The organism is Streptomyces sp. NPDC053755 (genome assembly GCF_040677675.1).
Lineage (GTDB): Bacteria > Actinomycetota > Actinomycetes > Streptomycetales > Streptomycetaceae > Streptomyces.
Map to the genome: position 1 here is coordinate 153,051 of NZ_JBFASK010000002.1, position 115,343 is coordinate 268,393.

Genomic DNA, 115,343 nt, shown 5'->3' on the forward strand with positions numbered 1-115,343 from the left:
CTGGCCGACCGCGTGGAGCTGCGGGTCGCCGACCGGGGGCCGGGGGTGCCCGACGAGAGCAAGGACGGCATCTTCGAACCGTTCCAGCGCTTCGGCGACGCCCCGCGCGGCTCCGGGGTGGGCCTCGGGCTCGCGGTCGCCCGCGGCTTCGCCGAGGCCATGGGCGGCACCCTCACCGCCGAGGACACTCCCGGCGGAGGACTCACCATGACGCTGACCCTCAGGGCCGTACGGCGGGCCGACGAGGCGCCCCCGCCCACGGCGGACCTGCCCGCACGCCTCACCCCCTGACCCCGGCGCGACGCCGTCCACGCCTTCCGGCTCCCTCTTCCACCCCCACAGAGAGAAGGACCCCTTCGATGACCCGGGTTCTCGTCGTCGACGACGAGCCGCAGATCGTCCGCGCGCTGGTGATCAACCTCCGGGCGCGGAAGTACGAGGTGGACGCCGCTCCCGACGGAGCCACCGCCCTCCGGCTCGCCGCCGAGCGCCATCCCGACGTGGTCGTGCTCGACCTCGGGCTGCCCGACATCGACGGGGTCGAGGTGATCAGGGGCCTCCGCGGCTGGACCCGCGTGCCGATCCTCGTCCTCTCCGCGCGCCAGACCTCCGACGAGAAGGTCGAGGCGCTCGACGCGGGCGCCGACGACTACGTCACCAAGCCCTTCGGAATGGACGAGCTGCTGGCCCGGCTGCGCGCCGCGGTGCGCCGGGCGGAGCCCGTCGGCGGCGCCGAGGAGGGGGCCGTCGTCGTCGAGACCGCGGGCTTCACGGTCGACCTGGCGGCCAAGAAGGTCCACCGCGACGGCAAGGACGTCCGTCTCACCCCCACCGAGTGGCACCTCCTGGAAGTGCTCGTCCGCAACAGCGGGCGCCTCGTGAGCCAGAGGCAGCTCCTCCAGGAGGTCTGGGGCCCGTCGTACGGCACCGAGACCAACTATCTGCGGGTCTACATGGCGCAGCTGCGGCGCAAGCTCGAGGCGGACCCCTCGCACCCCCGGCACTTCGTCACCGAGCCGGGCATGGGGTACCGCTTCGAGCACTGATCCGGCCTCCGCGCCCTGCCGCTCCGGCCTCCGCGCCTGTCCTCTCCCGGCGCCCGCGCCCGCCCGGACCGGCCTGCGCGACCGCCTGATCCGGGGCCCGCGCCCGCCCGCAGGAACCCGGAGCGGAATGCCGCCGGGAGGGCCGGGGCCCGTGTCCGCGGGGGCCGGTACGCTTTCTGTATGAGTGCCGCACCGCGTACAGAGAAGCCGGCCGGGCGATTCCGCCGGATGCTCGACCGGCTGTCCACCTCGCAGGAGGAGCTGGAGTCCGAAGAGCTCCAGGGGGACACGGCTGCCTCGGGGTGCACACGCATCTGTGACTGCTCCGACCGCCAGATAGTCAAGGTGACTGGTACCTTGCGCACGGTCACCCTGCGTCCGCGGGCCGGTGTGCCGGCCCTGGAGGCCGAGCTGTTCGACGGCACGGCCCCCCTGGACGTGGTGTGGCTGGGCCGGCGGTCCATCGTGGGCATCGAGCCGGGCCGCAAGCTGATCGCCTCCGGCCGGATCTCCATGAGCCACGGCCGGCGGGTCCTCTTCAACCCCAAATACGAGCTCCGACCGCTCGGACAGGAGTAGCCGGTGACGTCCCTCGACAAGCCGACACAGGATCAGGACGCCCAGGCCTCCGACGCCCGGGTCTCGAAGGAGGTCAACGAAGCCGCGCTGTTCGAGGCGTTCGGCGGCGTACGGGGCATGGTCGAGACGGTCCTGCCCGGACTTCTCTTCGTCACGATCTTCACGATCAACAAGGACCTCCACAGCGCGGCCATCGCCGCGCTGGGGGTCTCCGTGCTCCTCGTGGTCGTCCGCCTGATCCGCCGGGACACCGTGAAGCACGCCTTCAGCGGCGTCTTCGGCGTGGCCATCGGCGTGGTCTTCGCGATGATGACGGGCAACGCCAAGGACTTCTACCTCCCGGGGATGCTGTACACGCTGGGGCTCGCCCTCGCCTACATCATCACCACCCTGGCGGGCGTGCCGCTGATCGGCCTGATCCTGGGCCCGGTCTTCAAGGAGAACCTCTCCTGGCGGACCCGCAACCCCGGCCGCAAGAAGGCCTACGCCAAGGCCAGCTGGGCCTGGGGCCTCATCCTGCTCGCCAAGTGCGCGATCCTCTTCCCGCTCTACTGGTGGGCCGACACCACGCAGTTCGGCTGGGTGCTGGTGGCGCTGAAGATCCCGCCGTTCCTGCTCGCCGTGTACCTCACCTGGGTCTTCCTCGCGAAGGCCCCGCCGCCGATCGACGTCTTCGCCGAGATGGAGGCGGAGGAGGAGGCCGAGAAGGCCCGCAAGGCGGCGGCGGCCCAGCAGCCGGAGGCGTAGCGGGGACGCACCCCGCGCACGAGAGGGGCTGGACTCCTCACGGCCCGGTCTTCGCGTACGTACGCGAGAAGGGGCCCGGACCTTTCCGAGGTCCGGGCCCCTTCTCATAGCCGTGACGGGCTCAGAGCGCCGGCGAGTCCTCCGGGCCGCGGCGGACCGAGAGCAGGTCCTCCAGCTGCTCCTCGCGGGCCTGCGCGGCCACGAAGAGCAGCTCGTCGCCCGCCTCCAGGGTCTCCTCCGGGCTCGGCGTCAGCACCCGCGAGCCGCGGATGATCGTGACGAGCGAGGTGTCCTGCGGCCAGGCCACATCGCCCACCGACGTCCCCGCGATCGCCGACTCCGGGGGCAGCGTCAGCTCCACCAGGTTCGCGTCGCCGTGGCTGAAGCGCAGCAGCCGGACCAGGTCGCCGACGCTCACCGCCTCCTCGACCAGGGCCGACATCAGGCGGGGCGTCGACACGGCGACGTCCACGCCCCACGACTCGTTGAAGAGCCACTCGTTCTTCGGGTTGTTCACCCGGGCGACCACGCGCGGCACGCCGTACTCGGTCTTCGCGAGCAGCGACACCACGAGGTTCACCTTGTCGTCGCCGGTGGCCGCGATCACCACGTTGCAGCGCTGCAGCGCCGCCTCGTCCAGCGACGTGATCTCACACGCGTCGGCGAGCAGCCACTCCGCCTGCGGGACCCGCTCCACCGAGATGGCGGTGGGCGCCTTGTCGACGAGCAGCACCTCGTGGCCGTTCTCCAGGAGCTCGCCCGCGATGGAACGGCCCACCGCACCCGCGCCCGCAATAGCGACACGCATCAGTGACCGCCCTCCTCAGGCCCCTCGGCGAAGGCCGCCTCGACCTTCGCGATCTCGTCCGTACGCATCATCACGTGCACGAGGTCGCCCTCCTGCAGCACCGTCTGGGAGGACGGGATGACCGCCTCGCCCAGCCGGGTGAGGAACGCGACGCGCACGCCCGTCTCGTCCTGCAGCCTGCTCACCTTGTGCCCGATCCACGCCGGGGACGTGTGCACCTCGGCGAGCTGGACACCGCCGCTCGGGTCGGTCCACAGGGGCTCCGCGCCGGACGGCAGCAGCCGCCGCAGCATCTGGTCGGCGGTCCAGCGGACCGTCGCGACCGTCGGGATGCCCAGGCGCTGGTAGACCTCGGCGCGCCGGGGGTCGTAGATCCTGGCCGCCACGTTCTCGATGCCGAACATCTCGCGCGCGACCCGCGCGGCGATGATGTTGGAGTTGTCACCGCTGCTCACCGCCGCGAACGCGCCGGCCTCCTCGATACCCGCCTCGCGCAGCGTGTCCTGGTCGAACCCGACGCCCGTGACACGTCGACCACCGAAACCCGACCCGAGACGGCGGAAAGCCGTCGGGTCCTGGTCCACGACGGCGACGGTGTGCCCCTGCTGCTCCAGGGTCTGCGCGAGAGCGGCTCCCACTCGCCCGCAGCCCATGATGACGATGTGCACGTCCCCTTACCCCGCACTCCTGATCGTCTTGCTGACCTGCGAATACACCCTGCTCACAACTTTCCTCACCCGACGTTGCCCGGGCCGCGGCGGACAGCGCTCTGCCGTGCTGTCCGAACCGAGCTTATGTGGCAACGCCTACCGGGACCTCATCCGAGGTGGTCCGCAACAAGATTCCGTAAGCATCGGGGGTGCCGGTAAGCATGGCGCTTTTCGAACGCTTACGATCCTCTGCGTGTCCAAACTGACCGACGTGCCCAAACGGATCCTGATCGGGCGGGCCCTGCGCAGCGACAGGCTCGGGGAGACTCTGCTCCCCAAGCGCGTCGCACTCCCCGTCTTCGCCTCCGACCCGCTGTCCTCGGTGGCGTACGCGCCGGGCGAGGTGCTGCTCGTCCTGTCCATCGCCGGTCTGTCGGCCTACCACTTCAGCCCGTGGATCGCGCTGGCCGTCGTCGTCCTGATGTTCACCGTCGTCGCCTCGTACCGGCAGAACGTCCACGCCTACCCCAGCGGCGGCGGCGACTACGAGGTCGCGACCACCAACCTCGGCCCCAAGGCCGGGCTCACCGTCGCCAGCGCCCTCCTCGTCGACTACGTCCTGACCGTCGCCGTCTCCATCTCCTCCGGGATCGAGAACCTCGGCTCGGCCATCCCGTTCGTCGTCGAGCACAAGGTCCTGTGCGCGGTCGGCGTCATCGTGCTGCTGACCGTGATGAACCTGCGCGGAGTCAAGGAGTCGGGCAGCCTCTTCGCCATCCCGACGTACGTCTTCGTCGCCGGCGTCTTCCTGATGATCGCCTGGGGCGCGTACCGCGGAATCGTCCTCGACGAGACCATGAAGGCGCCCACCGCGGCCTTCGAGATCAAGCCCGAGCACCAGGGCCTGGCAGGCTTCGCCCTGGTCTTCCTGCTGCTGCGCGCCTTCTCCTCCGGCTGCGCCGCCCTCACCGGCGTCGAGGCGATCTCCAACGGCGTCCCCGCCTTCCGCAAGCCGAAGTCCCGGAACGCCGCCACCACGCTCGCCCTGATGGGCGGCCTGGCCGTCACCATGTTCTGCGGCATCATCTTCCTGGCCATGGCCACCGACGTCCGGATGGCGGAGAAGCCGGCCCAGGACCTCCTGCTCGACGGCGTCCCGGTCGGTGAGAGCTACGTCCAGGACCCGGTCATCTCCCAGGTCGCGGCCGCCGTCTTCGGCGACGGCACGTTCCTCTTCGTGGTCCTCGCCGCGGCCACGGCGCTCGTCCTCTTCCTGGCCGCCAACACGGCGTACAACGGCTTCCCCCTCCTCGGCTCGATCCTCGCCCAGGACCGCTACCTCCCGCGCCAGCTGCACACCCGCGGCGACCGCCTCGCGTTCTCCAACGGCATCGTGCTCCTGGCCGGCGCCGCCGCGCTGCTCGTGTGGGTCTACGGAGCCGACTCGACGAAGCTGATCCAGCTGTACATCGTCGGCGTCTTCGTCTCCTTCACCCTCAGCCAGATCGGCATGGTCCGGCACTGGAACCGGCACCTGAAGACCGAGCGGGACCAGTCGAAGCGCCGCCACATGATCCGCTCCCGCGCGATCAACGCCTTCGGCGCCTTCTTCACCGGCCTCGTCCTCGTCGTCGTCCTCGCGACCAAGTTCACCCACGGCGCCTGGGTCGCGCTGCTGGGCATGGTCATCTTCTACGGAACGATGACCGCGATCCGCAGGCACTACGACTCCGTGGCGGACGAGATCGCGGCCGCCGAGGAGCGCCCCGACGAGTACGTACGACCCTCGCGGGTCCGTTCCATCGTCCTCGTCTCCAAGCTCCACAAGCCGACCCTGCGGGCGCTCGCCTACGCCAAGCTGCTCCACTCCAACCAGGTGGAGGCGCTCAGCGTCAACGTCGACCCGGCGGAGATCAAGGCGCTGAAGGAGGAGTGGGAGCGGCGCGGCATCAACGTCCCGCTGAAGATCCTCGACTCTCCCTACCGCGAGATCACCCGCCCCGTCATCGACTACGTGAAGAGCATCCGCCGCGAGAGCCCCCGCGACGCCGTCTCCGTCTACATCCCCGAGTACGTCGTCGGCCACTGGTACGAGCACCTGCTGCACAACCAGAGCGCCCTGCGCCTCAAGGGCCGGCTGCTGTTCACCCCCGGTGTGATGGTCACCTCGGTGCCGTACCAGCTGCGCTCCTCCGAGGCCGCGAAGAAGCGGGCCAGGAAGCGCCAGGACTGGAACGCGCCGGGATCGGTGCGCCGCGGCCCCGTCGAGAAGCGCCCCAAGGAGCCGACAGCCAAGAGCTGAGGCGTGCCGTGCCCGCGCGGGCACGTAGACTGGTGGGCTGCCGCGCTGCGGTAGCCCACCGCTCTCTTTCTCTGGAGTCCCCCCGTCATGCAGAACGCACCTGTTTCTTCGTTGGTCGGGGAGGAGTACGAGGTCGAGATCGGCCCCGTCGCGCACGGAGGGCACTGCATCGCCCGCACCGAGGCGGGCCGTGTCCTCTTCGTACGCCACGCCCTGCCCGGCGAGAGGGTCATCGCCCGTGTGACGGAGGGCGAGGAGACCTCGCGCTTCCTGCGCGCGGACGCGGTCACCGTGCTCGAGGCATCCAAGGACCGGGTGGAGGCTCCCTGCCCGTTCGCCGGCCCCGGCAAGTGCGGCGGCTGCGACTGGCAGCACGCCAAGCCGGGCGCGCAGCGGCGGCTCAAGGGCGAGGTCATCGCCGAGCAGCTGCAGCGCCTGGCCGGGCTCACCCCCGAGGAGGCGGGCTGGGACGGCACCGTCATGCCGGCCGAGGGCGACAAGCTCCCGGCGGGGGAGGTGCCGCAGTGGCGCACCCGCGTCCAGTACGCCGTCGACGCCGAGGGTCACGCCGGTCTGCGCAAGCACCGCTCGCACGAGGTCGAGGTGATCGACCACTGCATGATCGCCGCCGCCGGGGTCTCCGAGCTGGGCATCGAGAAGCGCAGCTGGGAGGGCATGGCCTCGGTCGAGGCGATCGCCGCCTCGGGCTCGGGCGACCGCCAGGTGATCCTGGCGCCGAAGCCGGGCGCCCGCCTTCCGCTGGTGGAGCTGGACAAGCCGGTCTCGGTCCTGCGCGTCGACGAGCACGACGGCGGTGTGCACCGCGTCCACGGCCGCCCCTTCGTCCGCGAGCGCGCCGACGACCGCACGTACCGCGTCGGCAACGGCGGCTTCTGGCAGGTCCACCCGAAGGCCGCGCAGACCCTGGTCCTCGCCGTCATGCAGGGCCTGATGCCCCGGAAGGGCGACACCGCCCTGGACCTCTACTGCGGCGTCGGCCTCTTCGCGGGCGCGATCGCCGACCGCGTGGGCGACCAGGGCGCCGTCCTCGGCATCGAGTCCGGCAAGCGCGCGGTGGAGGACGCCCGCCACAACCTGGAGGCCTACGACCGGGTCCGCATCGAGCAGGGCAAGGTCGAGACCGTCCTCCCGCGCACCCGCATCTCCGAGGTCGACCTGATCGTCCTGGACCCGCCCCGCGCGGGCGCCGGCAAGCAGACGGTCAAGCACCTCGCCGGCCTGGGCGCCCGCCGCATCGCGTACGTCGCCTGCGACCCCGCGGCCCTGGCCCGCGACATCGCCTACTTCGCGGAGGGCGGCTACCGGGTACGGACGCTGCGGGCGTTCGACCTGTTCCCGATGACGCACCACGTGGAGTGCGTCGCGATTCTGGAGCCGGTGAAGAAGGACGCCTGACCTGCTGTTTCTCCGAGTGTGCGGTATGGGAGCTACGTGCGTTAGGTGCGATATCTTGACGCATGTTCGACGCACGTGACGCACGTTTGACGCACGAACGGCATGTTTTCTGATGGGTCGTCATGCAGCCTTGGTGACCACCGAGTGGAGCCCCCAGCTGCCTGGTCTTAGGCACCTTGAGGCGGCTGGGGCACTGGATGCTGAGCTTTTGGCTGCCCCAGCCCCACCCGCTTCTCGGTAGTGACATTCCGTGAGGCTAGGCGGGGGTCCGGCCCATGCTGAGTCAGGGGCCGTACGGGCTCCAGTGCCCGAGAAAGGGCCTAAGATCGTCGGCTCGCGGTTCGGGGATGTCGGGCAGTCGCGGCGGTGATTTCAGCGGGTCGAGGCGCTCCACGCGTGCTGCCGCCCAGTCGATCCATGTTTCGGCTTCGCTCCCGGCCTGACCTGGGGGCATGGTCTCGATCCAGGTGCGTACGGCGCTCACGTACTCCGTTAGTCGGGTGGCGTGGCGCCATGCGGCTTCCTGCGCCTCGAAGTGCCTGACGCGGTACGCCTCGGCGTACTGGACGCGCGCTTCATCCATGGCGGCTTCCCAGTGGAGGCGCTTCTGACGGGCTGCTTCGATCTCGTCGAGACGTTTGCGTTCGGCGGCTTCGCCGCGAAGCGTGACCTCCTGCGCGATCTCGGCGAGCTGGGCTTCGAGAGAGTGTGCGGGGGTGTCGGACCATTCGCTCGCCCGGTGCGGCTGGCCGCCGCTGAGGACGAAGCGGAGACGTTCGGACGGGGTGTAGTCGAAGCGGGGGATCCTGATCCAGGACTTCTTCTTGGCCTCGGCGAGTTCCTTCTCGGTGGCGACGTGCTCAGTCCGGTCCTGTTCCTGGAGGACGAGGAACTCCACGGTCTGGCCCTGCGCGGTGATGGTGAAGTGGGGAGACGCCCTGTGGCGGCGATGGGGCGGGGGCGCGAAGCCGGTCTGCCCTGCCGCACTGGAGTGTCCTGCGTTCTCGGTGGCGATGATCAGCGCCTGGATAAGCCTGAGGGCGCGTCCTTGGACGGACTTGGTGAGGCCCAGCGGCTGGGGTTCGTTCTGCATGGCCCGGACCACGCTGTGCGGCCGCGCGAGCCGCGAGGGCACAGGGACGGGTTCGAGGGGCGCGAGGCGCCAGGCTGGCATGTTGACGAGCTTGATCTCGTACCCGTCACGGCACCAACCTCCATAGAGCTCCTTCGTCTCCGAGATCCTTCCGGATCTGCGCGCCGCAGCTACACGCGACGGCCACTTCTCCAACTCCGGACCGCTGCCGCTCTTGACGAGTCGGCCGCCCGCCCCGCGAGCTCCTGTAACAACTGCTCCGTGAAGGTCACGCGAGGCCGTGGAGGAGGGCTGGGCTTTCGCCCAGCTGCCGGAATTTCCTGCGCTCGGGTGGGCGGCGGTTGCGGAGTGGCGGCCTGGGCCTTCCGCGGGCGAGGCCTGCGGGGAGGGCACGTGCCGTGTGCCAGGTAGTGCCGACCGGCGCTCGTCAGAGCGACGCTCCACTGCCCACCCTTGCGGGAGACCGTGACCAGGCCCCGGTTCTGCAGTGCCTGACAGGTGGTTTTGTAGGAGCTGGTCTCCCATACGCTGGCAGGACACCCGGCTTCCACCCACTCAAGAACCGCAAGCTGACGTTCATTGACCGGCCGTTCCAATGGTCTGCCCTCGGATTATGGCTGCGTGACGGGCGGATGCTGTCAGTGATCGTGGTGCAGGGTGGGTGCTGCGTGGAGGGTTCGCCTGAAGAGGTAGCCAGTGTCGCCTTTTCCGCCGGCGGGATCCGAAACCGCGCACATGACTCCGGAGGCCGTCGTTTTCCGATGTTTTGCCAGGTCATCGGAGCATCTGATTCTATGTTAGTGGCCCAGCCTCACGCATGTTCCGCTAAAACGAAACGTTCTGCTTGGTTGCCATTGCATGCTTTCCGGCTTGTTTTGAAAGTCTGGTGCAACGTGGCGGATGCCGTGGGGCGTTGGTGGGTGTAGGGGTGCGTGCACCGGGCCTCGATTCGAACGAGTGGGTGGTCGCGTGCATGGATGGCCGAGTGTGCCTGACCGCGGGGAATGCGGCGGCTCCCGGTAACCGCAAGGTCGTATGCCGGTCGAGTGTCGAGTGCGCCTGAGGGCGTACGCGGTCTGTCCGTGGCAGGGGGCGTCACTTCCGACCGGGGGTCCATTTCATGCCGAGCCGGTAGGCGCGGGAGATCACGTCCTGGACGCCGGGGCCGTCCTGCGGAGTGAACCAGCGCACCTCGCGGCCGATGACGAGTTCGCCCTTCTGCCGCTTGATGAGGGCGATGGCGCAGGCGTGTGCCTGCGGCGGGCACTCGTCCAGAACCACCCGGAAGCGGTCACCGCGGTCGGAGGTCAGCGTCACCACGGCGTCGAGGCCGCGGAAGTCGCCGGACCCTTCGTAGATGTAGACGAAGAGCAGGAGCTTCTGGAGCTCGGCCTGGTGGTCCAAGTTGATGACGAGGTTCTCTCCCGTCTCCCGGGCGCCGGTCCGGTCGTCCGCGTCGAGGGCGACGTACGGGAAGCGGTCCACCGTGCCGAACGCGTTGCCCAGTGCCTGCACCACGGTCTTGGAGCCGTCGGTGCAGCGGATCATGCAGCCGAGGTCGAGATCCACATGCCTGGCCGCGGCCGACCGCAGCGATGCCCGTATCCGGCCGAACAGGCCATGGGCCTCGCCGGCCGCCCGCTGGGCGGCGGCCTGCGGTGAGGTCCAGTTGAGGTTGACCTTGATCAGTCCCGAGGTCACGCCGTGCTTGTCCAGGGAGACCGTGGGCGAGGCCTTCGTCAGGTTCACAGTGGCGGGCTGGGTCATGCGGCGCCTTTCGGGGAAGGCCCGGGGAGCCGGGGTGGTCGACGACCATACAGGCGGGGCGTGAGGCGCCGCAGGGAATCAGTCGCTGACGGTCTGGTGCGAGGAGGATCCGTCGGCCGGGCGGCGGAGCCGACGGGACTTGGAGGGCGTGCGAGTTGCTGAAAGCAGCAGCGACGCGCGGAGGTGGCGCCGTACTGATCCCTGGGGTTGTTCGATCCGGCGGCCGTTAGTGTGAGCGCAGTTGGTGGGGGAGTCCGAGCCGGAGCGGAGCGCGGAGAGTTTTGGGCGGTCTTACGGAGGCGAAGCTGAGGGTGCTGGCCGGCGAGCGTTCGTTCGGGCGCGGGCTCGGTTACGTCGACGAGGTGTCCGGTGTGGAGTTCGGTGACGGCTGGATCAGGGCGTCGGTGCACGGAACGGAACGGTACGAGACGGAGCTCGTCCTGGGTGGGCGCAAGGGGAAGGGGCCGGCGGGCACGTGTGACTGCCCGTACGGCCAGGAGGGCAACTTCTGCAAGCACCTGGTCGCTCTCGGCCTGACCGTGATCGCCCAGGAGGCGGACCTCCCGCGTCTGCGGGAGTCGGTTTGGGACCGGGCGCGCGGCCTCGATACCTGGCTGTCCGCCCTGTCGCGGGAGGAACTGCTCACTCTCGTACGAGATGAGATCGCCGAGGACCAGCAGCTTGAGCGCCGCCTGGAGCTGCGGGCGGCGAGTGCTCGCGGAGACCTGGCCGGGATCCGGTTCCGCATCCGTGAGCTGCTCGACATCGGCCCGTTCGCCCAGTACGGCTACGTCGAGTACGCCGACGCCCGCGCCTACGCCGACCAGGCCGGGCAGGCGGTGTCCGCGATCCGCTCGCTGACCGGCTCCGGCCGGGCCTCCGACGCGATAGCACTGTCGCGGGAGGCGATCGGGCTGCTGGCCGGGGTGGCCGAGAGCGTCGACGACTCCGACGGCTGGCTCGGCCAGATCGGCGCCGGCCTCGCCGACGCCCACCGCGACGCCTGCTATGAAGCCACGCCCGAGCCCGAGGAACTCGCGCACTGGCTGGTGACCCACGCGCTCGACGAAGCGGCCGACCTGACGGACATCGACCCGCTCGACTACGAAGACCTGCTCGGCGAGCAGGGACTGATCGCCCTGCGCCGGTACGCGACGGAAGCATGGACGGCCAACCGCACCGGCTGGGCCGAGAGGCACCTGCTGCAGCGCCTGGCGAAGTCGGGCCGGGACGTCGACACGGTGATCGCCGTGCACGCCGCCGCGCAGTATGGTCACACCCACCTGCTCATCGCCCGCGAACTGGACACCGCCGGTCGCCCCGCCGAAGCCCTGGAGTGGGCCGAGCGCGGCATCCGCGACGCTGAGGACCTCGCCACTGTCGACACCGCCCTGGTCGACCACCTCACCGACCGCTACACCCGAACCGGCCGGCTTGCCGACGCCGTCACCCTGCGCCGTGACCACTTCGCCGCCCGCCGCAGCCTGCTTGCCTACCAGCAGCTGCGCGCCGCAGCCAGGGCCGCCGCATGTTGGCCGCCCGAGCGCGAGAAGGCTCTGGCCTTATTGCGCACTGACGCGGAACGGGCGAAAGGCTGCGGTGGGCGCGTCCTCGTCGACGTCTTCCTGGACGACAAGGACACGGATGCCGCCTGGCGCGCGGCCACGGAGCACGGCGCCCACGACGGCCAGTGGCTCACCCTCGCCGACCGATCTCGCACCACCCGCCCCGCCGGTGCCCTCGCCGTCTACCACCGCCTGGCCGCCCCGCTAACCTGCCAGACCGGCAACCACGCCTACGAACAGCTCGTCAGCCTGCTCCTGAGCATCCGCGACTGCCACCGTCACCTCGGCACGCCGGACGACTTCACCACGTACGTCACCGACCTGCGCGCCACCCAGAAGCGCAAACGGAACCTGATGCGCCTGATGGACGAACACGACCCGTGACCCACCAGCAAGGCCTGTTGACGCCGTCAACGCATTGAAGTGTTGTTTACGATAGAAGTATCGTGTACGCTGCCTGTGGGGCTGGGAGTCTGTCCGTGTCGCATTCCACGGCATTCTCCCGTGGGGAGTCGTGTGCTCGCAGGGCCACGCGAAGATGCAAGGGAATGGGCTGTGGCGACGGAGATGATCGCAGGGCGGTTCCGGCTTCTGGGGGCTGTGGACTCGGGCAACATGGGTGAGGTCCACAGAGCCGAGGATCTTGATGCCGCTCCGGGCGACGCCGACCGCGTCGTGGCGGTCAAGCTGATCCTTCGGCGCCGGTCCGGCCTCCAGATCGACACGCACGGCGGCGACACCAAGACCGTGGAACGGTTCGCCCGCGAGGTGCGGATTATGCAGACCTTCGGCCGGCACCCCAACCTCCCGCGCACGATCGCCGGGGGTGTGGACGAGACGAACGGCGGCCTGCCCTACCTCGCGATGGAGTTCCTCGACGGCCACCCCCTCGCAGACCTGGTCGCCGACGAGCCGCAGCTGCCGATCTCCTGGGCAGCCGCCATCGCCGCGCAGATGGCGGAGGGGCTCAAGGCCGCACACGTCGAGGGCGTCGTGCACCGCGACCTCAAGCCCCGCAACGTCATGCTCACCCGCGGCGGTCTCGTGAAGGTCCTCGACTTCGGCATGGGCCGGATCGTCGACGACCCGGACGGCACCAAGCTCACCAGCACGGGCGTCACCGTCGGCACCGCCCGCTACATGGCACCCGAACAGTTCCAGGGCGGAGCCGTAACCCCGGCGGCGGACCTCTACGCCCTCGGCTGCGTCCTGTACGAGATGCTCCTCGGCGTACCGCCGTTCGTCGGCACCTCCGCGTACGAACTCGGCGAGAAGCACGTCCGTCAGGCACCGAACCCGGTTCGGCTGGTCCGGCACGACATCCCCGAGGCGCTCGCCCGCCTCGTCGACCGCCTCCTCGCCAAGGACCCGGCGGACCGCCCCGAGAGCGCCGCCGCCGTACGGGACGCCCTGCTGCCGTTCGTCGCACCCGCCGAACCGCTGCCCGCCTGGCGCGAGTTCGACCCGGTGGGCCGCCTCCTCCAGGACCGGTCCGCGCTCTCCACGCCCACGGCGCGGCAGGCTCCGGACGACCAGCCGCCCGCCCAGACCCGCCCACACACGTCCGGTATGGACGTCTTCGGCGTCCACCGGGACCTGATCGACGAGTACCGCGCCTTCACCCAGGGCGGCACGATCATCCGTGACGAACGCGTCGCCGACTTCGTCCGGCGCGACCTCGACGCCAAGTCCCAGTGGCCCAACCCGTGGATCTCCCTCAACCCCTTCTTCGACTCCGCCGGCACCGTTGCCGAGCTCGCTTCCCAGGGCGTCCTCCACCCCGAGTGCGCGCGGATCTTCCAGGCGAAGAAGGCTAGGGGCGGCACCGTCTGCGACGGCCGCCCGCTCACCCTCCACCAGCACCAGCGCGAAGCCGTCGACGCCGCCCGGTCCGGGGCGTCCTACGTCCTCACCACCGGCACCGGCTCGGGCAAGTCCCTCTCCTACATCGTGCCCATCGTCGACAAGGTCCTCAGGGACCGGGAGACGGAGCCGCGAGGGACGGCCAAGAGAGTCCGCGCGATCATCGTCTACCCCATGAACGCCCTGGCCAACAGCCAGCTCAAGGAGCTGGAGAAGTACCTGAGGGACGGCTACGGCGCAGGACGTGAGCCCGTCACCTTCGCCCGCTACACCGGCCAGGAGGACGACGCCGCCCGCAGGGAGATCCGTGACAACCCGCCGGACATCCTGCTCACCAACTACGTGATGCTGGAGCTGATGCTCACCCGTCCCGACGACCGAGACAGCCTCGTCCGGATGGCCAAGGGCCTCGAATTCCTCGTCTTCGACGAACTCCACACCTACCGAGGCCGCCAGGGCGCCGACGTCGCCCTGCTCATCCGCCGCGTCCGCGAGGCGTGCCAGGCCGACCGTCTCCAGTGCGTCGGAACCTCTGCCACCATGTCCACCGAGGGCACGATCGACGAGCAGAAGAGCGTGGTCGCGGGCGTCGCCTCCAAGCTCTTCGGCACGAGGATCCGCACCGAGCACGTCATCGGCGAGACCCTGGTCCGCGCCACCGACCCGGCCCCCGACACCGTCCCTGCCGAGCGGCTGCGCACCACCGACGCGCCCCGTGCGTACGCGGACCTGGTCCGCGACCCGCTCGCCCGCTGGATCGAGACCCGCTTCGGCCTGGCCACCGACACCCTCACCGACCGCCTCGTCCGCCAGAAGCCCGCCAAGATCGAGGACGCGGCCGAGGACCTCGCCCGGGAGAGCGGCGTGTCCGTCGAGGACTGCGCCGCGGCTCTGCGCGCCACCCTGGAGGCCGGCTCGCAGGCCCGTCACCCCGTCACGGAACGCCCCCTCTTCGCCTTCCGCCTCCACCAGTTCCTCTCCAAGGGCGACACCGTCTACGTCACCCTGGAGGACCCGGAAAGCCGCCACCTCACCCGTGACTATCAGCAGGTGCAGCCCGGCACCGACGGCAAGCTCCTCATCCCGCTCGCCTTCTGCCGGGAGTGCGGCCAGGAGTACCTGACGGTGTGGCGCACCGAGAAGGACGGAGAGGTCCGCTACGAGTCCCGCCGCGACACCTCCGCCACGGGCGGCAGGGCCGGCGACGGCTACCTCTACGTCGGCCGCCCGTGGCCCCGCTCGCTCGACGAGGCCGTCGCCGAGCGCAAGCTGCCGGAGTCGTGGCTGGAGCTCGACGACCGTGGTCAGGAAGTTGTCAGGAAGTCGTACCGCGAGCGCGCGCCCCGCGCCGTGACCGTCGACCCCTATGGGTACGAGGGACGGGGCGACCTGGACGCCGCCTTCATCCCGGCCCCGTTCCGCTTCTGCATCCAGTGCTCGGTGTCCTACGAGCAGCCGCGTGGCAAGGACTTCGCGAAGCTCGCGACCCTCGACCAGGAAGGCCGGTCCTCCGCCACCTCCCTGGTGTCGGCGGCCGTCGTCCGCTCCCTCAAGGCCGTGCCCGAGGAAGCCCTCGACAAGGAGGCGCGCAAGCTCCTCACCTTCGTCGACAACCGCCAGGACGCCTCCCTCCAGGCCGGCCACTTCAACGACTTCGTCCAGATCACCCAGCTGCGCGGCGCGCTCTACCGGGCCGCCCTGGACGCCGGGGAAGAAGGCATCCACCACGAGGAGCTGGCCACCCGCGTGGCGAACGCCCTCGCCCTGGACCCCGTCGAGTACACCGGCCAGTCGGACCTGCCGCCCGCCCTCGCCCGCAACGCGGCCAAGACCCTGCGTGACGTCATCGCCTTCCGTCTCTACCTCGACCTGGAGAGCGGCTGGCGCATCACCATGCCGAACCTGGAGCGGACCGGTCTGCTGACGATCGACTACGCGGACCTCCAGTGGGTCGCCGAGCGCGACGAGCGCTGGCAGGACACGCATGCGGCGCTCCGCGACGCCGACCCCGCCCTGCGCGCAGAGATCACGCGGACGCTCCTGGACGACTTGCGCCGCGAACTCGCCATCGACGTTCAGTACTTCCGCGACGACTTCGACGCCCTCCAGCGTGCCAGCGAGGAGCGCCTCATCGACCCGTGGGTCCTCGGAAAGTCCGACGCGCCCCGAGTCAAAGCCGCCTACCCGCAGTCGGCCAGCCGCGGCATGGACCGGTCCGCGCACTTCCTCTCGGCCCGCGGCAAGTTCGGCAAGTACCTGCGCCGCACCGCACCCACGGTCTTCGACGTGCGCGACGGCGTGAAGCTGGACAACACCGACCTCCAGAAGATCATCGAGGACCTGCTGAAGGTGCTCGCGAAGGCCGGCCTGGTCACCGAGGTCAGCGCCGCCCCTCAGCGCGCCGGCCGCTTCCGCGCGCCGACCGGTCCGGCCGCCACCGGTTACCGGATTTCCGCCGCCTCCCTCATCTGGCGGGCCGGCCCCGGCGAGTCCGGCGCCCACGACCCCCTGACCCGCACGTACGCCAGCGGCGACGGGCCGCGCGTCAACACCTTCTTCCGCGACCTCTACCGCAACGCCGCCGCCGAACTGTCCGGCCTGTTCGCCCGCGAGCACACCGCCCAGGTCGACCCCGCCGAGCGTGAGCGCCGCGAAGAAGCCTTCAGCAAGGCCGAACTGAAGCTCCTCTACTGCTCCCCGACCATGGAGCTGGGCGTCGACATCTCGTCCCTCAACGCGGTCATGATGCGCAACGTGCCGCCCACCCCGGCCAACTACGCACAGCGCAGCGGACGCGCCGGCCGGAGCGGCCAGCCCGCCCTCGTCACCACGTACTGCGCCACCGGCAACAGCCACGACCAGTACTACTTCCGTCGCTCCGAGCGCATGGTGGCGGGTGCCGTCGCCCCGCCGCGCCTCGACCTCGCCAACGAAGACCTCGTCCTCTCCCACCTCCAGGGCATCTGGCTCGCCGAGGCCGGGCTGAAGCTCGGCCGGGCCATTCCGCAGATCATCGACATCGCGTACGACGAGAGCCTGGGCCGCCCGAACCCGGCGCTCCACCTCCACGACGACCTGTACGCGGCCTCCCGCGACGCCGACGCGCAGGCCCGTACGGTGGCGGCGGCCCACCGGGTCCTCGGCCCGTTGCTTGCCGACTTCGCCACGACCGTCTGGTGGGACGAGCGCTGGATCGAGGACCGCGTCCGCACCGCCCCCGACCGCTTCGACCGCGCCTTCGACCGCTGGCGAGACCTCTTCCGGGCCGCCCTCGTCGACCAGTACGTCCAGAACAAGCGGGTCCTCGACCACACCCTCACGGAAGGCGACCGGCGGCGCGCCGTCGCCCGCCGCAAGGAGGCCGAGACCCAGCTCAACCTCTTGAAGAACGAGACCCCGGACAGCCGGTCCGTCCTCTCCGACTTCAACCCCTACCGCTACCTCGCCTCCGAGGGCTTCCTGCCCGGCTACTCCTTCCCCCGCCTGCCGCTGGCCGCCTACATCCCGACCACCGGCCGCCGCCACGGCGACGGCGACTACCTCCAGCGCCCCCGTTTCCTCGCCATCCGCGAGTTCGGCCCCGGCGCGCTGATCTACCACGAGGGCGCTCGCTACCAGGTGACCCGCGTCCAGCTGCCCCCGGACTCCTCCGGTGACATCGCCACCACCGCGGCCACCCGCTGCAAGCACTGCGGCTACCACCACGATCCCGAGCAGCGCGCCGACGTCTGCGACATGTGCAAGGAGCCGCTCGGCGCCGCCGCCTACAACCTGCTGCACCTGCACACCGTCTACACCCAGCGCCGGGAGCGGATCTCATCCGACGAGGAGGAGCGCCGCAGGGCCGGATTCCGGCTGGAGATCTCGTACCGCTTCCAGGACCACGGCATCCGCAAGGGCCGCCAGGACGCCCACGTCTCGGACCTGGCGGGCAGTCTCGCCACGATCTCGTACGGCGACTCGGCCACCGTCCGCATCACCAACAAGGGACGGCTGCGCGCCAAGGAGAACGAGCAGGACGGTTACTGGCTCGACCCCGCAAGCGGCCACTGGATGAACGAACGCGATGCCGCCGAGGCGTCCGGCGACTCCAGCGAGATGCCGGTCATCGACCCGGACGGCAACGAGAAGCGCCGCAAGAAGCGAGTCGTCCCCTTCGTCGAGGACCGCCGCAACATCCTCGTCGTCACCCTCGACGAGCCGCTGCCCGAACCCATCGCCCTCACTCTCATGTACGCCCTGGAGCGAGGCGTCGAGGCTGCGTTCGAGCTGGAGGACTCCGAGCTCACCAGCGAACTGCTCCCGCCCGACGACGGTCCCCGCAACCGCTTCCTGCTCACCGAGGCCGCGGAGGGCGGCGCCGGAGTCCTGCGCCGCCTCCAGGCCGAGCCCGGAGCGCTTGCCGTCGCCGCCCTCCGCGCCCTGGAGATCTGCCACTTCGACGAGCACGGAGTGGACCAGGCCAAGCAGCACTGCGCCCGCGGCTGCTACGACTGCCTGCTCACCTACGGCAACCAGCTCGACCACGCGGCCATCGACCGCCACACCGTCGTCCACCTGCTGCGCCGCCTCGCCTCCGCCGTGTCCGAGCCCGAAGGACGGGGCGAGTCCCCGACGGAGCAGCACCGGCGGCTCGTCGAGGAGCTGGGGCGAACGGCCCCGAAGCTCGCCGACACGCCGGCCGACGACGCCGACGACATGGCGAACACTCCCCTGGAGCAGACCCTCGTCAACTGGCTCAGGGACCACGGCCTGCGCCTGCCCGACGAGGGCCAGACCCTCGTCGGCACCGCCCTCCCCGACTTCGTCTACCACCTGCCCGGAGTCAACCTCGCCGTCTTCGTCGACGGGCCGGACAGGGAGGAGGACGCCACCCGGGACGAGGACGCCGAGGAGCGCCTCTACGACGCCGGCTGGGGCGTCGTCCGCTTCCCGGCCGACCCCGCCGACTGGGACGCCGTCGTCGCCCGCCACGCCCGCTACTTCGGCGGCCCCGCCGCCTCCTGACCACGGAACCGACCGACCACCCGAGGACCCCGAGGACTCACCCGATGACGCTCACCTACCCCGCCGGTTCCCTGGTCACCGCCCGAGGCCGCGAATGGGTCGTGCTCCCCGAGAGCGCCCCCGACATGCTCGTCCTGCGCCCGCTCGGCGGTTCCGACGACGACATCGCCGCCGTCTTCCCCGCCTTCGAGGACGTCAGAGGCGCCGAGTTCGCCCCGCCGTCCGCCGCCGACCTCGGCGACCACCGCGCCGCCGGGCTGCTGCGCTCCGCCCTCCGCATCGGCTTCCGCTCCGGAGCCGGCCCCTTCCGTTCTCTCGCCGGCATCGCCGTCGAACCCCGCGCCTACCAGCTCGTCCCGCTCCTCATGGCGCTGCGGCAGAGCACCGTACGGCTCCTCATCTCCGACGACGTCGGTATCGGCAAGACCGTCGAGGCCGGCCTCATCGCGAGCGAACTCCTCGCCCAGGGCGAGGCACGCGGCCTTGCCGTCCTCTGCTCACCGGCCCTCGCCGAGCAGTGGCAGGAGGAGCTGCGCACCAAGTTCGGCCTCGACGCCGAACTCGTCCTCGCCTCCACTGTCTCCCGCCTGGAGCGCGGCCTGGACCTGGGGCAGTCGCTCTTCGACAAGTACCCCCACGTCATCGTCTCCACCGACTTCATCAAGTCCACCCGCCACCGCGACGACTTCGTCAAGCACTGCCCCGACCTGGTGATCGTCGACGAGGCTCACACCTGCGTCGTCGCCGACGACACCACCTCCACGCAGAACCAGCTCCGCTACGAGCTGCTGCGCCGCGTAGCCGAGGACGCCGAGCGTCACCTGCTCCTCGTGACCGCCACCCCGCACAGCGGCAAGGAGTCCGCCTTCCGCAACCTTCTCGGCCTGGTCAGGCCCGAACTGGCAGGCACGGACCTGGACTCCGACCGGGGCCGACGACTCCTCGCCCAGCACTTCGTCCAGCGCAAGCGCGCCGACGTACGCCAGTACCTGACGACCGAGGACGGCCTCGGCGACGACAGCCTGGCCGAGCGGACCGCGTTCCCGTCCGACCGCTTCTTCAAGGACGAGACCTACAAGCTGTCACCGGCCTACCGCGCCCTCCTCGACGACGCCATCGCCTATGCGAGCGAGCGCGTCGAGGCCGCCGGCAGCCAGGGCAAGCGCGAGGCCCGTATCGCCTGGTGGTCCGCGATCGCCCTGCTCCGCTCCCTCGTCTCCTCCCCGCGCGCCGCCGCCCAGACCCTCCGTACGCGCTCCGCCGCCGCGGCCGCCGCCAGCGCCGAGGAAGCCGACCGCTTCGGCGCGCCCCTCACCCGCGACGCGGCCGACAGCGACAGTCTGGAGGGCATGGACGTGGCCCCCGGCGCCGAGACCGACGACGCGGGCGCCCGCCTCGCCGAACTCGCCGACCGGGCCGCCGCCCTGGAGGGCCCGGAAGGCGACCTCAAGCTGAAGGCCCTGGTCAAACACCTCAAGGCGCTGCTCGCCGACGGCTACCACCCGATCGTCTTCTGCCGCTACATCCCCACCGCCGAGTACGTCGCCGAGCACCTGGGCGGCAAGCTCGGCAAGAAGACCGTCGTCCGCGCCGTCACCGGCACCCTCTCGCCCCAGCAGCGCATCGAGCGGATCGAGGAGCTGGCGGAGGAGGCCGGGCAGGACCCCGCCGCCCGCCGCGTCCTCGTCGCCACCGACTGCCTCTCCGAGGGCGTCAACCTCCAGCACCGCTTCGACGCCGTCGTCCACTACGACCTCGCCTGGAACCCCACCCGCCACGACCAGCGCGAGGGCCGCGTCGACCGCTACGGGCAGCAGCGCGACGAGGTCCGGGTCATCACCCTGTACGGCAGCGACAACGGCATCGACGGCAAGGTCCTCGACGTCCTCATCAAGAAGCACCGCCAGATCAAGAAGGACCTCGGCATCTCCGTCTCCGTCCCCGACGAGACCTCCTCCGGCGTCACCGACGCCATCGTGGAGTGGCTGCTGCTGCGCGGCCGGGAGGGCGAGCAGGGCACCCTCTTCGAGGCAGACTCCTTCCAGCAGAGCTTCGCCGACCTGGAGGCCGACTGGAAGTCGGCGGCCGAACGCGAGACCCGCTCCCGCTCCCGGTTCGCCCAGCGCTCCATCCACCCGGAGGAGGTCGCCCGCGAGGTCCTCGCCATCCGCGACACCCTCGGCCGCGCCGACGAGGTGAACGACTTCGTACGGACCTCCCTCGCGGCACTGGAAGCCCACCTGGTGGAGGCGGGCGACGGCTCCGGCGACTTCACCGCCGAGGTCAGCGGCACCTCCGCCGGCCTGCGCGACGCCCTCGCCCCCGTCGTCGGCTCCGCCGCCGTCGAAGGCGCCCGCCCCATCCCGTTCCGTACGACCTCGGCCGTGGCCCGGGGCGAGGCCGCCCTCGTCCGCACCGACCCCGTCGTCGGTGCCATCGCCGCCCACGTCCTGAACTCCGCCCTCGACAGCCAGGCCGACGGCCGCCGCCCGGCCCGCCGCTGTGGTGTCGTCTCCACCCGCGCCGTCGACACCCGCACGACCCTGCTCCTCGTCCGCTACCGCTTCCACCTCACGCTGCCCTCCCGGCAGGGGGAGAAGCAGCTCGTCGCCGAGGACGCCCGCCTCCTCGCCTTCCAGGGCTCTCCGAAGAACGCCGTGTGGCTGCCCGAGGACCAGGCCCATGCCCTCCTCGCCGCCCAGGCCGCCGACAGTGTCGACCCCGACCACGGTGAGCACATGATGACCCGGGTCCTCGGCCAGCTCTCGGCCGTCACCGACCACTTGGAGCAGTACGGCGACACCCTCTCCGCCGAACTCCACGAGTCCCACCGGCGGGTCCGCCGCGCCTCCGACGAGATCGTCCGGGGCCTGCGGGTCACCGCCCAGAAGCCGGCCGACGTCCTCGGCGTCTACGTCTACCTGCCCGCCGCGTCCGGAGAGGCCGCCGTCTGATGTCCGCCACCACCCGCAACCAGGTCTTCTCCGCCGTCCACACCGTCGGCGGCCTGCTCCCTGCCGACATGCTGCTCCGCATCGCCGACGGCAAGGACGTCAAGGGCTCCGCCCCCGCCGACTACCAGGTCATCGGCGCCCGTTCCGTACGCGACGAGGCCGAACGCCACTGGGACTACCTGAAGTCCGTCTGGCGCGAACTGCGCGAGAAGCTGCCGGTCGCTCCGGATGCCGAGACCCCTGCCGACCCGACCGGCCTGGCCGTCTCCCAGTGGCTGGAACCGCTCTTCGCCGAGCTGGGCTTCGGCCGCCTGACCCCGATCGGTGCCACCGGCATCCCGGCGGACAGCGACCCCGACCGCGTCTTCCCCATCAGCCACCGCTGGAACCACGCCCTCCTCCACATGACGGCCTGGAACGCGCACCTTGACAAGCAGGTGGGGGGAACGGGCACGGTCCGTCCCCAGTCCCTGGTCCAGGAGTGCCTGAACCGCACGGAGGCCCATCTGTGGGGCGTCCTCACCAACGGCCGGCAGCTCCGGATCCTGCGCGACTCCAGCGCGCTCGCCACCGCCTCGTACGTCGAGTTCGACCTCGAAGCCATCTTCGACGGCGAACTCTTCAGCGAGTTCGTGCTCCTGTACCGCCTGCTGCACGTCTCCCGCTTCGCGGTGGCGGAGGGCGCAGCCCCGTCCGCCTGCTGGCTGGAGAAGTGGCGCACGGAGGCGATCGCGTCGGGCACGCGGGCCCTGGACCAGCTCCGCAAGGGCGTCCAGGAGGCCATCACCACCCTGGGCACGGGCTTCCTGCGCCATCCGGCGAACACGGCCCTGCGCGAGGACACGGACGTCAAGGCCCTCCACGGCGCGCTGCTGCGGCTCGTTTATCGCCTGCTGTTCGTCTTCGTGGCGGAAGACCGCGATGTGCTGCACGGCAAGGAGGCGACGGAGCAGGCGCGGGAGCGTTATGCGTCGTACTTCTCCTCGGCTCGCCTGCGCGCCCACGCCCGTCGCCGCCGGGGCACCGCCCACGGCGACCTCTACCAGGCCCTCCGGATCGTCCTGGACGCCCTCGGCGACGAGAACGGCCGCCCGGAACTGGGCCTGCCGGGCCTCGGCGGCATCTTCGACGAGACGGAGACGGACGCCCCACTGAAGGGCCTGTCCCTCTCGAACGAGTACCTCCTCACGGCCGTACGCCACCTCTCCCAGGTCCGGGACGCGGGCTCGCGGCGGTGGCGCACGGTCGACTACCGCCACCTGGACGCCGAGGAGCTGGGCTCGATCTACGAGTCCCTGCTCGAACTGGTCCCGCAGCACAGCGCGGCCGACCGGACCTTCGAGCTGGTGGAGCTGGCCGGCAACACGAGGAAGACGACGGGCTCGTACTACACCCCGTCCTCGCTCATCGAATGCCTCCTTGACTCCGCCCTGGACCCGGTCCTGGACGACGCGGTCAAGCGCGGCGAGCAGACGGCGAGCGCGGCGGGCGACCCGGACCCGTCGGACGCGATCGTCCGCGAACTCCTTTCCCTGACGGTCTGCGACCCGGCCTGCGGCTCGGGTCACTTCCTGGTGGCGGCGTCGCGGCGGATCGCGAAGCGGGTGGCGGCGGTACGGGAACGTAACCCGGAGCCCACGCTTGAGGCCGTCCGCCACGCGCTGCACGAGGTCGTGGCGCGGTGCGTCTACGGCGTCGACCTCAACCCGATGGCCGTCGAACTGGCCAAGGTGTCGCTGTGGCTGGAGGCCCTGGAACCGGGCAAGCCGCTCGGCTTCCTGGACGCTCACGTGAAGCACGGCAACGCACTGATTGGGGCGACGCCGTCGCTGCTGCGAGGCGGGATCCCGGACGAGGCGTTCAAGCCGATCGAGGGCGACGACAAGAAGTACGCCAAGACCCTGGAGCGCCAGAACAAGGCGGAACGGGGCGGTCAGCGGGGCCTCTTCGACCTCGACGGCGAGGCGAAGATCGCGAACACGGTCTTCGCGACGGGCCTGCGCCGCATCACGGGCGCCTCCTCGGACACCCTGGCCCAAGTACGCCGCCAGCAGGCTACCTACCAGGACTGGGCGGAGTCGACGGAGTACGTCCGCGCCCTGCACGCGGCCGACGCCTGGTGCGCCGCCTTCATGTGGCAGAAGAAGGCCGACGCCCCGATGGCGGTTACGGAGGAGGTCTTCCGTAACCTCCAGGACCCGTCGTCGGACGCGGCCCCGCAGTCGACGCACGACGAGATCGTGCGGCTGCGGACGCAGTACCGCTTCTTCCATTGGCACCTGGAGTTCCCGGAGGTGTTCACGGTTCCGGAGTCGGGCGCCGGGATCGACGAGGCGACGGGGTGGGCCGGCGGGTTCGACTGCGTGCTGGGGAACCCGCCGTGGGACCAGGTTCAGGTCGATGCGCGGGAGTTCTTCGCGTCCCGTCGACCGGAGATTGCCCAGGCGGCCAACATGACTGCCCGCAATCGCGCGATCAGGCTTCTGGAAGCGGAGGAACCGGAGCTCCACTCGCAGTTCGCTGAGGAGCAGCGCCGGAATGACGGATTCAAGCACTTTGTCCATGCTTCTACGCGCTTTCCGCTGACAGCTTTCGGTCGGCTCAACACCTACTCTCTCTTTGCGGAGCATGCTCGTCTGGTGACGGCACCTAGGGGACGTAGTGGCCAGATCGTCCCGTCGGGTATCGCGACAGATTCGTTTAATCAGTACTTTTTTCGCGACCTTGTGGAGAGCCGTTCGATTGCGGCGCTGTACGACTTTGAGAACCGGGCTGCCCTGTTCCCGGCCGTGGACTCTCGCATGAAGTTCAGCATCCTGTCCCTGACGGGCCGGGACCTGGGCGAGCCCGCGGCTCGATTCGCTTTCTTCCTTCATGAACCGGCTGAACTGGACGACCAGGAGAAGGTGTTCACGCTCGCACCCGAGGAGATCGCTCTCCTGAATCCCAACACTAGAACGAGCCCGGTGTTCCGGTCCCGTCGCGATGCCGAGATCACACTGGGTATCTATCGGAGGAATCAGGTTGTCACGCATGACGGTGTCACAGGTGGAAACCCGTGGGGAATCAAGCTGCAGCTGATGTTCATGATGAACTCGGTGTCTGAAGTTTTTCGCGACAAAGATCAACTGAAGAGTGCAGGTGGCGAGCTTCAAGGCAACATCTTCAGTGGGCTTTCGGATCGAATGCTTCCTTTGTATGAGGCGAAGATGGTGGGCATGTACGATCATCGTTCAGCGGATGTCGTTAAGAGTGATACCGCCACCGTTCGCAAGAATCAGCCTCGCTATATTTCAGAGGTCGAGCATGCTGACTGCTCTCGTGTTCCGATTCCAAACGCCTGGGTTTCGGAGAAGCTGGTACAGGAGCAGGTCGGTAATTCTGCCTGGTTGGCGGCATTTTGTGACGTAACTAGCCCTACAAATGAGCGAACGGTTATCTCCTCAGTTATTCCACGGGCTGCGGCTGGTGATACGCTGCCAATTCTTCACTGTGCTGATAAGCACTTGGTTGTGGGAGCTCTGAACTCCTTCGCTTTCGACTACGTCGCTCGACAGAAAGTCGCGGGCCTGCACCTCAGGTTTGGCTATGTGAAGCAGCTTCCTCTGCCGGCACCCGAAACGTTGGCGGTTCATCGGCGATTTATCGAGGGGCGAGTTCTTGAGCTCAGCTTTACTGCTCTCGACCTGACCTCCCTTGCTCGCGACCTTGGGGACACAGGCGCCCCCTTCATCTGGGAGAACGGTCGCCGGATCGTCATGCGCGCCGAACTCGACGCCCTCTTCTTCCACCTCTACGGCATCACCCGCGACGACGTCGACTACATCCTCGACACCTTCCCCATCGTCAAGCGCAAGGACGAAGCCAAGTACGGCACCTACCGCACCAAGGACCTCATCCTCGCCGAGTACGACCGGATGGCGGCGGCCGGCGTCAGCCTGACCAACCCCCTCGTGGACGGCGAGAACTACACCTCCACCCTCACCCCGCCCCCCGGCCACGGCCCCCGCCACGAAGGAACCGGAGAGTGACGAGTCCGCCGCCGGCCGGGGCACGGGCCGAGGCGGTCGCGCGGGAGCGGGAGCGGCTGCGGGCGCTCAGGGAGCGCAGGGAGGCTCAGAGCGCGGACTCGGGAATCGACGGGTTCACCGTACGCAGATGGCGGAAGGTGGGGGTGCTCGGAGCCCAGGCGGTGCCGCGCGCCCACACCCTGCTCCGGCGACTCGCCGACTTCGCGCGCGACACGGCTCACGACGTCGCGCATGACGCACTGACCGACGCCCTGCGCGACGAACCGGACGACCGGCTGCTGCCCGCTGTCCGGGCCGTACTCGAACGGGCCGACCCGGCCGCGGTCGCCGCGACGCTCACGGAGGTGCACGCGGGCGGCTTCCTGTGGCTGTCCGAAACCGGGGAGCAACGGCTTACCGCGCTGACGGCGGGCGACGACACCGTCGCCGTCTCCGGGAGCGAGGACCCCTCTGGGGCTTTCGCTCTCCTCGCCGCGTTCGCGGCGGAGAGTCCGGCCGCCTTCCCGCCCCGGATGCTGCCGCGGGTGCTCCCCTGGATACCGCTGAGCGTCCTCGACGACCTGATCGACGCCGGAGTGGTCGGCCCCGAGCACCAGCCCTGGCAGTACCGGGCGGAGGAGACGGATCACGCGTACCTCAAGGCCCGGCTGGTCCCCGACCAGGTGACCGACGAGCAGGCGTCCGCGCTGCAGTGGACGGCCCGGGAGCGGCGGAGCGCCTTCCTCGCCGGGGGCGAGCCGCTGTCCTCGGCCGGTGACGTCTACGACCTCCTGGAGCGGGTCGCCGACGGCGACGCCTCGGTCGTGAAGGAGCTGGAACGGGAGCTGCCCCGTGACCTGGTGCTCCGACTGCGCCGGCTCCTGGACGGGGTCGCGGTCGGCAACTGGGACCGGGACATATGGGAGGACCGGGGGTTGTGGCGGCTCATTTTCGCTCTGTGGGAGCCCAAGGCGGCCGTCAACCCATCGCGCTCGCCGCTGCACGCACTCATGGCTCTGCGTCAGGCCTACGACCTGCTGTGCATGAACGACCTCGCACGTGCCTCCGCTCAGATCGACAAGCTGGTGTCGTACGAGTCCGCTGACCCGGCCTGCCGGGCCGAGGCCCTCAACTTCCACGCGTACACGCTGCTGCTCCGAGAGGAACTCGATGCCGCGTCCCTGGTCCTGGAAGGCATCCGCGACGCGCACGAGCGGGCGGAGTCCAACCTTCGTATGCTCCGGCGGCGTCAGGCGGTTTCCCGCAACGACAGACCGGCGGCCTCCAACCCCTATCTCGACCTCGGGCTGCCGCACGGCGCACCGAGTTGGACGACCCGGTACCGGGACCTCCGCCGGGAGCATGTGCGTGATGTGGACATGAGCGCGCAGCTCAACAGCGCGATGAAACGCATCAGGGACGCCGAGCGTGACGAGGACTGGTCTGGCTTCTTCGTGCTGCCGCTCGACCTGGACGTGTTCGAGCTTCCGGACGAGGTGCCGGTCACGTTGGTCCCGCCCCTGACCCCCCTGACCAGGCGAACGACATCTCATTCTCCCGAAGGCCTGGCGCTCGTGCGGCAGCGGGCGGTGGCGGATCTGCTGCCGCACCTGCTCAGCGCGCCCCGGCGCCCCGATCGCAACGCAAGGACGCACACACCGTGAAGAAGGTGCCCCGCAGCCAGCGGAAGACCTCGGTGGTTCCCAAGCGGGTTCCTGCCAAGGGGAACAACGGCCTCAAGCATCGTCGGGACAAGCGGCGAGCGGAGGCCGATGCCCCTGCTGCCCCTGCGCAGGCTTCCCGCCGACTCCCCGCAGACTCCCCGCGCACCTACCGCCCCGAGGAACTGCTCAGCCCCCACATGATGCTTGCACGTTTCACCGAGCGGGCGACCGAGCTCCTGACCGCTGTCCCGGAGGAGGAGATGCCGACGCAGACCGCTGTGGCGGCTGCCCTGCGCCAGGCCGTTCTGGAGGCGTTCCGCTCCCGGGAGGAGTACGTGGCCCGGATGGTCGAGGTCGATCTGCTCGCCGGCGCGCCCAAGCAGAACGCCAACTCGCTGCGGAGGGGCATCCGTGCCGCCCTGCTGGACCAGGGAGTGCGGTGCGTGGACGCGCCTGACGGCGAGCACGAGCTCTTCGTGGTGGTGGAAGGCGACGGTGAGGCGTTCGAGGTGCTGCGTCCGGCTTACGTGGACCAGGCCACCGGAAAACTGGTGCTCGCCGGGCAGCTGCGCCGCCTGGCCGCCCCGGACGGAGCGGGCGACTCGGCCGGGAGCGACGACGCCGCGAACGGGGAGGGCATGTGACCGCGACCGGAATCGATTTCGGTACCACCAACTCCGTGGTGGCCCAGTGGCTGGGCGATGACGTCGACGTGCTGTCGCTGGACGCCCACCACATCGACGCCGACTGGCGTCATCCCGGCTTCGAGTACCTCTTCCCGTCGGTAGTGGGCATGAGCTCACTGCGCCGGGGAGCGTTGTTCGGCTGGGAGGCCAAGCTCCGCTCCGAAGAGGCGGCCGAGGCCTGCAAGCGACTGCTCAAGAGCGACGAGTACGTCACGATCCACGGCCGCAGGTTCGCGGCCACGACGGTGGCGGCCGGTGTCTTCCAGGCCATGCGCAAGGGCGCGGAGCACAACCTCACCGCCATCGACCAGGCCGTGATCACCGTGCCCGCCAACGCCACGGGAGCCGCCCGCTACCGCACGCGCGCCGCCGCGCGGTTCGCCGGCATCGAGGTCCTGGCGCTGCTCAACGAGCCGACCGCGGCGGCGATCTCGTACGTGCACGAGCTGCGAGAGGCTCGCACCATCCTCGTCTTCGACTGGGGTGGCGGCACGATCGATGTCACCGTGCTCGACTACCAGGACGGGTTCTTCGAGGAGCTTGCTTCACGGGGTGTGACCGAGCTGGGGGGCCTGGAGATCGATCGCCGCCTGCGTGACCTCGTCCTCGAACGGTCTCCGGCGCGATCGGCGTGGACGCCCGCGCAGGAGCGGCAGTTCGGGCTGGACGTGGAGCGCAGCAAGATCCGCCTGTCCTCCGAGGAGTCCGTCACCATCAGGACTCCGGACGGCGACACCGTCGAGGTGTGGCAGGGGGAGTTGGAGGACGCCGTCACCGACCTCGTGGACCGCGCTCTCGCACCGGTTCAGCAGTGCCTCAGCGACCTTCACATGGCGCCCCTGGATGTGGACGCGGTGCTGATGATCGGTGGCACGAGCCAGATCCCGAGCGTCCGGACCGCCGTCGCCGAGGTCATGCAGCAGCAGCCCGTCGAGGTCGATCTGTGCGATCCCATGACTGCGGTCGCCCGAGGCGCCTCCATCGCGGCAGCCGTGCTGTCGGGGGAAGCTGACGGCGTGATCCAGGTGGCGACGAGTCACGCCCTGGGCACGGTCGTCACGGACGACTCCGGACAGCGGGCGTTCAGCCAGATCATCCCGCGCAACTCACCCCTGCCGTGGAAGGAGCGCAAGAGCTACACGCCTCGCCGGGACAACGCACGCAGCCTTGCCGTGGAGATCTGGGAAGGAGACCCCGACCGTCCCCTCGACCACGCTGACAACGTGCAGCTGACGGACCTCCGCCTCACCTACCAGAATCCCCGGGCCCGCGAGGACTCCCGCTTCCTGCTGGAGTACACGTACGACACCAACGGGCTCCTGCACGTCAAGGCGACCCTTGAACGCACCGGCGAGGAAGTGCTGAACGAGGAGATCAAGAGCTTCAGCTCCGGTGGTCCGACGCCGGCGGTGCGCAAGGAACTCGATGATCTGCTCGCGGGCAACACGGTCACCACGCTCCTGCCGACGCAGACGCGGAGGCGATCCGCGGGCTCGGCTTCCAAGGCGCTCGTGGTCGACGGATCCAACCTGGCGTGGATCGGCAGGTCGCCCCGACGACCCGGTGTATACGGCAGGGACGACCGGCCCTCCTACGCCCAACTGCTGTCCGCGCGCGACGCCCTGGCATCGCGGTATCCCGATGCAGTGCTCCACGTGGTCGTCGACGCCACCTTCCGGCACAAGGTCGCAGAGGAGGAACGCGCCGCGGTGGACTCTGCGCTCGCTACAGGGAACCTCATCCAGCCCCCGGCCGGAACCGAGGGCAAGGGTGACGCGCTGGTCACGGCGATCGCGCAGGACACGGACGGAATCGTCGTCACCAACGACAACTACGCCGAACTGCAAGGCAGGTACACCTGGTTGCGGGACAAGGAGCGGGTGCTCGGGGCCACCCTGACCCAGGGCATGTGGGTCTTCACGCCGCGCACCTGCGTACCACCCCGTCATCGGATCGTACGAGCGGAGGCGTTCCAGCAGTCGCGGGCCCTGATTCCTCCGAGCCCAGATCCACTGCCCGAGTTCAGGTACCACCGCCCTCACGAGGAGTAGTGATGACTGGCGGGGCGGTGAACGACAGGACGAGCCTCAGAGCCGAGATGCTGGCGCTCCTGCTCGAGCCGTTGGGGGTGGATGCCATGGTCGGGCCGGCCGCGCTCCAGCGATTCGCCAAAGAGGTGGACATGGTCGCCCAGGCGCGTGGGTGTGCCGGCCTGCCGCCGTCCGGGAGCACCCTTTCGTGGGTGTCCGACGCGGTGGCGGCGTGCGTCGAGGAGCACGAGCTGGCCCGCCTGACAAGGGCTGGAGGCCGGACTCCGGCGCCGGACGGGGGTAGATCCCTTCGGGAACTGAAGCGGCTGGAAGGACTGCGGACTCATCTCCAGGCGCTGGAAGGCGTGCCGGTGGAAGCGCTTCGGGTGGACGCCGCGGCGGTGGCGGCCGCGGAGCGGCTGCTGCCCGAAGTCCTGGAGCCGTGTCGTCGTGCGGACCGGGAATGGCCCGAGGAGATCTGGCGCTCGATCCGTGAGATCGACATCGAACCCGCGCTGGCCGACCTCGGTCGTCGACGAGGAGGCCGGAAGGCGGCGGAGGCGCGCGAGCTCGTGCTCAGGCACAGTGCTGCGGCGGCCTGGAATCTGCGGAACCGGGAGCTGGTGTCGCTGCTGGAGAAGGTGCGGGACTTCGTCGCCGCGGAGGAGTCGTACGAGGCGGTCCTGTCCGAGCGGCCGCAGTGGTGGCGCTGGCTCGCACCGGACGCGCGGTTCGGGTTCAGGTCGGATCGACGTGACGCTCTGCTCTGGGCGATCGAGGTCCGTGACACCGGTGCCGTGTCCGGAAGTACGGTGGATATGCTCGCGGACGACAGCGTGCGGGCGGTGATCGGGCATGGGCTCGCGACGGCGCCCGTGAACACGGCCGTGTCTCCGGCCGCGCCCGCCGCGAGCTCGGCCGCACGGCTCACGGCGGGGCTGCTGGCGGTCGCCTCCCGGACCGATGTCAACGAGTTGCGGGCGTTCGAGTCCTGGTACACGAAGAACGTCGAGTCGTTCGACCGCGTGGCGGCGGCCATGGACCTGTGGCGAACCGAACCGGATCACCGCGAGGCCCTCAGGGCCCTGGTCGGCGAGCTCGCGTCCGGGGCGGTGGACACGAGCCGATCGGCCTACCGCGATATCCAGACCGCTCTCCGGGAGGAGGCCGAGGCTCGTCCTTCGCGAGCGCCGTACTCCGCGCACGCGATCGAGAGCGAGGGCCTCGTCGGGGTCATCCGCCGCATCGGAGCGCTCGAACGCGAACTGCGCGATGCCGTACGGGGCATGCCCATGGCGAGAGGCAGGCTGCGCGTGGCCATCGCGGGAAGGACCAAGTCCGGGAAGACCACGCTGCGCAAAGCGCTGACCCGTGAGGCGGACCGGACCGGGATCGGGCGAGGGGCGCATCGCACCACGCGGGAGACCTCCGCGTTCCACGTCGGCTCTGTGACGTACCTCGACACGCCCGGCGTCGCCGCGAAGGACGACGACCTCGACGCCACGCGTGCTCGGGCCGCGTGCGACAGCGCCGACGCGGTGATATGGAACTACGCCGACACGCTGCGTGAGGAGGAGTCCGCCGAGCTCCAGCGACTCCTCCTCACGGGGAAACCTCTGCTCGCTGTCGTCAATGTGAAGGGAAAGGTCGACGAACCGCACCGTCTTGAGCGTTTCGCCAAGGATCCGGAGAGAGAGTTCGCGTCGGCGACGGGTCACACGGTTCGGATCGAGCAGGTCTCCGCAGCGGTCGGCGTCACGGCGCCCGTCGTCCTCCCGGTCCACTCCGGTGCCGCGCACGAAGCGTTGTCCACGGCGGACCGCGAGCTGGGGGACAGGGCCCTTCGGGCGAGCAGGTTGCCCGAGCTGGAGCAGTCCCTCACCCGGCTCCTGGCCGACCGTGCGATTCCGCTTCGTGCGGTTCGCCTGGCCGAGGACGTGCGGGCGCCGCTCGCGGCGTTCCACGACCGGCTGATCGAGGAACTCCCCGGGATCGATCTCGCGCTTGCCGAACTCGCATGCTCGACGCCGCGTGACCGGGCAGAGTCGCTGGAAGCCTTCCGGACAGCGGGCCGGGACACGCGTGACCTACTCGAAGCCGAGCGCCACCGCGCCAAGGAGCGGGTGCCGGAGGTGGTTCGGGACCTGGGCGGCGTGGCTGACGCGCAGCGGTGGAGCGACTTCGTCACCGGTTTGGACCTGGAGGGACTTCTCTCCGGTCTCGGGGACACGTTCGAGCAGGAGGCGCGGAAACGGGGGATGCTTCTGCGCGTGCGGGCGAGCGCCACGGACCATCAGGACGACGCGCAGCCGCGTGTACGACCGCGTCCTGATCTGAAGGAGCAGGCCGCGAGCCTGGGCACGGCGGCCGTCAAGGGGGCGGCGACGGCCCTTCTGGGCTCTGTCGCCGCCAAGGGGATCCCCAAGAAGCTCGCGGTCCCCCCTCCCGCGGCGACGTTGGTCTACGCGGTGGAGGGCCTGGCCGGAGCGGCGAAAGCGGTGAGCGGTGAGGTTGCCCGCGCGCGGCGGGCGAAGGACGGGTGGACCAGCACGACCACGACCGAGGCTGAGGCCTGCCTCGATGACCTGTTCGACGGACTTGCGGCATGGTCGGCTCGTATCACCGATGACGCGACGGCTCAGATCGATGCCCGGTTCGAGGCACGGTCCGCGGACATCAGGGTCACGCGGGAGCGGTTCGAGCGACTCTGCGGGCTGCGGACGGCCGTGCGGTCCGCCCTCGACGCGATCGACCTCGTCCTGGCGCGCCGGCTCCTGGCTCTCGCGGGAGGGGACCCGGCGGCGATCCGTCGGGCACGTCGGACGCCGGGAGTCGAACTTCGTGTCTGGGCCGACGCGTCCCGCGTCGCGGACGTGCGGTCGTGTCTGCGGGACCAGTTCGTGGACGTCCTCACCGAACGGATCGAGATCCGCGCGGATCTCGGATGGCTCGGCACCCTCGAAGGAACCGAAGGGAACACAGATGGCTGACGGTGGTCCGGTCGACGCGCCCACGATCGACGGGGGCCGAAGCGCTCTCGTACTCGCGCTGGCCGCACGTGCCGAAGAGGTCCTGGGCGCTCACCCTCGCACTCGCGCCCTGACCACGAGCCTGCCTCGTGCGGACACGAGCCCGCTGCGGATCGCACTGCTGGGCCCGTACAGCGCGGGGAAGTCCACGCTCGTCGCGGCACTGCTCCGGCTCCCGTCGGCCGACATCGTCGATCTCGTCGACGCGGCGCCCAAGACGCACGAGGCGACGTCGTACGAGTGGAACGGAGCGACGCTGGTCGACCTGCCCGGGACGCTGTCGGGTATCGACGGGCACGCCGATGCGGCGCGGGGCGGCGTACGTGGTGCGGACGCGCTGATGATCGTGACAACGAGCGAACTGCCGGGCGAAGCAGAGACCAGGACGATTCTGCAAGCTCTCGACGCTGACGGGTTCGCTGACCGGAGTGTGGTCGTCGTCAACAAGATGAACGCCGAGAACAGCGATCGCGATGTCGTCCTCGACGAGATCCGCGGGCGCCTCGGGCCTTTCGCCGACCGCGTCCCGATCGTCCCCACCGACGCACGCGACTACATCGACGCGCTCCATGACCCCACTCTCTCGTCCGATCAGCGACAGTGGCTTGTCGCGGAGAGCGGTATCGACGCTCTGGCGGCCGAGTTGCGGAGAATGACCGCGCCCGGTGTCAGCGGTGTCCGGCCCAAGGCTCAGGCCTTCGAACTCCTTCGAGTGCTGGCGGACGCCGAGCGGCAGTGGGTGCTGGACGGCGAGGAACTCGATGCCGCGGAGAGCGCGAAGAAGGTCGAGGAGTCGGTCTACCGGGCGAAGGAGCGTGTGCTGAGCGCCCTGGTGAGAGAGAGCGAAGTCGTCGCTTCCAGGATCACGACGGCCGGAGACAGGGCCGCTGCCGGCGTCTCGGAGAAGGACGAAGTCTTCCCCGACCGCGTCACTCGTGCCGTCCAGGAGGAACTGGAGCGTGCGAGCAATGAGTTCGACGCGAGCTTCTCTTCGTCGGTGAGGACGGCGTTCGACGCGCTGGTCGCCGAGTACGGAACCGGTGTGCCCGAGCCTGAATCCTGGGTGAACGACCTCGAAGCACGCGAGACGACGTTCGACGGGTCCCCGGATGGCACGCCACCGTTGACGCAGGGGGTCAAGGAAGCGGCGAAGAAGGCCGCGAAGGTGGGTACCGAGAAGGCGGGCGAGTGGATCGGGAAGATCGCGGACGGCGGTAACGGGCCGGGAAGCGCGGCCTCCGCCGTCGTGGAAAAGCTCAGCAAGAACCGGGTGGGCCGGAAGATTCTCGACGCCGGAGGGAAAGTCACCAACGGCGCGGAGAAGTTCAAACCGTGGGGCAAGACCAAGGCGGCCGGCAAGGTAGCCGGTACGGCCCGCAAGGTGCAGTGGGTGCTGGCAGTCACGGGGCCGTTGATGGACCTGACGAGCGTCGCGCAGGACCAGAGCAAGTGGATGGCGCTCAACAAACGGCGGAAGCAGATCAAGGATCACTTCGACGAGAAAGCGCGCGAACAGCGGACCGCTCTCACCGATGCCGGTGAGCGGTACCTGAGCGAGTGGATCACCGAGGTGGAACGGTCGCTCAGCGGTCTCACGAAGCGGGGCTCGGACATCAAAGCCGAGCGTGAAGCGGCCCTGACGGCGATCAAAGGCCTCCGCGACGAGGCCGAGAAGTTGGTCGGGCCGACCCGCTGACCTGACGGACCGTGGTCCCGGCGGTGAACGCGCCCCGTGACCACGGCCGCCGGGACAGGCGTTCAGGTTCCGATGCGAATCCTCGCCGACCGCGACCAGGTGTCCCGGCCGGGGCGCTCGGGCCCGTCGGAGTGTCGGCGCCGTTAGCCTGTCGGTATGACGGAGCGTGTCGTGCCCGGCCGCGCGGACGGCCTGATCACCGTGGACGCCGCCGACGCGCTGTGGGTCGGGCTGACGGCGGGCGGCGCCGTGCCGACGGCTTCCGGGGCGTTCACCCGCTCGCCCGCCCGTGCCCGGACGGGGTACGTCCTGCTCGGGAGCCGCGTGGTCGCGACGGCCAGGGTGGGCGGCGGTCGGTGGGGCGTCGCGGAGCGCGAGGTGCGCCGGGCGGCCGCGGAACTGAACGCGGTGGTCATGGACCGGCGGGACCTGGTCCGCGTCGGCCCGTTCCGCGGAGCGCCGGAGCCGGAGCCGGAGCCGGAGCGCGACGAGGAGACGCCGCTGCGCTGGCGGTGGCGCGTCGCGGGGGAACTGGGGGAGCCGGGCGGCGGGCGCGACACGGCACGAGGCCGGCCGGCCGTGTCATCTGGCGGGGATCGACTGGCGACGGCTACTCGTGGAGCACGCTCCCGACGGGACCCGGCGGACGTGGTGGCTGCCGCGCGGGGTGGTGAGGCTGCTCGACGCGGCCGAGCACGCCGAGACGCGGTGGCTGCGAGCCGCGCGGACCCGTGAGACGGGTACGGCCGTGGCCGAGCCGCCCTCCCGCCCTCGGCGGGCCGGGGACGCAGACGGGCGGCGCGCGACGAGCCCTGAGGGCCCCGCCGCCTCACCGCGCCCGTACGGTAAGGAATTCGAAGGCCAGTTGTACTCGGTGCTCAGCAGGAAGCCTGGCATCGCCAGGAAGGTGGCCGAGTGGGTGTGCGCCGTCTGCGGCGGCGAGCCCGCCGCAGTGCTCGACCACTGCCACGAGCACGGCTACGTCCGCGCCCCCGTCTGCCAGTCCTGCAACACGCGGGAACGCCCCGACCATCTGTACGCCAACGACGTCCGCGTCGCGAACCGCTACACCCGCCTCTTCCACACCGACGCCAGCGACTGGCTTCGCCACTGGCACCGCTGCACCGGCTGTCGCGCGCGCACCACCCTGCCGCTGCCGCACCTCGCCGCGTGGACCGCTTTCATAGCCTGCCGGCCGCTGCGCCCGACCCACCGGGCCCCGCGCGGGCGCGAGCCCTGCGGCACCCTGCGCGTGTCCTGGACGGGCAGTCAGAACGCGCCCCGGTCCTGCCTGTTCACGGTCACGGTCGATTTCTGCCCCGCCGGCGAGCATCGTGTCCTGGCGCAGGTCCCCTACCGTGAGGCCGCCGAGCGGTTCCGTGGCTGGCTCGCCGAGACGGCCCCCGCCGTGGCCGCCGCGTCCGGCCCCGACCGCCTGGACGGCCTCCCCGCCCAGCCCCGGCCGGTCGTCGTGGACCCCGGCGGCGAGGGCCTGGGACTGTTCTGAGGTGAGGAGCCGCCCGCCGCGTACGGCGACGGGCGGCCCCCGCGTGACGCCGGGCGGGGAGCGCCGCTCAGTCCTCCGCCGCGTACCGCACGAACCGCGTCCAGCCCTCACGGCCGACCGCGAAGGGCCGGCGCTCCACGTCCTTGGAGTCCCGGACGTGGACGGCCTGCGGGGTGACGGCGACCTCGACGCAGCTGTCGCCCTGGGTCCCGCTGTAGCTGGACTTGAACCAGGCGAGTTCGGTCGTACTCATAGCTCTCCTCGCAGACGCTCCAGCAGGCCCCGCGACTCCTTGGGGTTGAGGGCCTGTGAGCGCAGTGTGTCATAGCGCTGACAGAGCAGACTCACCTCTTTCGGGTCGGAGATCAGCCGCCCGTTCTGCTGCCCTTCGGAGTACCCGAGCCGCCGCCCGTCCGGAGTCTCAAGGAGTTGCACCGGCCCGTCCAGGCAGCCGTGGAACTCGGCCTCCAGCGGCACCACTTGCAGGGTCACGTTGCGCGGTGCGCTCAGGTTCAGCACCCGGTCCAACATGCTCCGCTGCACCTCCGCCCCGCCCAGCCTGCGCCGGAAGACATGCTCCTCCACGATGAAGCTGAACGGGACGGTCGGCCGCTCGTACAGCATCTTCTGCCGCTTCAGGCGTGCGGCGAGCTGGGTCTCCAACTGCCGTTCCGTCAGCAGCGGGATGCTGTTGTCGAACACCGCCCGCGCGTACGCCTCCGACTGCAGCAGCCCCGGCACGAGCCGACACTCGTACGTGTACAGGCTGACCGCCACCTTCTCAAGGCGTGCCCATCGCCGGAACCACACCGCGAGACCCGCCTCGGCGCGGGTGAGGAACGGGGCGGACCTCCGCAGCGCCCCCGTGTTCCCCAGGGCCCCTTCCCCTCGCTCGACGAACGCCTCGTCCGGCATCCGCCGCCCCAACTCCACCGATTCCACCGTGTGCTTGGAGAAGCGGACGATCTCCGCGAACTCGGCCCTGCTGAGCCCCGCGTGCTCCCGCAGGGCCTGGACGACGGCCCCGAAGGTCCGCAGGCTGTCCGACGGATCGGGCTCCCGGCCCTGCTCGTCCGTCTCGTCCGCCCCGTCCGTCACGATCTCGACGTCCTCAGCCACCCGTGGCCACCTCCCGACGCACCCGTACCTCGACCGCCGTCCCGGCGATCGACAGCACTCAGCGTGACGCGTCGCCCCCGTACCGTCTACCGAATGTGCCCGTACGCTGACGCAGCGTACGGGTCTCGCTCCTGGCGCGTGCTCCCGCGCCCCCGCCACGCTGGCCTCATGTACGCGATCACGCCCCATCAGCACTCCACCGTATGGACGTTCGCCCAGCAGCTGTCCTCGACCCGTCGCGGTGCCCGCCTCGCCCGCCTGCTCGTCGCCGAGCGGCTGACGGCCTGGGAGGTGTCACCCAGCGTGGCCGAACGGGCGGTACAGATTACCGCCGAACTCGCGGCCAACGCCGTCCTGCACGGCCGTGTCCAGGGCCGTGACTTCCGGGTCGCCCTCACCTGCGCGGCGGCGTCCGGCGGTGTCCGCATCGAGGTCACCGACCCGCGCGGCGAACGGCTTCCCACCCCATCGCCAGGCCCCGGAGGCATCCCCTCCGACACCGAGTCGGGCCGAGGGCTCCTCCTGGTGGCCGCCCTGGCCGACCGCTGGGGCATGGAGCCGTACCCACCGAGTGGCAAGACGGCGTGGGCCGAGATCGGGCCGGGCGGTGCCGCCCGAAGTCACGAACCCGGACCCCCAACACGTTGATCGCCTCGACCGTGGCCGCCCGGTGGGCTCCGACAGCCGACCACCGACGAGCAGCCTGGGGGAGGGTGCGCACAGAGCCGCGCGGGCAGGCTCGGTGTGGAAGGATTCGAGTATCCGAGGACGGCCGGGAGGAGGGCAGCCATGATCGACAGGTTCACGGACGGGCTTCTCACACCCGCCGAGACGTCGTCCTACCTCCAGATTCCCTCCTCCACCCTGCACAGCTGGCTCCAGGGGAGGGCGGCCGGAGCGCCGCTCGTCCACAGTGTCGACCCCGTGCGGCGAGAACAGCCCTCGGTGCCGTTCGTGGCGGTGGCCGAGGCGTACGTCCTGCGGTCGCTGCGGGACCTCGGGCTCAGGATGAGCGAGATCCGGGAGGCGGCCGGGGCGGTGCGGGCGGCCTTCGACACGCCGTATGGCCTGGTCTCCCGGCGCATCGCCACGGACGGCGTGGACATCTTCATCGAGCACGCCCCCGACGACCTGCGCAGGGCCCGTGACGGGCAGGCGCCGATCCGGGAGGTCGTCGCGGACTACCTGCGCTACCTGTCCTGGGACGCGGGGGACGATTTCCCGTCCAGTCTCCGGCTGCGGCAGTACCCGGCCTCCGTGCCGGTCGTGATCGACCCCCGGTTCGGGCACGGCCTGCCGGTGATCGAGGCCAACCGGGTGCCGGTGAAGGCACTGACCGACCTGTGGGAAGCCGGCGAGTCCGTCGAGGACATCGCGTACGAGTACGACATGGAGCCGGAGCAGGTGGACGCGGTCCGCCGGGCTGTGGTGCGCCTTGCCGCCTGAGTTCTTCCTCGACCGCAACCTCGGACGGCGCGTCGCCGAGGAACTGCGTGCCCGTGGATGGACCGTGCACAGGATCGGCGAGGTCTTCGCGGGCGACGCCCAGGACGTACCGGACGAGGAGTGGATCCTCCACGGGCTCGCCCAGGGGTGGGTGCCCCTGTCGAAAGACGGGCGGATCAAGACACGCGACCGCGAGATCCGGCCGGTCCACGAGCACGCGGCCGTACTCTTCTATCTGGACAACCAACAGCTCCGCAGCCTGGAGATGGTCGAGCGTCTCCACATCTGCCGCGAGGCGATCCACCGGGCGGTCGAAAGGGGCGGCCCCGCCGCCTATGCCGTCCGAGCGGACCGTATCGAGCGCACCTGGCCTTGACTCGCGCACCGCCCCCGCCACCCCCTCCGGGGGGCCGCCCCCACGCCGGGCGGTGCGCCGCGCGCCCATGCCGACTCACAGCCGATGGCGTCGTCCCCGTCGTGGTCCAGCCGGTGCGCCGCGAGCCGACCGAGGCGGACGGGAGACCGTCTTCCGGCGCTGTCAGGCCCGGAGTATGTCGGCCACTTGGTGGAGCGCGTCCTCGCGGTGCTGTTCGCGCGCCGCGCGGACCTCGGGGTCGGGCGACCACAGTGCCTGCCGGCCCAGGTGGTACGTACGCACCACCTGGAAGCGCTCCTGGCCGGCGAAGGTCGGGTGCGCCTTCTCCAGCCGCCGCCAGGTGGCCTGCGCGTCGCCGCCCTGGAGCAGGACGACGCGGAGGTCCGGCACCAGTCCGAGGAGGCGCGCGAGGGCCTCGGCGCCGGCCTTCTGTTCGGAGGCGTCGGGCTTCCGGTTGATGTACCAGGGGTAGGCGTTCCAGGGCGTGACGTCGCGGGCGCCGATGCCGGCCTGTTCGAAGGCCCGGCACTGACGCTCGGCGGTCGGGTCGTCGTTCTCCGTGCACAGGAAGCCCGAGCCGGTGCCGTCCTGGGTCTTGGGCCCCGGATCGCGCAGTACGGACAGCACGCGCGCCTCGGTTCCGCCGTGCCAAGGAGCGACGTACGGCATCCAGCCCCTGCCGTCCTGGTCCCGCAGGCCGTCGACCAGCTCGTTGATCGCGCGGACGTGTGCCGCGTACCGGTTCCGCTCCTGGTCGGTACGGAACGTCTCGTTCGCCATCTGTCGCGCCATGTCGTCCTCCCCTGCCGTCTCCACCCGAGTGCGCGTCGACAGGGGCGGTGCTCGGCCTCCTACGCTAGAGGGTGGCGCTGACATGTGGGGGCGAGGCCCGAGACGTCAGAAGGCGGGTGAGGGCGGCAGCCAGCCCACCGCGCGGAGTGTCGGCATGACCCGGGTGATGACGTACGCCGTGACCGGGGTCTCGTCGTCGTCCACGGGGAAGTACAGCGCGTGCTGGAGGGGCTTCACATCCTGAGGGTGCTCCAGATCGACCAGGGGGAGGTCCCCCCGGTCGAAGGCGGGTTCCAGCGTGACGCCGGGACGGCTCGTCAGAGTCCGCAGGAGCGACAGCCCGCACTGCGTGGCGAGTTGCGCCGTGGTGAGGGACTTCTTGAAGCCGGCCCGGTCCGAGCCGGTCCTCGGTATGACGGTCCAGGCCATGAGGCGCAGGCGGCCCCTTCCGGCGGGCACGGCCTCGATGCCTGCGCGGCGGCGGCCGTGCAGATTGGCCAGGAGGGCGGGCATCTCGGGAACCACCGACGGCTGGTGGAGGACCAGGTCCCGCTCACCGTTGTCCCAGCGGGTGTCGTGCAGAGTGAGTTGAGGGCGACCGGGCAGGACGAGACGCCATTCCACGGCGGTCCCGTTCTCCGTGGATCCGGAGCAGGTGGCTCCGTGGCGCGTTGCGCGGGTGCCTGACCGCCGCAGGGTCAGCTGGTCCGTAAGTCTCATGACGGTTGAGCTTCTCCTCAAGGGGTGGGGCCGTGCGGCCGTCTGACTGTCACCCATGCCGCCCGGATCCGCGATCGTACACAGATTCGCATGAAGTCTGGTGGGAAATATCCGTTGACGACGTCAACGTGTCTGCGCCACTCTGGGGCTCCCGGGTTCGAACTTCGCCGTCACACCCGCCGCCTCCCGTGCATGGAGCCACACCGTGAGCGACCAGCCCCACCCCTCCCTCCGTGACCTCGTCCTCCAGCGCCTGGCCGCCGCCGGCTTGGAGCCGGAGACGGCGGATCTGCTGCGCGACCTCTTCCCCGGGACTCAGGCCGGAAGCGCCTCCCGAACCGGTCCTCTCTTCCTCCGCTCCATCACGGCCGCCGGGTGGCGAGGCATCGGCCCGGAGACCACGCTCGGCCTCACCCCCGCACCGGGCCTCACCGTGGTCGCCGGACGCAACGGCTCCGGTAAGTCCAGCTTCGCCGAGGCCGCCGAGATGGCACTGACGGGCGACAACTTCCGCTGGCAGGACCGTACTCAGATCTGGCGGCAGGGGTGGCGGAATCTGCACGATCCGGCAGCTCCCCGCGTGGAGGTGGAGTGCCGCCGTGACGGTGCCGACACGCCCGTCACCGTTCGCAGGAGCTGGCACGGCGACGGGCTGGGCGACGCACGGGTGGCGGTCCACCGGCCAGGCCTGCCCGGCGGAGAGCTGGGCGAGGTCGTCGGCGCGGAGGAGCTCGCGCTGTACCGGCCGTTCCTCTCGTACAGCGAACTCGGCGCCGTGATCAACGGCCCCATGACCGCCCTCCATGACGGACTCGCCCAGATCCTCGGCCTGGAGCAGCTCTCCGAGGCCTACAAGGAGGCGGGAGCCCGCCTCAAGGCGATCAAGGACGGCGAGAAGAAGGCCACCGACCTGGCAGCCACGATCCTCACCGAACTGCGGGGCTCCGGCGACCCGAGGGCCGTCGCGGCCGCAGAGGTTCTCTCCGCACGCCGCCCGGACCGCGAACGCGTTCGCACCCTCCTCTCCGCACGGCTCGAGGGCGACAACGCCGAACTCGAAAGGCTGCGCGGGCTCTCCACCCTCGAAGGGCCTGATCTGAGCGACATCAGCGGTGCCGTGACGCGGCTGCGGGAAGCCGCGGCCCGGGCCGATGACGCGCGGTCCGGCTCCGCCGAGGACGCCCGTCGTCTCTCCGACCTCCTGGAGCGGGCGCTCGACCACCGGCGGCGGGCGCGGACCGCCGACTGCCCCGTCTGTGACACGCCCGGACTGCTCGACGACGACTGGGCGGTGCGCGCCCGGGAGCAGGTCGAACGGCTCCAGCACGAAGCCGCGGAAGCGCAGTCCGCGCGCGACGACCTGCGCGGCGCCATCCGCGCCGTCCACGATCTCGTCCAGCCCGTCCCCGTATGGCTCCGGCCGGAGGACTCGCCGCTCGCCGCCCTCTGGCGGGAATGGTCCCTGTGCCGGAGCGCGACCGACCCCCGCCCGCTGGCGGATCAGGTTGAGCGCCTTTCGGCCGCCCTCGCCGACGCCTGCCGACAAGAGAGCGAGCAGGCGGCCCGCCTGCTCGCTGATCAGGACGCCGGCTGGCAGCCGCTCGGGGTGCGCCTCGCCGAATGGCTGGCCGCCGCCGACCGGGCCGCCGAGGCCGCATCGCTCGGCAAGCGGCTCAAGGACGCTCAGACCTGGCTCAAGAAGGTCACCGACGAACTCCGCGAGGAGCGGCTGCGCCCGTTCGCCGACCAGTCGCAGACCATCTGGAAGCTGCTCTGCGAGCGCAGCAGCGTCACGCTCGGCTCGATCGGCCTCACGGGGACGGCCAACCAGCGCAAGGTGAAGCTCGACGTGTCCGTGGACGCCATGGACGCGCCCGCCTTCGGCGTGATGAGCCAGGGTGAACTGCACTCGCTCGCCCTCTCGCTGTTCCTCCCTCGCGCCACCCACCCCGGCAGCCCCTTCGGGTTCCTGGTGATCGACGACCCGGTGCAGTCCATGGACCCGGAGAAGGTCGAGGGGCTCGCGCGGGTCCTCCACGCCTGTGCCCAGCGCCGCCAGGTGATCGTCTTCACTCACGACACCCGCCTCCAGCAGGCCATCCGCCACCTGCGCATCCCCGCGACGATCATGCAGGTCTCCCGGCAGACCGACTCCGTCGTCAAGGTCACCCGCACCGACGACCCGGTCTCCCTCGCGCTGAGCGAGGCCCGGGCCGTCGCCAAGGACCCGAACGTGCCGCAGGACGTCGCCGACCGGGTCCTGCCCCAGATGTGCCGTGGCGCCCTGGAGGCCGCCTGCCTGGAACCCGCACGGCGCCGCCTGCGGGCCGAAGGCCACGGCCACGCCGACGTCGAGGCCAGGATCGGCAAGGCGCACAAGCTCACCGAACTCGCCGCGCTCGCCTTCTACGACAGCACCATGGAGCCCGCCCAGGTCCTCGCCGCCGTCGCCCAGGACCACGGTCCCTGGGCCCGCGCGCTCATCGAGCGGTGCAACGCCGGCGCCCACCAGCTCCTCACCCCGATCGGCGACCGCATGGACCTGGTCCGGGACACCGAGCGCCTTGCGAAGGCGGTGCGCGGCCGATGACCCGTACCCCCGACGACCTGGCCGCGGCCGCCCGTCATCTGCTCCTCCCTCCCTCCGGCGTCATCCACACCCTCGCGCCGGGACTCCGCGCCCGAGCCGCCGCCGCCCTGCTCCGGCTGGCCCTGGACGAGGCCATGGACGGCTTCTGGCGGCGAGTCAGCCCCGCCATGGCGCACAGCCGTGGCCGGACCAAGGCGCTCTGTCTGGAGTGGTACGCCCCGTGCTCCGTGGCCCGTCAGTGGTACGCCGTGTGGTCCGCGCTCAGCGCGGCCTGCCACCACCACACGTACGAACTCCCGCCCACCCCGGGCGAGGTCAAGGCCTGGCACGACGACGTCGTCGAACTGCTCGCCGCCCTCCGCCAAGGACCCGAGCGGACCGAAGCCTGACCGGTGCACCGAAAGGACAACGGCATGGACACACGCCGCTACCGCATGGTCGTCACCAGCGGCCTCGACTACGTCAGCACCGGCGCGCAGGTCGACGCCCGGCTCCGGGACTGGCTGCGTGAACCGCCCAAGAACTACGACATCCAGGCGTTCGCGGAGGGACGCAACGAGATAGCCCGGGGAGTCACGCTCGACCACGACTCGGCGACCGGCACCGGCGGGGCGTACGGGCGTTGGCGCCTCCGGGAGACCGCCCCGGACGGCACCTGGCAGACGACCCTGGTGATCAGGCAGACGGAGAGCCGGCCGACCCGCGTACAGCTGGACGTGGAGCACCTTCCCGACGATCCGGACACGTTGCCGACGCCCGCAAAGACCCCCCGTCTCGCGGCAAGCCTGCTGGACGTCCTCCAGGCCCGCGACGGGCTCGCGGACGTGACCCGGATGCCACAGGTCGTCGAGGCGGCCGACATCGACTCCGTCATCGACGAGTTGTGCGACGCGGAGCGCCGTCTCCCGATCGTCATGGCCACCGCCCCGAACGGGGCCGACTTCGATGTCTGGCTGGAGCGGACCCTGGACCCGCTGGTCCGTCCCCTGGCCGGCCTCGCCATCCTCTACGCCCTCGCGCCCGGGGCGGACAACCGCTTCAACCGGCTCATGGAGTACCACCGGGTGTACGGCGGCGGCATCCGGACCTTCCTTCCCGGTGTGGACCCGGCCTGGGCGGCCGACGGCCAGCGCCACCGCGTCATGTCGCACCGGGTCGTCGCCGAGAACCCGGCCCGGGCCCGCCGCCTGCTCGCCCAGCTTCCCCAGGGCCTCGCCACCCGGGCGCCACTGCCGCCCGAGCTGGACGCGGTACCCGTGTTGCGCGCGCGTACCAAGGAGAGCTCGGGCAGCTCCGAGCTGGAGCGGCTGAGGGACGAGAACCAGGCCCTCTTCGAGATCCTCGAGGAAGCCGGGCGCGAGCAGCGGGTACGGGCCGACGAGATCAGGGACCTGAAGAACGAACTCCAGCGCGCCAGGAGCGACGAGATCACGCTGATCGCCGAGTACGACGAGCAGTACCGGGAACTGCACGAGAGCCGGGTCCAGCTCGTCACCGTGCAGAAGCGCCTGCTCGCCCTCGGCGCCGCCGAAGCCGCGTACGCCCCGGACGACGGCGGTCCCGCTGTCCCCGAGTCCTTCGCGGAGATCCTGGAACGGATCGAGGAGATGCCTCGCGTGCACTTCACCGGAGCCAGGAAGATCACCCTGGAACTGGACGACCAGGCGTACGGTTCCTCCTGGGTCCGCATGGCCTGGGACGCACTGCTGGCGCTTCGGGACTACGCCGACGTCTCGGTCGACGCCCCCGCCGACGGCGCGGCCTTCCGTGACTTCAAGCAGTGGTGCGAGGACGCTCCGGGCGGCAGGCACGCGATATCGCCCCGTAAGGTCGTGCGCGACGAGTCCAGGACGGTGAAGACGAACAACGCCTGGCGCAAGGAACGGACCTTCCCCGTCCCGGAACACGTGGATCCAGCCTGCCGGCTGTTCATGGGCGCGCACGTGAGGATCGGCGGCGGCAACACCGTCGCTCCACGCCTGCACTACCACGACGCCGCCCGCGCCGAGCACGGGATCTTCATCGGATACATCGGGCCGCACCTCACCAACACCCTCACCTGAGGTACAGAGCGGGGTTAAGGTCCTTCTCGGCACCGGCCTTCGGGCATATGCCCTGCCCGTGTCCAAGGACTCACGGGAACGAGGAACGTACGTGAACCAGGAGTGTGCGTGAACGAGGACAGCGGCAACCCCGCCGAGTACCCGGAGTTCCGGCTGCGGCTGCCCGGCGGGGACGGCATCGGGCGGGCGGTCGGCGTCCTCCTCGACGCCGTCGGCACCAACGGGAGCCGCAAGTTCCTGGTCCGGGCCGGTTCGCCGGCCCGGGAGCACGTCATGCCGTCGTTCCCCAAGCACTTCAGCGGCACCTTCAAGCGGCGCGAGGAGCTGAGAGCCGCCGGAGTCCTCGCGCCGTCCGACCGCTGGCCCGGCTGGCTGGAGCTGACCGCTGACGTCGAGTGCGGATCGCCGTCCGCCGCCGCCGAGATACTCGTCGGAGCCCCGCGCAACGGCTGGGAGGAGTGGCGCACCGAGGCGGGCACACCGCTGTCCGACTTCATGGAGGGCATGCGTTCCGGGCCCAACCGGGCCTGGCTCGTGCGCGGCTCGAACGTGGCGGGCAGTGACCTCGTCCACCGCCTCTGGCTTCCCGAGGGCAGGGTCACGCTGTCGGCCTCGCGGCTGCGCCAGGGAGTGGCGCAGGGGGCGAGCAAGGAGCGGCTGAGAGCGTTCGTCGAGGAGGACTACGGGACGACGGCGACCTACAACCAGAAGCTGGAGCTCGTCGACGAGCTGTACGCATTCCTCTCCTGGATGAAGCCGGGCGACACGGTGTGCGGCATCTCCGGGGGCCGCCTGTACGTGGGTGAGATCACCGGAACGGTCGAGCAGACCGCCTCCGAAGGCGGCCGCTCCAACCTGCGCCGCCCCGTCGACTGGCAGAGCAGCGGGTACGCCTACGACGAGCTTCCTGAGGAACTCCAACAGAAGCTCTCGGCGCAGCACGACGTCGTTGACCTCACCTCCGTGCAGGCCCTCATCGACGGACTCGGCCGTACCGACGAGGAGCTCGCCGACGAGGCCGTGTCCCGGGAACGTGACCCGAGCGAGACCGTCCCGGCCCTCGCGGCCCGGCGTGAGCTGGAGCTTCCCGAGCCGGGCCAGGCCCTCGCCGACGAACTGCTCGTCCACGACGTGGAGTGGCTGCGCGAGGTGAAGGACCTCCTCTGGGACGAACGGCAGCTGGTGCTGTACGGACCGCCGGGCACGGGCAAGACCCACCTGGCCCTCAAACTCGCCGAGTTCCTCGGAGGCGGGCCCGAACGGGTCAAGCTGGTGCAGTTCCATCCGTCGTACGCGTACGAGGACTTCTTCGAAGGCTTCCGGCCGAAGGAGGACCCCGACACCCGGGAGGTCGCCTTCCGGCTGACGGCGGGCCCGCTGCGGGAGCTCGCCGACCTCGCCTCCCGTGAAGGAAACCGCCACATCCCGCACTTCCTGATCATCGACGAGATCAACCGTGCGAATCTGGCCAAGGTCTTCGGAGAGCTCTACTTCCTCCTGGAGTACCGGAACAAGTCGGTCCGCCTGACTTACTCGGGCGACGACTTCGCCCTCCCGTCCAATCTCTTCGTCATCGGCACGATGAACACCGCCGACCGCTCCATCGCCCTTGTCGACGCGGCCATGCGACGGCGCTTCGCCTTCGTGGAGCTCTCGCCGCGTACCGAGCCCACCCAGGGGCTGCTGCGCCGCTGGCTCGCCGCCCAGGACCGCGGCCCCGAGCCGGCGGACCTGCTGGACGCGCTCAACTCCCGCATCGACGAACCCGATTTCCGTATCGGCCCCTCGTACCTGATGAAGAAGGCGGTTTACCGGGAAGGCGGCCTCGACCGCACCTGGCGCACCAAGATCCTTCCACTCCTGGAGGAGCATCACTACGGAGAAGGAATCGACATCGCCAAGACCTACGGTCTCGAAGCCCTTCGCGCGAGCATCGCACCGGCTGCCGGCCCGGGTGAGCCCGACACGTGACCGGCATCGAGCTCGTCGAACACGCCCCGCACACCACCCATGACCTGCCGGCGGCCATCGGCCGGGCACTCGCCGCCTCCCGGATCGTGGACGCGGCGCCCGACCCGTACCGGACCGGGGGATGGCGGCTGCGCGCGGGGAGCAAGGTCGGAGCCTTCGTGGTCAGGGCCCCGGGGGAGGACCCCGTCACCCTGAGGATCACCCCGAAGGTACCGATCGCCCATCTGTTCTTCCTCCTGGGGTACGCCCTGAACCCGCGGATCCACCAAGAGGGCACGGTGGAGGTGTCGGCGCACACGGAACTGGTTCCCTTCTTCGCCCAGACCTACGAGAGGGCGCAGGAGCGAGCCCTGAGGCAAGGAGTGCTGCAGGGGTACCGGCACACGGAAGAGGCGTCCCCTGTCCTTCGCGGTCGGCTCAGGGAGACCGAGCAGGTGCGCCGTCACCACGGACGGCTGTTTCCCCTGGAAGTGGCCTATGACGAGTACACCACCGACATACCCGAGAACCGGCTGCTGCGGGCGGCGACCGAGCGGCTGCTGAGCCTGCCCCGCGTCCCGGCCGGAGTACGGCGGTCCCTCCAGCACCAACGGGCCCGGCTCATCGACGCCGAGCCCCTGCTGCGCGGCGCCGCTCCGCCCCGGTGGCGGCCGAGCCGCCTGAACCTCCGCTACCAGCCCGCGCTGCGGCTGGCGGAGACCGTCCTGCGCAGCGAGTCGCCCGAGCACCTGCCGGGTGACGTCACCGTCGACGGATTCCTGCTCGACATGAACAAACTCTTCGAGGACTTCGTCTGCGTAGCCCTGCGTGAGGCCCTCGCCGCGTATGGCGGACACTGCGCGCTCCAGGCCAAGGGAGTGCATCTCGACGCGGACGGGACCATCTGTATGAGGCCGGATCTCCTCCGGTACGGGGACGACGGCCGCCCGCTGAACGTGGCCGACGCCAAGTACAAGGCGCGGAAGCCCGACGGTTTTCCCGACGCCGACCTCTACCAGATGCTCGCCTACTGCACGGCGCTGGGTCTTCCCGAGGGGCATCTGATCTACGCCAGGGGCGGCGCGCTTCACGCTTCCCACCGTGTCCGGAACGCGGGGATCGTCATCCACCAGCACGTCCTGGACCTGGAAGGGGCGCCGACGGAACTGCTCGGGACGGTCCGGGACCTTGCCCGCCTGATGGCCGAGGGCGCGGGACTCGCATCCTCCTAAGATCGTTTCGGCCGCGCCGCACGCCACGAGGTAAGGAGCCCACCGTGCCCCAGCTCGCCTTCGCGAACAGCTTCTGGGAGAGCTACGACGTGCTGGAGAAGCCCGTCAAAGCCGGAGTGCGCAAGGCGATGGCCAAGTTCCAGCAGCTCACCGTCGCGGAACTGCACGCCGACAAGGGGCTTCACCTGGAGTCGGTGGACAAGGCGCGCGATCCACGGATGAGGACCATCCGGATCAACGACTTCTGGCGCGGAGTGGTCCTCGCCCCGAACGACGGCAGCGACGTCTTCCTCCTCATCAACGTCGTGCCGCACGACGACGCCTACAACTGGGCGGCCAAGCGGCTCTACACGGTCAACACCGCCACCCGCGGCCTGGAGGTCCGCAACGTCGTCGCCATCGAGCAGCTGACGCCAGTCCTGGAGAAGGCGGCGGCAGTGGCCCCCACTCTGCTTTTCGCCTCCCATTCGGACACCGTGCTGCGGGAACTCGGCATCGACGCGCAGGTGTTGCGGGCGGTGCGCACCATCACGGACCAGGCCCAGCTGGACGCGTTCGGCACTCTGCTTCCCGAGGACCAGTTCGAAGTCCTCCAGTTCCTCGCGGAGGGTTTCAGCCCGGAAGAGGTCTACCGTGACGTCGTCACCGCACGGCGGCCCGCCGACGCTCCTGAAGACCCCGCAGACGACCTCGTGTCGGCGATCCTCCATACCAGAAGCCGCATCACGCTCGTGACCGGGCCGGACGAGCTGGCCGAGATCCTGGAGAAGCCCTTCGCCGCCTGGCGGGTCTTCCTCCACCCCTCCCAGCGGCGCGTCGCTTATCGTGTGTCCTACGGCGGGCCGGCCCAAGTGACCGGAGGCCCGGGCACGGGCAAGACCGTTGTCGCCCTGCATCGTGTCAAACACCTGCTGTCCCGCTCCGAGGACAGCCGGGTCCTGTTCACCACGTACACCAACGCGCTCGCGGTGAGCCTGCGTGAGAACCTCGCGCAGCTGCTCGACGGCGATGAGGCGCAGCTTCGCAGGGTCGACGTGACGACGGTGAACGCCTACGCGCACCGAGCCCTTCAGACAGCCGACGGTCGGACGCCGTCCCTTGTCGGAGACCGTGAGGAGCGGCAGATCTGGCAGCGGGTCGGCAAACGCCTCGGCCTTCCGTGGCCGGAGCAGTTCCTCGCCCAGGAATATCGCCACGTCGTACTCGCCCAGGACATCGGCACGCTCGACGCCTACCGGGGCGCGGCGCGCAGAGGACGCGGCTCGGCGCTGCCCGTAGCCCAGCGAGAGCGGGTCTGGGAGGCGATCGAGCTCTTCCGGGCCGAACTCTCCGCCCGAGGCGGCCGCACCCACCTCGAAGTCTGCGCCGAGGCGGCACGGCTACTGGCGGCGCGACAAGCCTCGGACGGTCATGACTACCACCACGTGGTCGTCGACGAGGCGCAGGACCTGCATCCGGCCCAGTGGCGCGTACTGAGGGCCGCTGTACGGCGCGGACCCGATGACCTCTTCATCACCGGTGACCCCCATCAGCGGATCTACGACTCCCGGGTCAGCCTGAGTTCACTGGGGATCGGGGTGACAGGCCGGAGCAGTCGGCTGAGGGTCAACTACCGCAGCACGGAGGAGATCCTGAGCTGGTCCACCGGCATCCTGAACGATGTGGCTGTCGAGGATCTCGGCGGGGACGGTGTGGACACCCTCCTCGGCTACCGTTCCCTCCTCCGTGGAGGCCGGCCTCATGTCATAGGACACGCCACCGAACAGGCTGAGGCGGACGCGATCGTCGAGCGGATTGAGGAGTGGATCGGTCAGGGCATGCGTCCCGAGGAGATCGGGGTGTGTGCCCGGTTCCACCTGCTCCTGGACAAGGTGTACGACAGGCTCGCGGCTCGGGGCATTCCCGTGGTCCGGGTCAAGGAGGCGCCGAGGGCGGGAGCGGCAGGAGTGCGCCTTGCGACGATGCACGCGATGAAAGGGCTGGAGTTCCGGGGCGTCGGTGTACTCGGCGTCTCCGACGGCGCGCTTCCCTTCGCCCGCGAGGTCACCGCGGCGGCGACGGACAGACTGCAGCACGAGGCTGATCTGCTGCGCGAGCGGTGCCTGTTGTTCGTTGCCTGCACACGGGCCCGAGAAGCGCTGCACGTGTCCTGGAGCGGAAAGCCCAGCCCGTTCGTTCCCCTGGCCGCCGAACTTACCTGACCGGTCGGCCTGTCACTCGCCCGAGTCGCCCGCATGGGGGACGAGGGCGCCGTTGGTCAGTCCGTCCCTGGCCAGAGAGGCCGCCCTCTGCCCCAGTTCCGCCAGCTTCGTCATGCGCTCCTCGAACTCCTGGAGTGTGCGGAAGACCGCTCCGTAGCGACGCTGGTCGGCGACCGCCATCTGCGGGATGCGTGCCGCTCGCGCGTCCACACGATGCGTACCGCTGGCGCTGGTCGAGCGACGGACATTTGACACGCTCTGAAGAAAGCCGCGCAGGTAGTCCGTATCGAGTTGAGGACTCGTCGAGTGGGGGCCGCCGGTATCCGTCTCGATCAGACCCGCCCGGGACAGTTCAGCGAGGCTGACCGTGGCCGTGTCCAGAGAGTCCTCTCCTGCCCCCTCTCGTAGAGCGGGCAGGAGGGCACCCAGCGCATGGAGTTGCTGCTCGATCTGTTCGCGCAGGGACTGGTACTCCCCTCGGAAGTCATGGGTGGAACGGTGGACGTGATGGCCCGGAGTGAGATCGACGGTCTCGTCGAGAAGGTCGATGAGGGGGACGTCGACGACCTGGTCACCCGTGGGTTCCAGTGGTCCGTCCGGCTCGTTGCCCGTCAGGTCGATCATGCGCACGTGCGACGGAGTCGCATCGTCCGGCTTCGGGCGGCGGAGGATCCAGAGCAGTACGGGGACGGAGTGCGAGGAGGCGACTCCGCCAGGCAGTGCGACGACCTGGACGAGGATTCCCCGCCGCACGAGCTCTGCCCGGATCCGGCGCCCCGCCTTGCGGTAGGCCGTGGAGGCCGGCATGACGATCACCGTGCGACCCCCGGGGGCGGTGTGGGCGTAGCAGTGTTGGAGCCAGGCCAGTTCCCCCTCGGCCTTGGAGGGCGTACCGAGCTCCCAACGCGCGTCGAGGAGCAGTTCCTCACGCCCCCAGTCGGGGCCGGAGACAGGCGGCTCGCAGACGACGAGATCGGCGCGGAGCGAGGGCCAGGCATCCGCCCGCAGCGAGTCACCCGCTTGGATCACCGCATCGGTTCGGCCGGTCAACTCGGCTCGAAGGCCGGCGAACCGTGCTGCTGCGGGGTCGATCTCCTGCCCGCGAATGACCGTACTGCCGTCGTCCCCCGCAACCATGAGAAGGACCCCGATCCCGCAGGCGGGATCGAAGACGGTGGTGCCCTTGGGCAAAGGGCCCACAAAGTGAGCGACCGCCCGGGCGATCCTCGCCGAGGTCACCTGATCCGAGCCGCTGCGACGCGCCGAATCCTGAAAGCGTTCGACGAGTCCGTCGGCCACGTCGGTTGGTGTGGCGCTCTGTGCTGACGAGGCGACGATCGCAGCCGCTGCGGAGTCGAGACCAGACGGATTTCCCGTCGAAAGGAATGCTGCGACCGAAGACAGGCCGCTGATCATGTCATCGCCGAACGACGCGCGGAGCGCCTGCCAGAGCCGGACTTCGTCGGACACGTCATGGCTCTTCCGCTGGTTCGCGAGCCATGCCCGTACATCGGTAAGGGAAAACAGAGGTGTGCCCGAACTGCCTCCCGCCGGGGCGGGGAAGTCCTTGTGGCGGCGTCTCCAGTTCGACACAGCGGCTCGTGTCACGCCCGCGATGCGAGCGATCTCGGCCCCGGTGATCAAAGGGTCTACTGCACCCGCGTCATCCCTCATACGGAAACCGTACACGCCATTGCAGACACGCGGTAAGTGTTGGGCGTTGACGTCGTCAACGTGTTCATCTGGGACGGAAGTAATCCGCTTGTGCAGAGAACCCGAGCGGCGGTGGGATTCAGACCTTCATGACGGTGGCGTGCCCGCGGCAAAGCGCTGTGAGGTCCTCGGGATCGGAAGTAAGGATCGTGGCCGGCCCTGGTGAGGCCAGTGCGGTGGCGGCGAGTGTGGCGTCGATGGCGTACTTGTGGCCGTGCGGGCCGGCGTCGGCGAGCAGGGTGGCGGCGTGGCGGGCGATCGGCTCGGTGATCGGTTCCACGACCAGGCGGGAGAGTGTCCACTCCAGGGCCGGGCGGTTGATGCGGGGGTGGGCCACTTCGACCAAGGCGGCTGCCGAGGTGATCACACGGAGGTCGTCGGTGCGGGCCAGGGCGAGCCGGGCGTGACCGTTTGGCGGGCAGGCGGCCGAGGCGATCACTTGAAGGCCGGCGTCACAAGCGACTGCGAGCGGCTTGCGGACCTCGTGGTCACGTTGTGCAGTCTCGGCGAGCCTTCGCCGTCCGGCGAAAAGATCACGCTCGCGAGCTCGCCCCGCTTGGTGGCGGCCTCCGGGCCGTCGAGGGGCAGTACGCGTGCGTCGAAAGGCCGCGCGTAGCGCCCATGGCGCACGTAGTGCACATGGATCTTGAGTCCGTTTTGCGGACTGCGTGTCTCTGACCTGCGGTTTTCATTAATTGGATCGCCGTCCTCCGGGTAGGCGTTGCTCCATTGCTTCAGTTCGACCACTACGTACGACGGTGCGCCCGTGGCCGGATGAACGCCGGCCAGTATCACGTCCGCGCGTTTGCTGGTCAGGGGCAGACCGTACTCCAGCAGCATCTCCACCTCGCCGAGCCCGGCCTCGACCAGTGCGTTGGTGAGCGCAGGGATGCTGCGTTCCCAGGAGCGCACCTCCGACGGGTGGGGTCGGTGGCGGTGCTTGTGCAGGAAGTTCTCGCTCAGGAGCTGTGCCAGCCGTCCTTCCATGGGGGTGCGGGTGGCCAACGACGCCGCGGACTCACGGAACAGCAAGGCAATGCCCCCAGGCAGCACGAAGTAGCTCGTGCGGGTGGGGGCATGTCCTTCACTTCCACAGGTGTGGAGCGGAAGCCCGGCGGGCCGCTGAGATGGTCATCGCAGATCCTAGAACAGGACGTCACCCGTGTCCGCAGAGTGGGGCAGCGGCGTCGTGCGGCAGAGCGGGTGAGGCTTCTTCGACGGATGTCGCTCTGTCGACTCATCACCGGACTGCCGATGAAGAGGCCGCGAAGTTCGTTGGCTGTGCTCTGAGTTGGGTCGGGCAAGCATGTCGGTCGGCAAGCCGTCGTTCCGGACGACGGCGCAGGCGTCCGGCATGGAGAGCAGGCCGGCGGACGGGCGGCTGCTTCCGGACGCCTGCGCCCCCGGCTTCTCGCTGAGCGCACTGATCGCGTCGAGTGAGCCGGAGGTGTCGCACGCGCGCCCCACCGCCCGGGATGCCGGGGTGGAGGTCGTCGTGGACCGGTCCGACGAGATCCCGCCCGGCCATGCCCCCAGGATCGGTGCCCGATGCTCCCGTGGGCGTCGGCCCCGCAGCGGAGGGACACTGGAAGCCAGGGCCCCCGGGCACGTGAGCCAGCGTGTGGGCTTGTCCTGGAGCTGGGGTGCTGCTGTGAACGATCGACGCGGTGACCGGGATGCCCAGGGGCGCCGGATGCTGGCCGGGCTGCTGCACGAGAGTCATCTGATGGCGTTCGAGCACCTGCCGGCCAAGGCGGCCGCGATGGGTGCGGAGGCCGGCTTCGGCCAGGTGCTCATCTACCTCACGGACCTGCGCGGCGACGTACTGCGCCTGGCCGGCGTCGACGGCCTCGACCCCGGACAGGCCGCCCTGGGGATGGGCGAGGACACCGAGCTGAGAGTCGAGGGGACGGTGGCCGGGCGGGCCTACCAGTACGGGGAGATCCTGGCCGGTGCCGAGGCGGGCGAGGAAGGAGCCCACTGGTGGGTGCCGCTGCTGGACGGCACCGAGCGCATGGGCGTCCTGCGGGTCACCACCACCCTCGACGATCCACGGGCCCGGGAGGACATGCGCCTGCTCTCCGCTCTGGTGGCCCTGCTCCTCGACAGCAAGCGCCGCAGCAGTGACGCCCATGCGCGACTGACCCGCACCGAGCCGCTGAACATCGCGGCCGAGATGCAGTGGCACCTGATGCCCCCTCCCACCTATGCCGACGGGCGGGTGGTGATCGCCGCCGCGATGGAGCCGGCCTCGCGCATCAGCGGCGACGCCTACGACTACGCCACCGCCGGCCCCGTGGTGCACCTGTCGCTCTTCGACGCGATGGGCCACGACACCGCCGCGGGGCTGACCGCCCACCTCGCGATGGGTGTCTGCCGGAACTCCCGCCGCCAGGGCGCGGGCCTCGTCGAGACCAGCGAGCGGATCGAGCGGGCGCTCATCGAGCAGTACGGCAGGAGCAGGTACGCGACCGGTGTCCTCGCCGATCTCGACACCCGTACGGGCGCCCTGACCTGGGTCAACCGGGGCCACCACCCGCCTCTGATCATCCGCGGCGGCCGGTGGAGCACGCTCCTGCACTGCCCGCCCTCGCACCCGATGGGTACCGCGCTGGGGCTGCCCGCTCTCCTGTGCCACGACCAGCTGGAGCCCGGCGACCGGATCGTGTTCTACACCGACGGCATCACCGAGGCGCGAGGGGGCGGCGACCAGGAGTTCGGCCTGGAACGGTTCACCGACTTCCTCATCCGCCACCACGCCGACGGGCTGCCCGTACCGGAGACGCTCCGCCGCCTCATCCACGCCGTCCTCGACCACCACGCCGGCAGCCTCCAGGACGACGCCACCGTCCTCTTCTGCGAGTGGCTGGGCGCCACCGCCGCGCCCACGGTCCGGGCGGCCGCCCTGGCCGGCCTCCCGCCCCGTGAACCGGCGGGCGGTCAGCGGACGAACGACCGGACCTGGCCGTAGACGGTCGCGTCGGTGTGCAGCCGGGTGTGGCCGAGGCACGCCGTTCTGGTGTTGGCCGCGCCGGTCAGGGCGACGCTGCTGTCCGGGTTGACGACGGTGTCGCAGGGCGACCACCAGGTCGCGTACCGCGAGACACCGGGGGTCTCGTCGCCTGAGTTCAGCGCGTTGAGGAAGGCGGACCCGGGGCGCATCTCGGCGCAGGAGGCACCCCCGCAGAAGTAGGCGAGGTCCGTGCCGTGGTTCGGCCCGCCCAGCGAGACCCAGGCGTCCACCTTCGTGTCGCCGCCGAGGTTCTTCGTGTAGTAGCGCGAGGAGAGGCCGCCCATGGAGTGGGTGACGACGTCGACCTTCGCCGCTCCCGTGGCGGCGAGGACGCGGTCGATCTCCTGGGCGAGCTGCGTGGCGGTGGTGGCGTTGGACTGGCTGGTGTCGTAGCTCCACTTGTGGAGGCGCCCCGCCGGCCAGCCGTCGGCGGCGAAGCGGCCGGCCATGGTGTTCCACGTGGAGCCGCTGGAGTTCCAGCCGTGCACGAAGACGATCGGATCGGGAGCGGCGGCGCCGGGCTTCGCCCCCGCCGAGGGGGCGTCGAGGACGAGTCCGAGGAGGGCGCCGAAGGCGAGGGTGCCGAGGGCGGTACGGCGCGGGACGCGCATGTCGGTACTCCTGTACGAGGGGGGGCGGGCCGAGGGTGCGTGGTGAGGGGGACCGGCGCCTCGCGGTGGAGGAGGCGGGCGGGGAGCCGCTGCACCGGAGGTCACAACGACGGCCGGCCGCTCAGGTTGTCGTGCTGTACTCCGCTCGCGTGCCTGCCCCGCTGCCGCGAGGGAACTTGGCGGGGCCGGGGGCGGAGCGGGCCGTGGCCAGGCGCGGGCCGCCCCACCGGAACGCCGGGGGCGTCCGCCCCGGCCTTCAGAAGCGGGTGAAGAGGAGTCGGTTCGGGGAGCCGGGCCCGGCGTCCTCGATCCTGTTGCCGGTGGCCCGGCCGACGAGTGCGTCGCGGACCTGGGCGGGGGTCGCCGAGGGGTGGGCGTGCAGGTAGAGGGCGGCGGCGCCGGCGGTGTGCGGGGACGCCATGGAGGTGCCGCTGATGGTGCGGGTGGCCGTGTCGCCGTCCGTCCAGGCGCTGGTGATGTCGACGCCCGGGGCGAACAGGTCGAGGCAGGAGCCGTAGTTGGAGAAGGAGGCCCGCCGGTCGGAGTCGTCGGTGGCTCCAACGGTGATGGCCGTGGGGACCCGCGCCGGTGAGATGTCGCAGGCGTCCTCGGGCCGTCCCAGGAAGTCGCCGTTGCCGGCCGCGACGGCGTAGGTGACGCCCGCGGCGATGGAGTTCGTCACGGCCTCGTCGAGGACCGGGTCGACACCGCCGCCCAGGCTCATGTTCGCCACGGCCGGCTTGACGGCGTTCTCGGTGACCCAGTCCACGCCCGCGATGACACCGGAGAGGGATCCCGAACCCTCGCAGTCCAGCACGCGCACGCCGATGATCCGGGCTCGTTTCGCGACGCCGAAGGTGTTGCCGGCGGCCGTGGCCGCCACATGCGTGCCGTGCCCCTGGCAGTCGTTGCCGTTCTGGCCGTCGCCGACGGTGTCCGTTCCGATGGTGGCGCGGCCTCCGAAGTCCCGGTGCGAGGCGCGCAGACCGGTGTCGATGACGTAGACGCGGACGTTCCGCGCTCGGTTGTCCCAGGTGTAGGTGTGGTTCAGGGGCAATCGCCGCTGGTCGATGCGGTCAAGGCCCCAGGGGGCGTCGGGCTGTTCGCCGGACACGGTGACTCTCGCGTCCTGTTCGACGCGCGCGACACGCGGGTCCGCGGCCAGCTCACGCGCCTGCGTGTGCGTCATCTCCGCGGCGAAGCCGTTCAAGGCCGCGCGGTAGACATGGGTGACGCGCCCGTCGGTGCGGCGGGTCAGTGCGGCGGCGAGCCCGTCGGTGGACCTGGTTCCCTGCTTGAGGGTGACGATCCAGCTGCCGGTGATCGCGCGCTCGGCGGCGGCAAGCCGCACGTCTCCGGCGGAAGCCGCGCCGCGGGCGGGGGAGCCCGCGAACTGTATGCCCAGGACCAGCAGAACGGCGGTGAGCACAGCGCTTGTTCGGTGTGTGGGGGGACGCATGTGGTGCATCGAACCTTTCGTCGAGGATGCCGGACACTGGGGACGGCCGTGGAACGCCTGGTCAGCCGCACGCGGGCATGAAGGCGTGCGGGCGCGACGAGGACGCGTGCGGTGAGGTGCGGAGGAGGGCCGGGGAGGTGCGCGCACGGCCGCGACACCTGCGGGCGCCGGCGACGGGGGCGCCACGAACGGTCGAGCGGGCTCGGGACGACGGTGATCTGCCTGCCTGAAAGTCTGCTCGTCACGCCACAGAGCGGCAAGAGGCGTGTACGGAGCGTGAAGAGCGACAGGTGTACTCCCGTACGCGTCGACCGGTCGCCTCGGACGGGTTTGATCCGACGGACTCGGCTAAGTCGTCGTCAAGGGCGGGCGCCGGGGCCGGATCCATACGGGTGGTGGCCGAGTCGTGACGTGTCGCTGTTGGGCCGAACGAGTGAGGGGCGCGAGGATGGGACACATGAGTAGGTACGAGAGGTACGACGTCACCGACGAGCAGTGGGAGGGCCTGGCCCAGGTCGTGCCCCTGAGAGGCCGTGACGAATGGCCGTCCAGGGTGGATCACCGCGCGCTTCCCGAGCAGTACGAGGCCGCCGAGCAGCGCCGCATGATCGTCCTGCGCGTGCAGGTGTTCGCCGACGCCCGAGAGGTCGCCGAGTACCTCATCGCCCAGATCCCCGTCCTGCTGGACCTGACCGGCGCCGACACCGACGTCGCCAAGCGCATCCTCGACTTCAGCAGCGGTGTCGTCTTCGGTCTCGGCAGCGGCATGCACCGGGTCGACCGCAACGTCTTCCTGCTGGCACCGGCCGGCACCGAGGTGGAGGGCACCGCGGCGGCGTCGGAAGAGGACGAGGTGGGAGCCGGCGTCCCCCGATCGTAGGAAGGGCGTCACGGCGTAACGGTTCGTCATACAACGGTCTGCGTACGGTCCGATCATGGACTTCTCCGGCAGCCTCACGCCTGATCCCGTTGCTTCCGTGACCGCCCCTTCCCCTTCCCCCGCCACCGTCGACGCCACTGCCACCACCGATGCCGCCGCGCGTGACGTGGCGCGGCGTCACCCCGGTGGGTCCGCCCGGCGGCCCGCCCGCCCCGCCGTCACCGAACTCCGTCTTTCCGCCTTCGCCTCCCACCGCGCCGCCGTCTATCCTCTTGGGCCCGTGACGCTGTTCGCGGGGGCGAGCGGGAGCGGCAAGTCGAGTGCCCTGCGAGCCTTCGAGGCACTGGCCCGGCTGGGGGCGGGCGACGACCTCGCCTCCGCTTTCCCCGACGCGATCGGCTGCGTCCCCGAGCGGGCCAGGCCCGACGCGCAAGGCAGGCGGGGGTTCCGCATCGGCTGCACCGTCGACGGGCCGGCCGGCGCCGTCCATCTCGATGTCGCCGTCCAGGCCGAGCCGCAGCTCCGCGTGGTCGGCGAACGTCTCACCTGGCACGGCCGCACCTTGCTCACCACCGCGCTCAGGGACCCCGGACGCAGCACCGTCCAGGCGGAATGGCACACGGCGGGGGCGACCCCCGTCACCCGGGCGCCGCTCCCGGACGACGTGCTGGGCACCGCCCTGCTGCCGCTGCGCGTGGCCGGAAAGACGAAGGGACAGCTGGAAGTCCTGGCCGCCGCCGAGCAGGTGGTCGTCGCGCTGCGATCGGTGTTCGCCTGCGATCCGCAGCCCCGCCACATGCGGGCGCCCGTCCCGACGGGGGAGGGGCGGCTGCGGCGCGGCTGCGGCAACCTCGCCGAGGTCCTGCACCGGACCCGCACCGACTGTCCGCGCCGTCACGCCCGGCTGGCCGCGATCGCAGGGGCCGGCTGCGCCGGACCCGTGACGGGGCTCGGTGTGGAGGAGCTGCCCGACGCCACCGTTCGAGCCGTACTGGAGCGGGCGGCGAGGGGCGCGGGCGCGGCGGGCCCGGGGCGGACGGAGGGCGCGGAGGGCTTATCGGCGGCACGGCTCCTGGCCGCGACTCCGCTGGGAAGGCTCGGCGACGGTGAACTGCGTTACCTGGCGTTGGCGCTCGTCCTGCTCACCGGCCCCGGTGTGCTCGCCATGGACCAACTCGCCGAAGTGCCGGACGCGATGAAGACGCTGACCGTGCTCGTCGACGGCTTCGACCGCGGTCTCGACCGGCGGCAGCTCCACGCGCTGCTCGGACTCGCCGGTGACATCTGCGCGGACGGCCACATCCGGCTCGTCGGGGCGATCGGGGAGGCGGGCGCAGCGGCGGCGCGGGAGACGCCCGGTGTGTCGGTGGTAGACCTTGAGCCGTGAGTGAACTCGATGTAGCGGGATTGCAGCGGAGGCTGGCGGAGTTCGCCGCCTCACGGGAATGGCAGGCGTACCACACGCCGAAGAACCTGGCGGCGGCGCTCAGCGTCGAGGCGGCGGAACTGCTGGAGATCTTCCAGTGGTTGACGCCGCAGGAGGCGGACCGGGTGATGGAGGACCCGGATACGGCGCACCGGGTCGCCGACGAGGTGGCGGACGTGCTGGCGTACCTGCTCCAGTTCTGCGGGGCCGTCGGTGTCGATCCGCTCGTCGCGCTGGCGGCGAAGATCGACCGGAACGAACGCCGCTTCCCTGTCGGACGACCGCCGGGGCGGGCCGCGAGAGTCTCCGAGGAGGGTGATCGTCACTCTTCGGAGTGATCGCCTTCGCACCGCAGAGCTTCCTGTCCACAGATTTCCGAATTCCTCTGGAGTTTGGGCTCAGGCTCATTCACTCTGGGTAATGAATGAGTGAGCAGTAAGTCGTACGAACGGGGGCGGCGTTCATGGATGCGGAGCGACTGATCGCGACCGGCAGGCACGCGCTGGCGCAGAGCCGGACGGCGTTGGACATCGTGGCGGAGGCCTGGCAGACCCAGGCCCTCGCCCAGGCGATAGGGAGTCACCTTGCGCTCTGCGGTCCCCTGGAACTGCGGGGCGAGGCGCGGGGATTGAGTGAGATCGGAGGGGTGCGCGGGACGGTCGACCATGCCGTCGTGCGGACGGGCGGCCCCAGAGCCGCCCAGCTCACCGAAGTCGGCGACGCCTGCGCGGCGTTGACGGCGCTGAGCGCCCTCCTCGGAGAGGTGGGCATCGCCCTCGTCGGGGTGGCCTGTGCCACGGATGAGGAGGGTCTGTACTGGCAGTGCATCGAGGCGATCGACGCCGCCGACGAATCGAACGACCGGGTCTGCGGCATGCTGCGCCGGATCGCGGTGCGGGACCGGGACCGACCGCCCGACCCCGCCCGGGGCCGGGCGGGCCCGGTGGCGGGCCTGTCGTGAACGCCGGCGACGCGGACGGGCGCCGTCGCGCCGTCGGGACGCGGGCGGCCGGAAACCAGCCCGGCGGATCCGAAGGGTCGAGTGGATCGGTGCCGCCAGGTGGGCGGGACGGAGCCGGGAAGCCGGCCGGGCCGGCGGAAGCGGCGAGTTCAGAAGGAGAGGCCGCCGGTCCGGCGGCGGTCGTCGGGCGTCTCGCCGTCCTGGGCGTCACGCGCCTTCCGGCCGCGGCCCTGACCGTCGCGGCCCTCCTCGCCGCCCTGGCGGTCGGCGGAGGACTGCAGGTCGGCGTCCAGCTGCGAGAGGTCGGCGGTCAGCGCCGCCATCAGCTCCTCCATCTGCTGGAGCAGACCCTTGGGGGCGCCGCCCACCTTCTGCCCGGGAACGGAGGACGGGTGGGCCGGCTGCTCGGGCAGAGCCCGTTCGGGCGTGGCTTCCTGGGACATGGCGGCCTCCTCGGCCCAGGCCGCTCCGGCGAGGAGAGGCCACGCGTGAGAACGACGCACCGGCAGCGGCCGCCGGCGCGCGGGCCGGGCGGTCCGGCTCCGCCCGGGCAACGACGGGTGCCGGGCGACGGTCACTGGCCCGGTGGGCCGCGGAGGTCCGGAGGGGCCGATATTCACCCGACAGGGCAGGTGGGGACCGTGTGCTGACGTGAGGGTTGACAGCTGCCCGAAGGTGCAGGATGGAGGCATGGATCTTCGCATCTTCACCGAGCCCCAGCAAGGGGCGGACTACGACACCCTGCTCACCGTCGCCAAGGCCACGGAGGACCTCGGTTTCGACGCCTTCTTCCGTTCCGACCACTACGTCAGCATGGGTTCCGGTGACGGCCTGCCCGGGCCGACGGACGCGTGGATCACCCTGGCCGGCCTGGCCCGGGAGACCCGGCGGATCCGCCTCGGCACCCTCATGACCGCGGGGACCTTCCGTCTTCCCGGCGTTCTGGCCATCCAGGTCGCCCAGGTCGACCGGATGTCCGGCGGCCGGGTCGAACTGGGTCTGGGCGCGGGGTGGTTCGAGCAGGAGCACCGGGCGTACGGCATCCCGTTCCCCAAGGAGAAGTTCGGCCGGCTCGAGGAGCAGCTGGCGATCGTCACCGGGCTGTGGGAGACGGAGGTCGGCAAGACGTTCTCCTTCGAGGGGGAGTACTACCAGCTCGCCGACTCGCCGGCGCTGCCCAAGCCGGCGCAGGCCAAGGTGCCGGTGCTCATCGGCGGGCACGGTGCGACCCGCACCCCGCGGCTGGCCGCTCGGTACGCCGACGAGTTCAACATCCCGTTCGCCTCGCTGGAGGACAGTGAGCGGCAGTTCGGACGCGTCCGGGCCGCGGCCGAGGCCGCCGGTCGCCCGGCCGACGACCTCGTGTACTCCAACGCGCTGGTGGTCTGCGTGGGCAAGGACGACGCCGAGGTCGCCCGCCGGGCGGCGGCCATCGGCCGGGAGGTGGAGGAGCTGAAGGCGAACGGTCTCGCCGGTTCGCCGGCCGAGGTCGTCGACAAGATCGGCCGGTACGGAGCCATCGGCGCTTCCCGGATCTATCTCCAGGTGCTCGACCTGGACGACCTGGACCACCTGGAGCTGATCTCCTCCCAGGTCCAGTCGCAGCTGGACTGAGCGGAGCGACGAACGGGGGACGGAACGGAAGGACACTGTCATGCCACCCATGCCCGGCCGGGCCCGCTCGCTGGCCGATGCCCTCGGCGAGGAGGTGCTCGTTCTCGACGGAGGTCTCTCCAATCAGCTGCGGGCGCAGGGCTGCGACCTCTCCGACGCCCTGTGGTCGGCGCGGCTGCTCGCCGACGGCCCCGAGCAGATCGAGGCGGCCCACACGGCATACGTCCGTGCGGGCGCCCGCGTACTGATCACCGCCAGCTATCAGGCCACGTTCGAGGGCTTCGCCCGGAGGGGCATCGACCGGGCCGGGGCCGGGCGGCTCCTCGCGCGGAGCGTGGAACTGGCGCGGGAGGCGGCCGACGCGGCCGAGGGAGGCGAGGGGGCCGCGGGGACCGGGCGGCAGGTATGGGTCGCCGGGTCCGTGGGGCCGTACGGGGCGATGCTCGCCGACGGCAGCGAGTACCGGGGCCGGTACGGGCTGACGGTGCGGGAGCTGGAGCGGTTCCACCGGCCTCGCGTCGAGGCGCTCGTGGCGGCAGGACCGGACGTGCTCGCACTGGAGACCGTGCCCGACACGGAGGAGGCGGAGGCGCTGCTGAGGGCGGTCGAGGGGTGCGGGGTGCCGGTGTGGCTCTCGTACACCATCGACGGGGAGCGGACGCGGGCCGGGCAGGCGCTGACGGAGGCGTTCGCGCTCACGGCGGGCAACGACCAGGTCATCGCCGTCGGGGTCAACTGCTGCGAGCCGGGCGACGCCGCACGGGCCGTGGAGATCGCCGCCGGGACCACCGGGAAACCGGTGGTGGTCTATCCCAACAGCGGGGAGCGGTGGGACGCGCGGGCGCGGGGCTGGCACGGGTCCGTCACCTTCGACGCCGGCCGGATGCGGGAGTGGCCGGCGGCCGGTGCCCGCCTCCTCGGCGGCTGCTGCCGGATCGGTCCCGACCGGATCGCCGAGCTGGCCGCCGCCGTCACCTCGCCGCCCTGAAGAAAATGCCTGGTCGGAGGGGAGAGAGGAGACCATACTCGGACACGTGTTCCTGACGATCAGTACGACCGGCACCCCCGAACGTCCCGCGACCGATCTGGGCTTCCTGCTGCACAAGCATCCCGACAACGCGCAGACGTTCTCGACCTCGCACGGCACGGCGCACGTCCTCTACCCCGAGGCGTCCGTCGAGCGGTGCACCGCCGCGCTCCTCCTCGAGGTGGACCCCGTGGCGCTGGTGCGGCGCGGTAAGGGCAAGGGGCGGGGCGGTGCCCCCGACTCGGCACTCGCGCAGTACGTGAACGACCGGCCCTACGCCGCGTCCTCACTGCTGGCCGTCGCGCTCGCCACGGTCTTCAAGAGCGCCCTGCGCGGGGTGTGCAAGGCGATGCCCGAGCGGGCCGCCGAGCCGTTGCCGCTGCGTGTCGAGATCCCGGCGCTCCCCGCCCGCGGCGGCGGTGCCGAACTGGTCCGCAAGCTGTTCCGCCCGGCGCCCGCGGCCGGCGGCGCGGCGGGGCCCCCGCGCTGGGACACGGTCGAGGCGGAGCCCGTCACGCTCGACCCCGCGTTCCCGGAGTGGGGGGACTCGCGCTATGTGCGGCTCGTCCTCGAAGGGGAGATGCGGCTGGCCGACGCGCTGAACCAGCTCTATGTCCTGCTGCCGGTGCTCGACGACGCCAAGCACTACTGGGTGGCGCCCGACGAGGTCGACAAGCTGCTGCGCGCCGGTGACGGCTGGCTCGCCGAGCACCCCGAGCAGAAGCTGATCACCTCTCGCTACCTCTCCCGCCGCTGGGGCCTGACCCGGGAGGCGATGGAGCGTCTGGAGCTGGTGCGGCTCGCCGAGAGCGACGGCCTGGACGTCGACGACGTCGACAACGCCGTCGACGAGACGACCGACACCGACGAGAGGCCGGTGCCCCTCGCCGAGCAGCGACGGGAGGCGATCCTCGCGGAGCTGCGGGCCGCCGACGCGACACGGGTCCTCGACCTCGGCTGTGGCCAGGGCCAGTTGGTGCAGGCGCTCCTCAAGGACGTGCGCTTCACCGACATCGTGGGCGTCGACGTCTCCGTACGGGCCCTGACCGTCGCCGGACGCCGGCTCCGCCTGGAGCGGCTCGGCGAGCGGCAGGCCGGTCGGGTGAAGCTGATCCAGGGCTCGCTGGCGTACACCGACAAGCGCCTGAAGGGGTACGACGCGGCGGTGCTGAGCGAGGTCATCGAGCACCTCGACCTGCCGCGGCTGCCCGCGCTGGAGTACGCGGTGTTCGGCTCGGCAAGGCCCCGCACCGCCATCGTGACCACACCCAACGTGGAGTACAACGTCCGTTGGGAATCCCTCCCGGCCGGGCACGTCCGGCACGGCGACCACCGCTTCGAATGGACCCGTGAGGAGTTCCGTACGTGGGCGCGGCGCGTGGCGGAACAGTACGGCTACGCGGTCGAGTTCCGGCCGGTCGGACCGGACGACCCCGAGGTCGGCCCGCCCACGCAGATGGCCGTCTTCACCCAGGCGACGAAGGACGACCGGAACGACGCGAGCGACCAGAGCGACGAGAACGGCCAGAGCGACATGAACGACCGGCACGCCAAGAGCGACCGGAACGACACGCACGGTCAGAGCGGTCACAACGATCAGCACCGCCAGGGGAACGACCGGAACGCCCGGACCGTCGCGAAGGAGGACACGGCATGACCGACACCGTCCGCACGCTGCCCGTCACCGATCTGTCCCTCGTGGTCCTGATCGGTGCGAGCGGCTCCGGCAAGTCGACGTTCGCCCGACGCCACTTCAAGCCGACCGAGGTCATCTCCTCCGACTTCTGCCGCGGCCTCGTCGCCGACGACGAGAACGACCAGAGCGCCAGCCGTGACGCCTTCGACGTCCTGCACTACATCGCGGGCAAGCGCCTGGAGGCGGGCCGGCTGACCGTCGTCGACGCCACCAACGTGCAGCAGGAGGCCCGGCGCGGGCTCGTCCAGCTGGCGCGCCGGTACGACGTCCTGCCCATCGCGATCGTCCTCGACCTGCCGGAGGACGTCTGCCAGGCCCGCAACGCCGCCCGCCCCGACCGCGCGGACATGGGCCGCCACGTCGTGCAGCGCCACCGGCGGGAGCTGCGCCGCTCACTGCGCGGCCTGGAGCGCGAGGGCTTCCGCAAGGTCCATGTGCTGCGCAGCGTCGAGGAGGTGGAGGCGGCCGAGGTCGTCCTCGAGAAGCGCTTCAACGACCTGCGTCACCTCACGGGTCCCTTCGACATCATCGGTGACATCCACGGCTGCAGCTCCGAGCTGGAGACCCTGCTGGCCAAGCTCGGCTATGCGGACGGCCACCACCCCGAGGGCCGTACGGCCGTCTTCGTCGGCGACCTCGTGGACCGGGGCCCCGACAGCCCGGGCGTCCTGCGCCGTGTGATGGGCATGGTCGCGGCCGGCGACGCGCTCTGCGTGCCCGGGAACCACGAGAACAAGCTCGGCCGCCGGCTCAAGGGCCGCAAGGTCCAGGAGACCCACGGACTCGCCGAGACCATCGAGCAGCTCGGGCACGAGTCCGAGGAGTTCCGCAAGGAGGTGGGCCGGTTCATCGACGGGCTCGTCAGCCACTACGTCCTCGACGAGGGCCGGCTCGTGGTCTGCCACGCCGGTCTGCCGGAGAAGTACCACGGCCGGACCTCCGGCCGGGTGCGTTCGCACGCGCTGTACGGCGACACGACCGGGGAGACCGACGAGTTCGGGCTGCCCGTGCGCTACCCGTGGGCGGAGGAGTACCGGGGCCGGGCGACCGTCGTCTACGGACACACCCCCGTCCCCAGCACCTCCTGGATCAACAACACCATCTGCCTCGACACGGGCGCCGTCTTCGGCGGCAGGATGACCGCGCTGCGCTGGCCGGAGCGCGAGCTCGTCGACGTACCGGCGGAGAAGGTCTGGTACGAGCCGGCCCGGCCGCTGGCGACCGAGGCGCCCGGTGGACACCAGGGGCGCCCGCTGGACCTGGCCGACGTGCACGGTCGCCGGATCGTGGAGACCCGCGCCATGGGCAACGTCAGCGTGCGCGAGGAGAACGCGGCGGCGGCCCTCGAGGTCATGAGCCGGTTCGCGATCGACCCGCGGCTGCTCGCCTACCTGCCGCCGACGATGGCGCCGACCGCCACCTCGAAGGTGGACGGCTATCTGGAGCACCCGGCCGAGGCGTTCGCGCAGTACGCCGCCGACCGGGTCGAGCGGGTGGTGTGCGAGGAGAAGCACATGGGCTCGCGGGCCGTCGCGCTCGTCTGCCGTGACGCGGACGCGGCGCGGGAGCGCTTCGGTGTGGAAGGTCCGACGGGCTCCCTGCACACCCGCACCGGCCGGCCGTTCTTCGACGACCCCACGGTCACCGAGCAGGTCCTCGAACGCCTGCGGACGGCCGTCTCCGCCGCCGGGCTGTGGGAGGAGCTGGACACCGACTGGCTCCTGCTGGACGGCGAGTTGATGCCGTGGTCGCTGAAGTCGGCCGGGCTGCTGCGCTCGCAGTACGCGGCGGTGGGTGCGGCCTCCCGGGCCGTCTTCCCCGGCGCGCTCGACGCTCTGGAGCGGGCGGCGGCGCGGGGGGTCGCCGGTGGTGTCGAGGCGCTGCTGGACAAGCAGCGGGAGCGGGCGGCGGACGCGGAGGCGTTCACCGAGGCGTACCGCCGCTACTGCTGGCCGACCCAGGGACTCGACGGTGTACGTTTCGCGCCGTTCCAGGTCCTCGCGGTGCGGGGCCGTTCGCTGGCCGCCGTCCCGCACGACGAGCAGCTCGGATGGCTGGACCGGCTGGTCGATCACGATCCGACGGGCCTCCTCCAGGTCACGCGCCGGCTGATCGTCGACCCGAGGGACGAGGCGTCGGTGCGGGCCGGAGTCGACTGGTGGCTGGAGACGACGGCGGCCGGCGGCGAAGGCATGGTCGTCAAGCCGCTGGCGGCGCTGGTCCGGGGCGGAGACGGCCGCCTCGTGCAGCCGGGTGTGAAGGTCCGGGGACGGGAGTACCTGCGGATCATCTACGGTCCGGAGTACACCCGCCCCGAGAACCTGGAGCGCCTGCGTGGCCGCTTCCTCGGCCACAAGCGCTCGCTGGCCCTGCGCGAGTACGCCCTCGGGCTCGAAGCGCTGGACCGGCTGGCGGAGGGGGAGCCGCTGTGGCGGGTGCACGAGGCGGTCTTCGCCGTCCTCGCCCTGGAATCGGAGCCGGTGGACCCACGGTTGTGAGCCGTTGTCCGCGGGGCCGTCGACCAGGCGCTCGCCTGGCCGGGTGCCCGGTGGTCGCGGGACCGCCTGCCGCCCGGCCCGCCTGCCGCCGCCCGCCCCATTGACCGCGATCCGGGGCCGAGGTGGGGGTGGGGGCGAACGGTCGGTCGCCCCGCGGACGGTGGGAGCGGCCGGCTCGATGGCAGGGCGGTGAGGGGGCGCGCCCCCTCACCGCCCTGTCGCGGTCGCTCTGCGCTGCGGGGAGGCGAGGGAACCGGTAATCGCCGGTATCTCGTCGCGGAGGACGGCGCGCGGGGGTTCGCTCCGTCAGGATGGGGGCATGGGATTCCATGTCGACTCCGAGACCGGGCGGCTGCGCCGCGTCATCCTGCACCGGCCCGATCTGGAACTGAAGCGGCTCACCCCCACCAACCGTGACGCGCTCCTCTTCGACGACGTGCTGTGGGTGCGGCGGGCGCGGCATGAGCACGACGGGTTCGCGGACGTCCTGCGGGACCGGGGAGTCGAGGTCCACCTCTTCGGCGATCTGCTGCGGGAGACCCTCGAGCTGCCCGCCGCCCGGGCGCTCGTGCTGGACCGGGTCTTCCACGAGAAGGAGTACGGTCCGGCCGCCGCCGACCATCTGCGCGCCGCCTTCGACTCCTTCGAGCCGTCGGCGCTCGCCGAGGCGCTGGTGGGAGGGATGACGAAGCGGGAGTTCCTCGCCGCGCACCGCGAGCCGACCTCGGTGCGCTTCCACGTGATGGACCTGGACGACTTCGTCCTCGGGCCGCTTCCGAACCACATCTTCACGCGGGACACCTCCGCCTGGATCTACGACGGTGTCTCCATCAACGCCATGCGCTGGCCCGCCCGCCAGCGCGAGACGGTGCACTTCGAGGCAATCTACCGGCACCACCCGCTGTTCACGGACGCCGAGGCCGGGCCGTTCCACCACTGGTCGGAGGGGCAGGCCGACTATCCGTCGACCATCGAGGGAGGGGACGTCCTCGTCATCGGCAACGGCGCCGTCCTGATCGGCATGAGCGAGCGGACCACTCCGCAGGCGGTGGAGATGCTGGCCCGCGGGATGTTCGCGGCCGGCTCGGCGCGGATGATCGTCGCGCTCGACATGCCGAAGCGGCGTGCGTTCATGCACCTCGACACGGTGATGACGATGGTCGACCACGACACCTTCACGCAGTACGCGGGACTCGGCATGCTGCGCTCGTACACGATCGAGCCGGGTGACGAGGGCCAGTCCCTCCGGGTCACCGACCATCCGCCGGAGCACATGCACAGCGCGATCGCGGCGGCGCTCGGGCTGCAGGACATCCGGGTCCTCACGGCGACCCAGGACGTCCACGCGGCGGAGCGCGAACAGTGGGACGACGGCTGCAACGTCCTGGCGGTCGAACCCGGGGTGGTCGTGGCGTACGAGCGCAACGTCACCACCAACACGCACCTGCGCAAGCAGGGCATCGAGGTGATCGAGATCCCGGGCAGCGAGCTGGGGCGGGGCAGGGGCGGCCCTCGCTGCATGAGCTGTCCCGTGGAGCGTGACGCGGTCTGACCCGCGGCGGCCCGGGCGGTGCGAGGAGGGCGGGGGTCCCGTCCGGGAGTCAGTGGCCCGCATCACTGTATAGGAATACTGGCTTACGTATAGACTTCCATCGTCAACCGTCGCCGTCCCCGTTCGCGAATACAGGAGCGCCCCCATGGCCACTGACCTCATCGGCCGCCACTTCCTCAAGGAGCTGGACTTCACCGCCGAGGAGTTCCGCGGTCTGATCGCGCTGGCCGCCGAGCTCAAGGCCGCCAAGAAGGCGGGCGCCGAGGTCCAGAGGCTGCGGGGCAGGAACATCGCCCTGATCTTCGAGAAGACCTCGACCAGGACCCGGTGCGCCTTCGAGGTCGCGGCCGCCGACCAGGGGGCCTCCACCACCTACCTCGACCCGTCCGGCTCGCAGATCGGGCACAAGGAGTCGGTCCGGGACACCGCCCGCGTCCTCGGCCGGATGTTCGACGCCATCGAGTACCGGGGCGACAGCCAGGCGAACGTCGAGGAGCTGGCAGCGTACGCGGGTGTCCCCGTCTACAACGGCCTGACCGACGACTGGCACCCCACCCAGATGCTCGCCGACGTCCTCACCATGACCGAGCACTCGGACAAGCCGCTGGACTCGATGGCCTTCGCCTACCTCGGCGACGCCCGCTTCAACATGGGCAACTCCTACCTGATCACCGGCGCCCTGCTCGGCATGGACGTCCGGATCGTGGCCCCCGAGGCCTACTGGCCGGCCGAGGAGGTCGTCGCGCGCGCCCGCAAGCTCGCCGAGGCGAGCGGTGCCACGATCACCCTCACCGAGGACGTCGCCGAAGGCGTGCGCGGGGCCGACTTCGTCGCCACCGACGTCTGGGTCTCCATGGGGGAGCCCAAGGAGGTCTGGGACGAGCGGATCGCCGCCCTCTCGCCGTACGCCGTCACCATGGACGTGCTGCGGGCCACCGCCAATCCGGCCGTGAAGTTCCTGCACTGCCTGCCGGCCTTCCACGACCTCGGCACCGTCGTCGGGCGGGACATCCACGCCCGTCACGGCCTGACCGAGCTGGAGGTCTCCGACGAGGTCTTCGAGTCCGAGCACTCCGTCGTCTTCGACGAGGCCGAGAACCGCATGCACACCATCAAGGCCGTGCTGGTCGCCACGCTGGCCACTTCCTAGCCGCGGTCCGAGCGCGCGGTCCCGGGGACGCCCGCCCGCCCGTGCCCAGGTGAGGGGCGCGACCGCGCCGGCCGGGCCTCGCATATGCCCCGGGTTCTTTCGTGCACGCATCTGTTCCGGTGGGGGCGCCGGATGGCAGGGTGTGCCTACGCGGTCCTCCGCTCTCCGCTCCTCCGGGGGACGGGCCGCGCCGGCCCTCCCGCGCGTCGCCCGCCGGGACGTGGCCGCACCGCACCTCCCGGCTCCCCACGGGAGGCCCGGTGCATGCCCGCACGGGTCCTGCTCACGCCTCGTCCGGCCGGCGCGGCCGCGGCAGCGCGGGGAGGGTGAACCAGACCGCCTTTCCGTGAGCGGTGGGGCGGTGGCCGCAGTCGCTGCTCAGGGCGCGGATCAGCAGCAGGCCGCGTCCGTGCTCCTGCCAGGGGTCCGGCTCCTCGCCCGGCCCCGGGCAGGTCAGCTCTCCCGGGCCCATCGGGCGCCGGTCGTGCACCTCCACCTGGCAGGTGCCCGGCAGTAGCTCCACGACCAGTTCGATGGGGTCCCCGCCGTCCGTGTGCTCGACGGCGTTGGCGACGAGTTCCGCCGTCAGGAGTTCGGCCGTGTCGCTGTCGGCCGGGGTGTCGAGAGCCGCCATCGCGGTACGGATCAGCGCGCGGGCGATCGGTACGGCGGCGGCGTCGTGCGGCAGCTCGATGCGCCAGCCGGCGGGGCCGGAGTCCGGGGCAGGGAACACGGCGGGTCCGTTCGGGCGGGGTAGTGGACGCGGGGCAGGGCGCGGCGGACGCCTGCGGACGTGGAGTGCGGGGGTCTCAACGTCCTACTTTCAACCTTAAGAAGTCAAAAACGGGGTGCCAGGGGCCTGTGTCCGGGGTGGCGGGGGACCTGCGCCGCCCGTGCCCGGGACCTTCGCCCCGGCGGCGTGGCGGCGCGGTGTCATATAGCGCACCCGTGACGACAGTCACATATCAGTGATAAGGTTCCCTCAGGTGATGCCGTGTACACGCACGCTGAGGGAGGCCGTCCCGAATGAGCCCTTTCACCGGCTCCGCACCCCGCACCGAGCGCTGGCGGCATCTGCGCCTGGACGTCGACGACGGCGTCGCCACCGTGACGCTCGCCCGTCCCGAGAAGCTCAACGCCCTCACCTTCGGCGCCTACGCCGACCTGCGCGACCTCCTCGCCGAGCTTTCCCGCGAGCGGGCCGTGCGCGCTCTCGTCCTCGGCGGCGAGGGGCGCGGATTCTGCTCCGGCGGCGACGTGGACGAGATCATCGGCGCGACCCTGTCGATGGACACGGCCCAGCTGCTGGACTTCAACCGGATGACCGGGCAGGTCGTCCGCGCGATCCGCGAGTGCCCCTTCCCGGTGATCGCCGCCGTCCACGGGGTCGCGGCCGGCGCGGGCGCCGTCCTCGCCCTCGCCGCCGACTTCCGTATCGCCGACCCCAGCGCCCGCTTCGCCTTCCTCTTCACCCGGGTCGGCCTCTCGGGCGGCGACATGGGGGCGGCGTACCTGCTGCCCCGGGTCGTCGGCCTCGGCCACGCGACCCGGCTGCTGATGCTCGGCGATGCCGTCAGGGCCCCCGAGGCCGAGCGCATCGGGCTGATCAGCGAACTCACCGAAGAGGGCGACGTCGACGCCCGGGCCGCCGCACTCGCCCGGCGTCTCGCCGACGGCCCCGCCCTGGCCCACGCCCAGACGAAGGCGCTCCTCACGGCCGAGCTGGACATGCCCCTGGCCGCCTCCGTCGAACTCGACGCCGCCACCCAGGCGCTGCTGATGAACGGCGAGGACTACGCGGAGTTCCACGCCGCCTTCACCGAGAAGCGCCCGCCGAAGTGGCGGGGACGCTGACGTGGGAGGGACACCGGCCCGTCCGCTCCGGGTCGCCGTCATCGGCGGCGGCCCCGGAGGGCTCTACGCCGCCGCCCTCCTCAAGCGGCTCGACCCGGCGCGCGAGGTCACCGTCTGGGAGCGCGGCGCCCCCGACGACACCTTCGGCTTCGGCGTCGTCCTGTCCGACGAGACCCTCGGCGGCATCGAGCACGCCGACCCCGACGTCCACCGTGCCCTCCAGGCCGAGTTCGTCCGGTGGGACGACATCGACATCGCCCACCGGGGGCACCTGCTCACCTCCTCCGGACACGGCTTCGCCGCGCTCGGCCGCCGCCGGCTCCTGGAGATCCTGCACTCCCGCTGCGCCGAACTCGGCGTACGGCTCCACGTCCGCACCGAGGCCCCGGCCGCCGCCGAGCTGGCCGCCACGCACGACCTGGTCGTGGCGGCGGACGGCGTCCACAGCGCGACCCGCGAGGCCCACGCGGACGTCTTCCGGCCCCGGCTCACCACCCACCGCTGCCGTTACATCTGGCTCGCCGCCGACTTCGCCTTCGACGCCTTCCGCTTCGAGATCGCCGAGACCGAGCACGGCGTGATGCAGCTCCATGGCTACCCCTACCTCCGCCCGGCGCCGGCGCCCGGTCCCGGACGGGCACCCGCCCCCCTCGCCCGCCCTGGCACCGCCCCCGGCGCGTCCACCGTCATCATCGAGATGCGCGAAGAGGTCTGGCGCGCCGCCGGCTTCGACGAACAGGACGAGACCGACTCCATCGCCCGCTGCGCGAAGATCTTCGCCGAGACCCTCGGCGGCCGCCCCCTGCGCTCCAACAACTCCACCTGGACCGCCTTCCGCACGGTCGTCAACGCGCGCTGGTCGCACGGCCACACGGTCCTGCTCGGCGACGCCGCCCACACGGCCCACTTCTCCATCGGCTCCGGCACCAAGCTCGCCGTCGAGGACGCCCTCGCCCTCGCCGCCTGCGTCGAGGAACAGCCCACCGTGGCCGAGGCGCTCGCCGCCTACGAGTCCGAGCGCCGGCCCGTCGTGGAGTCCACCCAGCGCGCCGCCGCCGCCAGCCTGCGCTGGTTCGAGGAGGTCGACCGGTACCTCGACCAGCCGCCGCGCCAGTTCGCGTTCAACCTCCTCACCCGCAGCCGCCGCGTCACCCACGGCAACCTGCGGCTCCGGGACCCCGCCTTCACCGACTCCGTCGAGCGCGCCTTCGGCTGCCCGCCCGGCACCCCGCCGATGTTCACCCCCTTCCGGCTGCGCGGACTGACCCTGCGCAACCGCGTCGTCGTCTCGCCGATGGACCTGTACGTCGCCGAGGACGGCGTCCCCGACGACTTCCACCTCGTCCACCTGGGCGCCAGGGCCCTCGGCGGCGCCGGGCTCGTGATGACCGAGATGGTCTGCGTGAGCCGCGAGGGCCGGATCACACCCGGGTGCACCGGCCTCTGGACCGACGAGCAGGCCGAGGCGTGGAGCCGCGTCACCTCGTTCGTGCACACCCGGTCACCCGGCACCGCGATCGGCGTCCAGCTCGGCCACTCCGGCCGCAAGGGCTCCACCCGCCGGATGTGGGAGGGCATCGACCAGCCGCTGCCCGACGGCAACTGGCCCCTGACGGCCGCCTCCCCGCTCCCGTACCGCCCCGGCGTCAACCAGATCCCGCACGCCCTCGACCGGGCCGGGATGACGGCCGTCCGGGAGCAGTTCGCGGCGGCGGCCCGCCGCGCGGCGCGCTGCGACTTCGACCTGCTCGAACTGCACTGCGCCCACGGCTATCTGCTCTCCGGTTTCCTCTCCCCGCTGACCAACCGCAGGGACGACGCCTACGGCGGCCCGCTCGCGAACCGGCTCCGCTTCCCCCTCGAGGTCTTCGACGCCGTCCGCGAGGTGTGGCCGCCGGAGCGTCCGATGACGGTCCGGATCTCGGCCACCGACTGGGCGGACGGCGGCACGACCGACGAGGACGCGATCGGGACGGCCCGCGCGTTCGCCGCTCACGGGGCCGACGCCATCGACGTCTCCACCGGCCAGGTCGTCCCCGACGAACGCCCCGAGTACGGACGCTCGTACCAGACCCCGTACGCCGACCGGATCCGCGGGGCCGTCCCCGTCCCGGTCATCGCCGTGGGCGCCATCTCCTCCTGGGACGACGTCAACTCCCTGCTGCTCGCGGGCCGCGCCGACCTCTGCGCCCTGGCGCGCCCGCACCTCTACGACCCGCACTGGACGCTCCACGCGGCGGCCGAACAGAACTACCGCGGCCCGGCGGCCGCGTGGCCCGACCCGTACCGCGCTGGGAGCCGTACGCCGCCGACGGGCCGCACCGACGCGCCGAAGCCCCGGCTCGGACTCCACCTCCGCCCCTGAGAGGGCGTCCCCCGGGCGAGGTCCGGAGCCGTCCCCGGGGCGAGTTCCGAGCCGTCCGTCAGCCCCGGCCGGCGCCGTCCCCGCGGACGAACGCCTCCCCGGCGTCGCGCAGCCTCTCGTGCAGCGCCGCGAACACCTCCGCCGAGCGGCCTCCCGGCCAGTCGCCGGGCAGCAGTTCCGGCGGCAGCACCGGGTCCGCGTACGGCAGGCGGCGCCAGGAGTCCAGGGCGAGGAGATAGTCGCGGTACGCGTCTTCCGCCGTCCCCGGCGAAACCTTCCAGGCGCGCAGGACCGGCTCGTGGGCGGCGAGGAACTCCTCGTGCAGCTTGGCGATCGAGGCCAGGTCCCACCAGCGGGCCACCGCCTCCGCCGTCGCCGTGTACCCCAGGTGCTCACCCCGGAAGAGGTCCACGTACGGGGAGAGCTCCAGCCGCTCCAGGGTGTGCCGGGTCTCCTCGTGGAGCCGCGCGGGGGCGATCCAGACGCCCGGGGCCGCCGTGCCGAAGCCCAGCCGGGCCAGACGCGAGCGCAGCAGATGCCGCTTGTGGCGCTCGGACTCGGGCACGGAGAAGACGGCGAGGACCCAGCCCTCGGAGAGCTTCGGCTCCGTGCGGGAGTAGATCCGGCGGTCGCCGTCGTCCAGGAGCTGGCGCGCCTCGTCGGAGAGCACGTACCCCGCCGCCCCGTCGGCCGTCCGCCCCGGCAGCAGCAGGCCCCGCCGCTTCAGTCGCGACACCGACGACCGCACCGCGGGCGCGTCGACGCCGACCGCCGCGAGGAGCCGGATCAGCTCGGCCACCGGCGTCGGCGCCCCGTCGCGCGCGGGGCCACGGCCGTACGCGCCGTACAGCGAGACGATCAGGGAACGGGGAGTGTGCTGCTCGGCCACGTGATCACTCTAGGGGGTGGTGTGTCCGTGGGGACCGGCTCGGGTGCCCTGCGCGGGCGGTCACGGCGTCCCGTCGGGCCCTCCCGCGTGCTCCTCGGCACCCTGCCCCTGCGCCCGCTCCGCGCCGGGCCCTGCGGTGGTCTCCTCGGCGCGCAGCCGGAAGCGCTGGAGCTTCCCCGTCGCCGTCCGGGGCAGCGCGTCCAGGAAGACGATCTTCCGGGGGCTCTTGTACGGCGCCAGGCGGGCGCGGACGAACGCGCGCAGCGCGGCCGCCGTCTCCGCGTCGCGCGGTACCCCGTGCCGTACGACCGTGTACGCCACCACGATCCGGCCGCGCAGCTCGTCCGGATGGCCGACCACCGCCGCCTCGACCACGTCGGGGTGGGCGAGCAGCGCCTCCTCGACCTGAGGGCCCGCGATGTTGTAGCCGGCCGAGATGATCATGTCGTCGGCGCGGGCGACGTACCGGAAGTAGCCCTCCTTGTCCCGCACGTAGGTGTCGCCGGTGATGTTCCAGCCGTCCCGGACGTACTCGCCCTGGCGGGGATCGGCCAGATATCGGCAGCCCACGGGCCCGCGCACCGCGAGCAGGCCCTCCTCGCCGTCGGGCACCTCCGCGCCCGTGTGGTCCACGATCCTGGCCTCCCAGCCGGGGACGGGGCGCCCGGTGGTGCCCGGGCGGATGTCGCCGTCCGCCGCGGAGATGAAGATGTGCAGGAGCTCGGTCGCGCCGATGCCGTTGATGAGCTTCAGTCCGGTCCGGTCGTACCAGGCATCCCAGGTGGCGGCCGGCAGGTTCTCGCCGGCGGAGACACACCGGCGCAGGGAGGCCGTGACGTCGCTGCGACCCCGGCTCCGGCCCTCGCGCTCGTCCGGACCGTCCCGGCCGTCCCCGTCATGGTGCTCCCGGTGACCACGGCGCACGTGGTGCCCGTCCAGCTCGTCCAGCATCAGCCGGTACGCGGTCGGAGCCGTGAACAGCACCGACACCCGGTGCTCGGCGACGGCCGCGAGCAGCTGGGCGGGGCCGGCCTGTTCCAGGAGCAGGGCGCTCGCCCCCGCGCGCAGGGGGAAGACCACCAGGCCGCCGAGGCCGAAGGTGAAGCCCAGGGGCGGGGAGCCGGCGAACACGTCGTCCGGAAGCGGGCGCAGGACGTGGGCGGAGAAGGTGTCGGCGACGGCCAGCACGTCGCGGTGGAAGTGCATGCACCCCTTGGGCCGACCGGTGGTACCGGAGGTGAAGGCGATCAGCGCCACGTCGTCCGCGGCCGTGCGCACGGCCTCGTAGGCGGCGGGCTTGGCGAGTGCCAGGGAGAGCAGGTCGTCGGGGGAGTCCCCGCCGTACGTGGTGATGCGCAGCCCGGGTATCGCGGCCTTGACCAGCTCGTCGACCGACCGGATGTCGCACAGTGCGTGGGTGCAGCGCGCCATCTCGGCCATCACGGCCAGTTCCCCGGCACGCTGCTGGGCCAGGACGGTGACGGCCACCCCGCCCGCCTTCATCACCGCCAGCCAGCAGGCGGCCAGCCAGGGTGTCGTGGGGCCGCGCAGCAGCACCCGGTGGCCGGGCCGTACGCCCAGGTCGGTCGTCAGGACATGGGCGATCCGGTTCACGCGGTCCTGGAGTTGTCCGTATGTCCAGACAAGCCCCGATCCGTCCCGGAAGGCGGGCCGCTCCGCGCCGAATCGTTCCACCGTGCGGTCGAGCAGTTCCGCCCCGCAGTTGAGCCGCTCGGGATAGCACAGGTCGGGCAGATCGAAGAGCAGCCGCGGCCACTGCCCGGCGGGCGGCAGGTGATCGCGCGCGAACGTGTCGTGATGGGCCGAGCCGGTCAGCTCCATGAGTTCGTCCCCTTGTCGTGGTGGGGTCGCCCAACGAGCGTATCGTGATGGTGACGACAGTCAACGGTGCGCGATAGAACGGTCCGACGGCGAGACGGCGGCGAGGACGGCGGTGACGACCGTGGTCAGGCGACGACGTGGCCTCGCGAAGGTGACGACGTGACGACGGAGGCAGGAGTCCGAATGTCCGCATTCTCGCTCGACCCCGCACAGACCGCCCGCTGTAGGGAGCTTCGCACCCTTGCGGCCGAGCGCCTGCGGCCCCTCGCCGAGAAGGGCGAATCCGGGCGCGTCAACCGCCCCCTCGTCGCCGCCCTCGGGGAACTCGGACTCCTCGCCCGTCTCTTCGAGGCCGGCGCCCTCGACCTCTGCCTGATGCGCGAGTCGCTGGCCCACGCGTGCACCGAGGCCGAGACCGCGCTCGCCCTCCAAGGGCTCGGCGCCCATCCGGTCGCCGCCGCCGGCACCCCCGCACAGCGCGACCGCTGGCTCCCCGAGGTCACGGCGGGGCGCGCGGTCGCCGCCTTCGCGCTCTCCGAACCCGACGCCGGCTCCGACGCCGCCGCACTCGCCCTGGAGGCCCGCCCCGACGGCGCCGGCGGGTGGCTCCTGCACGGCGAGAAGCGCTGGATCTCCAACGCCCCCGAGGCCGACTTCGCCACCGTCTTCGCCCGGACCACGCCGGGAGCGGGAGCGCGCGGGGTCACCGCGTTCCTCGTTCCCGCCGACCGGCCCGGCCTCACCGGCAGCCCGCTCGACATGCTCTCCCCGCACGCCATCGGCACGCTGGTCTTCGACGGGGTCCCCGTCGGCCCGGACGACGTCCTCGGCGAGGTCGACCGCGGCTTCCGGGTCGCCATGAACACCCTCAACCTCTTCCGCCCCAGCGTCGGGGCGTTCGCCGTCGGCATGGCCCAGGCCGCCCTCGACGCCACCCTCGCCCACACGGCGGCCCGCTCCGCCTTCGGGGGAGTCCTGCGCGACCTCCAGGCGGTCGCCCACCAGGTCGCCGAGATGGCCACCCGCACCGAAGCCGCCCGGCTGCTCGTCTACGCGGCGGCGGCGGCGTACGACTCCGGCGCGAGCGACGTGCCCAAGCGCGCGGCGATGGCGAAGCTCCTCGCCACCGAGACGGCCCAGTACGTCGTCGACGCCGCCGTCCAGCTCCACGGCGCCCGCGCCCTGCAACGCGGCCACCTGCTGGAACACCTCTACCGCGAGGTGCGTGCACCACGCATCTACGAAGGAGCCACCGAGGTCCAGCGCACGATCATCGCCCGAGAGCTGTACGCATGAGAGCGGAACGCTCCACCGAGGACCGGGGACCCGGGGGCCCGGGGACGCGGCACGGGGCGCCGGGAACCCAGAACCGGGACCGGGGGACCCAGGACCGAGGAGTCGCACGGATGACCGGAGAGCTGTACGGATGACCCGAGGAGCCGCACGGATGACGAAGGAGCTGTACCGATGACGCCCCTCCACCGGCACAATCCCGCCGAGCTGTCCCCGCCCACCGGTTTCTCCCACGCCGTCACGGCCACGGGGTGCCGTCTGGTCTTCCTCGCCGGGCAGACCGCCCTCGACCGCGACGGAAAGATCGTCGGAGAGACCCTCTCGGAGCAGTTCGAGACCGCGCTCGCCAACCTGCTCGCCGCCCTCCGCCACGCCGGCGGTTCCCCGGCCGACCTCGCGCGGGTCACCGTGTACGCCACCGATGTCGCCGACTACCGCCGCCACGCCCACGAACTCGGGCGTGTCTGGCGGCGGTTGGCCGGCCGCGACTATCCCGCGATGGCAGTGATCGGGGTCGTGCGCCTCTGGGACGAGCAGGCGCGGGTGGAGCTGGACGGCTTCGCCGTCCTGGAGTAGCGACGTCCGAGCTCCCGCCGAACTCCTGGTGCGGGGGCGGCGGTCGTGGCCGCCGCCCCGCCGGGCTTGATCAATTGGTCACCCGCCGGAGGCGGGCTTAGGGTCGAAAGGTGGACTGACCGGCCCACGGCCGCCTACCCACCACGCGAGGGCGCGATGCGCCATGAGTACCCCCAAGCCGACGACACCAGCACGGACCGCCGCCACCAAGCGCCAGGGCGGCGGCAACACGATCGCCCTTCTGGTCATCGCCTCCTGTCAGCTGATGGTCGTCCTCGACATCACCATCGTGAACATCGCGTTGCCCCACATCCAGAGCTCGCTCGACTTCTCGACCACGAGCCTGTCGTGGGTGGTCAACGCGTACACCCTGACCTTCGGAGGCCTGCTTCTGCTCGGCGGGCGGGTCGGTGACATCCTCGGCCGGCGCCGGGTCTTCATCTTCGGCGTCCTCCTCTTCGGACTCGCCTCCCTGCTCGGCGGACTCGCCCAGAACGACTGGCAACTCCTCGCCGCCCGTGCCCTGCAGGGCGTCGGCGGCGCGATCGCCTCGCCGACCTCTCTCGCACTGATCTCCACCACCTTCACCGAAGGACCGGAGCGCAACCGGGCGTTCGGCGTCTTCGCGGCCGTGTCCGCGGGCGGTGGCGCGATCGGACTGCTCGCGGGCGGCGTCCTGGTCGAATGGCTCGACTGGCGCTGGGTGTTCTTCGTCAACGTCCCGATCGCCGTCCTCATCGCCGTCGCGGCGCCCCGCTACATCAAGGAGTCCGAACGCCACGCCGGCCACTTCGACCTGACCGGTGCGCTCACCGCCACCGTCGGGATGGTGGCGCTGGTCTACGGGTTCATCCGCGCCGCCCAGGAGGGCTGGCGGGATCCCGTCACCCTCGCCTCCTTCGGAGCGGCCGTCGTGCTGCTCATCGTCTTCATCGCGATCGAGCGGCGCTCGCGGCAGCCGATCACCCCGCTGCACATGTTCGCCGACCGCAACCGGGCGGGCACGTACGCCATCATGCTCTGCCTGGCCGCGGCGATGTTCGGCATGTTCTTCTTCCTGACCCTGTTCGTGCAGAACGTCCTGGGCTTCAGCCCCCTGGAGGCCGGCCTGGCGTTCCTGCCGGTCAGCGCGGTGATCGCGGTCGGCGCGGGGCTCGCCTCCCAGATGCTGCCGAGGTTCGGACCGAAACCCTTCATGGTCGTCGGCTCGCTCCTCGCCGCGGCCGGGCTCTCCTGGCTGACCCTGACCGACGTGCACTCCACCTACCTGGGCAGCATCCTCGGCCCCATGCTCATCTTCAGCCTGGGAATGGGCATGCTCTTCGTCTCGCTGACCCTGATGGCGCTCTCCAACGTGCGCACGGAGGAGTCGGGCGCCGCGTCCGGGCTGCTCAACGCGACCCAGCAGGTGGGCGGTTCCCTCGGACTCTCGATCCTGGTGACGGTCTTCGGAACGGCCAGCCGCAACGAGGCGGAGAAGCAGGTGCCGGCCTTCCTCTCCCAGGCCGGACCGCTGGAGAAGGCGCAGTTCGCCAAGACGGGCCAGCTGCCGCCGCCCTGGGCCGACGAGGTGCTCACCTCCGGTGTGTCCCTGGCCTTCATCGTGGCGGCCGCCTTCGCGATCATCGCCGCCGTGATCGCCCTCGTCGCGATCCAGGTACGCCCCTCCGACCTCGAACGCCTCAAGGGCGGCATGGGCCCCCCGGGCGTGGGCTGAGCCGGTCCCCGGGTCGGTCCGAGCCGGCCGGCCGGGCGGCCCACCGGCCCCGCGGCACCGTCGTCACCCGGTCGGATCACGCCCCGCGCGCGATCCGACCCGGGTGGCGTCGCCGCGCGTGCCGCCCCCCGCGCCCCGCTCGATGATGGGTGGATGGACGTCACCGAGGTACTCCTGCCCGGCCTCGGGCTGCGCTACGAGTTCACCAACCACCGGGGCGACCGCATCGGAGTCGTCGCCCGGCAGACCGGTGACTACGAACTGGTGGTGTACGAGAGGGACGACCCCGACGAGGGGCGCTCCGTCCTCGAACTCAACGCGGAAGAGGCCGACACGGTGGCCGAGATCCTCGGTGCGCCGCGGATCGCCGAGCGGTTCGCCGGACTGACCGAGGAGGCGCCCGGGCTGCGGTCCGGGCAGACCGAGGTCCGCCCCGGAAGCCGCTACGACGGCCGGCCCCTGGGGGACACCCAGGCGCGGACCCTGACCGGCGCGTCCGTCGTCGCCGTGGTCAGGGGAGGGATCGTGCTGCCCTCCCCCTCCCCGCAGGACGTCCTGCGAGGAGGGGACGTCCTCGTGGTGATCGGTACCCACGAGGGCATCGCGGCCGTGGAACAGATCATCCAGGGCTGACGGTGCACACGCCGGTCGCGCTGCTGCTGGAGCTCGGCGTCATCCTCGCCGCCCTGAGCCTGCTCGGGACCGTGGCCAGACGCCTCACGCTCTCGCCGATCCCGCTCTACCTGCTCGTGGGCCTGGCGATCGGCGAGGGGGGCATCGCGCCCGTCCCCGCGGCCGGCGGGTTCGTCGAGACGGGCGCCGCCATCGGCGTCGTCCTGCTCCTTCTGACGCTCGGCCTCGAGTTCTCCCTGCCGGAGTTCGCCGTCGGCATGCGGCGCCGCGTCCCGTCCGCCCTGGTCGACCTCGTCCTCAACGCCCTGCCGGGCGCGGTGGCCGGACTGCTGCTCGGGCTCGACGGCATCGGGACGCTCGCCCTGGCCGGCGCCACCTACATCTCCTCCTCCGGCATCGTCGCCCGGCTCCTGGCGGACCTGCGCCGCCTCGGCAACCGGGAGACCCCGGCCGTGCTGTCGGTCCTCGTCCTGGAGGACTGCGTCATGGCCTTCTACTTGCCGGTGCTCGCCGTGCTCGCCTCCGGCGGCCGCTGGTGGCAGGCGGCCCTCGGCGTGCTCGCGGCGGTCGGCGCCGTCGTGGCGGCCGTCACCGTCTCCTACCGCTGGGGGCACCACCTGGGCCGGCTGGTCTCCCACCCGGACGACGAGCAGCTCTTGCTCCGGGTGCTCGGCCTGACCCTGATCGTGGCGGCCCTGGCCGAACTCGTCCATGCCTCGGCGGCCGTCGGCGCCTTCCTCGTCGGCCTCACCCTCACCGGGGAGACGGCGACCCGCACCCGCGCCGTACTCAGCCCGCTGCGGGACCTCTTCGCCGCCGTGTTCTTCCTCGCCATCGGACTGTCCGTCGACCCGGACGACCTGGTGCCTGCCCTGCCCGCGGCCCTCGCGCTGGCCGCCGTGAGCATCGTCACCAAGGTGCTCACCGGACGGTTCGCCGCCGCGCGGGACGGCGTGGGGCGCCGCGGGCAGCTGCGTGCCGGGACGGCCCTGATCGCGCGGGGCGAGTTCTCCCTCGTCATCGTCGGCCTCGTCGGCACCCTGCACGGCTCCCTCGGGCCGCTGGTCACCGCGTACGTCTTCATCCTCGCGATCGTGGGCCCGGTCCTCACGCGCCTGGCCGGCGCGGTCCCCCTCGGCGGGCGGCAGCCGCCCCGCGCCGACGCGCAGGACGGGGCCGCCTGAGCCGGCCGGACGGCGCCCCCCGGCGGACGCCCGCGCCACGGGCCCGGGCGTCCGCCCCGCGTCACCGGGCCCGTACGACCGTCACGCCCAGGTCACCGGCAGGCTCTTCACCCCGTGGATGTCCGCCGCCTCCGGGCGAACGGGGACCTCCTCGGCCGGTACGGCGAGGCGCAGTCCCGGGAAGCGGGCGAACAGAGCGGAGAACGCCACCCGCATCTCGATACGGGCGAGCTGCGCACCCAGGCACAGGTGGATGCCGTGGCCGAAGGCCAGGTGGCCGCCGTCCCGCCTGCGGAGGTCGAGCACCTGCGGATCGGTGAAGCGCTCGGGGTCGCGGTTGGCGGTGCTGTAGGAGAGGACGACCGTCGTACCCGCCCGGATCAGCTGCCCGCCCACCTCGACGTCCACCAGCGCCGTCCTCATGAACGACTTGGCGACGCTCAGATACCGCAGCAGCTCCTCCACGGCCTGGTCGGTGAGCGCGGGATCGGCGCGCAGCGCGGCCAGCTGTTCGGGGTTCCGCAGGAGGGCGAAGGCCCCGAGGGCCAGCATGTTCGCGGTGGTGTCGAAGCCGGCCGCCAGCAGGATCAGGCCGATCCCCCGCAGCTCCTCGTCGGTCAGGTCGCTGTCGGTGAGTTCGCTGAGCACGTCGTCGGTGGGGTTCGCGCGCTTGGCGGCCACCAGCCGGGCGAGGTACTCCTGGGTCGCGGTGTAGGCCGCGATCAGGTCCTCGTCGCTCGTCTCCCCGTTCATGAACGTGTCGATCTGTTCCTGGAAGGACGCGCGGTCCTGGTAAGGCACCCCCAGCAGCTCGCAGATGACGATGGTGGGGATCGGCTTGGCGAACGCGGACACCAGGTCCGCCGTCGGCCCGGCCGCCTCCATGGCGTCCAGGCAGTCGGCGGTGATCTGCTCGACGCGCTCGGTGAGGAGCCGCATCCGCCGCGCGGTGAACCTGCCCACCAGCGGCTTGCGGTAGCGCCCGTGCTCCGGCTCGTCCATGAGGAGGAACTCGCCGGGCGGCGCCGGGGGGAGCTCGAAGTCGACGACGTTCAGGAGGTCCTTGCGGGAGCTGAACCGCGAGTCGGCCAGGACCGACCTGACGAGGTCGTACCCGGTGATCAGCCAGCCGGGCTTCCCGCCGGGGTGGGTGTAGCGGCTGACGGGCCCCTGCCGACGGGCCTCGATCAGCTCCGCCGGCGGGTCGAACGGGCAGCCGGGCGGGCGTTCCGCCGGCAGCGTCGTGACGGTGTGGACGGTTCACCCATGGCCATTCCTCATCTCGCGGCGGCATCTGCTTGACACATGTCGAAAGCTACGTTGCGTTCAGGGTTCCGTCCATCGATTTGAAAGCGTAAATGCGGCTCAGTGGAGGCAAATTGATGCAATGACACTGGTCGTTAACGCAACGGTCCGTTGCAATGGACTTCGTTGCGCGGGGATGCGCGGGGATGCGCGAAGGGCCGCCGACCGGGCGCTTCGGGAGGCGAAGCGCCGCGGACGACGGCCCGGGCGGGGAGAGTTCGCGGGGGATCAGATATCGCGGAAGATCTCGATCTGCGCCCCCACCGAGTTGAGGCGCTCCGCCAGCTCCTCGTATCCGCGGTTGATCACGTACACGTTCCGCAGGACCGACGTGCCCTCGGCCGCCATCATCGCCAGCAGCACCACCACCGCCGGGCGCAGCGCCGGCGGGCACATCATCTCGGCGGCGCGCCAGCGGGTCGGCCCCTCGACCAGGACGCGGTGGGGGTCGAGGAGCTGGAGGCGGCCGCCGAGGCGGTTGAGGTCGGTGAGGTAGATCGCGCGGTTGTCGTAGACCCAGTCGTGGATGAGGGTCTTGCCCTGCGCGGTCGCCGCGATGGCCGCGAAGAACGGCACGTTGTCGATGTTGAGGCCGGGGAACGGCATCGGGTGGATCTTGTCGATCGGCGCCTCCAGCTTGGAGGGACGGACCGTCAGGTCGACCAGGCGGGTGCGGCCGTTGTCGGCGGCGTACTCCGCGGAGCGGTCGTGGTCCAGGCCCATCTCCTCCAGGACCGCGAGCTCGATCTCCATGAACTCGATCGGCACCCGGCGGATCGTCAGCTCCGACTCCGTGACGACGGCCGCGGCCAGCAGGCTCATCGCCTCGACCGGGTCCTCGGAAGGGGAGTAGTCGACGTCCACGTCGATCTGCGGGACGCCGTGCACGGTCAGCGTCGTGGTGCCGATGCCCTCGACCTTCACGCCCAGCGCCTCCAGGAAGAAGCACAGGTCCTGGACCATGTAGTTCGAGGAGGCGTTGCGGATGACGGTGACACCGTCGTTGCGCGCGGCGGCGAGCAGCGCGTTCTCGGTCACGGTGTCGCCGCGCTCGGTCAGCACGATCGGACGGTCGGGCGAGACGGACCTCTCGACCTGGGCGTGGTAGAGGCCCTCGGTCGCCGTGATGTCGAGGCCGAAGCGGCGCAGGGCGATCATGTGCGGCTCGATCGTGCGCGTACCGAGGTCGCAGCCGCCCGCGTAGGGCAGCCTGAAGCGGTCGAGGCGGTGCATCAGGGGGCCGAAGAACATGATGATCGAGCGGGTGCGGATCGCGGCCTCGGCGTCGATCGACTCCATGTCCAGCTCGGCCGGGGGCACGATCTCCAGGTCGACGCCCTCGTTGATCCACCGGGTGCGGACGCCGATGGAGCCCAGGACCTCCAGGAGCCGGAAGACCTCCTCGATCCGGGCGACGCGGCGCAGGACCGTGCGGCCCTTGTTGAGGAGGGAGGCGCAGAGCAGGGCGACGCACGCGTTCTTGCTCGTCTTCACGTCGATGGCTCCGGAGAGCCGCCGGCGTCCGACGACCCGGAGGTGCATGGGGCCGGCGTAACCGAGGGAGACGATCTCGCTGTCGAGTGCTTCGCCGATCCGGGCGATCATCTCAAGGCTGATGTTCTGGTTGCCGCGTTCGATCCGGTTGACGGCGCTCTGGCTTGTGGCCAGGGCTTCGGCGAGCTGTGTCTGAGTCCAGCCACGGTGCTGGCGGGCGTCACGGATGAGCTTGCCGATGCGTACGAGGTAGTCGTCTGCCATGGCGTCACGTTATCTCAGATATGAGATGACGCTCGCGATGGGGTGGACCATCAGAGTGACGAACCGTGAGCGGTGGGGTGGCGGGGTTCGTAGAGCGGGAGTTCGGCACCGCTCGGCATCCGTACGGCGGCGAGGAGTCCCCAGCCCTGATCGGTGATGGGCCGTGAGATCTCGGTGCCGCGGTCCTCCAGCGTGGTCAGCGTCGCCGTGATGTCGTCGCACATCAGATAGAACTCGTGCTTCGGATCGCCGGGGGAGGGGTGGACGGCGACCTCGGCCGGCGGCAGCCGGAAGAGGAGCCAGCCCTCGCCCGCGTCGACGTGGGCGAACCCGAGCACGTCCCTCAGGAAGGCGCGGTCCGCGTCCGCGTCGGGGGTGTAGAGAATCACATGCGCGCCGCTGAACATGGTCCGATCGTCACGCCGGTGTGAGGATGCGGCCAGCGCTGCGCCGCCGTACGGGTCCCGGGTCGCGCCCCGGGGCACGCCGGGCATGACCGCGCGGCGGTCATGTACTAGAGTTATCTCGACATCGAGATATCTGCCGAAAGACGCACCGCAGCCGCGCCAGCCGGTAAGGGTTACCTAACTAAGTCTTACCTTAGCGGATCGGCGAGGAGCCATCGCGGCAGGATGCGGTCAGAACGCGCACATTGATGAAGGAGACTGTCGTGTCGGCGAACAGCTTCGACGCCCGCAGCACGCTGCGCGTGGGCGACGAGTCGTACGAGATCTTCAGGCTGGACAAGGTCGAGGGCTCCGCGCGCCTCCCCTACAGCCTGAAGGTGCTCCTGGAGAACCTGCTCCGCACCGAGGACGGCGCGAACATCACCGCCGACCACATCCGGGCGCTCGGCGGCTGGGACTCGCAGGCTCAGCCGAGCCAGGAGATCCAGTTCACGCCGGCCCGCGTGATCATGCAGGACTTCACCGGTGTGCCCTGTGTCGTCGACCTCGCCACCATGCGCGAGGCCGTCAAGGAGCTCGGCGGCGACCCGGCGAAGGTCAACCCGCTCTCCCCGGCCGAGCTGGTCATCGACCACTCCGTCATCGCCGACAAGTTCGGCACGAAGGAAGCCTTCGGCCAGAACGTCGAGCTGGAGTACGGCCGCAACAAGGAGCGCTACCAGTTCCTGCGCTGGGGCCAGACCGCCTTCGACGACTTCAAGGTCGTCCCCCCGGGCACCGGCATCGTCCACCAGGTCAACATCGAGCACCTGGCCCGCACGGTCATGGTGCGCAACGGCCAGGCGTACCCCGACACCCTCGTCGGCACCGACTCCCACACCACCATGGTCAACGGCCTCGGTGTGCTCGGCTGGGGCGTCGGCGGCATCGAGGCCGAGGCCGCCATGCTCGGCCAGCCGGTCTCCATGCTCATCCCGCGCGTCGTCGGCTTCAAGCTGACCGGCGAGCTCCCGGCCGGCACCACCGCCACCGACCTCGTCCTCACGATCACCGAGATGCTGCGCAAGCACGGCGTCGTCGGCAAGTTCGTCGAGTTCTACGGCGAGGGCGTGGCCGCCACCAGCCTCGCCAACCGCGCCACCATCGGCAACATGTCGCCCGAGTTCGGCTCCACCGCCGCGATCTTCCCGATCGACGGCGAGACCCTGAACTACCTCAAGCTCACCGGCCGCTCCGAGCAGCAGGTCGCGCTCGTCGAGGCGTACGCCAAGGAGCAGGGCCTCTGGCTGGACCCGTCCGCCGAGCCCGACTTCTCCGAGAAGCTGGAGCTGGACCTCTCCACGGTCGTCCCCTCCATCGCGGGCCCGAAGCGCCCGCAGGACCGCATCGTCCTCGCCAACGCCGCGCAGCAGTTCGCCCAGGACGTCCGCAACTACGTGGACGACGTGGACGAGGCGGGCAAGGAGTCCTTCCCGGCCTCCGACGCCCCCGCGAACACCCCCGACGGCGCCCCGTCGAAGCCGGTCACCGTCACGGCCCCCGACGGCTCGACCTACGAGATCGACCACGGCGCCGTCACCGTCGCCGCGATCACCTCCTGCACCAACACCTCGAACCCGTACGTCATGGTCGCCGCCGCGCTCGTCGCGAAGAAGGCCGTGGAGAAGGGCCTGACCCGCAAGCCGTGGGTCAAGACCACCCTCGCCCCGGGCTCGAAGGTCGTCACCGACTACTTCGACAAGGCGGGCCTGACCCCGTACCTCGACAAGGTCGGCTTCAACCTCGTCGGCTACGGCTGCACCACCTGCATCGGCAACTCCGGCCCGCTGCCGGAGGAGGTCTCCAAGGCCGTCAACGAGCACGACCTCGCGGTCACCTCGGTGCTCTCCGGCAACCGCAATTTCGAGGGCCGGATCAACCCCGACGTCAAGATGAACTACCTGGCCTCTCCGCCGCTGGTCGTCGCGTACGCCCTCGCGGGCTCCATGAAGGTGGACATCACCAAGGACGCCCTCGGCATCGACCAGGACGGCAAGCCCGTCTACCTGGCCGACATCTGGCCCTCCGAGGCGGAGGTCAACGACGTCGTCGCCAACGCCATCGGCGAGGACATGTTCAACAAGTCCTACCAGGACGTCTTCGCGGGCGACGCCCAGTGGCAGGCCCTGCCGATCCCGACCGGCAACACCTTCGAGTGGGACGCCGAGTCCACCTACGTCCGCAAGCCCCCTTACTTCGAGGGCATGACGATGGAGACCACCCCGGTCTCCGACATCGTCGGCGCGCGCGTCCTGGCCAAGCTGGGCGACTCGGTCACCACCGACCACATCTCCCCGGCCGGCGCCATCAAGGCCGACACCCCGGCGGGCCAGTACCTCACCGAGCACGGTGTGGAGCGTCGTGACTTCAACTCCTACGGCTCGCGCCGAGGCAACCACGAGGTCATGATCCGCGGTACGTTCGCCAACATCCGCCTGCGCAACCAGATCGCGCCGGGCACCGAGGGCGGCTTCACCCGCGACTTCACCCAGGCCGACGGCCCGGTGTCGTTCATCTACGACGCCTCGCGCAACTACATCGAGCAGGGCATCCCGCTCGCGATCCTGGCGGGCAAGGAGTACGGCTCCGGCTCGTCCCGCGACTGGGCCGCCAAGGGCACCGCGCTGCTCGGCGTCAAGGCCGTCATCGCCGAGTCGTACGAGCGCATCCACCGCTCGAACCTCATCGGCATGGGCGTGCTGCCGCTCCAGTTCCCGGAGGGCGCCTCGGCGGCCTCCCTCGGCCTGACCGGCGAGGAGACCTTCTCCTTCACCGGCGTCACCGAGCTGAACGAGGGCCGCACCCCGCGCACGGTCAAGGTCACCACCGACACCGGTGTCGAGTTCGACGCGGTCGTCCGCATCGACACCCCCGGTGAGGCGGACTACTACCGCAACGGCGGCATCATGCAGTACGTGCTCCGCAACCTCATCCGCGGCTGACCCACACGGTCACCCGGCACCCGGACCGGCCGCCACCCCGCAGGGGGTGGCGGCCGGTCCGCGTTGCCGGGCGAGACTTCCCGCCACGGCCTACGACAGGAGCTCCACCTCCGCCAGCGTCCCGCCCGTGCCGCTCGCGACCAGGCGGTACTTCGCGTAGGTGCCCGGTGCGGAGACCGAGAAGACCCGGGTCTGGCGGTCCCAGGTGAAGGACTGGGCCGTCCGCCGGTCGAGGTCCTTCCAGACGGTGCCGTCCGCCGACCCTTGGAGGACCCAGCCCGTGGGCGCCGTGCCCCGTGCGGACGAGGTCAGCGTGTACTGGACCGCCCGGACGGGCTCCGCCACCGGCAGGTCCACCGAGGCCACGGGGCCCTGTGTGGCGGAGGTGTCGTCGAAGAGGGGACCGGCTCCGGCGATCGCGTCCGCCCGCGGGGCGGGCACCTTGTCGTCCCGGGTGATCGAGACCGGGCCGGCCTGCGCGCCCGTGCCCCAGGCCGACGGCTTCGGACCCATCTCGAACGTCAGCGTGCCGCCCCCGGACAGCAGGGCGTGCGGCAGCCCGGTGGAGTTCCACCGCCCGCCGTTCAGCTTCACGCCCTGGACGTAGAGGTTCTTCGCGCTGTTGCGCGGCGCCTCGACGACCAGCGTGCGTCCGTTGTCGAGGCGCAGCGTCACCTTCTTGAACAAGGGCGAGCCGATCGCGTACTCCCCGCTGCCCATCACCAGCGGATAGAAGCCGAGCGAGGAGAAGAGGTACCAGGCGGACTGCTCGCCGTTGTCCTCGTCACCGTGGTATCCCTGGCCGATCTCGCTGCCGGTGTAGAGGCGGGAGAGCACCTCGCGGACCTTCTCCTGCGTCTTCCACGGCGTGCCGGCCGCGTTGTACATGTACGGCACGTGGTGGGCGACCTGGTTGGAATGGCCGTACATGCCCATCCGGACGTCACGGGCCTCGGTCATCTCGTGGATGACGCTGCCGTACGAGCCGGTGAACTCGGGGCTCGCCGTCTCCGGGGTGGAGAAGTACGTGTCCAGCTTCGCGCCGAGACCGGACCGGCCGCCGTAGAGGTTGGCCAGGCCGCGCGAGTCCTGCGGGGCGGTGAAGGCGTAGCCCCAGCCGTTGGTCTCGGTGTAGTCGTGCCCCCAGATCCTCGGGTCGTACGCGGCGGAGGGGACCCGCCACGCGCCCGTGAGGTCACGGCCCTGGAAGAAGCCGGCCTTCGTGTCGAAGAGCGAGACGTACCTCTGCGCGCGGGAGAGGAAGTAGGCGGCCTCCTCCTGGTACCGCTTCTGCCCGGTCTTCCTGTGCAGGGCCTCGGCCATCCTCGCGATGCCGTAGTCGTTGAGGTAGCCCTCCAGGGACCAGGAGAGCCCCTCGTGGGTCCGCGTCGAGGCGTAGCCGAGGAAGGGGGACGTCTCCATGCCCTTGCGTCCGACGCCACCGCTCGGCGGGACGACGGTCGCGTTCTTGAGCGCCGCCTCGTACGCCGCCTCGGCGTCGAAGTCCACGCCCTTCACATAGGCGTCGGCGAACGCCACGTCGGAGGAGGTGCCGGTCATCAGGTCGGCGTAGCCGGGGGAGGACCAGCGGGAGATCCAGCCCCCGTCCTTGTACTGCTGCACGAAGCCGTCGACCAGCTCGCCGGCCTTCTTCGGGGTGAGGAAGGAGTAGGCGGGCCACGTCGTCCGGTAGGTGTCCCAGAAGCCGTTGTTGACGTACACCTTCCCGTCGACGATCTTCGCGCCGGTGTGCGTCGGGGTGTCCGGGCCGGGCTTGGGGGAGAAGGGGCTGGCGTACCGGTGCGTGGAGCCGACCTTCTCGAAGCCGGAGTTGGGATAGAGGTAGAGGCGGTAGAGGCTGGAGTAGAGGGTGACGAGCTGGTCGTGGGTGGCGCCCTCGACCTCCACCCGGCTCAGGACCGCGTCCCAGGCGTCCTGCGCCCGCTCCTCGACCTGTTCGAAGCCGGTGCCGGCCGGGATCTCGTCCGCGAGGTTCGCCTTCGCCTGGTCGACGGAGATCAGGGAGGTCGCCAGGCGCAGGGTCACCGTGCGGTCCGCGCCCGCGTCGAAGCGGAAGTGACCCTTCACGCCCTGCGCGCCGGAGGCGGTGACCGGCGCGTCGAAGACGCCGTACACGAACATCCGGGTGGCGCCGGCGGACAGACCGCTCTTCACGTCGGAGTAGCCGGTGAAGGAGCCGGTCGCGGCGTCCAGGGCGAGTCCGCCCTCCTGCGTGACGTTGTCGAAGACGACGCTCGCGTCGTCACCGGGATACGTGAAGCGCATCGTCGCCGCGTGATCGGCCGGGGCCATCTCGGCCTTCAGACCGTTCTCGAAGGTCACGCCGTAGTAGTGCGGCCGGGCGGTCTCCTTCTCGTGGCGGAAGGCCAGGGCCCGCTTGACCCGGTCGCTCTCCGGAGTGCCCGCGGCCGCGGACGGCATCACCTGGAAGGTCTGCCGGTCGCCCATCCACGGGCTCGGCTCGTGGCTGGCGGCGAACGCCTGGACGGTGGGCAGGTTGTCGGCGTTGTTGGCGCGGGCGTACTCGTACAGCCAGCTCTTGGACGCCGAGTTGGTCACCGGCGTCCAGAAGTTGAAGCCGTGCGGCACGGCGGTCGCGGGGAAGGTGTTGCCCCGGGAGAACGAGCCGGAGGAGTTCGTGCCGCGGGTCGTCGAGGCGTAGTCGGAGAGCCGCTCCAGGCGCTGCTGCGGCGCCTTGACCCGCAGGGCGATGTCGTCGACCCAGCCCTGGAACGACGACGGTCCCTTCGGGGAGTCGTACGCCACCAGGATCCGGTCCACGGTCCTGCCGGCCGCGACCGCCCCGATCCGGGCGCTCACGTGGTTCCACTGGTTGACGTAGAGCCGCTTGGCGGCGGCCTGGCCCTGTGGGGTGAGCGGACCTCCGTGCGCGTCGGTGGCGCCCAGCTCGCTCAGATAGGTGCCGTCGGTGAAGGCCAGGTCCACGGAGACGTGGGTGGCCGGATAGTCGAGGTCGGTCTCGGGCATCGACGGGAAGATGCGGTACGACAGCTCGGTGTTCCGGCCGACGGCCGTGTTCACGTCGAAGACCTTGTTGTACGAGTACGCCCGCCCGGCCGCCTTGTGGGTCCCGGCGTAGCGTAGTGCCCGGACGCCCGTGAAACCGGCGTTGGCCTTGGCGGTGGGGGAGCCACCGGGGCCGCGGTCGACCTGGCTGCGCATCTCCGGCGGGACGGGGGCGGAGGTGTCACCATTCGAGAACTGAACGTCGGCGAGCTGGGTGATCCCTCCGCCGGCGTTCTCGGTGATCTCCAGCCGGTAGTGGGCGTAGGCCGTGTCACCGGCGAAGTCGTACGTCCTGGTCTCGAAGCGCTTGGCGAAGCTCTGGTCCTCCCGGGTGTCCAGGACCTTCCACTCCTTGCCGTCCGCCGAGCCCTTCAGGGTCCAGTCGCGCGGGTCGCGCTCGGCCGCGTCGTTCGCCGACGTCAGCGCGTAGGTCACGACCTTGACGGGGGCGTCCAGGTCGAACTCGACCCAGGCGGTCGGCTCGAAGACCAGCCACTTCGTACCGGGCTGGAGGTCGACGAGGTTCTCCTTGATCTCTCCTCCGCCCGCGTTCTCGCCGCTGGCGCGCAGGCCGACCACCTTGTCGGTGACGTTGCCGGGGATCCCGCCGGCGAACCCGCCGTCGACCCCCGACGCCCGCTGCGTGCCGTCCCGGCCGATGTCGACGGTGTTCCGCCAGGTCGGTTGTGTCTCGTCCGGCTCGAAGGAGGTCGTGAACTCCTTGCCGGCCGCGCCTTTCGGCGGGGAGGGAAGGGCGAAGGAGGGGGAGGGGGCGGCCGTCACGAGGAGGGCTGCGGCCGCGAGGAGGGCGGCCGCCCGCGTCTGCCGCAGCATGCGTCCCGGAGGGCCTTTGAGGGTGTGGGTGAACGTGTGCCTGTGCGTGTGCCGAGGTCTCGGTCCGGTGTGAAGTCGGGCCAGCATTCGGTGTCGTCACTCCCGCCGCTCGTTTTAGACAACGTTGTCAATTGAAACGCGCAGGCTCTAGTAGGGGTCCAAGTGACGCCATGTGTCAAGGGTGTTCGCGGCAATGCGCGGGAGGAACCGGTGCAGATGCGGCGCGGATATCCCCGAGGTCTCAACTCGGGAAAGATGGCCGCCCAAACCGGCTTTCGATCTTGCTCAGTTGACGGGAAGTGGACTATACCTGTCGGCGCACGACCCAAGCTGCATTCGAATGCGGTGGCGGGGCCCTTCGCCTGAGGCGAGCAGTACGGGCGACCGGTACACCGCCTGAGTCCTGAATGAAGGCGAGGACTTGAGCATGGGATCCACCTCCGCGCACACCAACGAGGGCCTCGGCCGCCGCGATCTGATCAAGCGCTCCGCCGCTCTCGGTCTGATCTCGGTGCCGACGATGAGCTTCCTGTCCGCCTGCGCCTCCGGCGGCGGTGGCAGCACGGAAGAGAGCAAGCCGAAGGGGAAGGTCTCCAAGGACAACCCGTTCGGTGTGGCCAAGGGCGGAAAGATCGACGTCGTCGTCTTCAAGGGCGGATACGGCGACGACTACGCCAAGGCGTGGGAGGCAAGCTTCGCCAAGAAGTGGGGTGTCACCGCCACCCACACCGGTACGCAGGAGATCACCGGCAAGCTCCAGCCGCGCTTCAACGCCGGCAACCCGCCGGACATCGTCGACGACTCCGGCGCCCAGAAGATCAAGATCGACGTTCTCCACAAGAACGGCCAGCTGCTCGACCTCGCCGAGGTCCTCGACGCGCCTTCGGTCGACGACCCCACCAAGAAGGTCCGCGACACCCTCATCCCGGGCACCCTCGACCCGGGCCTCCAGGAGGGCAAGGTCGTCGCGCTCAACTACATCTACACGGTGTGGGGCCTGTGGTACTCTGGCAAGCTCTTCCGGGAGAAGGGCTGGAAGGAGCCGAAGACCTGGGACGAGTTCCTCGCCGTCTGCAAGGACGCCACCGCCCAGGGCATCGGCGGACTCGCCCACCAGGGCAAGTTCCCGTACTACATCAACGTCGCCATCATGGACCTGATCGCCAAGAAGGGCGGTCTCGACGCCATGAAGGCGATCGACAACCTCGAGCCCGACGCGTTCGTCGGCTCCGCCGCCGCCAAGGAGGCCGTCGAGGCGATCTACGAGGTCGTGGAGAAGGGCTATCTGATGCCCGGCACCAACGGCCTGACGCACACCGAGTCCCAGACCCGCTGGAACCAGTACAAGGCCGCCTTCATCACCTGCGGTTCCTGGCTGGAGAACGAGCAGCTGAAGCAGACGCCGGCCGACTTCGACATGAAGTTCATGCCGATGCCGCTGCTGCCCGGCTCCGTGATGCCGTACGAGGCGATCCGCGCCGGCTCCGGCGAGCCCTTCATCATCCCGTCCAAGGCGAAGAACCTGGCCGAGGCCAAGGAATTCATGCGGATGATGCTCTCCAAGGAGTGGTCGACGCTCTTCGCCAAGGAGGCCAACTCCCTCACCATCCTCAAGGACGGTGTGGACCCGAGCGTCAAGCTGCGTCCGGGGACGCAGTCGACGGTCGAGGTGTCCAAGGCGGCCGGACCCAACACCTTCCGCTACCTGTACACCGAGTGGTACAGCGAGATGGACACCGCCATCCAGAACGCCTCCAACGAGCTGATGGCCAAGCGTATCCAGCCCGCGGAATGGCTGAAGCGCGCCCAGGCCGCGGTGGACAAGGCCGCCAAGGACCCGGCGGCCAAGAACAACCGCCGCGACTGACCACGCTTCCACTGCCGGAAACCGCCGGGGACATCAGGGGCAGGAACGCCATGCGCAAAGGGCAGTACCAGTTCGTCGCGGGATTTCTCTTCGTACCCGTGGCGCTCTATCTGGTCTTCGTCATCTGGCCGTACATCCAGACGTTCGGCTACTCGCTGACCGACTGGAAGGGCCAGTCGCAGACCTTCTCGTTCGTCGGCCTCGACAATTACGTCGCGCTGTTCGAGGACGACATCTTCCTGGGGGCCATCTGGCACAACATCCTGTTCCTGGTGTTCATCCCGGTGATCACCATTCTGCTCGCCCTGTTCTTCGCCTTCATGGTGAACGCGGGCGGGCGGAGCCGGGCCGGCGGCGTCTCGGGCGTCGCCGGAGCCCGGTTCTACAAGATCGTCTACTTCTTCCCGCAGGTCCTGTCGCTGGCGATCCTCGCGGTGCTCTTCGGCGCCCTCTACCGCAGCGACACCGGCGGCATGCTCAACGGCCTCCTCCTCAAGCTGGGCCTGATCGACGAGGCCACCCCCGTCGAGTGGCTCAACGAACCCAACGTCGTGCTGTGGGCGCTGATGGCGATCGTCGTCTGGCACGGCGTGGGCTTCTACCTCGTGCTGTTCTCCGCCGCGATGCAGTCCATCCCGAGGGACATCTACGAGGCCGCGCTCATCGACGGAGCCAGCCGTGCCCAGTCCTTCTTCCGCATCACCCTCCCGTTGCTGTGGGACTCGGTGCAGACGGCCTGGGTCTACCTCGGCATCGTCGCGATGGACATGTTCGTCCTCGTCTCGACCATGACCTCGGGCGAGTTCGGCGGTGGCCCCGACCACGCCAGCGAGACGATGTCGACGGTGATGATGCGGAACTTCCTCTACTACGGAAAGAGCGGCTACGCCTGCGCCATGGGCGTGGTCATGCTGCTGCTGACCTTGATCGTGTCCGTGGTCACGCTGCGCGCCACCCGCCGCGAGCGCCTCGAGTTCTGAGCGGGAGAGCCAACGATGACTGCACCCACCCAAGACACCGTGACGAAGGACGGCACGCTGCCCCGGCAGCGCGCGGCGGGCGACCGGGGCGGCGGCCCCGGAGGCCGGCGGAGCGAGGGCGTCGTCCTGAACGCCTTCTCCCACGGCTTCCTCGCCCTGTGGGCCCTGATGATCGTCCTGCCGCTGCTGTGGCTGGTGCTCAGCTCCTTCAAGACCGACGCGCAGATCGCCGGGTCCGCCTTCGGCTGGCCGGCCAACTGGTCGCTCGACGTCTTCTCCCGCGCGTGGGAGAAGGGCATCGGCGACTACTTCGTCAACACGCTCGTCGTGCTGGTGTTCTCCGTGCCGCTGACGATGCTCTTCGGCTCCATGGCCGCCTACGTCCTGGCGCGCTACCGGTTCTGGGGCAACCGCCTCGTCTACTACTTCTTCGTCGCCGGCGCGATGTTCCCCGTGTTCCTGGCCCTGGTCCCGCTCTTCTTCATGGTGAAGCTGCTGGGGATGCTGAACACGTACCAGGGGCTCATCCTCGTCTACATCGCGTACTCGATGCCCTTCACCGTGTTCTTCATGCACGCGTTCTTCCGGACGCTGCCCACGGCGGTCTTCGAGGCGGCGATCCTGGACGGGGCCTCGCACACCCGGGCCTTCTTCCAGGTCATGCTCCCGATGGCCAAGCCGGGCCTGCTCAGCGTGGGGATCTTCAACACGCTCGGGCAGTGGAACCAGTTCGTCCTGCCGACCGTGCTGATGCAGCCGCAGAGCGGTGACGACCCCGAGCGGTACGTCCTCACCCAGGGACTGATCCAGCTCCAGCAGCAGCAGGGATACGCCACCGACCTGCCGGTCCTCTTCGCCGGCGTGACGATCGCGATGATCCCGATGCTGGTCGTGTACCTGTCCTTCCAGCGGCAGGTCCAGGCCGGTCTCACGTCGGCCACGCTGAAGTAACGATCCATCCCGCCCCGCGCGGGCTCCGAGGCCCTGGAGGACGTCCCCCTCCGGGGCCTCACGCATGCCCGCCCGGCGGGCCGCCGTGGCTCATACGAGCCTCGCCCCGCTCAAGGTCTTGACGGGGAACACCCCGAAGAGCTCATCTTAGAGTTCACAAGTTGGAGAAGAGGCCGGGGTCTCATTGGCGCGGCCCCTGCAGGCGGGAGTGGATGAGTCGATGGAGACTCCGGGGTCGCAGACATCTCTGCACAGGGCCAATCTCGAACGGGTCGTGCGCGCGGTCCGCATGGCGGGCTCGCTCACGCAGGCGGAGATCGCCCGTGCGACCGGTCTGTCGGCCGCCACGGTGTCCAACATCGTGCGGGAGTTGAAGGACGGCGGGACCGTCGAGGTCACGCCCACCTCCGCAGGCGGCCGCCGGGCGCGCAGCGTCTCGCTCTCCGGTGACGCGGGGATCGTCATCGGCGTCGACTTCGGCCACACCCACCTGCGGGTCGCCGTCGGCAACCTCGCCCACCAGGTCCTCGCCGAGGAGTCCGAGCCGCTCGACGTCGACGCGTCCTCGGCGGAAGGGTTCGACCGGGCGGAGACGCTGGTCAAACGGCTGATCGCGGCCACCGGCATCGGCCAGGACAAGGTCGTCGGCGTGGGCCTCGGCGTGCCGGGGCCCATCGACGTCTCCTCGGGCACCCTCGGCTCCACCTCGATCCTGCCGGGCTGGACCGGCATCAACCCCGCGGACGAGCTGTCCGGCCGCCTCGGAGTGCCCGTGTACGTCGACAACGACGCCAACCTCGGCGCGCTCGGCGAGCTGGTCTGGGGCAGCGGGCGCGGGGTCAGGGACCTGGCGTACATCAAGGTCGCCAGCGGTGTGGGCGCCGGCCTCGTGATCGACGGACGCGTCTACCGGGGCCCCGGCGGCACCGCGGGGGAGATCGGGCACATCACCCTCGACGAGTCGGGCCCGGTGTGCCGCTGCGGCAACCGCGGCTGCCTGGAGACGTTCGCGGCCGCCCGCTACGTCCTGCCGCTGCTCCAGCCCGGACACGGGCCCGATCTGACCATGGAGCGGGTCGTCCAGCTGGCGCGCGAGGGCGATCCGGGCTGCCGCCGTGTGATCGCCGACGTGGGCCGCCACATCGGCAGCGGTATCGCCAACTTGTGCAACCTGCTCAACCCCAGCCGCGTGGTGCTGGGAGGCGACCTCGCGGAGGCCGGCGAGCTGGTGCTCGCACCCATCCGTGACTCCGTCTCCCGGTACGCCATCCCCAGCGCGGCCCGCCAGCTCTCGCTTGCCCCCGGAGCCCTCGGCGGCCGTGCCGAGGTGCTCGGCGCGCTGGCTCTCGCGCTGAACGAAATGGGTGATTCGACCCTGTTGGAGAGTGCCCTGCCCTCCGCAGCGGCCACCTCGGCGCCTGCCTTCATTTAGATAACGGATGGCACCGTTGTCATCTCGTTAAGGATTTACTCCTTGACGTCGAGGTTGCGGCCGAGTTGACTTCCAGCCACCTCGGCCGCAACGTCGCGGCCTCGTCAGGGAGGCAAACCCACATGAACGCAATGACGCGCCGCGTCGTCATAGGCACGGCCGCGGTTTCGCTGGCCCTCTCCGTCGCCGCCTGTGGCAAGGCGGGCGACAGCGACTCGGGTAACGGAAGCGGCGGCGACGGCAAGACCATCGGTCTGCTGCTTCCGGAGAACAAGACCACGCGTTACGAGACCTTCGACCGCCCGATCATCGAGGCGAAGATCAAGGCCCTCTGCTCGGACTGCGAGGTCAAGTACAACAACGCCGCGCAGGACACCGAGACGCAGAAGAAGCAGTTCGACGCGCTGGTCACGCAGGGCGTGAAGGTCATCATCCTGGACTCGGTCGACTACAAGGCCACCAAGTCCTGGGTCCAGCAGGCCGAGAAGAAGGGCGTCAAGGTCGTCGCGTACGACCGCCTGGCCGAGGGCCCGATCTCCGCCTACGTCTCGTACGACAACGAGAAGATCGGCCGTCTGCAGGGCGAGGGCCTCATCAAGGCCCTCGGCGACAAGGCGAAGGACGCCAACGTCGTCATGATCAACGGCTCGCCGACCGACCCCAACGCCCCGCTGTTCAAGAAGGGCGCCCACAGCGTCCTCGACGGCGGCGTCAAGAAGGTCGTCTACGAGCAGGACATCCCGGACTGGTCCCCGGACGAGGCCAACAAGAAGATGGGTGCCGCCATCGACTCCCTGGGCAAGGACGGCTTCCAGGGCGTCTACTCCGCCAACGACGGCATGGCCGGCGGCATCATCACCGCCCTCTCCAAGCAGGGCATCAAGGTCCCGGTCGGCGGCCAGGACGCCGAGCTCGCCGGTCTGCAGCGCATCCTGAAGGGCGACCAGTCCTTCACGATCTACAAGCAGATCAAGCCGGAGGCCGAGACCACCGCCGAGATCGCGGTCCGCCTGCTCAAGGGCGAGAAGATCGACGACCTGGTTCCCACCAAGGTCACCAGCCTCACCGGCGAGTTCAAGGACATCCCGGCCAAGCTGTACGACGCGCAGGTCGTGACCAAGGAGAACATCGGCTCCACGATCATCGCCGACGGTGTCTACGAGGCCGCGGCGCTCTGCGCCGGCGAGTACAAGGCCGCCTGCGACGCGGCGGGCATCAAGTAACACCCGCTGCCGGTCACGCCGTTCGGATCCCGCGGACCCCCTCCGAACGGCCCCGGTCCGGTCCGGCGCTCCCGCCCCGTTCCACGCCCCGCAAGCGGGGGCGGGACGCCGGACTACCTCGCCTCACACCCCCCTGCGTGCTCCCCCCTGTACCACCATCCCCGCCGGTCAGGCGGCGAAGGAGATGATTCACGTGTCCGCTACGCCCGTGCTGGCGTTGCGCGGAGTCTCCAAGCGGTTCGGCGCCGTCCAGGTGCTCACCGATGTCGAACTGGAGATCCATGCCGGAGAGGTCGTCGCCCTGGTGGGCGACAACGGCGCCGGCAAGTCGACCCTCGTCAAGACGATCTCGGGTGTCCACCCGATCGACGAGGGCACCATCGAGTGGGACGGCCGGCCCGTCCAGATCACCAAGCCGCACGACGCCCAGAACCTCGGAGTCGCCACCGTCTACCAGGACCTGGCGCTCTGCGACAACCTCGACGTCGTCGCCAACCTCTTCCTCGGCAGCGAGCTGCGCTCCGCGTCCGTCCTCGACGAGATCGCCATGGAGAAGCGCGCCAAGGAGCTCCTGGACACGCTGTCCATCCGCATCCCGTCGGTCCGCATCCCCGTCGCGGCGCTCTCCGGCGGTCAGCGGCAGGTCGTCGCCATCGCCCGCGCCCTGATCGGCGACCCCAAGATCGTCATCCTCGACGAGCCCACCGCCGCCCTCGGCGTCGAGCAGACCGCACAGGTGCTCGACCTCGTCGAGCGGCTGCGCGAGCGCGGCCACGGCGTCATCCTCATCAGCCACAACATGGCCGATGTGCGCGCCGTCGCGGACCGCGTCGCGGTCCTCCGCCTCGGCCGCAACAACGGCGACTTCAGGGTCGCCGACACCAGCCACGAGACGATCATCGCGGCCATCACGGGCGCCACGGACAACGCCGTGACCCGTCGCCAGGCGCGCCAGGCCACGAAGGAGGACGCGAAGTGAGCGACCTCGCCAAGACCCCCCAGCCCCGTTCCCACCGGGCCACCCCGAGCGGACCCGGCTCCGCCGCCCCGATCCCCGCCGTCGACCCGCGCCTGCTGGTCCGCGAGGAGGGCCTCAAGGGCTACTGGTCCGAGTTCAACCGCAAGATCCGCGGCGGCGAGCTCGGCTCCCTGCCCGTCGTCCTCGGCCTGATCGTCATCGCGGTCGTCTTCCAGGCCCAGAACGGCAACTTCCTGTCCGCGAGCTCCGTCGCGAACATCGCCGTCTACTCCTCCGGCCTCGGCATCATGGCCGTCGGCATCGTCTTCGTCCTCATCCTGGGCGAGATCGACCTGTCGATGGGCTCCGTGGCCGGCGTCGGCGCGGCCGTCTGGGCCGTGCTCAACGTCACCAACGGCGTGAACGACTGGCTGTCGGTCGTGATCGCCGTGGCCGCCGGTCTGCTGATCGGTCTGCTGCACGGCTTCTTCTTCGCCAAGATCGGCGTCCCGGCCTTCGTGGTCACCCTCGCCGGCTTCCTCGGCTGGAGCGGCCTGCAGATCTGGCTGATGGGCAAGGAGGGCTCGATCAACGCCCCCTCCGGCTCGATCGTCGAGAACCTCACCGCGTACTACTTCGAGGACAAGGGCGCCGCGTACGGCCTCGCCGCCGTGGCGGTCCTCGCCTACGCCGGCTCGCTGCTGCTCGACTCCAAGCGCCGCAAGGCCGCCGCGCTGCCGTCCCGCCCCACCAGCGAGATCGTGCTGCGCACCGCGATCGTGGCGGTCCTCTGCTTCGTCGTCGCCTACGTCCTGAACGAGCCCGAGGGCGCCCGCGGCCTGCCGCTGGCCCTCGTCCTCTTCGTGGCCGTCCTGGTGATCGCCGACTTCGTCGCACGCCGCACCCTCTTCGGCCGCAAGGTCTTCGCGGTCGGCGGCAACGCCGAGGCCGCCCGCCGCGCCGGCATCAACGTCGACCGGATCCGGATCATCGTCTTCGGTGTCTCCGGCATGCTCGCCGCCTTCGGCGGCCTCTTCGTGGCCAGCCTCTCCGGCGGCGCCACCAAGAGCCTGGGCAGCGGCAACACGCTGATGCTGGTCATCGCGGCCGCCGTCATCGGCGGCACCAGCCTCTTCGGCGGCCGCGGCAAGGTCTGGTCCGCGCTCCTGGGCATGATCGTCATCCAGTCGATCCAGCAGGGCCTGAACATGATCGGCATGGCCAACGAGATCCAGTACATGATCACCGGCGCGGTGCTCCTCGCCGCCGTCGTGATCGACTCGGTCTCCCGCCGCACGCAGAAGACCGCGGGACGCGCGTAACGCTCACCACAGTGCCCGGCGCCGGAGAACCGGCGCCGGGCACTGCTGCGTCCGGCCCTGTGTGACGCCCGTACGCTCATCGGCGTGTCGGCCACACGAGTGGCGCGGAACCGCCCGCCCGATGACGGCGGTCCGGAGCGGAACATTAGACTCGACAAATCGGCAAGCTCGACCAGCTCAAACGCAAGGAGGCACGGGTGGCTCTGCTGACCCGTATCAGGGGACCGCGCGATCTGGACCGGCTCTCCCCGGAACAGCTGGAGCAGCTGGCCCAGGAGATCCGGACGTTTCTCGTGGACGCCGTCTCCAAGACCGGTGGTCACCTCGGGCCCAACCTGGGCGTGGTCGAGCTGACCATCGCCCTGCACCGCGTCTTCGACTCCCCGAAGGACAAGGTCCTCTTCGACACCGGCCACCAGAGCTACGTCCACAAGCTGCTCACCGGCCGTCAGGACTTCTCGAAGCTCAAGATGAAGGGCGGCCTGTCCGGCTACCCGTCGCAGGCCGAGTCCGAGCACGACGTCATCGAGAACTCGCACGCCTCCACGGTCCTCGGCTGGGCCGACGGGCTCGCCAAGGCCAACGAGGTCCTGAGGAAGGACGACCACGTCGTCGCCGTCATCGGCGACGGGGCCCTGACGGGCGGCATGGCCTGGGAGGCGCTGAACAACATCGCCGCCGCCAAGGACCGCCCGCTCGTCATCGTCGTCAACGACAACGAGCGTTCCTACGCCCCGACGATCGGCGGCCTCGCCAACCACCTGGCGACCCTGCGGACCACCGACGGCTACGAACGCTTCCTCGCCCGCGGCAAGGACATCCTGGAGCGCACCCCCGTCGTCGGGAAGCCGCTCTACGAGACGCTGCACGGCGCCAAGAAGGGCCTGAAGGACTTCATCGCCCCGCAGGGCATGTTCGAGGACCTCGGCCTGAAGTACGTCGGCCCCATCGACGGGCACGACATCGAGGCCCTGGAGTCGGCCCTGACGCGCGCCAAGCGCTTCGGCGGCCCGGTGATCGTCCACTGCCTGACCGAGAAGGGCCGCGGCTACCAGCCCGCCCTCCAGGACGAGGCCGACCGCTTCCACGCCGTCGGCAAGATCCACCCGGACACCGGTCTGCCGATCGCCTCCTCCGGCGCCGACTGGACCTCGGTCTTCGGCGAGGAGATGGTCGAGCTCGGCAAGGAGCGCGAGGACATCGTCGCGATCACCGCGGCCATGCTCCAGCCGGTCGGGCTCGACAAGTTCGCCAAGGCGTTCCCCGAGCGGGTCTACGACGTGGGCATCGCCGAGCAGCACGCCGCCGTGTCGGCGGCCGGCCTCGCCACCGGCGGGCTCCACCCCGTCTTCGCGGTCTACGCGACCTTCCTCAACCGCGCCTTCGACCAGGTCCTGATGGACGTGGCCCTGCACAAGTGCGGTGTCACCTTCGTCCTGGACCGGGCCGGCGTCACCGGCACCGACGGCGCCTCCCACAACGGCATGTGGGACATGTCGATCCTCCAGGTCGTCCCCGGGCTGCGGCTCGCCGCCCCGCGCGACGCCGACCAGGTCCGCGCCCAGCTGCGCGAGGCCGTCGAGGTCACCGACGCCCCGACCGTCGTCCGCTTCTCCAAGGGCGCCGTCGGCCCCGCCGTACCGGCCCTGCGCCGCATCGGCGGCATGGACGTCCTGCGCGAGTCCGGGGCCGACCGGCCCGACGTCCTCCTCGTGTCCGTCGGCGCGCTCGCGCCGATGTGCCTGGAGATCGCGGACCTGCTCGACGCGCAGGGCATCAGCACCACCGTCGTCGACCCGCGCTGGGTCAAGCCGGTCGACGAGGCGCTCGCCCCGCTCGCCGAGGGCCACCGCGTCGTCGTCACCGTCGAGGACAACAGCCGCGTCGGCGGAGTCGGCTCGGCCGTCGCGCAGGCCCTGCGCGACGCGGGCGTCGACGTCCCGCTGCGCGACTTCGGCATCCCGCCGCGCTTCCTCGACCACGCCTCCCGCAAGGAGGTCATGGCCGAGATCGGGCTGACCGCCCCGGACATCGCCCGCCAGGTCACCGGCCTCGTCTCGCGCCTCGACGGCCGCTACGAGGACAGCGAGCGGGCCGTGGAGCCCGCCCGCGACTGACGACGGCGACGGAGCGTCACCGCATTGGGCCGGTCGGACCACCCCACGGGGTGTCCGACCGGTCCTTTCGTGTGAAAGCCGTTCCGTCGGCGCGCGCCACCCCCCTGCCGTCTCGATCATGGGTCTGTGACCGACGGCACGGAGGTACGACGGTGAGCACGGACCAGAAGCCGCCACAGGCGAGCACCGGCATGTTCCGGACCAAGACGGTCGAGCAGTCGATCCGCGACACGGAAGAACCCGAGCACGCGCTCAAGAAATCACTCTCCGCCTGGGACCTGACCGTCTTCGGCGTCGGAGTCATCATCGGCACCGGCATCTTCGTGCTCACCGGCAAGGTGGCCAAGGAGAACGCGGGCCCGGCGACGGCACTGGCCTTCGTCGCCGCCGGCATCGTCTGCGCCCTCGCCGCCCTGTGCTACGCCGAGTTCGCCTCGACCGTCCCGGTCGCCGGATCGGCGTACACCTTCGCGTACGCCTCCATCGGCGAACTCCCGGCCTGGATCATCGGCTGGGACCTCGTCCTGGAGTTCGCGCTCGGCACGGCGGTGGTCGCGGTCGGCTGGTCCGGTTACGTCCGCTCCCTGATGGACAACATCGGCTGGCATCTACCGGCGGCCCTGGAGGGCCCGGACGTGCCCAACGGCACCTTCGACATCCTGGCCTTCCTGCTGGTCCTGGTGCTGACCGTGATCCTGGTCCTCGGCATGAAGCTCTCCGCCCGGATCACCGCGCTCGTCGTCGCCATCAAGGTGACGGTCGTCATGATCGTGATCGTCGCGGGTCTGTTCTTCATCGTCGGCGACAACTACTCGCCGTTCATCCCGCCTTCGGTGACCCCGCCGGCCGGCTCGGGATGGGACGCCCCGCTCGTGCAGACGATCTTCGGCTACGAACCCACGAACTTCGGCGTCATGGGCATCTTCACCGCCGCGTCCGTCGTCTTCTTCGCCTTCATCGGCTTCGACGTGGTGGCCACCGCGGCCGAGGAGACCAAGCTGCCGCAGCGGGACATGCCCCGCGGCATCCTCGGCTCGCTCTTCATCTGCACCGTGCTCTACGTCGCCGTGGCCCTGGTGGTCACCGGCATGCAGCACTACTCCGAACTGTCGGTGAGCGCCCCGCTCGCGGACGCCTTCAAGGCCACCGGGCACCCCTTCTTCGCGGGCGTCATCAGCTTCGGCGCCGCCGTCGGCCTCACCACGGTCTGCCTGATCCTGCTGCTCGGCCAGACCCGGGTGTTCTTCGCGATGAGCCGCGACGGCCTCCTGCCGCGCTTCTTCTCCATCACGCACCCCCGCTTCCGCACCCCCTACCGGCCGACCATCCTGCTCGGCGTGATCATCGCCATCGTCGCCGGCTTCACCAGCATCAACGAGCTGGCCACCCTGGTGAACATCGGCACGCTCTTCGCCTTCGTCGTCGTGGCGGTCGGCGTGATGGTGCTGCGCCGCAACCGCCCGGACCTGCCCCGGGCGTTCCGCACCCCCTGGGTGCCGGTACTCCCGATCCTGTCCATCGCCGCCTCGTTCTGGCTGATGCTCAACCTGCCGGGCGAGACGTGGTTCCGCTTCGCCGTCTGGATGGCGATCGGCATCGTCGTCTACTTCGTGTACGGACGGCGCCACAGCCGCCTCGGCAAGGCGGGCCCGAACGCGGAGTACTAGGGCGCGCGGCGAGAGTCCCGCCCTCGGGGGCCGGCCCCAGGAGGCCGCCGGAAGGGCCTCAGGAGACGTCCCGGACGGCACGTGGGCCCACGCACCGGGCTCCGTGTCGTTCCACTCTCCGCCGCAGCTCCCGGTCGGCCGTGACCACCACGCACGGCCGGCCTCCGGCGTTTCGGGCCAGCTCCACGATCAGGTCGTCGCCGCTCCCGGGCGCCTCCTCGACCCGTACGCCCGGCACGGACTCCACACCCCGCGCCGCGCCCTCCACGACCAGCACGACCTCGAAGGGGCCGCCCTCGGGCACCGGCCCGTCCACGAGGCGGTCACGCAGCCGCACGGCGGCCCCGCGCCGGTCGCGCCACCACCCGTCGGGCACCGACCCGACCACATTGGCGCCGTCGACGATCAGAAGCGGTGGTTCCGTACGGTCCATGGCGACAGGATGTCAGCCGCCGGTCGCCGGGGACTTCTTCGCCGAGGCGGGGATCGGCGCGTCCTCGCGGATCGCCTTCCACAGCAGCGACGCGTTCGGCTCGGCGGCGACGACCCGGTTCGGGTCCCTCTTGTCGTACGCCACCGGCAGCATGACGGTCTCCATGGTGCTCGGGTCGACGCCGTTCATGGAACGGGCGAACTCGCTCAGCGCGCTCAGCGAGGCCAGCTCGGAGTCGGTGGTGAGCGCCTTGGTCGCCGAGTCGGCGATCTTGTACGACTTCGTCGGGCTGCCCAGCAGGTCCTGCTTCTTCACCTCGGTGAGCAGGGCCGTCAGGAACTTCTGCTGGTTGCTGATCCGGCCGAGGTCGCTGCCGTCCTTGACGCCGTAGCGGGTCCGTACGAACGCGAGCGACTGCGTGCCGTCCAGCCGCTGCGGACCGGCCGCGAGGTCGAGCCCGCCGGGGCCGTTCCGGATGGGCTCGTCGATGTCGACGGTGACCCCGCCTATCGCGTCGACCAGGTCCTTGAAGCCGGCGAAGTCGATCTCCATGTAGTGGTCGAGCCGGACGCCCGACATCTTCTCGACCGTCTTCACGACACAGGCCGGACCGTACTGCGCGTACACGGAGTTGAACATGACCCGCTGCGCGGCCGGGGCCGTGCCGCACGCCGGCCGGGTGACGAGCGTGTCGCGCGGGATGCTGATCGCGGTGGCCCGGGTCCGGCCCTCGGGTATGTGCACCACGAGCGCCGTGTCCGAACGGGCCCCGGAGACCTTGCCGCCGTCCAGCGCCGCGTTGGCGCCCGCCCGCGAGTCCGAGCCGAGCACGAGCAGGTTCTGCCCGGCGGTCGGCAGCCGCGGCGGGCGGTCGTCACCGAGCGCCTTGTCGAGGTCGACGCCCTTGATGTTGCCGTCGATGCTGGAGTATCCCCAGTACCCGGTGGCGCCCGCGCCCACCACGACGATCAGCAGGGTCCACAGCAGGGCGCGCCGGACGCGCTGCCCGCGGGTACGGGGTCTGCGCCGGGCGGTGGGCCCGGAGGGCGAGGTCGAGTTGTCCGTCATGGGTTCGCACTATAGACAGCCTTGCGACTCCCGTTCCCCGTACGGGTATACGGGTGTTCCCCCTGGGGCGCACGGGCTGCGGCACGGCCGGCGGCCCCGGCACCAGGGAAGGTGCCGGGGCCGCCGGTTCCGCGTGCGGTGCCGGAGCTACGCCGGGACGCTCGCCACGCCCCGCGCCAGGAACGGCTTGCCGTTCACCCGCTGGGAGACGCCCTCGCGGTCCAGGTACGGCGTGATGCCGCCCAGGTGGAAGGGCCAGCCCGCGCCCGTGATCAGGCAGAGGTCGATGTCCTGCGCCTCGGCGACGACACCCTCCTCCAGCATCAGGCCGATCTCCTGCGCCACGGCGTCCAGGACGCGGTCGCGGACCTGCTCCTCGGTCAGGACGGAGTCGCCCTGCACCAGGAGCGCGGCGACCTCGGGGTCCAGCTCCGGCTTGCCGGAGTCGTAGACGTAGAAGCCGCGCTTGCCCGCCTCGACCACGCGCTTGAGGTTCGGCGAGACGGTGAAGCGCTCCGGGAAGGCGCGGTTCAGGGTCTCGGAGACGTGCAGACCGATGGCCGGGCCGACGAGCTCCAGGAGGACCAGCGGCGACATCGGAAGGCCGAGCGGCTCGATGGCCTTCTCCGCCGTCTCGACGGGGGTGCCCTCGTCGATGACGTTCTGGATCTCGCCCATGAAGCGGGTCAGGATGCGGTTCACGACGAACGCCGGGGCGTCCTTGGTGAGGACCGCGGTCTTCTTCAGCTTCTTCGCCACGCCGAAGGCGGTGGCGAGCGAGGCGTCGTCGGTCTGCTCGCCGCGCACGATCTCCAGGAGCGGGAGGATCGCGACCGGGTTGAAGAAGTGGAAGCCGACCACGCGCTCCGGGTGCTGGAGCTTCGAGGCCATCTCCGAGACGGACAGCGAGGAGGTGTTGGTGGCGAGGATCGCGTGCGCCGGGGCGACCGCCTCGACCTCCGCGAACACCTTCTGCTTGACGCTCATCTCCTCGAACACGGCCTCGATGATGAAGTCCGCGTCCGCGAAGCCCTCGGCCTTGTCCAGGACACCGGAGACCAGGCCCTTGAGACGGTTGGCCTTGTCCTGGTTGACGCGGCCCTTGCCGAGCAGCTTCTCGATCTCGGCGTGGACGTAGCCCACGCCCTTGTCGACGCGCTCCTGGTCGATGTCGGTCAGGACGACCGGCACCTCCAGGCGGCGCAGGAAGAGCAGGGCCAGCTGGGAGGCCATCAGACCGGCGCCGACGACACCGACCTTGGTGACCGGGCGGGCCAGCGACTTGTCGGGGGCACCGGCCGGGCGCTTGGCGCGCTTCTGCACCAGGTTGAAGGCGTAGATGCCGGAGCGCAGCTCGCCGCCCATGATGAGGTCGGCCAGCGCCGTGTCCTCGGCGTCGAAGCCCTTCTGAAGGTCGCCGTCCTTGGCCGCCTCGATGATGTCCAGGGCGCGGTACGCGGCCGGAGCCGCGCCGTGCACCTTGGAGTCGGCGATGAACCGGCCCTTGGCGACGGCCTGGTCCCAGGCCTCGCCGCGGTCGATCTCCGGACGCTCGACGGTGACGGAGCCGTTGAGCACGGACGCCGTCCAGATCAGCGACTGCTCCAGGAAGTCCGCGCCCTCGAAGATCGCGTCGGCGATGCCGAGCTCGAAGACCTGCTTGCCCTTGAGCTGACGGTTCTGGTTCAGGGAGTTCTCGATGATGACCGAGACGGCCTTCTCCGCGCCGATCAGGTTCGGCAGGATCGCGCAGCCTCCCCAGCCGGGGACCAGACCGAGGAAGACCTCGGGCAGCGAGAACGCCGGCAGCGCCTTGGAGACGGTGCGGTAGGTGCAGTGCAGACCGACCTCGACACCGCCGCCCATCGCCGCGCCGTTGTAGTACGCGAAGGTCGGCACGGCCAGCGACGACAGACGCTTGAACACGTCGTGGCCGCCCTTGCCGATGGCGAGCGCGTCGGAGTGCTGCTTCAGCAGCTCGACACCCTTGAGGTCGGCGCCGACCGCGAAGATGAACGGCTTGCCGGTGAGGCCGACACCGACGATCGAGCCGTCGGCCGCCTCCTTCTCGACCTGGTCGATGGCGGTGTTGAGGTTCGCCAGCGACTGGGGGCCGAAGGTGGTCGGCTTGGTGTGGTCGAAGCCGTTGTCCAGCGTGATCAGGGCGAACCTGCCCGCACCCGCGGGCAGGTCGAAGTGCCTTACGTGCGCGCTGGTGACGACCTCGTCGGGGAAGAGCTCGGCGGCGCCCTTCAGAAGCTCGGCGGTGGTGCTCACTTGCCCTCCCAGTGGGGGTTTTCCCAGATGACCGTCGCGCCCATGCCGAAGCCGACGCACATCGTGTTGAGGCCGTAGCGGACCTGCGGGTTCTCCTCGAACTGGCGGGCCAGCTGCGTCATCAGGCGCACGCCGGAGGAGGCCAGCGGGTGACCGTAGGCGATCGCGCCGCCGTACTGGTTCACGCGGGCGTCGTCGTCGGCGATGCCGTAGTGCTCCAGGAAGGCGAGGACCTGGACGGCGAAGGCCTCGTTGATCTCGAAGAGGCCGATGTCGCCGATGGACAGACCGGCCTGGGCGAGGGCCTTCTCGGTCGCCGGGATCGGGCCGTAGCCCATGACCTCGGGCTCGACGCCGGCGAAGGCGTACGAGACGAGGCGCATCTTGACCGGGAGGCCGTTCTCGCGGGCGAAGTCCTCGGAGGCGATGATCGAGGCGGTGGCGCCGTCGTTGAGACCGGCCGCGTTACCGGCGGTCACGTTGCCGTGGACGCGGAACGGCGTCTTGAGGTTGGCCAGCGACTCCAGGGTGGTGCCCGGGCGCATCGGCTCGTCGGCGGTGACCATGCCCCAGCCGGTCTCGCCGGCCTCGGCGTTGGTGCGGCGGACCGAGATCGGCACCAGGTCCTGCTGGATCTTGCCGTCGGCGTACGCCTTGGCGGCCTTCTCCTGCGAGCGCACGGCGTACTCGTCGGCGCGCTGCTTGGTGATGCTCGGGTAGCGGTCGTGCAGGTTCTCGGCGGTCATGCCCATGAACAGGGCGGACTCGTCGACCAGCTTCTCGCTGACGAAGCGCGGGTTCGGGTCCACGCCCTCTCCCATGGGGTGGCGGCCCATGTGCTCGACGCCACCGGCGATGACGGCGTCGTACGCGCCGAAGGCGATCGAACCGGCGACGCTGGTCACGGCGGTGAGGGCGCCCGCGCACATCCGGTCGATGGAGTACCCCGGGACGGACTGCGGCAGCCCGGCGAGAATGCCGGCGGTGCGGCCGAGGGTCAGGCCCTGGTCGCCGATCTGCGTGGTCGCCGCGATGGCCACCTCGTCGATCTTCGCGGGGTCGAGGCCGGGGTTGCGGCGCAGCAGCTCCCGGATGGCCTTCACGACGAGGTCGTCGGCGCGGGTCTCGTGGTAGATGCCCTTCGGGCCCGCCTTGCCGAACGGGGTGCGGACGCCGTCGACGAAGACGACGTCCCTGACGGTACGAGGCACGATGGCTCTCCTCCAGGTGCGGGATGGCACTGCACTGCTGCGGCGCACGCCTAAGCGCGCGCTTGCTGCCCCCATGCTACTTGCGGGTAACCAGGCTGCCCACCCCCTGGGGGCGGAGCGGCGAAGGTCACACCCCGAACGGCGTACGCGAAAGCCCCCGGCGCGGTGCGCCAGGGGCTCTCACGGAACGGGGCACGGCCGTCAGCCGGTCGCCGACAGCGCGGTGACCAGCAGCGGGGTCACCAGCTCCACCTGCCACGGCCGGGCACCGAAGCCGGTCAGGGCCTCCGCGACCGAGGCCACGGTCGGGGGGGCCGGCGGTTCCCAGCAGACGCGCCGGACCGTGTCCGGGGTGACGAGGTTCTCCTGCGGGAGGTTCAGCTCCTCCGCGAGGGCCGAGACCGCCGTGCGCGCCGCCGACAGGCGGGCGGCGGCCTCCGGGTCCTTGTCGGCCCAGGCGCGGGGCGGGGGCGGGCCCGTGAGCGGCTGGCCGGGCTGGGGGAGCTCGGTGTCCGGGAGCGCCTTCGCGCGGTCCACGCACGCCTGCCACTGCTCCAGCTGACGCCGTCCCATCCGGTGGCCGAAGCCGGGCAGCGCCGTCAGCGCCGCCACGTTCGCCGGGACCGCGAGCGCCGCCTCGACGATCGCCGCGTCGCTCAGCACCTTGCCCGGCGAGACGTCCCGGCGCTGGGCGATCCGGTCGCGCGCCGTCCACAGCTCGCGCACCACCGCCATCTGACGACGGCGCCGCACCTTGTGCATGCCGGAGGTGCGCCGCCACGGGTCCTTGCGCGGGGGCGCGGGCGGGGCCGCGGCGATCGCGTCGAACTCCTGCAGGGCCCACTCCAGCTTGCCCTGCCGGTCCAGCTCCTTCTCCAGCGCGTCACGCAGGTCGACGAGGAGCTCGACGTCCAGCGCGGCGTAGCGGAGCCAGGGCTCGGGCAGCGGGCGGGTGGACCAGTCCACCGCGGAGTGGCCCTTCTCCAGGGCGTAGCCGAGGACGGACTCGACCATCGCCCCGAGTCCGACCCGGGGGAACCCGGCGAGCCGGCCGGCCAGCTCGGTGTCGAAGATGCGTGTTGGCACCATGCCTATGTCGCGCAGGCACGGCAGGTCCTGGGTCGCCGCGTGCAGGATCCATTCGGTCCCGGCGAGCGCCTCGCCGAGGCCCGTCAGGTCGGGGCAGCCGACCGGGTCGATCAGGGCGCTGCCCGCGCCCTCGCGGCGCAGCTGGACGAGATAGGCCCGCTGGCCGTAGCGGTAGCCGGAGGCGCGCTCGGCGTCGACGGCCACGGGGCCGCGGCCGGCGGCGAAGGAGGCGATCACCTCGGCGAGGGCCTCCTCGGTCGCCACCACGGGCGGGATGCCCTCGCGGGGCTCCAGCAAGGGGATCGGCAGCCCGTTCGCAGGGACGTCGTCGTCCGGAGGGGCGCCCCCGGTGGTTCGCAGTGCGGTGTCTGCTGCGGTCTCTTGGGCGTCGGTCACCTGTCAAGGGTATCTGCGAACGGCAAGCGCCTGCCGACGGAACGTTCCGTCGACAGGCGCCGATCTTCTGTCAGCCGTTCACGGGGCAGCCGGCCGGTTCAGTGGATGATCCCGGTGCGCAGCGCCACCGCGACCATTCCGGCCCGGTCCCCGGTGCCCAGCTTGCGGGCGATCCGGGCGAGGTGGCTCTTCACGGTCAGCGCGGACAGGCCCATCGAGACGCCGATGGCCTTGTTCGACTGACCCTCGGCGACCAGCCGGAGCACCTCGACCTCACGGCCGGAGAGCTCGCGGTAGCCGCCCGGGTGGCTCGGGGCACCCGGGGGGCGGCGGTGGCCGAGGCGGGCGGCCGCGGAGCCGATGGGGGCGGCGCCGGGGCGGGTGGGGTGCCCGATGTTCGTACGGGTACCGGTGACGACATAGCCCTTGACGCCGCCGGCCAGGGCGTTGCGTACGGCGCCGATGTCGTCGGCCGCGGAGAGGGCCAGGCCGTTGGGCCAGCCCGCCGCGCGGGTCTCGGACAGCAGCGTGAGGCCGCTGCCGTCGGGAAGGTGGACGTCGGCCACGCAGATGTCGCGGGGGCTTCCCACACGGGGGCGGGCCTCCGCGATGGAGGACGCCTCGATGACGTCTCGTACTCCAAGGGCCCACAGGTGGCGGGTGACGGTGGAGCGGACGCGCGGGTCGGCCACGACGACCATCGCGGTCGGCTTGTTCGGGCGGTAGGCGACCAGGCTTGCGGGCTGCTCGAGGAGAACGGACACACGGCCTCCTGGGGAGATGCGGGACGGAGCCGGCTCGGGGAAGAAGCCGGGGGCGACCCGAGCGGTGAAGGGGTCATTGACCTCTTCGGCAGCTGGGGCGCCCGCCTTTAGGGAATGATCACGATTTGGTGAGTAACAATTCGGGCAATTCGGACGCGTGATCGATCATCCTACGAGTGAGCCTCCCTGTCGGGGGGCTCACGGGCCCGCTGTCGGCCGCTGTCGGCCGCCGTCGGCGCCGTCCGCGGCAGGGGGTGCACGGGCCGCCGCGAGCCCGCCGGGGATCCGGACGCGGCCGAGGGAGCGCTCCTCAGGACCGCTCAGGGCTGCTGCGGGCCCCGGCGCTGGGGCAGCGAGACGACGCCCGCCCCCGACGTGGTGCCCTCCCCGGCATCGGGGGCCGACGGCGGGAGCCCCGCGATCTGGCAGAGGAGGTCGCACCAGGCGGCGAGATGGGATCCCGTGTCCGGGACTCCGCCGAGCCCCTCCCTCGGCGTCCAGGACGCCCGGATCTCGATCTGCGTCGCGGGCCGCCGGTCCGCGAGCCCGCCGAAGTAGTGGGAACCGGCCATGGTGACGGTGCCGCTCGCCTCCGCGTACGCCAGGCCCCTCGCCTCCATCGCTCCGGTCAGCCAGGACCAGCACACCTCCGGCAGCAGGGGGTCCGCGGCCATCTCCGGCTCCAGCTCCGCCCGTACCAGCGTCACCAGGCGGAAGGTGCCCTTCCAGGTGTCGTGCCCGGCCGGGTCGTGGAGCAGGACGAGCCGGCCGTCGGCCAGGTCCTCCTCGCCGTCGACGACGGCCGCCTCCAGCGCGTACGCGTACGGGGCGAGCCGCTGCGGAGGCCGGGTCGGATCCATCTCCATCTCCGGCCGCAGCCGGGCCGAACGCAGCGCCTCCACCGCCCGCCGGAACGCGGGCGGAACGGGGTTCGTCTCCGTGGTGCCCGCCGTCTCGCCCGCCTCTTCGTCGCCTTCGGAATGATCGGAAAAATGTCCCTGAGCCGCAGCCATGCGGGGAAGAGTAGGCGGAACGGGGCCCCCGCGCAGGGAGGGACACCCGGGCCGGGCGAGCGGCTTCCGCGTACATGCGAAGATTCTGGGCGTGAGTGCCAACGACGCCCCCTCGGGCCAGCAGACGACGCAGCAGCCGCAGACGTACGACTCCCCGTTCCTGAAGGCGTGCCGGCGTGAGCCCGTGCCGCACACGCCGGTCTGGTTCATGCGGCAGGCCGGTCGCTCGCTGCCGGAGTACCTGAAGGTCCGCGAGGGCATCCCGATGCTCGAGTCCTGCATGCGGCCCGAGCTGGTCACCGAGATCACGCTGCAGCCCGTGCGGCGCCACAAGGTGGACGCGGCGATCTTCTTCAGCGACATCGTGGTCCCGCTGAAGGCCATCGGCGTCGACCTCGACATCAAGCCCGGCGTCGGTCCCGTCGTCGCCGAGCCGATCCGCACCCGCGCCGACCTGGCCCGGCTGCGCGACCTGACCCCCGAGGACGTCGCGTACGTCACCGAGGCCATCGGCATGCTCACCGCCGAACTGGGATCCACTCCTCTGATCGGATTCGCCGGCGCGCCGTTCACCCTCGCGAGCTACCTCGTCGAGGGCGGGCCGTCCCGCAACCACGAGCACACCAAGGCGCTGATGTACGGCGACCCGCAGCTGTGGGCCGATCTGCTGGACCGCCTCGCCGACATCACCTCCGCCTTCCTCAGGGTCCAGATCGAGGCGGGCGCCTCCGCCGTCCAGCTCTTCGACTCCTGGGTGGGGGCCCTGGCCCCCGTGGACTACCGCCGTTCGGTGATGCCCGCGTCCACGAAGGTCTTCGACTCCGTCGCCTCCTACGGCGTGCCGCGCATCCACTTCGGTGTCGGCACCGGCGAGCTGCTCGGCCTCATGGGCGAGGCGGGCGCCGACGTGGTCGGCGTGGACTGGCGCGTCCCGCTCGACGAGGCCGTCCGTCGTGTCGGCCCCGGCAAGACGCTCCAGGGCAATCTGGACCCCGCCGTGCTGTTCTCCTCGCGCGAGGCCGTGGAGGCCAAGACGGACGAGGTCCTGGCCGCCGCGAAGGGCCTGGAGGGGCACGTCTTCAACCTCGGCCACGGCGTGCTGCCCACCACGGACCCGGACGCCCTGACCCGGCTGGTGGAGTACGTCCACACGCACACGGCGGTCTGACGCCCCGCGCCCGACCCGCACCGATGCCCGTCACCGCTCGCGGTGACGGGCATCGTGGTTCGCGCGGTCGGGGTGTCCGGGCCGCCTCCGGGGCTCAGCAGTTGACGGCGGGGTTGCCGGACGCCACCTGGCAGAAGTCGAGGGACGCGCCGCCGTCGACGGCGCCCTGGTTGACGTCGACCCGGATGAAGTCGGCGCCGTCGCCGCCGCGGA

The 115,343-nt window shown here is 70.7% G+C and carries 83 protein-coding genes and 1 pseudogene (1 of these 84 only partly in view); 55 read left to right on the forward strand and 29 right to left on the reverse strand.

What is annotated here, in order from left to right; translation table 11 throughout:
• The 4 genes from AB0K65_RS03500 to AB0K65_RS03515 all read left to right on the forward strand — a co-directional run.
• A partial coding sequence (locus AB0K65_RS03500) for a sensor histidine kinase (protein WP_365713889.1) occupies positions 1 to 291 on the forward strand: 291 nt, incomplete at its 5' end.
• Between the two features lie 68 nt (positions 292 to 359).
• A complete protein-coding gene (locus AB0K65_RS03505; protein ID WP_365713891.1) occupies positions 360 to 1,046 on the forward strand; it encodes a response regulator in 687 nt (228 codons plus the stop codon).
• A 180-nt stretch (positions 1,047 to 1,226) separates the two neighbouring features.
• Positions 1,227 to 1,625, forward strand: coding sequence for an OB-fold nucleic acid binding domain-containing protein (locus AB0K65_RS03510; protein WP_365713893.1), 399 nt, complete (start codon positions 1,227 to 1,229; stop codon positions 1,623 to 1,625).
• A gap of 3 nt (positions 1,626 to 1,628) precedes the next feature.
• Positions 1,629 to 2,372, forward strand: coding sequence for a DUF3159 domain-containing protein (locus AB0K65_RS03515; protein WP_365713895.1), 744 nt, complete (start codon positions 1,629 to 1,631; stop codon positions 2,370 to 2,372).
• A 121-nt stretch (positions 2,373 to 2,493) separates the two neighbouring features.
• Here the strand turns inward: AB0K65_RS03515 and AB0K65_RS03520 are convergent, their stop codons facing one another.
• Both AB0K65_RS03520 and AB0K65_RS03525 read right to left on the reverse strand, forming a co-directional pair.
• A complete protein-coding gene (locus AB0K65_RS03520) occupies positions 2,494 to 3,180 on the reverse strand; it encodes a TrkA family potassium uptake protein (RefSeq protein WP_365713897.1) in 687 nt (228 codons plus the stop codon).
• Positions 3,180 to 3,848: a TrkA family potassium uptake protein gene (locus tag AB0K65_RS03525; protein WP_365713899.1), complete on the reverse strand. Its 669-nt coding sequence runs from the start codon at positions 3,846 to 3,848 to the stop codon at positions 3,180 to 3,182. The genes AB0K65_RS03520 and AB0K65_RS03525 overlap by 1 nt, the downstream gene beginning before the upstream one ends.
• A 235-nt stretch (positions 3,849 to 4,083) precedes the next feature.
• Between AB0K65_RS03525 and AB0K65_RS03530 the strand changes: the two genes are divergently transcribed.
• Together AB0K65_RS03530 and AB0K65_RS03535 are read left to right on the forward strand one after the other, a co-directional pair.
• Complete coding sequence (locus tag AB0K65_RS03530; protein ID WP_365713901.1) at positions 4,084 to 6,132, forward strand: APC family permease; 2,049 nt, start codon at positions 4,084 to 4,086, stop codon at positions 6,130 to 6,132.
• Positions 6,133 to 6,219: 87 nt separating this feature from the next.
• On the forward strand, positions 6,220 to 7,548 hold the full coding sequence (locus tag AB0K65_RS03535) for a class I SAM-dependent RNA methyltransferase (RefSeq protein ID WP_365713903.1): 1,329 nt from the start codon (positions 6,220 to 6,222) through the stop codon (positions 7,546 to 7,548).
• 283 nt (positions 7,549 to 7,831) lie between these two features.
• On the opposite strand, the gene AB0K65_RS03540 is transcribed toward AB0K65_RS03535, so the two are convergent.
• Positions 7,832 to 8,722 carry a hypothetical protein gene (locus AB0K65_RS03540; protein WP_365713905.1) on the reverse strand — a complete coding sequence of 297 codons (891 nt, stop codon included), beginning with the start codon at positions 8,720 to 8,722 and terminating at the stop codon, positions 7,832 to 7,834.
• 1,014 nt (positions 8,723 to 9,736) lie between these two features.
• Complete coding sequence (locus AB0K65_RS03545; RefSeq protein ID WP_365713907.1) at positions 9,737 to 10,408, reverse strand: hypothetical protein; 672 nt, start codon at positions 10,406 to 10,408, stop codon at positions 9,737 to 9,739.
• A gap of 281 nt (positions 10,409 to 10,689) precedes the next feature.
• Here AB0K65_RS03545 and AB0K65_RS03550 point away from each other — a divergent pair, with 281 nt between their 5' ends.
• The 11 genes from AB0K65_RS03550 to AB0K65_RS03600 all read left to right on the forward strand — a co-directional run bounded on the left by AB0K65_RS03550 (position 10,690) and on the right by AB0K65_RS03600 (position 36,419).
• Positions 10,690 to 12,357: an SWIM zinc finger family protein gene (locus AB0K65_RS03550; protein WP_365713909.1), complete on the forward strand. Its 1,668-nt coding sequence runs from the start codon at positions 10,690 to 10,692 to the stop codon at positions 12,355 to 12,357.
• Positions 12,358 to 12,540: 183 nt separating this feature from the next.
• On the forward strand, positions 12,541 to 18,843 hold the full coding sequence (locus AB0K65_RS03555; protein ID WP_365714232.1) for a protein kinase: 6,303 nt from the start codon (positions 12,541 to 12,543) through the stop codon (positions 18,841 to 18,843).
• 44 nt (positions 18,844 to 18,887) lie between these two features.
• Positions 18,888 to 21,797 (forward strand): DEAD/DEAH box helicase, encoded by a 2,910-nt coding sequence (locus AB0K65_RS03560; protein WP_365713911.1) that lies wholly within the window; start codon positions 18,888 to 18,890, stop codon positions 21,795 to 21,797.
• Complete coding sequence (locus AB0K65_RS03565; protein WP_365713913.1) at positions 21,797 to 25,828, forward strand: DNA methyltransferase; 4,032 nt, start codon at positions 21,797 to 21,799, stop codon at positions 25,826 to 25,828. The genes AB0K65_RS03560 and AB0K65_RS03565 overlap by 1 nt, the downstream gene beginning before the upstream one ends.
• Complete coding sequence (locus tag AB0K65_RS03570; protein ID WP_365713915.1) at positions 25,825 to 27,471, forward strand: hypothetical protein; 1,647 nt, start codon at positions 25,825 to 25,827, stop codon at positions 27,469 to 27,471. The genes AB0K65_RS03565 and AB0K65_RS03570 overlap by 4 nt, the downstream gene beginning before the upstream one ends.
• A 197-nt stretch (positions 27,472 to 27,668) precedes the next feature.
• Positions 27,669 to 28,115, forward strand: a complete 447-nt coding sequence (locus AB0K65_RS03575) for a hypothetical protein (RefSeq protein ID WP_365713917.1) — start codon at positions 27,669 to 27,671, stop codon at positions 28,113 to 28,115.
• Positions 28,112 to 30,208, forward strand: a complete 2,097-nt coding sequence (locus tag AB0K65_RS03580) for an Hsp70 family protein (RefSeq protein ID WP_365713919.1) — start codon at positions 28,112 to 28,114, stop codon at positions 30,206 to 30,208. Before AB0K65_RS03575 ends, AB0K65_RS03580 begins: the two co-directional genes overlap by 4 nt.
• A 2-nt stretch (positions 30,209 to 30,210) precedes the next feature.
• On the forward strand, positions 30,211 to 33,177 hold the full coding sequence (locus AB0K65_RS03585; protein ID WP_365713921.1) for a GTPase: 2,967 nt from the start codon (positions 30,211 to 30,213) through the stop codon (positions 33,175 to 33,177).
• Entirely contained in the window at positions 33,170 to 34,912 is a 1,743-nt protein-coding gene (locus AB0K65_RS03590) for a GTPase (RefSeq protein ID WP_365713923.1), read from the forward strand. Before AB0K65_RS03585 ends, AB0K65_RS03590 begins: the two co-directional genes overlap by 8 nt.
• Before the next feature lie 156 nt (positions 34,913 to 35,068).
• The gene (locus tag AB0K65_RS03595) at positions 35,069 to 35,647 is read left to right on the forward strand and encodes a hypothetical protein (protein ID WP_365713925.1); all 579 of its coding nucleotides are present in this window, start codon (positions 35,069 to 35,071) and stop codon (positions 35,645 to 35,647) included.
• Between the two features lie 139 nt (positions 35,648 to 35,786).
• Positions 35,787 to 36,419 (forward strand): endonuclease domain-containing protein, encoded by a 633-nt coding sequence (locus AB0K65_RS03600; protein WP_365713927.1) that lies wholly within the window; start codon positions 35,787 to 35,789, stop codon positions 36,417 to 36,419.
• 67 nt (positions 36,420 to 36,486) lie between these two features.
• Here AB0K65_RS03600 and AB0K65_RS03605 read toward each other — a convergent pair whose 3' ends face one another.
• Entirely contained in the window at positions 36,487 to 36,672 is a 186-nt protein-coding gene (locus AB0K65_RS03605) for a DUF397 domain-containing protein (RefSeq protein WP_365713929.1), read from the reverse strand.
• Positions 36,669 to 37,538, reverse strand: coding sequence for a helix-turn-helix transcriptional regulator (locus AB0K65_RS03610; protein ID WP_365713931.1), 870 nt, complete (start codon positions 37,536 to 37,538; stop codon positions 36,669 to 36,671). The genes AB0K65_RS03605 and AB0K65_RS03610 overlap by 4 nt, the downstream gene beginning before the upstream one ends.
• A gap of 168 nt (positions 37,539 to 37,706) precedes the next feature.
• Here AB0K65_RS03610 and AB0K65_RS03615 point away from each other — a divergent pair, with 168 nt between their 5' ends.
• From AB0K65_RS03615 to AB0K65_RS03625, 3 genes are all read left to right on the forward strand, one after another.
• A complete protein-coding gene (locus AB0K65_RS03615) occupies positions 37,707 to 38,186 on the forward strand; it encodes an ATP-binding protein (protein WP_365713933.1) in 480 nt (159 codons plus the stop codon).
• 141 nt (positions 38,187 to 38,327) lie between these two features.
• Entirely contained in the window at positions 38,328 to 38,984 is a 657-nt protein-coding gene (locus tag AB0K65_RS03620) for a DUF433 domain-containing protein (RefSeq protein ID WP_365713935.1), read from the forward strand.
• Positions 38,974 to 39,360: a toxin PIN gene (locus AB0K65_RS03625; protein ID WP_030026459.1), complete on the forward strand. Its 387-nt coding sequence runs from the start codon at positions 38,974 to 38,976 to the stop codon at positions 39,358 to 39,360. Before AB0K65_RS03620 ends, AB0K65_RS03625 begins: the two co-directional genes overlap by 11 nt.
• Positions 39,361 to 39,522: 162 nt before the next feature.
• Here the strand turns inward: AB0K65_RS03625 and AB0K65_RS03630 are convergent, their stop codons facing one another.
• A complete protein-coding gene (locus tag AB0K65_RS03630; RefSeq protein ID WP_365713937.1) occupies positions 39,523 to 40,152 on the reverse strand; it encodes a uracil-DNA glycosylase in 630 nt (209 codons plus the stop codon).
• Positions 40,153 to 40,257: 105 nt separating this feature from the next.
• Entirely contained in the window at positions 40,258 to 40,872 is a 615-nt protein-coding gene (locus AB0K65_RS03635; protein WP_365713939.1) for a hypothetical protein, read from the reverse strand.
• Between the two features lie 205 nt (positions 40,873 to 41,077).
• Here AB0K65_RS03635 and AB0K65_RS03640 point away from each other — a divergent pair, with 205 nt between their 5' ends.
• The 6 genes from AB0K65_RS03640 (at position 41,078) to AB0K65_RS03665 (ending at position 50,908) form a co-directional block, all read left to right on the forward strand.
• Entirely contained in the window at positions 41,078 to 43,462 is a 2,385-nt protein-coding gene (locus tag AB0K65_RS03640; protein WP_365713941.1) for an AAA family ATPase, read from the forward strand.
• The gene (locus AB0K65_RS03645; RefSeq protein ID WP_359167870.1) at positions 43,459 to 43,851 is read left to right on the forward strand and encodes a hypothetical protein; all 393 of its coding nucleotides are present in this window, start codon (positions 43,459 to 43,461) and stop codon (positions 43,849 to 43,851) included. The genes AB0K65_RS03640 and AB0K65_RS03645 overlap by 4 nt, the downstream gene beginning before the upstream one ends.
• 24 nt (positions 43,852 to 43,875) lie before the next feature.
• The gene (locus AB0K65_RS03650; RefSeq protein ID WP_365713944.1) at positions 43,876 to 45,525 is read left to right on the forward strand and encodes a hypothetical protein; all 1,650 of its coding nucleotides are present in this window, start codon (positions 43,876 to 43,878) and stop codon (positions 45,523 to 45,525) included.
• A gap of 108 nt (positions 45,526 to 45,633) precedes the next feature.
• Complete coding sequence (locus AB0K65_RS03655; protein ID WP_365713946.1) at positions 45,634 to 47,496, forward strand: DUF4357 domain-containing protein; 1,863 nt, start codon at positions 45,634 to 45,636, stop codon at positions 47,494 to 47,496.
• Entirely contained in the window at positions 47,493 to 48,707 is a 1,215-nt protein-coding gene (locus tag AB0K65_RS03660) for a restriction endonuclease (RefSeq protein WP_365713947.1), read from the forward strand. The genes AB0K65_RS03655 and AB0K65_RS03660 overlap by 4 nt, the downstream gene beginning before the upstream one ends.
• Positions 48,708 to 48,751: 44 nt before the next feature.
• Complete coding sequence (locus tag AB0K65_RS03665) at positions 48,752 to 50,908, forward strand: UvrD-helicase domain-containing protein (RefSeq protein WP_365713948.1); 2,157 nt, start codon at positions 48,752 to 48,754, stop codon at positions 50,906 to 50,908.
• 12 nt (positions 50,909 to 50,920) lie between these two features.
• Here the strand turns inward: AB0K65_RS03665 and AB0K65_RS03670 are convergent, their stop codons facing one another.
• The 3 genes and pseudogenes from AB0K65_RS03670 to AB0K65_RS03680 all read right to left on the reverse strand — a co-directional run.
• Entirely contained in the window at positions 50,921 to 52,582 is a 1,662-nt protein-coding gene (locus tag AB0K65_RS03670; protein WP_365713949.1) for an N-6 DNA methylase, read from the reverse strand.
• Positions 52,583 to 52,700: 118 nt separating this feature from the next.
• Positions 52,701 to 53,060 carry a PIN domain-containing protein gene (locus AB0K65_RS03675; protein ID WP_365713951.1) on the reverse strand — a complete coding sequence of 120 codons (360 nt, stop codon included), beginning with the start codon at positions 53,058 to 53,060 and terminating at the stop codon, positions 52,701 to 52,703.
• A 254-nt stretch (positions 53,061 to 53,314) separates the two neighbouring features.
• Positions 53,315 to 53,653, reverse strand: a pseudogene (locus tag AB0K65_RS03680) (ATP-binding protein); the annotation flags it as partial.
• Between the two features lie 661 nt (positions 53,654 to 54,314).
• On the opposite strand from AB0K65_RS03680, the gene AB0K65_RS03685 reads away from it, so the two are divergent.
• Positions 54,315 to 55,592, forward strand: a complete 1,278-nt coding sequence (locus tag AB0K65_RS03685) for a PP2C family protein-serine/threonine phosphatase (RefSeq protein WP_365714233.1) — start codon at positions 54,315 to 54,317, stop codon at positions 55,590 to 55,592.
• Here the strand turns inward: AB0K65_RS03685 and AB0K65_RS03690 are convergent.
• Both AB0K65_RS03690 and AB0K65_RS03695 read right to left on the reverse strand, forming a co-directional pair.
• Positions 55,562 to 56,245 (reverse strand): triacylglycerol lipase, encoded by a 684-nt coding sequence (locus tag AB0K65_RS03690; RefSeq protein ID WP_365713953.1) that lies wholly within the window; start codon positions 56,243 to 56,245, stop codon positions 55,562 to 55,564. The two genes, AB0K65_RS03685 and AB0K65_RS03690, sit on opposite strands and share 31 nt — an antisense overlap.
• Positions 56,246 to 56,501: 256 nt before the next feature.
• The gene (locus AB0K65_RS03695) at positions 56,502 to 57,713 is read right to left on the reverse strand and encodes a S8 family peptidase (protein ID WP_365713955.1); all 1,212 of its coding nucleotides are present in this window, start codon (positions 57,711 to 57,713) and stop codon (positions 56,502 to 56,504) included.
• A 448-nt stretch (positions 57,714 to 58,161) separates the two neighbouring features.
• On the opposite strand from AB0K65_RS03695, the gene AB0K65_RS03700 reads away from it, so the two are divergent.
• From AB0K65_RS03700 to AB0K65_RS03715, 4 genes are all read left to right on the forward strand, one after another.
• Complete coding sequence (locus tag AB0K65_RS03700) at positions 58,162 to 58,584, forward strand: cell division protein SepF (RefSeq protein WP_365713957.1); 423 nt, start codon at positions 58,162 to 58,164, stop codon at positions 58,582 to 58,584.
• A gap of 55 nt (positions 58,585 to 58,639) precedes the next feature.
• A complete protein-coding gene (locus AB0K65_RS03705) occupies positions 58,640 to 59,971 on the forward strand; it encodes an ATP-binding protein (protein ID WP_365713959.1) in 1,332 nt (443 codons plus the stop codon).
• On the forward strand, positions 59,968 to 60,348 hold the full coding sequence (locus tag AB0K65_RS03710; protein ID WP_365713961.1) for a nucleotide pyrophosphohydrolase: 381 nt from the start codon (positions 59,968 to 59,970) through the stop codon (positions 60,346 to 60,348). The genes AB0K65_RS03705 and AB0K65_RS03710 overlap by 4 nt, the downstream gene beginning before the upstream one ends.
• Positions 60,349 to 60,473: 125 nt before the next feature.
• Complete coding sequence (locus tag AB0K65_RS03715) at positions 60,474 to 60,971, forward strand: DUF6099 family protein (protein ID WP_365713963.1); 498 nt, start codon at positions 60,474 to 60,476, stop codon at positions 60,969 to 60,971.
• 149 nt (positions 60,972 to 61,120) lie between these two features.
• Here AB0K65_RS03715 and AB0K65_RS03720 read toward each other — a convergent pair whose 3' ends face one another.
• On the reverse strand, positions 61,121 to 61,414 hold the full coding sequence (locus AB0K65_RS03720) for a hypothetical protein (RefSeq protein WP_365713965.1): 294 nt from the start codon (positions 61,412 to 61,414) through the stop codon (positions 61,121 to 61,123).
• A gap of 247 nt (positions 61,415 to 61,661) precedes the next feature.
• Between AB0K65_RS03720 and AB0K65_RS03725 the strand changes: the two genes are divergently transcribed.
• The 6 genes from AB0K65_RS03725 to argF all read left to right on the forward strand — a co-directional run bounded on the left by AB0K65_RS03725 (position 61,662) and on the right by argF (position 70,508).
• Positions 61,662 to 62,585 carry an LLM class F420-dependent oxidoreductase gene (locus tag AB0K65_RS03725; protein ID WP_365713967.1) on the forward strand — a complete coding sequence of 308 codons (924 nt, stop codon included), beginning with the start codon at positions 61,662 to 61,664 and terminating at the stop codon, positions 62,583 to 62,585.
• A gap of 40 nt (positions 62,586 to 62,625) precedes the next feature.
• Entirely contained in the window at positions 62,626 to 63,573 is a 948-nt protein-coding gene (gene mmuM / locus AB0K65_RS03730) for a homocysteine S-methyltransferase (protein ID WP_365713969.1), read from the forward strand.
• 46 nt (positions 63,574 to 63,619) lie between these two features.
• Positions 63,620 to 65,269 (forward strand): 3' terminal RNA ribose 2'-O-methyltransferase Hen1, encoded by a 1,650-nt coding sequence (locus AB0K65_RS03735; RefSeq protein ID WP_365713971.1) that lies wholly within the window; start codon positions 63,620 to 63,622, stop codon positions 65,267 to 65,269.
• On the forward strand, positions 65,266 to 67,806 hold the full coding sequence (locus AB0K65_RS03740; protein ID WP_365713973.1) for a polynucleotide kinase-phosphatase: 2,541 nt from the start codon (positions 65,266 to 65,268) through the stop codon (positions 67,804 to 67,806). Before AB0K65_RS03735 ends, AB0K65_RS03740 begins: the two co-directional genes overlap by 4 nt.
• Positions 67,807 to 68,125: 319 nt before the next feature.
• Entirely contained in the window at positions 68,126 to 69,358 is a 1,233-nt protein-coding gene (locus AB0K65_RS03745; protein WP_365713975.1) for an arginine deiminase, read from the forward strand.
• A gap of 145 nt (positions 69,359 to 69,503) precedes the next feature.
• Positions 69,504 to 70,508, forward strand: a complete 1,005-nt coding sequence (gene argF, locus AB0K65_RS03750) for an ornithine carbamoyltransferase (RefSeq protein WP_365713977.1) — start codon at positions 69,504 to 69,506, stop codon at positions 70,506 to 70,508.
• A 283-nt stretch (positions 70,509 to 70,791) separates the two neighbouring features.
• On the opposite strand, the gene AB0K65_RS03755 is transcribed toward argF, so the two are convergent.
• Positions 70,792 to 71,241 (reverse strand): ATP-binding protein, encoded by a 450-nt coding sequence (locus AB0K65_RS03755; protein WP_365713979.1) that lies wholly within the window; start codon positions 71,239 to 71,241, stop codon positions 70,792 to 70,794.
• A 293-nt stretch (positions 71,242 to 71,534) separates the two neighbouring features.
• Between AB0K65_RS03755 and AB0K65_RS03760 the strand changes: the two genes are divergently transcribed.
• Entirely contained in the window at positions 71,535 to 72,362 is an 828-nt protein-coding gene (locus AB0K65_RS03760; protein WP_365713981.1) for an enoyl-CoA hydratase family protein, read from the forward strand.
• Position 72,363: 1 nt separating this feature from the next.
• Entirely contained in the window at positions 72,364 to 74,727 is a 2,364-nt protein-coding gene (locus tag AB0K65_RS03765) for an FAD-dependent monooxygenase (RefSeq protein WP_365713983.1), read from the forward strand.
• 58 nt (positions 74,728 to 74,785) lie between these two features.
• Here AB0K65_RS03765 and AB0K65_RS03770 read toward each other — a convergent pair whose 3' ends face one another.
• Both AB0K65_RS03770 and AB0K65_RS03775 read right to left on the reverse strand, forming a co-directional pair.
• Positions 74,786 to 75,616 carry a PaaX family transcriptional regulator C-terminal domain-containing protein gene (locus AB0K65_RS03770; RefSeq protein ID WP_365713984.1) on the reverse strand — a complete coding sequence of 277 codons (831 nt, stop codon included), beginning with the start codon at positions 75,614 to 75,616 and terminating at the stop codon, positions 74,786 to 74,788.
• A gap of 60 nt (positions 75,617 to 75,676) precedes the next feature.
• On the reverse strand, positions 75,677 to 77,458 hold the full coding sequence (locus AB0K65_RS03775) for an AMP-binding protein (protein WP_365713986.1): 1,782 nt from the start codon (positions 77,456 to 77,458) through the stop codon (positions 75,677 to 75,679).
• Between the two features lie 183 nt (positions 77,459 to 77,641).
• On the opposite strand from AB0K65_RS03775, the gene AB0K65_RS03780 reads away from it, so the two are divergent.
• The 5 genes from AB0K65_RS03780 (at position 77,642) to AB0K65_RS03800 (ending at position 82,861) form a co-directional block, all read left to right on the forward strand.
• Positions 77,642 to 78,754: an acyl-CoA dehydrogenase family protein gene (locus tag AB0K65_RS03780; RefSeq protein WP_365713988.1), complete on the forward strand. Its 1,113-nt coding sequence runs from the start codon at positions 77,642 to 77,644 to the stop codon at positions 78,752 to 78,754.
• 171 nt (positions 78,755 to 78,925) lie between these two features.
• The gene (locus AB0K65_RS03785) at positions 78,926 to 79,327 is read left to right on the forward strand and encodes a RidA family protein (protein WP_365713990.1); all 402 of its coding nucleotides are present in this window, start codon (positions 78,926 to 78,928) and stop codon (positions 79,325 to 79,327) included.
• Positions 79,328 to 79,490: 163 nt separating this feature from the next.
• On the forward strand, positions 79,491 to 81,044 hold the full coding sequence (locus AB0K65_RS03790; protein ID WP_365713992.1) for an MFS transporter: 1,554 nt from the start codon (positions 79,491 to 79,493) through the stop codon (positions 81,042 to 81,044).
• A 153-nt stretch (positions 81,045 to 81,197) separates the two neighbouring features.
• The gene (locus AB0K65_RS03795) at positions 81,198 to 81,677 is read left to right on the forward strand and encodes a cation:proton antiporter regulatory subunit (RefSeq protein WP_365713994.1); all 480 of its coding nucleotides are present in this window, start codon (positions 81,198 to 81,200) and stop codon (positions 81,675 to 81,677) included.
• 2 nt (positions 81,678 to 81,679) lie between these two features.
• A complete protein-coding gene (locus AB0K65_RS03800) occupies positions 81,680 to 82,861 on the forward strand; it encodes a cation:proton antiporter (protein WP_365713996.1) in 1,182 nt (393 codons plus the stop codon).
• An 81-nt stretch (positions 82,862 to 82,942) separates the two neighbouring features.
• On the opposite strand, the gene AB0K65_RS03805 is transcribed toward AB0K65_RS03800, so the two are convergent.
• From AB0K65_RS03805 to AB0K65_RS03815, 3 genes are all read right to left on the reverse strand, one after another.
• Positions 82,943 to 84,100 (reverse strand): cytochrome P450, encoded by a 1,158-nt coding sequence (locus tag AB0K65_RS03805; protein ID WP_365714234.1) that lies wholly within the window; start codon positions 84,098 to 84,100, stop codon positions 82,943 to 82,945.
• 294 nt (positions 84,101 to 84,394) lie between these two features.
• Positions 84,395 to 85,924, reverse strand: a complete 1,530-nt coding sequence (locus tag AB0K65_RS03810; RefSeq protein WP_365713998.1) for a UDP-N-acetylglucosamine 1-carboxyvinyltransferase — start codon at positions 85,922 to 85,924, stop codon at positions 84,395 to 84,397.
• A gap of 50 nt (positions 85,925 to 85,974) precedes the next feature.
• A complete protein-coding gene (locus AB0K65_RS03815) occupies positions 85,975 to 86,331 on the reverse strand; it encodes a VOC family protein (RefSeq protein ID WP_365714000.1) in 357 nt (118 codons plus the stop codon).
• Positions 86,332 to 86,594: 263 nt separating this feature from the next.
• Between AB0K65_RS03815 and acnA the strand changes: the two genes are divergently transcribed.
• Positions 86,595 to 89,312 carry an aconitate hydratase AcnA gene (gene acnA, locus AB0K65_RS03820; protein WP_365714002.1) on the forward strand — a complete coding sequence of 906 codons (2,718 nt, stop codon included), beginning with the start codon at positions 86,595 to 86,597 and terminating at the stop codon, positions 89,310 to 89,312.
• 90 nt (positions 89,313 to 89,402) lie between these two features.
• Here the strand turns inward: acnA and AB0K65_RS03825 are convergent, their stop codons facing one another.
• The gene (locus AB0K65_RS03825) at positions 89,403 to 93,194 is read right to left on the reverse strand and encodes a GH92 family glycosyl hydrolase (RefSeq protein WP_365714004.1); all 3,792 of its coding nucleotides are present in this window, start codon (positions 93,192 to 93,194) and stop codon (positions 89,403 to 89,405) included.
• A 427-nt stretch (positions 93,195 to 93,621) separates the two neighbouring features.
• On the opposite strand from AB0K65_RS03825, the gene ngcE reads away from it, so the two are divergent.
• The 9 genes from ngcE (at position 93,622) to AB0K65_RS03870 (ending at position 105,711) form a co-directional block, all read left to right on the forward strand.
• On the forward strand, positions 93,622 to 95,061 hold the full coding sequence (gene ngcE, locus AB0K65_RS03830; RefSeq protein WP_365714006.1) for an N-acetylglucosamine/diacetylchitobiose ABC transporter substrate-binding protein: 1,440 nt from the start codon (positions 93,622 to 93,624) through the stop codon (positions 95,059 to 95,061).
• Between the two features lie 50 nt (positions 95,062 to 95,111).
• The gene (locus tag AB0K65_RS03835; RefSeq protein ID WP_365714008.1) at positions 95,112 to 96,041 is read left to right on the forward strand and encodes a sugar ABC transporter permease; all 930 of its coding nucleotides are present in this window, start codon (positions 95,112 to 95,114) and stop codon (positions 96,039 to 96,041) included.
• Between the two features lie 15 nt (positions 96,042 to 96,056).
• Positions 96,057 to 96,992: a carbohydrate ABC transporter permease gene (locus AB0K65_RS03840; RefSeq protein ID WP_365714010.1), complete on the forward strand. Its 936-nt coding sequence runs from the start codon at positions 96,057 to 96,059 to the stop codon at positions 96,990 to 96,992.
• Between the two features lie 220 nt (positions 96,993 to 97,212).
• Entirely contained in the window at positions 97,213 to 98,424 is a 1,212-nt protein-coding gene (locus tag AB0K65_RS03845) for an ROK family transcriptional regulator (RefSeq protein ID WP_365714012.1), read from the forward strand.
• 131 nt (positions 98,425 to 98,555) lie between these two features.
• Positions 98,556 to 99,647, forward strand: a complete 1,092-nt coding sequence (locus AB0K65_RS03850) for a substrate-binding domain-containing protein (protein WP_365714235.1) — start codon at positions 98,556 to 98,558, stop codon at positions 99,645 to 99,647.
• Between the two features lie 184 nt (positions 99,648 to 99,831).
• Positions 99,832 to 100,626: an ATP-binding cassette domain-containing protein gene (locus AB0K65_RS03855; protein ID WP_365714014.1), complete on the forward strand. Its 795-nt coding sequence runs from the start codon at positions 99,832 to 99,834 to the stop codon at positions 100,624 to 100,626.
• A gap of 71 nt (positions 100,627 to 100,697) precedes the next feature.
• Positions 100,698 to 101,927: a sugar ABC transporter permease gene (locus tag AB0K65_RS03860; protein ID WP_365714236.1), complete on the forward strand. Its 1,230-nt coding sequence runs from the start codon at positions 100,698 to 100,700 to the stop codon at positions 101,925 to 101,927.
• Between the two features lie 197 nt (positions 101,928 to 102,124).
• Positions 102,125 to 104,044 carry a 1-deoxy-D-xylulose-5-phosphate synthase gene (gene dxs / locus AB0K65_RS03865; protein WP_365714017.1) on the forward strand — a complete coding sequence of 640 codons (1,920 nt, stop codon included), beginning with the start codon at positions 102,125 to 102,127 and terminating at the stop codon, positions 104,042 to 104,044.
• 191 nt (positions 104,045 to 104,235) lie between these two features.
• Complete coding sequence (locus AB0K65_RS03870; protein ID WP_365714237.1) at positions 104,236 to 105,711, forward strand: amino acid permease; 1,476 nt, start codon at positions 104,236 to 104,238, stop codon at positions 105,709 to 105,711.
• 58 nt (positions 105,712 to 105,769) lie between these two features.
• On the opposite strand, the gene AB0K65_RS03875 is transcribed toward AB0K65_RS03870, so the two are convergent.
• The 7 genes from AB0K65_RS03875 to AB0K65_RS03905 form a co-directional block, all read right to left on the reverse strand.
• The gene (locus AB0K65_RS03875; protein WP_365714019.1) at positions 105,770 to 106,144 is read right to left on the reverse strand and encodes an NTP pyrophosphohydrolase; all 375 of its coding nucleotides are present in this window, start codon (positions 106,142 to 106,144) and stop codon (positions 105,770 to 105,772) included.
• A 12-nt stretch (positions 106,145 to 106,156) separates the two neighbouring features.
• Entirely contained in the window at positions 106,157 to 107,212 is a 1,056-nt protein-coding gene (locus tag AB0K65_RS03880; protein ID WP_365714021.1) for an LCP family protein, read from the reverse strand.
• Between the two features lie 147 nt (positions 107,213 to 107,359).
• Positions 107,360 to 109,489, reverse strand: coding sequence for a 3-hydroxyacyl-CoA dehydrogenase NAD-binding domain-containing protein (locus AB0K65_RS03885; RefSeq protein WP_365714023.1), 2,130 nt, complete (start codon positions 109,487 to 109,489; stop codon positions 107,360 to 107,362).
• The gene (locus AB0K65_RS03890) at positions 109,486 to 110,700 is read right to left on the reverse strand and encodes an acetyl-CoA C-acyltransferase (RefSeq protein WP_365714025.1); all 1,215 of its coding nucleotides are present in this window, start codon (positions 110,698 to 110,700) and stop codon (positions 109,486 to 109,488) included. Before AB0K65_RS03890 ends, AB0K65_RS03885 begins: the two co-directional genes overlap by 4 nt.
• A 201-nt stretch (positions 110,701 to 110,901) precedes the next feature.
• Positions 110,902 to 112,185 carry a ribonuclease D gene (locus AB0K65_RS03895; RefSeq protein ID WP_365714027.1) on the reverse strand — a complete coding sequence of 428 codons (1,284 nt, stop codon included), beginning with the start codon at positions 112,183 to 112,185 and terminating at the stop codon, positions 110,902 to 110,904.
• Positions 112,186 to 112,283: 98 nt separating this feature from the next.
• Entirely contained in the window at positions 112,284 to 112,949 is a 666-nt protein-coding gene (locus AB0K65_RS03900) for a response regulator transcription factor (RefSeq protein ID WP_365714029.1), read from the reverse strand.
• A 320-nt stretch (positions 112,950 to 113,269) separates the two neighbouring features.
• On the reverse strand, positions 113,270 to 113,962 hold the full coding sequence (locus tag AB0K65_RS03905) for a DUF3000 domain-containing protein (RefSeq protein WP_365714031.1): 693 nt from the start codon (positions 113,960 to 113,962) through the stop codon (positions 113,270 to 113,272).
• Between the two features lie 91 nt (positions 113,963 to 114,053).
• Between AB0K65_RS03905 and hemE the strand changes: the two genes are divergently transcribed.
• Complete coding sequence (gene hemE / locus AB0K65_RS03910; RefSeq protein WP_365714032.1) at positions 114,054 to 115,130, forward strand: uroporphyrinogen decarboxylase; 1,077 nt, start codon at positions 114,054 to 114,056, stop codon at positions 115,128 to 115,130.
• Positions 115,131 to 115,224: 94 nt separating this feature from the next.
• Here the strand turns inward: hemE and AB0K65_RS03915 are convergent, their stop codons facing one another.
• On the reverse strand, positions 115,225 to 115,343 hold the 3' end of the coding sequence (locus tag AB0K65_RS03915; RefSeq protein WP_365714034.1) for a hypothetical protein. The gene runs 370 nt beyond the window's last position; 119 of the gene's 489 nt are visible here — the last part of the coding sequence; its start codon lies off the right edge, out of view; it ends in the stop codon at positions 115,225 to 115,227.

Coding starts and splice junctions, on each gene's coding strand:
- AB0K65_RS03585 (WP_365713921.1), top strand. CDS start 30,211: ATGACTGGCGGGGCGGTGAACGACAGGACGAGCCTCAGAGCCGAGATG.
- AB0K65_RS03670 (WP_365713949.1), bottom strand. CDS start 52,582: ATGAGGGATGACGCGGGTGCAGTAGACCCTTTGATCACCGGGGCCGAG.
- AB0K65_RS03545 (WP_365713907.1), bottom strand. CDS start 10,408: ATGACCCAGCCCGCCACTGTGAACCTGACGAAGGCCTCGCCCACGGTC.
- AB0K65_RS03795 (WP_365713994.1), top strand. CDS start 81,198: ATGGACGTCACCGAGGTACTCCTGCCCGGCCTCGGGCTGCGCTACGAG.
- AB0K65_RS03685 (WP_365714233.1), top strand. CDS start 54,315: ATGCTGGCCGGGCTGCTGCACGAGAGTCATCTGATGGCGTTCGAGCAC.
- AB0K65_RS03745 (WP_365713975.1), top strand. CDS start 68,126: ATGGGATTCCATGTCGACTCCGAGACCGGGCGGCTGCGCCGCGTCATC.
- AB0K65_RS03790 (WP_365713992.1), top strand. CDS start 79,491: ATGAGTACCCCCAAGCCGACGACACCAGCACGGACCGCCGCCACCAAG.
- AB0K65_RS03760 (WP_365713981.1), top strand. CDS start 71,535: ATGAGCCCTTTCACCGGCTCCGCACCCCGCACCGAGCGCTGGCGGCAT.
- AB0K65_RS03695 (WP_365713955.1), bottom strand. CDS start 57,713: ATGCACCACATGCGTCCCCCCACACACCGAACAAGCGCTGTGCTCACC.
- AB0K65_RS03510 (WP_365713893.1), top strand. CDS start 1,227: ATGAGTGCCGCACCGCGTACAGAGAAGCCGGCCGGGCGATTCCGCCGG.
- AB0K65_RS03690 (WP_365713953.1), bottom strand. CDS start 56,245: ATGCGCGTCCCGCGCCGTACCGCCCTCGGCACCCTCGCCTTCGGCGCC.
- AB0K65_RS03905 (WP_365714031.1), bottom strand. CDS start 113,962: ATGGCTGCGGCTCAGGGACATTTTTCCGATCATTCCGAAGGCGACGAA.
- AB0K65_RS03505 (WP_365713891.1), top strand. CDS start 360: ATGACCCGGGTTCTCGTCGTCGACGACGAGCCGCAGATCGTCCGCGCG.
- AB0K65_RS03700 (WP_365713957.1), top strand. CDS start 58,162: ATGAGTAGGTACGAGAGGTACGACGTCACCGACGAGCAGTGGGAGGGC.
- AB0K65_RS03645 (WP_359167870.1), top strand. CDS start 43,459: ATGACCCGTACCCCCGACGACCTGGCCGCGGCCGCCCGTCATCTGCTC.
- AB0K65_RS03815 (WP_365714000.1), bottom strand. CDS start 86,331: ATGTTCAGCGGCGCGCATGTGATTCTCTACACCCCCGACGCGGACGCG.
- AB0K65_RS03725 (WP_365713967.1), top strand. CDS start 61,662: ATGGATCTTCGCATCTTCACCGAGCCCCAGCAAGGGGCGGACTACGAC.
- AB0K65_RS03740 (WP_365713973.1), top strand. CDS start 65,266: ATGACCGACACCGTCCGCACGCTGCCCGTCACCGATCTGTCCCTCGTG.
- AB0K65_RS03650 (WP_365713944.1), top strand. CDS start 43,876: ATGGACACACGCCGCTACCGCATGGTCGTCACCAGCGGCCTCGACTAC.
- AB0K65_RS03870 (WP_365714237.1), top strand. CDS start 104,236: ATGTTCCGGACCAAGACGGTCGAGCAGTCGATCCGCGACACGGAAGAA.
- AB0K65_RS03845 (WP_365714012.1), top strand. CDS start 97,213: ATGGAGACTCCGGGGTCGCAGACATCTCTGCACAGGGCCAATCTCGAA.
- AB0K65_RS03535 (WP_365713903.1), top strand. CDS start 6,220: ATGCAGAACGCACCTGTTTCTTCGTTGGTCGGGGAGGAGTACGAGGTC.
- AB0K65_RS03855 (WP_365714014.1), top strand. CDS start 99,832: ATGATTCACGTGTCCGCTACGCCCGTGCTGGCGTTGCGCGGAGTCTCC.
- AB0K65_RS03560 (WP_365713911.1), top strand. CDS start 18,888: ATGACGCTCACCTACCCCGCCGGTTCCCTGGTCACCGCCCGAGGCCGC.
- AB0K65_RS03540 (WP_365713905.1), bottom strand. CDS start 8,722: ATGCCAGCCTGGCGCCTCGCGCCCCTCGAACCCGTCCCTGTGCCCTCG.
- AB0K65_RS03720 (WP_365713965.1), bottom strand. CDS start 61,414: ATGTCCCAGGAAGCCACGCCCGAACGGGCTCTGCCCGAGCAGCCGGCC.
- ngcE (WP_365714006.1), top strand. CDS start 93,622: ATGGGATCCACCTCCGCGCACACCAACGAGGGCCTCGGCCGCCGCGAT.
- AB0K65_RS03590 (WP_365713923.1), top strand. CDS start 33,170: ATGGCTGACGGTGGTCCGGTCGACGCGCCCACGATCGACGGGGGCCGA.
- AB0K65_RS03595 (WP_365713925.1), top strand. CDS start 35,069: ATGACGGAGCGTGTCGTGCCCGGCCGCGCGGACGGCCTGATCACCGTG.
- AB0K65_RS03520 (WP_365713897.1), bottom strand. CDS start 3,180: ATGCGTGTCGCTATTGCGGGCGCGGGTGCGGTGGGCCGTTCCATCGCG.
- AB0K65_RS03620 (WP_365713935.1), top strand. CDS start 38,328: ATGATCGACAGGTTCACGGACGGGCTTCTCACACCCGCCGAGACGTCG.
- AB0K65_RS03705 (WP_365713959.1), top strand. CDS start 58,640: ATGGACTTCTCCGGCAGCCTCACGCCTGATCCCGTTGCTTCCGTGACC.
- AB0K65_RS03810 (WP_365713998.1), bottom strand. CDS start 85,924: ATGGCAGACGACTACCTCGTACGCATCGGCAAGCTCATCCGTGACGCC.
- AB0K65_RS03630 (WP_365713937.1), bottom strand. CDS start 40,152: ATGGCGCGACAGATGGCGAACGAGACGTTCCGTACCGACCAGGAGCGG.
- AB0K65_RS03785 (WP_365713990.1), top strand. CDS start 78,926: ATGACGCCCCTCCACCGGCACAATCCCGCCGAGCTGTCCCCGCCCACC.
- mmuM (WP_365713969.1), top strand. CDS start 62,626: ATGCCACCCATGCCCGGCCGGGCCCGCTCGCTGGCCGATGCCCTCGGC.
- AB0K65_RS03835 (WP_365714008.1), top strand. CDS start 95,112: ATGCGCAAAGGGCAGTACCAGTTCGTCGCGGGATTTCTCTTCGTACCC.
- AB0K65_RS03825 (WP_365714004.1), bottom strand. CDS start 93,194: ATGCTGCGGCAGACGCGGGCGGCCGCCCTCCTCGCGGCCGCAGCCCTC.
- AB0K65_RS03555 (WP_365714232.1), top strand. CDS start 12,541: ATGATCGCAGGGCGGTTCCGGCTTCTGGGGGCTGTGGACTCGGGCAAC.
- AB0K65_RS03880 (WP_365714021.1), bottom strand. CDS start 107,212: ATGACGGACAACTCGACCTCGCCCTCCGGGCCCACCGCCCGGCGCAGA.
- AB0K65_RS03840 (WP_365714010.1), top strand. CDS start 96,057: ATGACTGCACCCACCCAAGACACCGTGACGAAGGACGGCACGCTGCCC.
- AB0K65_RS03635 (WP_365713939.1), bottom strand. CDS start 40,872: ATGAGACTTACGGACCAGCTGACCCTGCGGCGGTCAGGCACCCGCGCA.
- AB0K65_RS03850 (WP_365714235.1), top strand. CDS start 98,556: ATGACGCGCCGCGTCGTCATAGGCACGGCCGCGGTTTCGCTGGCCCTC.
- AB0K65_RS03605 (WP_365713929.1), bottom strand. CDS start 36,672: ATGAGTACGACCGAACTCGCCTGGTTCAAGTCCAGCTACAGCGGGACC.
- AB0K65_RS03775 (WP_365713986.1), bottom strand. CDS start 77,458: ATGGAGCTGACCGGCTCGGCCCATCACGACACGTTCGCGCGCGATCAC.
- AB0K65_RS03780 (WP_365713988.1), top strand. CDS start 77,642: ATGTCCGCATTCTCGCTCGACCCCGCACAGACCGCCCGCTGTAGGGAG.
- argF (WP_365713977.1), top strand. CDS start 69,504: ATGGCCACTGACCTCATCGGCCGCCACTTCCTCAAGGAGCTGGACTTC.
- AB0K65_RS03615 (WP_365713933.1), top strand. CDS start 37,707: ATGTACGCGATCACGCCCCATCAGCACTCCACCGTATGGACGTTCGCC.
- AB0K65_RS03875 (WP_365714019.1), bottom strand. CDS start 106,144: ATGGACCGTACGGAACCACCGCTTCTGATCGTCGACGGCGCCAATGTG.
- AB0K65_RS03565 (WP_365713913.1), top strand. CDS start 21,797: ATGTCCGCCACCACCCGCAACCAGGTCTTCTCCGCCGTCCACACCGTC.
- AB0K65_RS03575 (WP_365713917.1), top strand. CDS start 27,669: ATGATGCTTGCACGTTTCACCGAGCGGGCGACCGAGCTCCTGACCGCT.
- AB0K65_RS03715 (WP_365713963.1), top strand. CDS start 60,474: ATGGATGCGGAGCGACTGATCGCGACCGGCAGGCACGCGCTGGCGCAG.